The 111,583-nt window shown below is 70.8% G+C and carries 101 protein-coding genes, 1 other RNA gene and 1 riboswitch (2 of these 103 only partly in view); of the genes, 54 read left to right on the forward strand and 48 right to left on the reverse strand.

From position 1 onward, the window contains the following. The 6 genes in view from ACK4YQ_RS00590 to ACK4YQ_RS00615 are tightly spaced (at most 7 nt apart) and all read left to right on the forward strand, a layout consistent with a single transcriptional unit that may run on beyond the window. A protein-coding gene (locus ACK4YQ_RS00590) for an aspartate aminotransferase family protein (protein ID WP_409607204.1) crosses the window boundary here: on the forward strand, window positions 1–814 show its 3' portion. The gene continues 515 nt to the left of window position 1, outside the view; the window shows 814 of its 1,329 coding nt (coding positions 516–1,329); the start codon falls outside the window, past its left edge; it ends in the stop codon at window positions 812–814. Further along, window positions 811–2,214 (forward strand): tetratricopeptide repeat protein, encoded by a 1,404-nt coding sequence (locus ACK4YQ_RS00595; protein ID WP_409607206.1) that lies wholly within the window; start codon window positions 811–813, stop codon window positions 2,212–2,214. The genes ACK4YQ_RS00590 and ACK4YQ_RS00595 overlap by 4 nt, the downstream gene beginning before the upstream one ends. Beyond that, window positions 2,214–3,500: an acetylornithine deacetylase/succinyl-diaminopimelate desuccinylase family protein gene (locus ACK4YQ_RS00600; protein ID WP_409607208.1), complete on the forward strand. Its 1,287-nt coding sequence runs from the start codon at window positions 2,214–2,216 to the stop codon at window positions 3,498–3,500. Before ACK4YQ_RS00595 ends, ACK4YQ_RS00600 begins: the two co-directional genes overlap by 1 nt. Before the next feature lie 7 nt (window positions 3,501–3,507). Beyond that, a complete protein-coding gene (locus ACK4YQ_RS00605) occupies window positions 3,508–6,069 on the forward strand; it encodes an ABC transporter substrate-binding protein (RefSeq protein WP_409607210.1) in 2,562 nt (853 codons plus the stop codon). Continuing rightward, window positions 6,066–6,890: an ABC transporter permease gene (locus ACK4YQ_RS00610; RefSeq protein ID WP_409607212.1), complete on the forward strand. Its 825-nt coding sequence runs from the start codon at window positions 6,066–6,068 to the stop codon at window positions 6,888–6,890. Before ACK4YQ_RS00605 ends, ACK4YQ_RS00610 begins: the two co-directional genes overlap by 4 nt. Window position 6,891: 1 nt before the next feature. Continuing rightward, window positions 6,892–8,499 carry an ABC transporter ATP-binding protein gene (locus ACK4YQ_RS00615; protein ID WP_409607214.1) on the forward strand — a complete coding sequence of 536 codons (1,608 nt, stop codon included), beginning with the start codon at window positions 6,892–6,894 and terminating at the stop codon, window positions 8,497–8,499. A gap of 65 nt (window positions 8,500–8,564) precedes the next feature. On the opposite strand, the gene ACK4YQ_RS00620 is transcribed toward ACK4YQ_RS00615, so the two are convergent. The 3 genes from ACK4YQ_RS00620 to ACK4YQ_RS00630 form a co-directional block, all read right to left on the reverse strand. Further along, complete coding sequence (locus ACK4YQ_RS00620) at window positions 8,565–9,569, reverse strand: P1 family peptidase (protein ID WP_409607216.1); 1,005 nt, start codon at window positions 9,567–9,569, stop codon at window positions 8,565–8,567. A 44-nt stretch (window positions 9,570–9,613) separates the two neighbouring features. Next, window positions 9,614–11,803 carry a TonB-dependent receptor gene (locus ACK4YQ_RS00625; protein ID WP_409607218.1) on the reverse strand — a complete coding sequence of 730 codons (2,190 nt, stop codon included), beginning with the start codon at window positions 11,801–11,803 and terminating at the stop codon, window positions 9,614–9,616. Between the two features lie 493 nt (window positions 11,804–12,296). Then, complete coding sequence (locus tag ACK4YQ_RS00630; protein ID WP_409607220.1) at window positions 12,297–12,845, reverse strand: cupin domain-containing protein; 549 nt, start codon at window positions 12,843–12,845, stop codon at window positions 12,297–12,299. A 282-nt stretch (window positions 12,846–13,127) separates the two neighbouring features. On the opposite strand from ACK4YQ_RS00630, the gene ACK4YQ_RS00635 reads away from it, so the two are divergent. The 7 genes from ACK4YQ_RS00635 (at window position 13,128) to ACK4YQ_RS00665 (ending at window position 20,038) form a co-directional block, all read left to right on the forward strand. After that, complete coding sequence (locus ACK4YQ_RS00635; protein WP_409607222.1) at window positions 13,128–14,261, forward strand: P1 family peptidase; 1,134 nt, start codon at window positions 13,128–13,130, stop codon at window positions 14,259–14,261. Window positions 14,262–14,318: 57 nt separating this feature from the next. Beyond that, entirely contained in the window at window positions 14,319–15,383 is a 1,065-nt protein-coding gene (locus ACK4YQ_RS00640; RefSeq protein ID WP_409607224.1) for a flagellar hook-length control protein FliK, read from the forward strand. Continuing rightward, window positions 15,380–15,646, forward strand: coding sequence for an EscU/YscU/HrcU family type III secretion system export apparatus switch protein (locus tag ACK4YQ_RS00645; RefSeq protein ID WP_409607226.1), 267 nt, complete (start codon window positions 15,380–15,382; stop codon window positions 15,644–15,646). The genes ACK4YQ_RS00640 and ACK4YQ_RS00645 overlap by 4 nt, the downstream gene beginning before the upstream one ends. Window positions 15,647–15,724: 78 nt before the next feature. Further along, complete coding sequence (locus ACK4YQ_RS00650) at window positions 15,725–17,488, forward strand: ATP-binding protein (protein WP_409607228.1); 1,764 nt, start codon at window positions 15,725–15,727, stop codon at window positions 17,486–17,488. A gap of 80 nt (window positions 17,489–17,568) precedes the next feature. Further along, window positions 17,569–17,922 (forward strand): c-type cytochrome, encoded by a 354-nt coding sequence (locus ACK4YQ_RS00655; RefSeq protein ID WP_409607230.1) that lies wholly within the window; start codon window positions 17,569–17,571, stop codon window positions 17,920–17,922. Beyond that, entirely contained in the window at window positions 17,919–19,325 is a 1,407-nt protein-coding gene (locus ACK4YQ_RS00660; protein ID WP_409607232.1) for a D-arabinono-1,4-lactone oxidase, read from the forward strand. The genes ACK4YQ_RS00655 and ACK4YQ_RS00660 overlap by 4 nt, the downstream gene beginning before the upstream one ends. 98 nt (window positions 19,326–19,423) lie before the next feature. Further along, a complete protein-coding gene (locus tag ACK4YQ_RS00665; RefSeq protein ID WP_409607234.1) occupies window positions 19,424–20,038 on the forward strand; it encodes a TetR/AcrR family transcriptional regulator in 615 nt (204 codons plus the stop codon). A 4-nt stretch (window positions 20,039–20,042) separates the two neighbouring features. On the opposite strand, the gene ACK4YQ_RS00670 is transcribed toward ACK4YQ_RS00665, so the two are convergent. Beyond that, window positions 20,043–20,495 carry a hypothetical protein gene (locus tag ACK4YQ_RS00670; protein WP_409607236.1) on the reverse strand — a complete coding sequence of 151 codons (453 nt, stop codon included), beginning with the start codon at window positions 20,493–20,495 and terminating at the stop codon, window positions 20,043–20,045. Beyond that, a complete protein-coding gene (locus ACK4YQ_RS00675) occupies window positions 20,492–20,986 on the reverse strand; it encodes a hypothetical protein (RefSeq protein ID WP_409607238.1) in 495 nt (164 codons plus the stop codon). Before ACK4YQ_RS00675 ends, ACK4YQ_RS00670 begins: the two co-directional genes overlap by 4 nt. Before the next feature lie 189 nt (window positions 20,987–21,175). Here ACK4YQ_RS00675 and ppc point away from each other — a divergent pair, with 189 nt between their 5' ends. After that, on the forward strand, window positions 21,176–23,860 hold the full coding sequence (gene ppc, locus ACK4YQ_RS00680) for a phosphoenolpyruvate carboxylase (RefSeq protein WP_409607240.1): 2,685 nt from the start codon (window positions 21,176–21,178) through the stop codon (window positions 23,858–23,860). A gap of 6 nt (window positions 23,861–23,866) precedes the next feature. On the opposite strand, the gene ACK4YQ_RS00685 is transcribed toward ppc, so the two are convergent. Continuing rightward, on the reverse strand, window positions 23,867–24,496 hold the full coding sequence (locus tag ACK4YQ_RS00685; RefSeq protein WP_409607242.1) for a TetR/AcrR family transcriptional regulator: 630 nt from the start codon (window positions 24,494–24,496) through the stop codon (window positions 23,867–23,869). 98 nt (window positions 24,497–24,594) lie between these two features. Between ACK4YQ_RS00685 and ACK4YQ_RS00690 the strand changes: the two genes are divergently transcribed. Both ACK4YQ_RS00690 and ACK4YQ_RS00695 read left to right on the forward strand, forming a co-directional pair. Beyond that, window positions 24,595–25,875, forward strand: a complete 1,281-nt coding sequence (locus tag ACK4YQ_RS00690; protein WP_409607244.1) for a cytochrome P450 — start codon at window positions 24,595–24,597, stop codon at window positions 25,873–25,875. A gap of 10 nt (window positions 25,876–25,885) precedes the next feature. After that, window positions 25,886–26,065 (forward strand): rubredoxin, encoded by a 180-nt coding sequence (locus tag ACK4YQ_RS00695; RefSeq protein ID WP_409607246.1) that lies wholly within the window; start codon window positions 25,886–25,888, stop codon window positions 26,063–26,065. A gap of 46 nt (window positions 26,066–26,111) precedes the next feature. Here ACK4YQ_RS00695 and ACK4YQ_RS00700 read toward each other — a convergent pair whose 3' ends face one another. Further along, window positions 26,112–26,522 carry a DUF1330 domain-containing protein gene (locus tag ACK4YQ_RS00700; protein ID WP_409607248.1) on the reverse strand — a complete coding sequence of 137 codons (411 nt, stop codon included), beginning with the start codon at window positions 26,520–26,522 and terminating at the stop codon, window positions 26,112–26,114. Window positions 26,523–26,534: 12 nt separating this feature from the next. Continuing rightward, entirely contained in the window at window positions 26,535–27,431 is an 897-nt protein-coding gene (locus ACK4YQ_RS00705) for a haloalkane dehalogenase (RefSeq protein WP_409607250.1), read from the reverse strand. A 94-nt stretch (window positions 27,432–27,525) separates the two neighbouring features. Here ACK4YQ_RS00705 and ACK4YQ_RS00710 point away from each other — a divergent pair, with 94 nt between their 5' ends. The 12 genes from ACK4YQ_RS00710 to ACK4YQ_RS00765 all read left to right on the forward strand — a co-directional run bounded on the left by ACK4YQ_RS00710 (window position 27,526) and on the right by ACK4YQ_RS00765 (window position 43,316). Continuing rightward, a complete protein-coding gene (locus ACK4YQ_RS00710) occupies window positions 27,526–28,629 on the forward strand; it encodes an MBL fold metallo-hydrolase (protein ID WP_409607252.1) in 1,104 nt (367 codons plus the stop codon). 56 nt (window positions 28,630–28,685) lie between these two features. Beyond that, on the forward strand, window positions 28,686–29,297 hold the full coding sequence (locus ACK4YQ_RS00715; protein ID WP_409607254.1) for a TetR/AcrR family transcriptional regulator: 612 nt from the start codon (window positions 28,686–28,688) through the stop codon (window positions 29,295–29,297). A gap of 90 nt (window positions 29,298–29,387) precedes the next feature. Beyond that, window positions 29,388–31,775 carry a penicillin acylase family protein gene (locus tag ACK4YQ_RS00720; protein ID WP_409607256.1) on the forward strand — a complete coding sequence of 796 codons (2,388 nt, stop codon included), beginning with the start codon at window positions 29,388–29,390 and terminating at the stop codon, window positions 31,773–31,775. Window positions 31,776–31,905: 130 nt separating this feature from the next. Continuing rightward, entirely contained in the window at window positions 31,906–32,754 is an 849-nt protein-coding gene (cpaB, locus tag ACK4YQ_RS00725) for a Flp pilus assembly protein CpaB (RefSeq protein WP_409607258.1), read from the forward strand. Continuing rightward, window positions 32,751–34,076 (forward strand): type II and III secretion system protein family protein, encoded by a 1,326-nt coding sequence (locus ACK4YQ_RS00730; protein ID WP_409607260.1) that lies wholly within the window; start codon window positions 32,751–32,753, stop codon window positions 34,074–34,076. Before cpaB (ACK4YQ_RS00725) ends, ACK4YQ_RS00730 begins: the two co-directional genes overlap by 4 nt. Before the next feature lie 37 nt (window positions 34,077–34,113). After that, entirely contained in the window at window positions 34,114–35,289 is a 1,176-nt protein-coding gene (locus ACK4YQ_RS00735) for a CpaE family protein (RefSeq protein WP_409607262.1), read from the forward strand. Continuing rightward, on the forward strand, window positions 35,289–36,671 hold the full coding sequence (locus ACK4YQ_RS00740; protein WP_409607264.1) for a CpaF family protein: 1,383 nt from the start codon (window positions 35,289–35,291) through the stop codon (window positions 36,669–36,671). The genes ACK4YQ_RS00735 and ACK4YQ_RS00740 overlap by 1 nt, the downstream gene beginning before the upstream one ends. A 7-nt stretch (window positions 36,672–36,678) precedes the next feature. Beyond that, on the forward strand, window positions 36,679–37,632 hold the full coding sequence (locus ACK4YQ_RS00745) for a type II secretion system F family protein (protein ID WP_409607266.1): 954 nt from the start codon (window positions 36,679–36,681) through the stop codon (window positions 37,630–37,632). A gap of 3 nt (window positions 37,633–37,635) precedes the next feature. Next, window positions 37,636–38,583 (forward strand): type II secretion system F family protein, encoded by a 948-nt coding sequence (locus tag ACK4YQ_RS00750; protein ID WP_409607268.1) that lies wholly within the window; start codon window positions 37,636–37,638, stop codon window positions 38,581–38,583. Between the two features lie 280 nt (window positions 38,584–38,863). Next, on the forward strand, window positions 38,864–40,462 hold the full coding sequence (locus tag ACK4YQ_RS00755) for a flavin monoamine oxidase family protein (protein ID WP_409607270.1): 1,599 nt from the start codon (window positions 38,864–38,866) through the stop codon (window positions 40,460–40,462). Window positions 40,463–40,487: 25 nt separating this feature from the next. After that, window positions 40,488–40,880 carry a c-type cytochrome gene (locus tag ACK4YQ_RS00760; protein WP_409607272.1) on the forward strand — a complete coding sequence of 131 codons (393 nt, stop codon included), beginning with the start codon at window positions 40,488–40,490 and terminating at the stop codon, window positions 40,878–40,880. A gap of 78 nt (window positions 40,881–40,958) precedes the next feature. Continuing rightward, a complete protein-coding gene (locus tag ACK4YQ_RS00765) occupies window positions 40,959–43,316 on the forward strand; it encodes an ATP-binding protein (protein WP_409607274.1) in 2,358 nt (785 codons plus the stop codon). 18 nt (window positions 43,317–43,334) lie between these two features. On the opposite strand, the gene ACK4YQ_RS00770 is transcribed toward ACK4YQ_RS00765, so the two are convergent. Both ACK4YQ_RS00770 and ACK4YQ_RS00775 read right to left on the reverse strand, forming a co-directional pair. After that, a complete protein-coding gene (locus ACK4YQ_RS00770) occupies window positions 43,335–43,643 on the reverse strand; it encodes a hypothetical protein (RefSeq protein WP_409607276.1) in 309 nt (102 codons plus the stop codon). A gap of 169 nt (window positions 43,644–43,812) precedes the next feature. Then, window positions 43,813–44,826, reverse strand: coding sequence for an isopenicillin N synthase family dioxygenase (locus ACK4YQ_RS00775; RefSeq protein WP_409607278.1), 1,014 nt, complete (start codon window positions 44,824–44,826; stop codon window positions 43,813–43,815). Between the two features lie 251 nt (window positions 44,827–45,077). Here ACK4YQ_RS00775 and ACK4YQ_RS00780 point away from each other — a divergent pair, with 251 nt between their 5' ends. The 7 genes from ACK4YQ_RS00780 to ACK4YQ_RS00810 all read left to right on the forward strand — a co-directional run bounded on the left by ACK4YQ_RS00780 (window position 45,078) and on the right by ACK4YQ_RS00810 (window position 51,094). Next, on the forward strand, window positions 45,078–46,178 hold the full coding sequence (locus ACK4YQ_RS00780; protein WP_409607280.1) for a putative urea ABC transporter substrate-binding protein: 1,101 nt from the start codon (window positions 45,078–45,080) through the stop codon (window positions 46,176–46,178). 29 nt (window positions 46,179–46,207) lie between these two features. Then, complete coding sequence (locus tag ACK4YQ_RS00785; protein WP_409607282.1) at window positions 46,208–47,029, forward strand: ABC transporter permease; 822 nt, start codon at window positions 46,208–46,210, stop codon at window positions 47,027–47,029. Beyond that, window positions 47,026–47,805: an ATP-binding cassette domain-containing protein gene (locus ACK4YQ_RS00790; RefSeq protein WP_409607284.1), complete on the forward strand. Its 780-nt coding sequence runs from the start codon at window positions 47,026–47,028 to the stop codon at window positions 47,803–47,805. The genes ACK4YQ_RS00785 and ACK4YQ_RS00790 overlap by 4 nt, the downstream gene beginning before the upstream one ends. A gap of 74 nt (window positions 47,806–47,879) precedes the next feature. Beyond that, complete coding sequence (gene argB, locus ACK4YQ_RS00795; RefSeq protein WP_409607286.1) at window positions 47,880–48,794, forward strand: acetylglutamate kinase; 915 nt, start codon at window positions 47,880–47,882, stop codon at window positions 48,792–48,794. Further along, a complete protein-coding gene (locus tag ACK4YQ_RS00800; protein ID WP_409607288.1) occupies window positions 48,791–49,456 on the forward strand; it encodes a pyrimidine 5'-nucleotidase in 666 nt (221 codons plus the stop codon). The genes argB and ACK4YQ_RS00800 overlap by 4 nt, the downstream gene beginning before the upstream one ends. Further along, a complete protein-coding gene (gene dapD / locus ACK4YQ_RS00805) occupies window positions 49,453–50,292 on the forward strand; it encodes a 2,3,4,5-tetrahydropyridine-2,6-dicarboxylate N-succinyltransferase (RefSeq protein ID WP_409607290.1) in 840 nt (279 codons plus the stop codon). Before ACK4YQ_RS00800 ends, dapD begins: the two co-directional genes overlap by 4 nt. 307 nt (window positions 50,293–50,599) lie before the next feature. Next, a complete protein-coding gene (locus tag ACK4YQ_RS00810) occupies window positions 50,600–51,094 on the forward strand; it encodes a hypothetical protein (RefSeq protein WP_409607292.1) in 495 nt (164 codons plus the stop codon). Window positions 51,095–51,184: 90 nt separating this feature from the next. Here the strand turns inward: ACK4YQ_RS00810 and ACK4YQ_RS00815 are convergent, their stop codons facing one another. Then, complete coding sequence (locus ACK4YQ_RS00815; protein ID WP_409607294.1) at window positions 51,185–51,805, reverse strand: hypothetical protein; 621 nt, start codon at window positions 51,803–51,805, stop codon at window positions 51,185–51,187. 129 nt (window positions 51,806–51,934) lie between these two features. Between ACK4YQ_RS00815 and dapE the strand changes: the two genes are divergently transcribed. After that, window positions 51,935–53,089 carry a succinyl-diaminopimelate desuccinylase gene (gene dapE, locus ACK4YQ_RS00820; protein ID WP_409607296.1) on the forward strand — a complete coding sequence of 385 codons (1,155 nt, stop codon included), beginning with the start codon at window positions 51,935–51,937 and terminating at the stop codon, window positions 53,087–53,089. 9 nt (window positions 53,090–53,098) lie between these two features. Here dapE and truA read toward each other — a convergent pair whose 3' ends face one another. After that, complete coding sequence (truA, locus tag ACK4YQ_RS00825) at window positions 53,099–53,836, reverse strand: tRNA pseudouridine(38-40) synthase TruA (protein WP_409607298.1); 738 nt, start codon at window positions 53,834–53,836, stop codon at window positions 53,099–53,101. Continuing rightward, window positions 53,836–54,765 (reverse strand): methionyl-tRNA formyltransferase, encoded by a 930-nt coding sequence (gene fmt / locus ACK4YQ_RS00830; protein ID WP_409607300.1) that lies wholly within the window; start codon window positions 54,763–54,765, stop codon window positions 53,836–53,838. The genes truA and fmt overlap by 1 nt, the downstream gene beginning before the upstream one ends. An 85-nt stretch (window positions 54,766–54,850) precedes the next feature. Between fmt and ACK4YQ_RS00835 the strand changes: the two genes are divergently transcribed. After that, window positions 54,851–55,147 (forward strand): hypothetical protein, encoded by a 297-nt coding sequence (locus ACK4YQ_RS00835; RefSeq protein WP_409607302.1) that lies wholly within the window; start codon window positions 54,851–54,853, stop codon window positions 55,145–55,147. Window positions 55,148–55,187: 40 nt separating this feature from the next. Here ACK4YQ_RS00835 and ACK4YQ_RS00840 read toward each other — a convergent pair whose 3' ends face one another. From ACK4YQ_RS00840 to ffs, 6 genes are all read right to left on the reverse strand, one after another. Continuing rightward, window positions 55,188–55,697 (reverse strand): peptide deformylase, encoded by a 510-nt coding sequence (locus ACK4YQ_RS00840; protein ID WP_409607304.1) that lies wholly within the window; start codon window positions 55,695–55,697, stop codon window positions 55,188–55,190. A 55-nt stretch (window positions 55,698–55,752) separates the two neighbouring features. Next, entirely contained in the window at window positions 55,753–57,021 is a 1,269-nt protein-coding gene (locus ACK4YQ_RS00845; protein WP_409607306.1) for a DNA recombination protein RmuC, read from the reverse strand. Window positions 57,022–57,083: 62 nt separating this feature from the next. Then, a complete protein-coding gene (recR, locus tag ACK4YQ_RS00850; protein WP_409607308.1) occupies window positions 57,084–57,686 on the reverse strand; it encodes a recombination mediator RecR in 603 nt (200 codons plus the stop codon). A 1-nt stretch (window position 57,687) separates the two neighbouring features. Beyond that, the gene (locus ACK4YQ_RS00855) at window positions 57,688–58,011 is read right to left on the reverse strand and encodes a YbaB/EbfC family nucleoid-associated protein (RefSeq protein WP_409607310.1); all 324 of its coding nucleotides are present in this window, start codon (window positions 58,009–58,011) and stop codon (window positions 57,688–57,690) included. A gap of 6 nt (window positions 58,012–58,017) precedes the next feature. Beyond that, window positions 58,018–59,811 carry a DNA polymerase III subunit gamma/tau gene (locus ACK4YQ_RS00860; protein ID WP_409607312.1) on the reverse strand — a complete coding sequence of 598 codons (1,794 nt, stop codon included), beginning with the start codon at window positions 59,809–59,811 and terminating at the stop codon, window positions 58,018–58,020. A gap of 29 nt (window positions 59,812–59,840) precedes the next feature. Next, window positions 59,841–59,939, reverse strand: an RNA gene (gene ffs / locus ACK4YQ_RS00865) — signal recognition particle sRNA small type. A gap of 59 nt (window positions 59,940–59,998) precedes the next feature. Between ffs and nudC the strand changes: the two genes are divergently transcribed. Then, window positions 59,999–60,931, forward strand: a complete 933-nt coding sequence (gene nudC / locus ACK4YQ_RS00870) for an NAD(+) diphosphatase (RefSeq protein ID WP_409607314.1) — start codon at window positions 59,999–60,001, stop codon at window positions 60,929–60,931. 7 nt (window positions 60,932–60,938) lie between these two features. On the opposite strand, the gene ACK4YQ_RS00875 is transcribed toward nudC, so the two are convergent. The 3 genes from ACK4YQ_RS00875 to ACK4YQ_RS00885 are packed head-to-tail and all read right to left on the reverse strand — an operon-like array spanning window position 60,939 to window position 63,614. Next, a complete protein-coding gene (locus tag ACK4YQ_RS00875; protein ID WP_409607316.1) occupies window positions 60,939–61,985 on the reverse strand; it encodes a hypothetical protein in 1,047 nt (348 codons plus the stop codon). 49 nt (window positions 61,986–62,034) lie between these two features. Continuing rightward, window positions 62,035–62,880 (reverse strand): prephenate dehydratase, encoded by an 846-nt coding sequence (locus tag ACK4YQ_RS00880; protein WP_409607317.1) that lies wholly within the window; start codon window positions 62,878–62,880, stop codon window positions 62,035–62,037. Further along, window positions 62,877–63,614: a 3-deoxy-manno-octulosonate cytidylyltransferase gene (locus ACK4YQ_RS00885; RefSeq protein ID WP_409607319.1), complete on the reverse strand. Its 738-nt coding sequence runs from the start codon at window positions 63,612–63,614 to the stop codon at window positions 62,877–62,879. The genes ACK4YQ_RS00880 and ACK4YQ_RS00885 overlap by 4 nt, the downstream gene beginning before the upstream one ends. A gap of 192 nt (window positions 63,615–63,806) precedes the next feature. Between ACK4YQ_RS00885 and ACK4YQ_RS00890 the strand changes: the two genes are divergently transcribed. After that, a complete protein-coding gene (locus ACK4YQ_RS00890; protein ID WP_409607321.1) occupies window positions 63,807–64,487 on the forward strand; it encodes a c-type cytochrome in 681 nt (226 codons plus the stop codon). A 9-nt stretch (window positions 64,488–64,496) separates the two neighbouring features. Here ACK4YQ_RS00890 and ACK4YQ_RS00895 read toward each other — a convergent pair whose 3' ends face one another. Next, complete coding sequence (locus ACK4YQ_RS00895; RefSeq protein ID WP_409607323.1) at window positions 64,497–65,333, reverse strand: C40 family peptidase; 837 nt, start codon at window positions 65,331–65,333, stop codon at window positions 64,497–64,499. Then, window positions 65,330–66,712, reverse strand: a complete 1,383-nt coding sequence (locus tag ACK4YQ_RS00900) for a leucyl aminopeptidase family protein (RefSeq protein WP_409607325.1) — start codon at window positions 66,710–66,712, stop codon at window positions 65,330–65,332. The genes ACK4YQ_RS00895 and ACK4YQ_RS00900 overlap by 4 nt, the downstream gene beginning before the upstream one ends. An 87-nt stretch (window positions 66,713–66,799) precedes the next feature. Between ACK4YQ_RS00900 and ACK4YQ_RS00905 the strand changes: the two genes are divergently transcribed. Continuing rightward, window positions 66,800–67,687: a tetratricopeptide repeat protein gene (locus tag ACK4YQ_RS00905; RefSeq protein ID WP_409607327.1), complete on the forward strand. Its 888-nt coding sequence runs from the start codon at window positions 66,800–66,802 to the stop codon at window positions 67,685–67,687. Window positions 67,688–67,699: 12 nt separating this feature from the next. Here ACK4YQ_RS00905 and ACK4YQ_RS00910 read toward each other — a convergent pair whose 3' ends face one another. The 9 genes from ACK4YQ_RS00910 to ACK4YQ_RS00950 all read right to left on the reverse strand — a co-directional run bounded on the left by ACK4YQ_RS00910 (window position 67,700) and on the right by ACK4YQ_RS00950 (window position 76,732). Next, complete coding sequence (locus ACK4YQ_RS00910; protein ID WP_409607329.1) at window positions 67,700–68,671, reverse strand: type II secretion system F family protein; 972 nt, start codon at window positions 68,669–68,671, stop codon at window positions 67,700–67,702. A gap of 9 nt (window positions 68,672–68,680) precedes the next feature. Continuing rightward, complete coding sequence (locus ACK4YQ_RS00915) at window positions 68,681–69,670, reverse strand: type II secretion system F family protein (protein ID WP_409607331.1); 990 nt, start codon at window positions 69,668–69,670, stop codon at window positions 68,681–68,683. Window positions 69,671–69,672: 2 nt separating this feature from the next. Further along, complete coding sequence (locus ACK4YQ_RS00920) at window positions 69,673–71,199, reverse strand: CpaF family protein (RefSeq protein WP_409607333.1); 1,527 nt, start codon at window positions 71,197–71,199, stop codon at window positions 69,673–69,675. Further along, window positions 71,200–72,645: a CpaE family protein gene (locus ACK4YQ_RS00925; RefSeq protein WP_409607335.1), complete on the reverse strand. Its 1,446-nt coding sequence runs from the start codon at window positions 72,643–72,645 to the stop codon at window positions 71,200–71,202. 16 nt (window positions 72,646–72,661) lie between these two features. Further along, window positions 72,662–73,351 carry a CpaD family pilus assembly lipoprotein gene (locus ACK4YQ_RS00930; protein ID WP_409607337.1) on the reverse strand — a complete coding sequence of 230 codons (690 nt, stop codon included), beginning with the start codon at window positions 73,349–73,351 and terminating at the stop codon, window positions 72,662–72,664. A gap of 8 nt (window positions 73,352–73,359) precedes the next feature. Continuing rightward, window positions 73,360–74,940 carry a type II and III secretion system protein family protein gene (locus ACK4YQ_RS00935; RefSeq protein WP_409607339.1) on the reverse strand — a complete coding sequence of 527 codons (1,581 nt, stop codon included), beginning with the start codon at window positions 74,938–74,940 and terminating at the stop codon, window positions 73,360–73,362. Continuing rightward, complete coding sequence (gene cpaB / locus ACK4YQ_RS00940) at window positions 74,937–75,773, reverse strand: Flp pilus assembly protein CpaB (protein WP_409607341.1); 837 nt, start codon at window positions 75,771–75,773, stop codon at window positions 74,937–74,939. The genes ACK4YQ_RS00935 and cpaB (ACK4YQ_RS00940) overlap by 4 nt, the downstream gene beginning before the upstream one ends. A 150-nt stretch (window positions 75,774–75,923) precedes the next feature. Then, window positions 75,924–76,430 carry a prepilin peptidase gene (locus ACK4YQ_RS00945; protein ID WP_409607343.1) on the reverse strand — a complete coding sequence of 169 codons (507 nt, stop codon included), beginning with the start codon at window positions 76,428–76,430 and terminating at the stop codon, window positions 75,924–75,926. A gap of 128 nt (window positions 76,431–76,558) precedes the next feature. Continuing rightward, entirely contained in the window at window positions 76,559–76,732 is a 174-nt protein-coding gene (locus tag ACK4YQ_RS00950) for a Flp family type IVb pilin (RefSeq protein ID WP_409607345.1), read from the reverse strand. A gap of 304 nt (window positions 76,733–77,036) precedes the next feature. On the opposite strand from ACK4YQ_RS00950, the gene ACK4YQ_RS00955 reads away from it, so the two are divergent. Genes ACK4YQ_RS00955 through ACK4YQ_RS00965 form a run of 3 tightly spaced genes read left to right on the forward strand, consistent with a single transcriptional unit; the run spans window position 77,037 to window position 78,589 of the window. After that, on the forward strand, window positions 77,037–77,435 hold the full coding sequence (locus ACK4YQ_RS00955; RefSeq protein WP_409607347.1) for a pilus assembly protein N-terminal domain-containing protein: 399 nt from the start codon (window positions 77,037–77,039) through the stop codon (window positions 77,433–77,435). Window positions 77,436–77,492: 57 nt separating this feature from the next. Further along, on the forward strand, window positions 77,493–78,065 hold the full coding sequence (locus ACK4YQ_RS00960) for a TadE/TadG family type IV pilus assembly protein (RefSeq protein WP_409607349.1): 573 nt from the start codon (window positions 77,493–77,495) through the stop codon (window positions 78,063–78,065). Beyond that, window positions 78,059–78,589, forward strand: a complete 531-nt coding sequence (locus tag ACK4YQ_RS00965) for a TadE/TadG family type IV pilus assembly protein (RefSeq protein WP_409607351.1) — start codon at window positions 78,059–78,061, stop codon at window positions 78,587–78,589. The genes ACK4YQ_RS00960 and ACK4YQ_RS00965 overlap by 7 nt, the downstream gene beginning before the upstream one ends. Here the strand turns inward: ACK4YQ_RS00965 and ACK4YQ_RS00970 are convergent. The 4 genes from ACK4YQ_RS00970 to ACK4YQ_RS00985 form a co-directional block, all read right to left on the reverse strand. After that, window positions 78,586–80,055, reverse strand: a complete 1,470-nt coding sequence (locus ACK4YQ_RS00970; RefSeq protein WP_409607353.1) for an MFS transporter — start codon at window positions 80,053–80,055, stop codon at window positions 78,586–78,588. The genes ACK4YQ_RS00965 and ACK4YQ_RS00970 overlap by 4 nt on opposite strands. Window positions 80,056–80,144: 89 nt before the next feature. Then, window positions 80,145–81,329, reverse strand: coding sequence for a pyridoxal-phosphate-dependent aminotransferase family protein (locus tag ACK4YQ_RS00975; protein WP_409607356.1), 1,185 nt, complete (start codon window positions 81,327–81,329; stop codon window positions 80,145–80,147). Between the two features lie 163 nt (window positions 81,330–81,492). Beyond that, complete coding sequence (locus tag ACK4YQ_RS00980; protein ID WP_409607358.1) at window positions 81,493–82,269, reverse strand: tyrosine-protein phosphatase; 777 nt, start codon at window positions 82,267–82,269, stop codon at window positions 81,493–81,495. 31 nt (window positions 82,270–82,300) lie between these two features. After that, window positions 82,301–83,752: an AMP nucleosidase gene (locus ACK4YQ_RS00985; RefSeq protein WP_409607360.1), complete on the reverse strand. Its 1,452-nt coding sequence runs from the start codon at window positions 83,750–83,752 to the stop codon at window positions 82,301–82,303. A 121-nt stretch (window positions 83,753–83,873) separates the two neighbouring features. Here ACK4YQ_RS00985 and ACK4YQ_RS00990 point away from each other — a divergent pair, with 121 nt between their 5' ends. The 3 genes from ACK4YQ_RS00990 (at window position 83,874) to ACK4YQ_RS01000 (ending at window position 86,460) form a co-directional block, all read left to right on the forward strand. Then, the gene (locus tag ACK4YQ_RS00990; RefSeq protein WP_409607362.1) at window positions 83,874–85,127 is read left to right on the forward strand and encodes a dicarboxylate/amino acid:cation symporter; all 1,254 of its coding nucleotides are present in this window, start codon (window positions 83,874–83,876) and stop codon (window positions 85,125–85,127) included. A 71-nt stretch (window positions 85,128–85,198) separates the two neighbouring features. Beyond that, window positions 85,199–86,146: a zinc metalloprotease HtpX gene (gene htpX / locus ACK4YQ_RS00995; RefSeq protein ID WP_409607364.1), complete on the forward strand. Its 948-nt coding sequence runs from the start codon at window positions 85,199–85,201 to the stop codon at window positions 86,144–86,146. Further along, complete coding sequence (locus tag ACK4YQ_RS01000) at window positions 86,137–86,460, forward strand: hypothetical protein (protein WP_409607366.1); 324 nt, start codon at window positions 86,137–86,139, stop codon at window positions 86,458–86,460. The genes htpX and ACK4YQ_RS01000 overlap by 10 nt, the downstream gene beginning before the upstream one ends. A 6-nt stretch (window positions 86,461–86,466) precedes the next feature. On the opposite strand, the gene ACK4YQ_RS01005 is transcribed toward ACK4YQ_RS01000, so the two are convergent. Beyond that, complete coding sequence (locus ACK4YQ_RS01005; RefSeq protein WP_409607368.1) at window positions 86,467–87,507, reverse strand: ribonucleotide-diphosphate reductase subunit beta; 1,041 nt, start codon at window positions 87,505–87,507, stop codon at window positions 86,467–86,469. A gap of 114 nt (window positions 87,508–87,621) precedes the next feature. On the opposite strand from ACK4YQ_RS01005, the gene ACK4YQ_RS01010 reads away from it, so the two are divergent. Further along, window positions 87,622–88,293, forward strand: a complete 672-nt coding sequence (locus ACK4YQ_RS01010; RefSeq protein ID WP_409607369.1) for a glutathione S-transferase family protein — start codon at window positions 87,622–87,624, stop codon at window positions 88,291–88,293. Then, the gene (gene maiA, locus ACK4YQ_RS01015) at window positions 88,290–88,931 is read left to right on the forward strand and encodes a maleylacetoacetate isomerase (protein ID WP_409607370.1); all 642 of its coding nucleotides are present in this window, start codon (window positions 88,290–88,292) and stop codon (window positions 88,929–88,931) included. The genes ACK4YQ_RS01010 and maiA overlap by 4 nt, the downstream gene beginning before the upstream one ends. Here the strand turns inward: maiA and ACK4YQ_RS01020 are convergent. The 3 genes from ACK4YQ_RS01020 to ACK4YQ_RS01030 all read right to left on the reverse strand — a co-directional run bounded on the left by ACK4YQ_RS01020 (window position 88,928) and on the right by ACK4YQ_RS01030 (window position 92,213). Continuing rightward, on the reverse strand, window positions 88,928–89,173 hold the full coding sequence (locus ACK4YQ_RS01020; RefSeq protein WP_409607372.1) for a DUF2798 domain-containing protein: 246 nt from the start codon (window positions 89,171–89,173) through the stop codon (window positions 88,928–88,930). The two genes, maiA and ACK4YQ_RS01020, sit on opposite strands and share 4 nt — an antisense overlap. A gap of 166 nt (window positions 89,174–89,339) precedes the next feature. Continuing rightward, complete coding sequence (locus tag ACK4YQ_RS01025) at window positions 89,340–90,197, reverse strand: DUF2219 domain-containing protein (protein WP_409607374.1); 858 nt, start codon at window positions 90,195–90,197, stop codon at window positions 89,340–89,342. Between the two features lie 153 nt (window positions 90,198–90,350). After that, a complete protein-coding gene (locus ACK4YQ_RS01030) occupies window positions 90,351–92,213 on the reverse strand; it encodes a ribonucleoside-diphosphate reductase subunit alpha (protein WP_409607376.1) in 1,863 nt (620 codons plus the stop codon). Window positions 92,214–92,521: 308 nt separating this feature from the next. Continuing rightward, a riboswitch (yybP-ykoY riboswitch) is annotated at window positions 92,522–92,707 on the forward strand. A gap of 13 nt (window positions 92,708–92,720) precedes the next feature. Between ACK4YQ_RS01030 and ACK4YQ_RS01035 the strand changes: the two genes are divergently transcribed. Further along, window positions 92,721–93,284 carry a TMEM165/GDT1 family protein gene (locus ACK4YQ_RS01035; RefSeq protein ID WP_409607378.1) on the forward strand — a complete coding sequence of 188 codons (564 nt, stop codon included), beginning with the start codon at window positions 92,721–92,723 and terminating at the stop codon, window positions 93,282–93,284. Here ACK4YQ_RS01035 and ACK4YQ_RS01040 read toward each other — a convergent pair. The 4 genes from ACK4YQ_RS01040 to ACK4YQ_RS01055 all read right to left on the reverse strand — a co-directional run bounded on the left by ACK4YQ_RS01040 (window position 93,281) and on the right by ACK4YQ_RS01055 (window position 101,852). Beyond that, entirely contained in the window at window positions 93,281–95,065 is a 1,785-nt protein-coding gene (locus ACK4YQ_RS01040; protein WP_409607380.1) for an SLC13 family permease, read from the reverse strand. The two genes, ACK4YQ_RS01035 and ACK4YQ_RS01040, sit on opposite strands and share 4 nt — an antisense overlap. 68 nt (window positions 95,066–95,133) lie before the next feature. Next, entirely contained in the window at window positions 95,134–98,229 is a 3,096-nt protein-coding gene (gene putA / locus ACK4YQ_RS01045) for a bifunctional proline dehydrogenase/L-glutamate gamma-semialdehyde dehydrogenase PutA (protein WP_409607382.1), read from the reverse strand. Between the two features lie 165 nt (window positions 98,230–98,394). After that, complete coding sequence (locus tag ACK4YQ_RS01050) at window positions 98,395–99,579, reverse strand: OmpA family protein (protein ID WP_409607384.1); 1,185 nt, start codon at window positions 99,577–99,579, stop codon at window positions 98,395–98,397. A 488-nt stretch (window positions 99,580–100,067) separates the two neighbouring features. Beyond that, entirely contained in the window at window positions 100,068–101,852 is a 1,785-nt protein-coding gene (locus ACK4YQ_RS01055) for a cation:proton antiporter (protein WP_409607386.1), read from the reverse strand. A 179-nt stretch (window positions 101,853–102,031) separates the two neighbouring features. On the opposite strand from ACK4YQ_RS01055, the gene ACK4YQ_RS01060 reads away from it, so the two are divergent. The 3 genes from ACK4YQ_RS01060 to ACK4YQ_RS01070 all read left to right on the forward strand — a co-directional run bounded on the left by ACK4YQ_RS01060 (window position 102,032) and on the right by ACK4YQ_RS01070 (window position 106,630). Continuing rightward, a complete protein-coding gene (locus tag ACK4YQ_RS01060; RefSeq protein WP_409607388.1) occupies window positions 102,032–103,669 on the forward strand; it encodes an AMP-binding protein in 1,638 nt (545 codons plus the stop codon). A 74-nt stretch (window positions 103,670–103,743) separates the two neighbouring features. Further along, entirely contained in the window at window positions 103,744–105,840 is a 2,097-nt protein-coding gene (locus tag ACK4YQ_RS01065; protein WP_409607390.1) for a M13 family metallopeptidase, read from the forward strand. A 49-nt stretch (window positions 105,841–105,889) separates the two neighbouring features. Further along, window positions 105,890–106,630 carry a class I SAM-dependent methyltransferase gene (locus tag ACK4YQ_RS01070; RefSeq protein ID WP_409607392.1) on the forward strand — a complete coding sequence of 247 codons (741 nt, stop codon included), beginning with the start codon at window positions 105,890–105,892 and terminating at the stop codon, window positions 106,628–106,630. Window positions 106,631–106,940: 310 nt separating this feature from the next. Here ACK4YQ_RS01070 and hisG read toward each other — a convergent pair whose 3' ends face one another. The 3 genes from hisG to hisS are packed head-to-tail and all read right to left on the reverse strand — an operon-like array spanning window position 106,941 to window position 110,505. Continuing rightward, window positions 106,941–107,897 carry an ATP phosphoribosyltransferase gene (gene hisG, locus ACK4YQ_RS01075; protein WP_409607394.1) on the reverse strand — a complete coding sequence of 319 codons (957 nt, stop codon included), beginning with the start codon at window positions 107,895–107,897 and terminating at the stop codon, window positions 106,941–106,943. Next, window positions 107,894–109,030, reverse strand: coding sequence for an ATP phosphoribosyltransferase regulatory subunit (locus ACK4YQ_RS01080; RefSeq protein ID WP_409607396.1), 1,137 nt, complete (start codon window positions 109,028–109,030; stop codon window positions 107,894–107,896). Before ACK4YQ_RS01080 ends, hisG begins: the two co-directional genes overlap by 4 nt. Next, window positions 109,027–110,505: a histidine--tRNA ligase gene (gene hisS, locus ACK4YQ_RS01085; protein ID WP_409607398.1), complete on the reverse strand. Its 1,479-nt coding sequence runs from the start codon at window positions 110,503–110,505 to the stop codon at window positions 109,027–109,029. Before hisS ends, ACK4YQ_RS01080 begins: the two co-directional genes overlap by 4 nt. A gap of 334 nt (window positions 110,506–110,839) precedes the next feature. Here hisS and ACK4YQ_RS01090 point away from each other — a divergent pair, with 334 nt between their 5' ends. Next, complete coding sequence (locus ACK4YQ_RS01090) at window positions 110,840–111,283, forward strand: YbgC/FadM family acyl-CoA thioesterase (protein ID WP_409607400.1); 444 nt, start codon at window positions 110,840–110,842, stop codon at window positions 111,281–111,283. 79 nt (window positions 111,284–111,362) lie between these two features. Further along, on the forward strand, window positions 111,363–111,583 hold the beginning of the coding sequence (tolQ, locus tag ACK4YQ_RS01095; protein WP_409607402.1) for a protein TolQ. The gene runs 487 nt beyond the window's last position; 221 of the gene's 708 nt are visible here — the first part of the coding sequence; its start codon is at window positions 111,363–111,365; its stop codon lies beyond the right edge, outside the window.

The raw sequence follows: 111,583 nt of genomic DNA on the forward strand, positions 1-111,583 counted from the left end.
GACCGGGGTGGACCATCTGCCGCACACCCACGACCTGGCGCGCAACGCCTTCTCCCGCGGGCAGCCCGAGCACGGCGCCGAGCTGGCCGACGAGCTGGAGCGGATCGTCACCCTGCACGACGCCTCCAACATCGCCGCGGTGATCGTCGAGCCGGTGGCCGGCTCGACCGGGGTCCTGGTCCCGCCCAAGGGCTATCTGCAGCGCCTGCGGGCGATCTGCGACAAGCACGACATCCTCCTCATCTTCGACGAGGTGATCACCGGCTTCGGGCGGCTGGGCGCCTCGTTCGCGGCCGAGTACTTCGGCGTGCAGCCGGACATGATCACCATGGCCAAGGGCATCACCAACGCGGCGGTGCCGATGGGCGCGGTGGCCGTGCGGCCGCACATCTACGAGACCATGCTCGACAACGCCGACGCGCCGATCGAGCTGTTCCACGGCTACACCTATTCGGGCCACCCCTTGGCCTGCGCGGCCGGGCTGGCGACCCTGGACACCTATCGCGATGAAGACCTGTTCGGCCGCGCCGCGCGCCTGGCGCCGATGTGGGAGGAGGCCCTGCACGGCCTGGCCGACGCCCGCCACGTGATCGACATCCGCAACCTCGGCCTGATCGGCGGAATCGAGCTGGCGCCGCGTCCCGGCGCGCCGGGGGAACGGGCGATGGAGGCGTTCCGCGCCAGCTTCGACCGGGGCCTGCTGGTGCGCGTGACCGGCGACATCATCGCCCTGTCGCCCTCGCTGATCATCGAGGAAGCCCAGATCGGCGAGATCATGGACACCCTGCGCCAGACCCTGGCCGAGATCGCGTGAGCCCCGCCGCCGGCCATAGGACGAGCGGTCCGGCGGACTATCTCGGCAGCCCGGTGAGCCCGTGCGAGCCGGCGACGCTGGCGGCCGTCGACGACTTCGTCGGCGGCTTCCTCACCTATGAGCCGCGCGCCCTGGCGGTGCTGAAAGCCGCGGACGCCGACGCCGAGAGCGCCCTGGCCAACGCCTACGCCGGCGTGCTGCACATGCTGGGCGAGCACATGGCCGCGCCAGCCAAGGCCGCGGCCTACCTGGGCCGCGCAGAGGCGGCGCCCATGGCCAACGAACGCGAGCGGGGGATCATCGCCTTCCTGCGCGCCTGGATCGCCGACGACATCGACGCGGCCCTGGCGATCGCCGACGAGGTGGTGGAGGCCTTTCCCACCGATCTGGCGATGGTCAAGCTCAGCCAGTACCTGAACCTGAACCGCGGCGACTTCCCGGCCATGCTGCGCATCACCGACGCGGCGCTGGCGGCCAACTTCGCCGTGCCGCAGCTGCACGGCATGCGGGCCTTCGCCTATGAGCAGTGCCACCTCCTGGCCGACGCGGAAGCCGCCGCGCGCCAGGCGCTGCACATGCACATCCGCGAGCCCTGGGCGCAGCACGCCCTGGCCCACGTGATGCTGACCCAGGGGCGGATCTCCGAAGGCGGCGAGTTCATGGACGCGGCCTCGGAGACCTGGGCGGGCCTGAACTCGTTCATGTACACCCACAACTGGTGGCACCTGGCGCTGTTCCACCTGAGCCAGGGCCGCGGCGAAAGGGTGCTGGAGATCTACGACCGGCACTGCTGGACCCAGGACCGCACCTATTCCCAGGACCAGATCGGCGCAGTGTCGCTGCTCGCCCGCCTGGAGTTCGCCGGGCTGGAGGTGGGCGAGCGCTGGGCCGGCGTGGCCGAGCACCTAGTGGAGCGGGCCGAGGACGTGGTGCAGCCGTTCCTATCGCTGCAGTACCTGCTGGGCCTTGCCCGCGCCGGCCGGCCGGAGGCCGAGACGCTGATGGCGGCGATCGAGCGGCGCGTGCACGAGGCGCCGGCGCACAGCCGCCGCGCCTGGGCCGAGGCGGCCCTGCCGGCCGCCCAGGCGATAATGGCCCTGGAGCGGGGGCGGCCCGGCGCGGCGGTGGAGCGGATGGGCGCGGCCCTGCCCCGGCTGGTGGAGGTGGGCGGCAGCCATGCGCAGCGCGACCTCTTCGAACAGATCTTCCTGGAAGCCCTGCTGCGGGACGGGCGGCTGTCGCGGGCCCAGCAGGTGCTGGAGCTGCGCCGCGCCTTCGACCCGGACGGCGTTCCCCTCAACCTGGCCCTGGCGCGGGTCTACGACTCCCTCGGGTTGCCGGAACTGGCGGCCCGCGCCGCCTCCCGCGCCCTGCGTACCCAAGAAAGGCATGCGTGCTGATGCCCCATCCCCGTGAAGACGCCCTGCTCCGCGAGATCGAGGCACGGCGCGACGACCTGGTGGCCCTGACCCAGGACCTGATCCGGTTTCCGACGATCAATCCGCCGGGGGACGCCTATCGCCCGTGCGCCGAATACCTGGGCGAGCGGCTGAAGAAGCGCGGCTTCGCCGTGGAGTACGTGCGGGCGGAAGGCTCGCCGGGGGACTGCGAGGCCTATCCCCGGATCAACGTCATCGCTCGCTGGGAGAGCGGCCGGCCGGGGCCGTGCGTGCACTTCAACAGCCATATCGACGTGGTATCGGTGGGCGAGGGCTGGACGGTGGACCCCTTCGGCGGGGTGGTGAAGGACGGCAAGGTCTACGGCCGTGGCGCCTGCGACATGAAGGGGGGTCTGGCCGCCTCGGTGATCGCGGTGGAGGCGCTGATCGATTCCGGCGTCGAGCTGCCGGGCGCGCTGGAGATTTCGGGCACGGCCGACGAGGAGAGCGGCGGCTACGGCGGGGTCGCGTACCTGGCCGAACGCGGCTGGTTCTCCAAGCCCCGCGTGGATCACGTCATCATCCCCGAGCCGCTGAACGTGGACCGGGTGTGCATCGGCCACCGCGGCGTCTGGTGGTCGGAGATCACCACCGAAGGCCACATCGCCCACGGCTCGATGCCGTTCCTGGGGGACAACGCCGTGCGCCACATGGGCGCGGTGATCGCGGAGCTGGAGCGGCGGATCTTCCCGACCCTGAGCGCGCACCAGACCTCGATGCCGGTGGTGCCGGAAGGCGCGCGCACGCCGACGCTGAACATCAACTCCATCCACGGCGGGGAGCCGGACGTCACCGGCTCGGGCCTGCCCGCGCCGGTGGTCCCGGACAGCTGCCGGATCGTGCTGGATCGCCGGCTGCTGATTGAGGAGGACCTCGACGAAGTGAAGGCGCAGATGCGCTCGGTGCTCGACGGCCTCACCCAGACCCGGCCGAACTTCCGCTACCGGATGCGCGACCTGTTCGAGGTGCGTCCCTCGATGACCGAGCCGGACCGGCCGGTGGTGCGCATGACCTGCGAGGCCATCGAGCAGGTGCTGGGCAAGCCCGCCGACATCTGTTGCTCGCCAGGCACCTACGACCAGAAGCACATCGACCGCATCGGCAAGCTGCGGGACTGCATCGCCTATGGCCCCGGAATCCTGGACCTGGCGCACCAGCCGGACGAGTACGTCGGCATCGACGACATGGTGAACTCGGCCAAGGTGATGGCCCTGTCGGCCTATGCCCTGCTGACCGGCCAGGCGTGAGCCGCCGTTGAGCCGCAGCGCCGACCATAGGGGCCGCTGGGCAGGGCTGCTGGCCCTGCTCTTCGGCGTGCTGCTGCTGGCGAGCCCGGCGGCGGCGCGCGACGTGCTGCGGATCGGCCAGCAGCTCGAGCCGCCGAACCTGGACCCGACCGCCGGCGCCGCGGCGGCCGTGGACGAGGTGGTCTACGGCAACGTCTTCGAGGGCCTGATCCACATCGGACGCAACGGCGGCGTGGAGCCGCGGCTGGCAGAGTCCTGGGAGATCTCGCCGGACGGCAGGATCTATGTCTTCCACCTGCGGCGGGGGGTGCGCTTCCACGACGGCGAGCCGTTCGACGCCAGCGTTGTGAAGTTCACCCTGGACCGGGCGCGGGCGCCGGAGTCCGCCAACGCCCAGAAGGCCAGTTTCGAGGTGATCGAGCGGGTCGATGTGGTGGACGCCCAGACCGTCCGCCTGGTGCTGAAGCGGCCGGACACGCGCCTGCTCTACGTGCTGGGCTGGGGCGATGCGGTGATGGTTGCGCCCAGGAGCGCCGCCGACAACGCCGTGACCCCGGTCGGGACAGGCCCCTACCGGTTCGTGGAATGGCGGCGGGGCGAATCGATCACGCTCGAGCGCTTCGCCGACTACTGGGGCCCTGCGCCCCGCATCGGACGGGTGGTGTTCAAGTTCATCGCCGACCCGACCGCCGCCTTCGCCGCGGTGAAGGCCGGGGACCTGGACGCCTTCCCCAATTTCCCCGCGCCGGAGAACCTGGCCGACCTTGCCGCCGACCCGCGCTTTCGGGTGGTGGTCGGTTCGACCGAAGGCGAGACGATCCTGGCGCTGAACAACGCCAAGCCGCCCTTCGACAAGCTGAAGGTCCGCCAGGCGATCAGCTACGCCATCGACCGCAAGGCGATCATCCAGGGGGCGATGTTCGGCTACGGCAAGCCGATCGGCAGCCATTTCCCGCCGCACAGCCCCGACTATGTCGACCTGACCGGACTCTATCCGCACGATCCGGCCAAGGCGCGGGCGCTGCTGGCGGAAGCGGGCTATCCCGACGGCTTCGAGGCGACGCTGAAGCTGCCGCCGCCCAGCTACGCCCGGCGGGGCGGGGAAATCGTCGCCGCGCAACTGGCCCAGATCGGCGTTCGGGTGAAGATCGAGAATCTGGAGTGGTCCCAGTGGCTGGACCAGGTGCTCGGCAACAAGAGCTTCGACATGACCATCGTCTCGCACACCGAGCCGATGGACTACGACATCTATGCGCGGCCGGACTACTACTTCGGCTATCGCAGCCCGGCCTACGACGCGCTCATGGCGAAGCTCAACGCCGCCGTGGATCCGGCCGAGCGGCGCGCCCTGCTGGCGCAGATCCAGCGCAAGCTCGCCGACGATGCGGTGAACGGCTTCCTCTTCCAGTTCCCCAAGCTGAACGTGTGGGACGCCAAGCTGGAAGGCATGTGGGTCGACGCGCCGGTGCAGGCCAACGAGGCGGCCGAGGCCTGGTACGACGAACCGGGCGCGGCGGCCGCGCCGGCGGCCAGCCGCCGGACCGGCGGCGCGGGCGCCCTGCTCGGCTATGGCGTCCTCGCCGCCTGTGCGGCCTTCGCCCTCTACGGGTTCCTGCGGCTGGGGGCGGCCTATGTGGCGGGCCGGCTGGTGTCCCTGGCGCTGACCTTCCTGGCCGCCACGGTGGTCGTCTTCGCACTGATCCAGATCGTGCCGGGCGATCCGGCCGCCTTCATGATGGGGCTGAACGCAAACCCCGAGGCGGTGGCCGCCCTGCGCGCGCAGATGGGCCTGGATGCGCCGGCGCCCGAGCGTTACCTGACCTGGATCGCGGGCTTGGCGCACGGCGACTTCGGCGCCAGCTACACCTACCGCGTGCCGGTGGCCCAGTTGATCGCCGAGCGGATGGCGGTGTCGCTGCCCCTGGCGCTCCTGGCCCTGGCGATCAGCCTGGCCGTGGCCCTGCCGATTGGCGTGTTCGCCGCAAGCCGCCGGGGCAAGGCCTCCGACGCCCTGGTGATGGGCGCGACCCAGGTGGGCATGGCGCTTCCCAACTTCTGGCTGGCGATGCTGCTGGTGCTGGTGTTCGCCATCGGCCTTCGCTGGCTGCCGGCGGGCGGCTTCCCGGGCTGGGACGCGGGACTCTGGCGCGGGCTGAAGGCGCTGGTCCTGCCGGCGACCGCGCTGGCCCTGCCGCAGGCGGCGATCCTGGCCCGGGTGCTGCGCTCGGCGCTGGTGGAGACCCTCGGCGAGGACTATGTGCGCACCGCGCGGGCCAAGGGCCTCTCGGAGAGCCAGGTCATCCGCCGCCACGCCCTGCGCAACGCCATGATCCCGATGCTGACGATCCTGGGCCTGCAGATCCCCTTCCTGCTGGCCGGGGCGGTGATCGTGGAGAACGTCTTCTTCCTGCCTGGGCTCGGACGTCTGGTGTTCCAGGCGATCACCCAGCGCGACCTGATCGTCGTGCAGAGCGTGGTGGTGCTGCTGGTCTTCGCCGTGGTGCTGGTGAACTTCCTGGTCGACCTGGGCTATGCGGCCGTCGACCCGCGGCTGAGGCGGGGGCGATGAGCGCGCTTCGCCGCAACGCCGGCCTCGCCCTGGGCGCGGCCCTGACCCTGGCCTTCCTGTCCGCGGCGCTGCTGTCGTTCGTGTGGACGCCGTACGACGTGGCGGATCTCGACATCGCCGGGCGCCTGCAGGCGCCCTCGGCCGCCCACTGGCTGGGCACCGACCACTTCGGCCGGGACGTCGCCTCGATGATCCTGGTCGGGGCGCGCAATTCCCTGGCGGTGGCCCTGGTGGCGGCGGGGCTGGGCATGCTGGTGGGCGTGCCCGCGGGGCTGGCGGCGGCCGCGCGCAGGGGCTGGCTGGACGAGCTGGTGATGCGCACCAACGACCTGATCTTCGCCTTCCCCTCGCTCCTGCTGGCGATCATGATCACGGCGGTGGCCGGGCCGGGGGCGGTCAACGCGATCATCGCCATCGGCGTCTTCAACATCCCGGTGTTCGCCCGGGTGGCGCGGGGCGCGGCCCTGTCGCTGTGGACGCGCGATTACGTGCTGGCGGCGCGGGTGGCGGGCAAGGGACCGGCGGCGATCTCGCTGCAGCACATCCTGCCCAACATCGCCGGGCTTCTGATCGTGCAGGGCACCATCCAGTTCTCCATGGGCGTGCTGGCCGAGGCGGGCCTGTCCTACGTGGGGCTGGGCGCCCAGCCGCCGATCCCGAGCTGGGGCCGGATGCTGAACGAGGCCCAGACCATGATCGGCTTCGCCCCGTGGCTGGCGATCTTCCCGGGGCTGGCGGTGGTGACCACGGTGATCGGCCTCAACCTCCTGGGCGACGGGCTGCGCGACGCCCTGGACCCCAAGCTCGACCGGAGCCGCTGAGATGGCGCTGCTCGAGATCGACGACCTGAAGCTCTCCATCGGCGGCGCCGAGATCCTGAAGGGGGTGTCCCTGACCCTGGAAGCCGGGGAGATCCTGGGCCTGGTGGGGGAGTCCGGCTCCGGCAAGTCGATGACCTCGATGTCGATCCTGCGGCTGCTGCCGCCGGAGGCGACGGCGAGCGGCGCGATCCGCCTGGGCGGCGAGGACCTTCTGGCCTGCAGCGAGGCGCGTATGCGCGCCCTGCGGGGGGCGGACATCGGCGTGGTGTTCCAGGAGCCGATGACGGCGCTGAACCCGTTGATGACCATCGGCGACCAGGTGGCCGAGGCGGTGCGCCTGCACCGCGGGGCCTCGCGGGCCGAAGCCCTGGCCGCCGCGGCCAGGGCCCTGGATCGGGCGGGACTTCCCAACGCCCGATTTCCCCTGAGCCGCTATCCGCATGAACTGTCGGGCGGACAGCGCCAGCGGGTGGCGATCGCCATCGCCACGGCGCTGAAGCCCAGGCTGCTGATCGCCGACGAGCCGACCACGGCGCTGGACGTGACCACCCAGGCCCAGATCCTGGAGCTGCTGAAGTCCCTGGCCCGAGAGGACGGGGCCGGGCTGATCCTGATCACCCATGACCTGGCGGTAGTGGCCGAGACCGCCGACAAGGTGGCGATCCTGCAGGCGGGCGAGGTGGTGGAGGCCGGGCCGACCCTGCCCCTGTTCCGCAACCTCACCCATCCCTACGCCCGCCGCCTCGCCGAGGACGCGGTCTTGGCCAAGGCGCCGCCGGCGGCGCCGACGCTGGCCGCGGCCGAAGTGCTGCGGGTCGAGGGGCTGGTGCGCACCTATCCCGGCCCGCGCCCGGCGCCTTGGCGCGCGCCCACGGCCTTCAAGGCGGTGGACCAGGTGAGCCTGAGCGTGCGGGCGGGCGAGACGGTGGGACTGGTGGGAGAATCCGGCTCGGGCAAGTCGACCCTCCTGCGGGCGGTGCTGGCGCTCGACCCGCTGCAGGGCGGGGCGGTGACGCTGGACGGGCGCGCTTTTCCGCCGAAGCGCAAGGACGAGGCGCGGCGGGCGCGGCGGGACGTGCAGGCGGTGTTCCAGGATCCCTACGGCAGCTTTGATCCCCGCTGGCGCGTGGCGGACCTGATCGCCGAGCCGTTCCACCTGATGGAGCGGCCGCCGTCGGCGGCGGAGCGCGCGGCGCGGATCGCCGCCATGCTGGAGCGCGTGGGCCTGAGCGCCGACGCCGCGGGCCGCTATCCCCATCAGTTCTCCGGCGGCCAGCGCCAGCGCATCGCCATCGCCCGGGCGCTGATCACCGAGCCGAAGCTGGTGGTGCTGGACGAAGCCGTCTCGGCCCTGGACGTGACCGTGCGGGCGCAGATCCTGGCCCTGCTGGCCGAACTCTCCCGAGAGCTTGGGGTGGCGTATCTCTTCGTCACCCACGACCTTTCGGTGGTGCGGGCGGTCTGCCACCGGGTTCTGGTGATGCAGTCCGGTCGGATCGTGGAGGAAGGGGAGACGGCGCGCGTGTTCGATGCGCCGCAGCATCCCTACACGCAGAGTCTGATCGCCGCGACGCCCGACCTGGAGCGGGCCCTGGCGAGCCGCGGCTGAGCCCCGCCGCCAGATCCGGCCCCGCGCCTGCAGCGGGTGTCGGGCGGCGGCGCACGGGAAAGCCCCTAGCCCTTGAGCGCCTCGTGTACGCCGCGGGCGATGGCGCGGGCGGTGCAGTCGGCGGCGGCCGAGCCGATCGCGGCGAGGCGGACGGCGCGATCGTCGCCGTGGCCTATCGAGCAGGCGCCGGTGGCGATGGCGAACAGGGTGTCGCCGTCGAAGGGCATGTGCGCCGGCCGCACCGCCCGGGCGAGGCCGTCGTGGGCCATCATCGCCAGGCGCTTGCATTCGGCGGTGGTGAGGTCGGCGGTGGTGGCGACGACGCCGATGGTGGTGGCCGCGCCCGGTTGCAGGCGCCCCAGGCTGGCCAGCCGGCCGTCGTCGGGCACCGGGTCGATGGCGCCGACCGCGGGGTCGGGCCGGCCGCCGCCGAACTCCCCGTCGATCTCGAAGGGCCAGGCCCAGAAGGCGCGGCCGTCGGGGGTCATCACCGAGCCCACGGGATTGGCGACGATCAGCGCCCCCGCCACAAGGCCCCCGCCCATGTCCAGGGAGGCCGAGCCGACCCCGCCCTTGATCAGGCCGGCCATGGCGCCCAGTCCTGCGCCCGCCGAGCCCAGGGCGAACTGCGGCCCGGCGGCGTCCAGCGAAGCCATGCCGAGGCGGCGGTAGGGCGGATCCAGCCCCCAGGCCTTGTCCCCCGGGTTGGCGAGGTCGTGCAGGACCGCGGCGGGGACGATGGGGATGGCCGGAGACCCGGGCTTGAGATGCAGACCGACGCCGCGGGCGGACAGGGCGGCGACCACCCCGTCGGCGGCGGCGAGGCCGAACACCGAACCGCCGGACAGAACGACGGCATGGGCGCGGCCGACCAGGTTCTCGGCCGCCAGGGTCTCGGTCTCCCGCACGCCGGGCCCGCCGCCGCGCACGTCGACGGAGGCGTTGTAGAAGCCCTCGCAGACCAGGGTGGTGACGCCGGTGCCGGCGGCGGAGTCGTCGGCGTGGCCGACCATGAGGCCGGCCACGTCGGTGATCAGGTTCCGGGGCCCGGGGCGGGGAAGCTGGCGCATGTCCGCGCCCTTCTGCCTCCTCGCGCCCGGGATGGAAAGCGGCCTCAGTAGGCGTAGGTCAGCCGCACCCCGTAGGTGCGCGGCGTGCCCCGCTGACCCACCTCGGCTTCGGTGAAGAAGTTCCGGGTGAGGTCGTACTCCTCGTCGAACAGGTTGCGCACCCAGATCGACGCGCCCCAGGGGCCGTCGGCCGGCGTCACGCCGATGCTGGCGTTGGCCAGCCAGTAGGCCGGGATGTCGTACTTCTCGCCCAGCCAGGAGACCTGGTCGTCGCGCCAGCTGTAGTTCAGCTCGGACCGGACCACGAAGTCGCCGACGTCCGCCGTGTAGGCGACGGAGCCGCCGTAGGTCCACTTGCCGAAGGGGATCTCCTGGCCGGACTTGTCGATGTAGACCTCCACGCCGGCGGCGCGGGTGGCGGGCACGTCGAGATCGCGGAACTCCTTGAACTCGCCGTCCTTGTAGCTGGCGCTCTGGCTGATGGTCAGGCCCGCGGTGGGGGCCCACACCAGCTCAAGCTCGCCGCCCCAGATCTCCGACTTGGGCGCGTTGACGAAACTGCCGACCAGCCCGTTGGCGGTGAGCCGGGCCGAGAGGACCTGCTGGTCGCGGTAGTCGTAGAAGAAGGCCGCGCCGTTGAACTGCAGGGCCGCGGTCGGGTTGGTCTTGAAGCCGACCTCGTAGGCGTAGAGCGTCTCCGGCTTGAAGGCGGCGATCGCCGCGCGGTTGGCCGTGTTGTAGGTGGTGAAGCCCCCCGACTTCACGCCCTTGCTGGCCGAGGCGTAGATCAGGACGTCGGCCATCGGCTTGTATTCGAGCGCGATCTTCCCGGTGGTCGGGTTCATGTCGGTCTCGACCGAGCTCTCCGGCAGGGCCGTGGCGCCGCCGAAGGCCGAGGTGAAGTCCTGCAGCTCGCGGGTCTCCTCCTCGTAGCGCAGGCCGCCGATCAGCTTCCACTGGTCGTTGAAGGCGTATTCGGCCTGGCCGAAGACGCTCGCGGAGGTCACTTCCTGGGTGTAGCGGACGCGGGCGGTGAGGCCGTAGTTATCCAGGAAGTCGGAGTAGTAGCGCTCGCGCAGGACCTGACGGGAGACATAGACCCCGGCCACCCACTGCAGCGGCCCCTCGGTGTTGGACGCCAGGCGCAGCTCGTCCGACCAGACCTTCACCTTGGAGCCGAAGAAGACGTCGGCGGCGATGGAGGAGGAGGCGTCGTAGTCGCCGTATTCCTCGCGGTGCAGGTAGTCGTAGGCGGCGATGTTGGTGAGCTTGACCGCCCCCAGGTCCCAGGAGGCGTTGGCCGAGGCGCCCCAGGTCTTGTTGTCGCGGCCAGGCTTGGAATCGACTTCCAGGCGGGTGTCGGCGACGAGGCCGGGCGAGATGCTCCAGCCGGTGCCGGTGGTGTCGGTGTCGGCCGGGATGGTCGGGCCGGCGCCGAAGCGGGTGGAGAACGGCTCAGTCAGGTAGAGGCCGATGTTCTCGGACTTGTCGATGCCGGCGTGAACGTCGAGCATCACGCCCAGGTTCGGCGTCACATCGATGTCGAGCATCGCCCGGGCCGCGACCTTGTCGGCGTCGCCCAGGGAATCGCCGGTTTCCCGGTTGTGCTGCCAGGCGCCGCCCTGCTCGGTCCCGAAGGACAGGCGGCCGCGGATCGATTCGCTGATCGGGCCGGAGATGTAGCCCTCGGCCTTCAGCGCCTCGAATCGGCCGAACTCCACCGAAGCGCCGGCCGCCACTTCGGCGGTGGGCATGCCGGTGATGAAGTTGATCGCCCCGCCGGTGGTGTTGCGGCCGTAGAGCGTGCCCTGCGGCCCGCGCAGCACCTCGACCCGCTGGACGTCGAAGATCAGACCCTGGGTCATGACCGGGATCGGATAGGCGACCTCGTTCACATAGACGCCGACGGTGGGCGTGTTGTTGGTGGCGTAGTCCTGGAAGCCGACGCCGCGCAGGCGGAACTGGGCCGCGCCCGAGCCGAAGGCGGGCTCGATGTCCAGGCTCGGCGTCGCGGTCTGCAGCTGATTGACGTTGGTGATGCCCCGCTGGGCGAGGTCGTCGCCGCCGAGCACGGACAGGGCGATGCCCACGTCCTGGGCCGCCTGCTCCCGCCGCTGGGCCGTGACCACGATTTCTTCGACCGAGGCCTCGGCGGGCCTGGCCTGCGCCGCAGCGGCCCCGGCATGGGCGGCGCCCACGATCCCGACGGCTGCGCTCACTAGGAAACGCTTCATGACTATCCCCGTTCTTCGACGCGCCTGCGCGCGCTCGCGACATGCTCCTCTGGAGCCCATTGGCCCGCCCGCCGGCGGCGGGACGAGCCTCTCCAGTCTAACCGCTCGATGAAGGATTCTTGAAGACTTACCGGCGTCGAGCGTTGGATGGCTAACAATCAGGCCTGTTCACGGTCAACGCGCCGAATACAGAACCTCCCCAAGATTCCATTTTTCGACCAATAAAATTGCGCACCCATCCAAATGCTAAGCAACAATATTTCGAGGGCGGGCTTTTATCGACGAATTCAATCACGTAAGGAGAAGCGGCCGGGTGGGGCAAGTAAGCACCCGCCACGTTCCTTCGCTCTAGTTGTTCGACGGCATGATCACTCGGCCGCAAGGCGGCGAACAGACTATTTGTTTGAATCGCCAAGCCATTGATTTTGCCCAACTAATGTCGCGACATGCTCAATATTCCGAGCAGGGACATCGTCCGTGGACCGCGCGCGGTTCAGAAGGTTGGCGGCGTGCAGGCGCTGACGACGATGCAGACGCCGTCGCCGACGTTGCGGAACCGGTGAGGGATGGTGCTCTTGAAAAGATAAGCCTCGCCGGCCTTCAGCACCCGGGTCTGCTCGCCGACGGTCACCTCGAGACGACCCTGGATGATGACGCCGCCCTCTTCACCCTCATGGGTGAGCATCACGCGGCCGCTGTCCGATCCGGGCTGGTAGGTCTCGTAGAGGATCTGCAGGGTGGATAGGCCGTTTCCCGCGCCGACCTGCCGGTAAGACACGTCGCCGCTTGAGATTTCCGCCAGCTCGTCGGCGCGGAAGAAGACCTGGGCCTCGGTCTTCAGCTCGAAGCTGAAGAACTCGGCCAGGGACAGGCCGGCGGCGTCGAGCAGCCGCTTGAGCGAGCCGATCGAGGGATTGGTCCGGCCGCCCTCGATCAGGGAGACGGTGCTGGACGGCACGCCGGCCCGGCGGGCCAGGGCGCGCTGGGTGATGCCCAGCCGCGTGCGCACCGTACGCAGCCGCGCGCCGACTTCCTGGTCCATGGGCGCCTCCGATCAGCCTGCTCAAAACGATGAGCGATCCGGCCAGAATGATGCGCTAATCAGCGATCTAGCCATCGCAAATAATAGGGTTGCGACTGCAGGAACAGTCGGGCCGAATGCTGTGCGCATGTGTCGTCCGCAGGGCGGGATGGTCAGATCGCAGGCACGGCCCCCCGGCCGGCCGCGCGCGGACGCCTCCACCCCGGCGGGACCCGCAAACCGGTTGCGCCGCCGCGCGAACCTGACTTCAACCGAGCCCTCGCCCCCAGTCCGGAGCACCAGATGAACCGCCGCGCCCTTCTCGCCTCCCTGATGACCGCGGCCGCGGGGGCTTCGGCCGCCCGCGCCGCCGAGTCGGCGCCGCCGCGGGCCGTGATGCTCCCGGGCAAGGCCGGTCCCCTGAACCTGATCACCGACGTGCCCGGGCTGAAGGTGGGCCAGGCCGAGGACGCCAAGGCCCGCACCGGGGTGACCGTGATCCTGCCCGACGAGGCGGCGGTGGCGGCGGTGGACGTGCGCGGCGGCGGCCCGGGCACCCGCGAGACCGACGCCCTGGACGTGGAGAACCTGGCCCACGTGGCGCACGCGATCTGCCTGTCCGGCGGCTCGGTCTACGGCCTGGCGGCGGCGGACGGGGTCTGCGCCTGGCTGGGCGCCCAGGGACGCGGCTTCGGCATGGGCGCCCTGCCGCCGGGGGCGCCGCCCTCGCCGATCGTGCCGGCCGCGATCCTGTTCGACATCCCCAACGGCGGCGACAAGAACTGGGGCCTCGAGCCGCCTTATCGCCGCCTCGGCCTGGAAGCGGTGCAGGCGACGGGGACGATGTTCAAGCTGGGCACCGCCGGCGCCGGCTACGGCGCGCGCTCGGGCGGGTTGAAGGGCGGGCTCGGCTCGGCCTCGGCGGTCAGCGCCGACGGGATGACCGTGGGCGCGATCGTGGCGGTCAACAGCGCCGGCTCGGTGCTGGCGCCCGGCACCCGGCAGTTCTGGGCCGCGCCGCTGGAGATCGGCCGGGAGTTCGGCGGTCTCGGCGTCGACCGCCTCGCAGCCCTTCCCGACGAGTGGGGCCCGGCCAAGGCCGACCCGCAGGCGCGCCAGAACACCACAATCGCCTGCATCGCCACGGACGTGCGGCTGGAGCCCGGCGAGATCAAGCGGGTGGCCATCATGGCCCAGGACGGCCTGGCCCGCGCCATCCGTCCGATCCATGCTCCGTTCGACGGCGACGTTGTCTTCGCCCTGTCCACCGGCAAGCGCGAGGCGGCCGAGCCGCGCGCCTTCACCGTGGCGCGAATCGGGGCCCTGGCCGCCGACGTCCTCGCCCGGGCCGTGGCCCGCGGCGTCTACGAGGCGACCACCTGGCCCGGAAGCCCGACCAAGGCCTGGCGCGACCTGCCGGCGGACGCAAATCCTTAACGAGCGGTTAGGGGCGCTCGCCTAGCCTGGCCGGGCAGAACTTGACGAGGCAGACCCGTGGCGATCGCGCCGATCCAGGGCGTCTCCACGACGCTCGTGACGATACCGGTCACGCCCATACGGGCGGTGGCGCCGGCCGTGCGCGCCGATGTCGAGATCGCCCAGGCCAAGACCCCGCCGACGCCGGAGGCCGCTGCGGCCGAGGCCCGCACCCGGGCCGTGGCCGAGGCCGTGCAGACAGCCGCCCCGCGCCAGAGCGCGCTCGCCCCCCTGTTCGCGGACCTGGGCGAGGCCCTGAAGTCGAGGGCGCTGCCGAGGGAGGTGCAGGCCGCCGCCGCCCAGGTGCTGGCCCAGGCCACGCCGCTGACGGCCCGGCTGGACGGCGCGGCCATCGCCCGCGCGTTCGCGCAGTCGGGCCTGTTCCTGGAGCACAACCTCGGCGCGCGCCCGAACGCCTCGCCCGCCGGCCGCGACCTGAAGGCCGACCTCCTGTCCCTGCGCGGGGCCCTGGCCGCCTGGCTCGGCGAGGAGGCGCCCGCCGCCCGTCCGCGCGCCCAGACAGGACCGCCGCCGCCCTTCCGCGGCGGTCCGACCGCGGCCCAGCCGGCCGTGCGCGCGCAACTGCCGGCGGACGCCTCCCCCACCGCCGTCGGCGCGCGCCTGGCTGAAGACGCCGAGGGCGCGCTGGCTCGCCACGAACTCCTGCAGGCCGCTTCCCTGCCCGGACGGGCCGATCCGGGAGAGGCCCCTGGCGCGCGCTGGATGTTCGAGATTCCCTTCACCACGCCGCAGGGCGCGCAGGTGGCGCAGTTCGAGATCAGCCGCGACGATCCCGAGACCGCCGCGCAGCGCTCCGGCCGCGGCGCGACCTTTCGCGCGCGCTTTTCCATCGACCTGGAGCCGCTGGGCCCCATCCACGCCCAAGTGGCCCTGAGCGGCGAGCGGGCGGGGGTCAACCTGTGGGCCGAGCGGGCCGCGAGCGTGGAGGTGCTGCGCCGGACCCGGCCGTGGCTGAGCGAGGCGCTGGCGCGGGCGTCCATCACGGCGGACATCGGCATCCACCCCGGGGCGCCGCCAGCCGCCCAAGCCGGGGCCGGCCGCTTCCTGGACCAGACGACATGAGCGGCCCTGACAGGCGCACCCTGGCGGTGGCCCTGAAGTACGAGGCGCCGCATGCGCCCAAGGTGGTGGCCGCCGGCCGCGGCTTCGTCGGCGAGAAGATCATCGCCGCCGCCGAGGCCCATGGCGTGCCGATCGAGAAGAACCCGGCGCTGGCCGAGGCGCTCTCCACCATCGAGCTGGACGAGGAGATCCCCGAGCAGCTCTACCTGGCCGTGGCCGAGATCCTGGCATTCCTTCTGCGCGCAACACATGCGGAACTTTGAAGATGTGCGCCGACTCGGGATGGGGTTTATCGGGCGTTAAGCGGCGACGTACTACCTGAGGGCCGCAGGGGCGCCAGAGTGCACACTTCCGAGATCGAGAGGGCCTGGACGGAGATCGTCGCGTTTCGACAGCGCGACCGCATGATCATCCTGCCCATGACCCTGCTGGCCGCCTGCGCCGCCGCCGGCTGGCTGGGCGTGCGCTTCAGCCTCGTCTGGTTCGCCGTGAACGTCGGGTTCATGGGCGCAAGCAAGGTCTTCTGCGACTGGGTCGCCACCCGTCCGGCGCCCGGCCCCCGCCTGGAATGGGCGATGGCGGCGTTCACCTTCGCCATGACCGTGGCTTACTGCGCCCTGCCCCTGGCCCTGGTGGGACACGGATCGCTGAGCGGCGCCATCGCCGGGGCGGCGATGGTGGGCGCCATCGCCCTGTCGAGCATCGGCGAGTTCGTGATCTCGCGGCGGATCGGCGGCGCGGCCCTGGGCGCGATGTTCGTCATGAGCCTGGCCGGGGCGCTTCACCAGGCCAAGGCCGACCCGTTGGCCTACATCGCCTTTTCCCTGACCGCGGTGACGGCCTTCTTCTTCTATGTGCTGCAGGCGGCCCTGCGCCGGGAGCGGATGGAGCGGCAGATGGCCGGGGCCCTGGCCGCCGCCCGCCGCGCCGAAACCGCCGCCGAGGCGGCCAACGCCGCCAAGAGCGCGTTCCTGGCGACCATGAGCCACGAGATCCGCACGCCGCTCAACGGGGTCCTGGGCATGGCGCAGGCGATGGACGCCGACGCCCTTTCGCCGCACCAGCGCGACCGCCTGGCCGTGATCCGCCAGTCGGGGCAGACACTGACGGCGCTGCTCAACGACATCCTCGACCTGTCGAAGATCGAGGCCGGGCAGGTGGAGCTGGAATCGATCTCGTTCGACCTGGAGGAGGTGCTGCGGGCCGGGGCGGCGCCCTTCGCCGCCGCCGCCGCCGCCAAGAACGTCGCCCTGCGGCTGGACGTGGCGGCGGACGCGGCCGGCGCCTACGAAGGCGATCCGACGCGCCTGCGCCAGATCGTCCACAATCTGGTCTCCAACGCCGTGAAGTTCACCGAGGCGGGCGGGGTGACCGTGCAGGCCGGCCGGCGCGAGCAGCAGCTGGTGCTGTCGGTGACCGACACCGGCGCCGGAATCGCGCCCGACCAGATCGAGAAGCTGTTCGACAAATTCGTCCAACTCGACGCCTCCACCACCCGCCGCCACGGAGGGACCGGCCTGGGCCTGGCGATCTGCCGGGACCTGTGCGCCCTGATGGGCGGTTCCATCGAGGTGCGGAGCGCTCCCGGCGAGGGCTCGACCTTCACGGCGGTGCTGCCCCTGCCCCGGCTTGCGCCGCGGGCGCGGGACGCGGACGCGGCCAGGCCGGCGCCCGAGGTCTCCCGCGAACTGCGGGTGCTGGCGGCGGAGGACAATGCGGTCAACCAGCTCGTGCTGCAGACCCTGCTCAAGCAGGCGGGGGTGGAGCCGGTCACCGTGGGCGACGGCGCCAAGGCGGTGGAAGCCTGGCTCGCCGCCGACTGGGACGTCATCCTGATGGACGTGCAGATGCCGGTGATGGACGGGCTGAGCGCCGTGCGCGAGATCCGCGCGCGGGAGGCGGCGAGCGGCCGCCGGCGAACGCCGGTGATCGCCCTGACGGCCAATGCGATGACCCACCAGATCGCCGAGCTGCGGTCCGCCGGCATGGACGCGCACGTGAGTAAGCCGATCGACGTGGCCGCCCTATTCGCCGCCCTGGAGGCGGTGCTCGTCGACGCGCCGGGCGGCGAGCCCGCCCCGGCCGGACGCACGGCCGCGATGTAGCCGCACGGGCGCTGACGCGGCCGTCAGGATCGGGCTATCCTTAGCGGGCGCCGCGAAGACGGGCCGCAGGGGGAAGTCGCTTGATCCGTCGTTACGCCATTCTCGTCGCCGCGGCGCTGCCGCTCGCCGCCTGCGCGCAGGCCTCCGGGCCGCCCGCCGATCCCGCCGGCCTGCGCCCGGCCGATGCGCGCCTGGCTCAGCTCTACGAAGGCTCGTGCAAGACCTGCCACGTCACCGCCGACTCGGGCGCCCCGATCGTGCAGGACAAGGCCGCCTGGGCGCCGCGCTGGAAACAGGGCGAGGCGGTGCTGCTGGATCACGTGATCCAGGGCTATCGCGGCATGCCGGCCCTCGGCCAGTGCGCGGCCTGCAGCCCCGACGACCTGAAGCGCCTGATCCGCTTCCTGGCGGCACAAGAGGAGGATGAGCGATGATCTCCAGGCGAGCGGCCCTCCTGGGCGGCGCGGCGGGCGTCGTGGCGGCCGGCGCCGGCGGCGTGTGGCTGGCGACCCGCGAAAAGCCCGAACCGCCGGCGCCGCCGAGCGTGGACGGCGAAGGCCGCCTCTTGTGGCGCAACTGGTCGGGGGTGGAGCACTCCTATCCGACCAGCCGCCTGGCGCCGGCCAGCGAGGCCGAAGCGGCCGAGGCGCTGAAGACGGCCCCCGCCCCGGTGCGCGTGGTCGGCGCCGGGCACTCCTTCACCGCCCTGGTCCCCACGTCCGGCGCGTTGATGACGCTGGACCAGCTCGCCGGCGTGGCCGGATGGGAGGGGGACGAGGCCCTGGTCTGGGCCGGCACGCGGCTGGGCGCCCTGGGGCCCGCCCTGGCGGAAAAGGGCCTGGCCATGCCCAACCTGCCCGACATCAACAAGCAGTCGCTGGGCGGCGCCATGGGCACGGCCACCCACGGCACCGGCGTGAAGCTGGGCGCGATCCATTCGGACGCGCGGATGCTTCGGCTGGCCACCGCCGACGGCCAGGTCATCGAGTGCGACGCCGAACGCGAGCCGGACGTGTTCCAGGCGGCCAAGGTGTCGATGGGGGCTTTGGGGGTGATCACCCAGGTCCGGCTCGCGACCTCGCCCAACCGGCGCCTGCACCGCAAGGTCTGGGTGGAGCCGCTGGAGGAGACCCTGGCCCAGGCCGAGGCGCGCTGGGCGGCGCACCGCAATTTCGAGTTCTACGCCGTCCCCTTCACCGACCTTTGCGCCAACATCACCCACGACGAGACCGACGCGCCCGCCATGGCGGCGAAGGCCTCGAGCGACGACGCCTTCCTCGAGGCGCTGAGGCAGCTTCGCAACCTGACCGGCTTCTCCACGCCCCTACGCAAGGCCGCGGCCAAGGCGCTGCTGTCGGGGGTGGAGCCCGAGGAGGCGATCGACGAGGGCTGGAAGCTGCTGTCGACCGAACGGCCGGTGCGCTTCAACGAGATGGAGTACCACCTGCCGACGGACGCCCAGCTCCCGGCCCTGCGCGAGGTGCTGGAGGCGATCGAGACGAGCCGGCCGGATGTGTTCTTCCCCATCGAGCTTCGCAGGATCGCCGCCGACGAGGCGTGGCTCTCGCCATTCCAGGGCGGCCCCCGAGGCTCCATCGCCATCCACGCCTACTACAAGGACGACCACGCCTTTCTGTTCAGCCTGGTAGAGCCGATCCTGCGCCGGCATGGCGGACGCCCGCACTGGGGCAAGCTGCACAGCCTGAAGGCCGCCGAACTGGCCGCCCTCTATCCGAACTGGAACGACTTCCTGGAGGTGCGTCGGCGGCTCGATCCGCAGGGCCGGCTGCTCAACCCCTATCTGCGCGCGCTGTTCGGCGTCCAGGCGGGCGGCTGACCGAGATTCCCGCCGCAACGGCGTCGATTGCGAATTGCCAGGACTCGCGCGCGCCGCGAAGGTGCAACCATAGGGGATTGTCCGCAAACGGGGTCGGAGTGAACGCGCGCGTAAGGCAGCGGGAGGCGACGCAGGCCAGCATTCTCAAGGCGGCGCTGCAGGAGTTCTCGAGCAAGGGGTTCGACGGCGCCTCGACCCGTGAGATCGCCGCCGGGGCCGGCGTGCATCACGCGCTGATCAAGTACCACTTCAAGAGCAAGGAACTGCTCTGGCGGGCCGTGGTGGCGGAGCTGTTCGACCAGGAGATGGAGGCGCTGGAGCTGCCCTCGCCTGACGATGCGGCCTTCGCCGATCCCCGGACCTATGGCCGCGAGACGATCCGTCGTCGCGCCCGCTACTGGGCGCGGAACCCCGAGCACGCGCGTCTGATGGTGCAGGAAGCCTTTCGCGACGGCGACCGGCTGGCCTGGATGATCGAGGAGCACCGCGCCCGGTTCGGCGACGCCGATGAGGCGTTCGTGCGCTTCCTGCAGACACACGGCCTGGTTCCCGTCAACGCGCCTCTGGCGAGCCTGGTCTATATCATCCTGGGCGCGACTCAGTTCTTCTTCGCCGCGGGGCCGCAGGCCAAGCGGATGTGGGGCGTCGATCCCGCCGACCGGGAGGTGATCGACCGCCACGTGGAGTCCCTGGCGCAGATGCTGATCCCCTGACGGGTCAGTGGATCGTCGGGGCGGCCGGGGTGTCGTCGAACAGGCGGACCGGCAGGCTGAGGCCCTCGACGGCGAGCACCGTGTTCAGCGCACGGGCCAGGCAGACCACCGAATCGGCGTCGCGGACGAGAGGCTCCAGCAGCCGGGCGGCGATGTCCGGCGCGACGGCGCAGACGCCGCAAGCCAGGACCAGGCGCTGCTCGTCGTCGGCGTAGCCGGGGCAGGCGCCGAGATGGACCTGGAGCGGGCGCCGGCCGCCGCTTTCGACCGCCTGCATCAGGGCCGCGAACAGGGCGCCGACCCGGTCGGAGGACACGCAGGCGATGGCCTCGCGAACGCTGCGGTCGGGCGCGCGGCGGCTGCAGCGGCTGCGCGCCCAGGCCCTGAGGCCGGCCAGAAGCAGGCGTTCGCCGTCCCACAGTCCGGACGGGCCGGGCAAATCGGAACGGGCCCTCATGCGACCGACCGCCCGGCTGCGACCGCCACTGCACGGGCCTGGGCGGGGCGCGAGCCGACTTCGGCCTGGCGCAACCGCCGGCCGCTCATGGCCAGGGCCTGGGCGACCACGCCGGCGGCCGCCTGGAACGGGGGCTCTGGCGGGCGGGCGATCAGCCAGGCCAGGCGTGCGTCGAATCCTGCCTGGTCCCCGGCCTGGGCGTCGGCGAACAGGGCGGCGATCTGCTGTTCGTCTCGGGTCAGGGCCAGCCGGCCGGGCACGCTGACCGCGATGCGACGACGGCCGCGCAGGACCAGTTGCTGGGCGAAGACGAGGAAGGCGCGGCGCGCCTCCACCGCCAGGGCGCCGCAGGCGGTTTCGAACTCGCGGACCACCACGGGACAGTCGATCCGCCCGGCGACAAAGGCGCGCATGGCCCAGATCACCAGGTGCTCGCCATAGGTGAGTTCGCGCAGATCGCCGGGGGCGGCGGGATCGGGACGGACGTTCATAGTCTGGCCTTATTTGCGAATGACTCGCAAAAGCATCCTCCTGCCCTGGGCTCTCGTCAATCTCAAAGACGCGGTCGCATGGCGCCGAACGCCCGTTCCCTCGCCCGAAGATTTCCGCTTCGCGTCTGGACGCAGGGCCGTCCCCCTGGGCTAGGGTGGGTTTTCCGCCGCTCCATGGAGCCCCCCGCCATGCGATCCCGCGACGAAATCCGCCTCCTCGGCCGCATCCTGGGCGATGTGATCCGGCTGGAAAACGGCCAGGCCCTGTTCGACCAGATCGAGGAAATTCGCAGGGCGTCGGTCGCCCACCACTTCGGCGGCGAGGCCGACGCGGAGGCGCTGGACCGCATGCTGGCGAGCCTCAGCCTGCCGGACACGGTGCGCTTCGTGCAGAGCTTCGCCTGCTTTTCTCAGCTTGCGAACATCGCCGAGGACCACGGCGCGCGCCGCGCCCTGCGCCAGGGCCGCAGCGACGGCGGGGTCGACAACCTGAAGGGGGCGCTCGCCGAGCTCGCGCAGCGCGGGTTCGACGCCCGGGCGGTGGCCGATTTCCTCGACCAGGCGCTGATCGCCCCGGTGATGACAGCCCATCCGACCGAGGTGCGCCGCCACGCGGTGATCGACAGGGTGAGCGCCATCGCCCGCGACCTGGACGCCCACGACTCCGCCCGCAACGAGGCGCAGCGCGAACGTGTGGAGCGCGACCTGGCCCGCCAGATCACCATCCTTTGGCAGACGCGGCTCCTGCGCCATGCGGGCCTGGGGGTTAAGGACGAGATCGAGAACGCCGTCACCTACATGGAGCGCAGCTTCCTGAACGAGCTGCCGGGACTCTATGCGGAGTGGTCGGAGCTGCTGGGCGCGGACCGCCCGCTGGCGAGCTTCCTGCGGGTCGGCTCGTGGGTCGGCGGCGACCGCGACGGCAACCCCAACGTCACGGCCGACACCCTGCGCGAGGCCTTCCGCCAGCAATCCCGGGCGGCGATCCGCCGCTATCTGGACGAGATCCACGCCCTGGGAGGGGAACTGTCCTTCTCCGACCGGCTGACGCCGGTGACCGCCGAGCTCGCCGCGCTGGCCGACAGCTCGGGCGACGATTCCCCGCAGAGGGCGGACGAGCCCTATCGCCGCGCCCTGTTCGGCATGCACCGGCGCCTGACGGCCACGCGCTGGCGGCTGACGGGCGAGACGCCGACCACGCGCGCGCCCGCAGGGGTCGTTCCCTACGCCTCGGCGGACGAGCTGATCGCCGACCTGAAGGTGATGCAGGACTCGCTGACCCGGGCGCACGGTGCGGTGTTCGCCGAAGGGCGGCTGCCGCGCCTGATCCGTGCGGTGGAGACCTTCGGCTTCCACCTGGCGACGGTCGACCTGCGCCAGAACGCCGACGTGCACGAACGGGTGGCGGCCGACCTCCTGGCCAGGGCCGGCGCCTGTGCGGACTATCTGGCGCTGGACGAGGCGGCGCGGGTGGCGCTGCTGGTCGAGGAGCTGCAGAGCCCCAGGCTGCTGTTCTCGCCGTTCAACGCCTACAGCGAGGAGACGCTGAAGGAGTACGAGGTGGCGAAGGCGGCGGCGGACATGCGGGCCGCCTACGGCCCCCTGGCCATCGTGACCTATGTGATCTCCAAGACCGACTCGGTGTCCGACCTGCTGGAGGTCTACCTGCTCCTGAAGGAGGTGGGCCTGTTCCACCCCGGCGAGCCGGCTTCGAGCGACGTCCTGTCGGTGCCGCTGTTCGAGACCATCGCCGACCTGAGAGCCGCGCCGCAGACCATGCGCGCCTATTTCGGCCTGCCGCTGATCGCCCGGATGCTGAGCGCCCGCGGCGTGCAGGAGGTGATGATCGGCTATTCGGACTCCAACAAGGACGGCAGCTATCTGACCTCGACCTGGGAACTGCACCAGGCCTCGATCCGCCTGGTGGCCGTGGCCGCGGACGCCGGGCTGAAGCTGCAGCTCTTTCACGGCCGCGGCGGCGCGGTGGGACGTGGCGGGGGATCCAGCTTCGAGGCGATCCTGGCCCAGCCGGAGGGCTCGGTCCGCGGGCGCATCCGCATCACCGAACAGGGCGAGGTGGTGGCCAACAAGTACGCCGACCCCGAGCTGGGCCGGCAGAACCTGGAGAGCCTGACCGCCGGGGTGCTGCTGGCCTCGCTGCGGCCGGCTCGCGCGGGCGCCGCGCCGCGCACCACCTATGCGCCGGTGATGGAGGAGCTGTCGGCCGCCGCCATGCGGGCCTATCGCGGCCTGGTCTATGAGACGCCAGGGTTTCTGGAGTTCTTCCGCGCCGCCACGCCGATCTCGGAAATCTCGGACCTGAAGATCGGCAGCCGGCCCGCCTCGCGCACGGCCTCGGCGCGCATCGAGGACCTGCGGGCGATCCCGTGGGTGTTTTCCTGGGCGCAGGCGCGGATGATGCTGCCCGGCTGGTACGGCTTTTCCGCCGCCGTCGAGGAGACCGGCGCGCCGGTGGAGCAGCTGGCCGAGATGGCGCACGAATGGCCGGTGTTCGCCACAGCCCTGGCCAACCTGGAGATGGTGCTGGCCAAGTCGGACATGGCGATCGCCCAGCGCTACGCCGACCTCGTGCCCGACAAGGATCTGGGCCAGGCGATCTTCGGGCGCATCCGCGGCCGCTGGCAGGCGACCCACGACCTGCTGCTGCAGATCACCGGTCAGCCGCGCCTGCTGGAATCCAATCCGGCGCTCCAGGCGGCGATCCGCGGCCGCGCCCCCTACATCGACCCGCTGAACCACCTGCAGGTGGAGCTGATCCGCCGCCGCCGCGGCGGCGACGACGACCCGCTGGTGCACGAGGGCATCCACCTGACGATCAACGGGGTCGCCGCGGGCCTGCGCAACACCGGCTGAGCGGCCTCAGCCGGCGGCGAAGCTCTGCCGCAGGGCCGCCAGGCTGGTCTCGCGGATGGGCTCGAGGTCCATTTTCGGGTCGATCAGGAGCTGCATGGACAGGCCGAGCAGCAGGGCGCCGATCATCAGGGCCGCGGCGTCGGCGTCGATCTCCGGGCGGATCGCCCCTTCGGCCTGGCCGCGCAGGACCAGGGACTCCAGCTTTCGCTCCACCTCCACGTGGGCCTTGGCGAAGGGCGCGCGCTGGTCGGACAGGTCTCCGATCGCCCCGGCCATCAGGATGAAGTAGGCCCGAGCCTCGCCGTCCTCGGCCAGGTTGCGCAGGAACACGTCGACGAAGGCGAGGATGGCGTCCAGCGCCGGCAGGCCGTCGACGTCGCGGGCGTCGAGCTGGTCCTGCAGGCGCGCCTGAAGCTGGGCGATGAGCGATTCGATCAGCCCCTGCTTGGAGCCGAACTTCTGCGCCGCTAGCCCGCGGCTGTAGCCGGCCCGCTGGCCGATGTTCTCGAAGGTGGCCGCGCCGACGCCACGCTCGTCGATCAGGCCGGCGGCCGCCGCCAGCAGCAGGCGCTCGGACTGGTCGCGGCGTTCGGCCTGGGTGCGGCGGGGCCGTGCGGCTGGACGCGAAGCAGTCATGCGGCGAGCTTACTTATTTGTTGAACGTCCAGCAACTTGATGGAATGCTTCGATCGACGGCCGGCCTGGAGACCGGCGCGCGCATCAGGGAGCCAGACGTGACCATTCCCCAGGACGTGGCCGACACCATCGTCGATCCGAAGGCCTATGCGGCCGGCAAGCCGGTGGACGAAGCCTTTGCGTGGCTGCGGCGCGAGGCGCCGCTCGAACAGGCCCAGCCGGCGGGGTTCGACCCCTTCTGGGTGGTCACGCGCCATGCCGACATCCTGGAGGTCGAGCGCCAGAACGAACTGTTCCACAACGGCGACCGCTCCACCGTGCTGACCACCATCGAGGCCGACCGCAAGGTGCGCGAGATGATGGGCGGCAGCCCGCACCTGGTGCGCTCGCTGGTGCAGATGGACAACCCCGACCACATGAACTACCGGCGCCTGACCCAGGGCTCCTTCGTGCCGCAGAACCTGCGGCCCCTGGAGGCGCGAATCCGCGAGATCGCCAAGAGCTTCGTCGACCGCATGGCCGAGCACGGCGGACGCTGCGACTTCGCCCGGGACGTGGCCTTCCTCTATCCGCTGCACGTGATCATGGAGGTGCTCGGCGTCCCCGAGAGCGACGAGCCGCGGATGCTGAAGCTGACCCAGGAGCTGTTCGGCAGCGCCGACCCGGAGCTGAACCGGACGGGGACCGAGGTGCGCGACGCCGACGTCAACACCGGGGTGGACACCATCCAGTCGGTGGTCATGGACTTCATGACCTATTTCAACGCCATCACCGAGGACCGCCGGGCCAAGCCGCGCAGCGACATCGCCAGCGTGATCGCCAACGGCAAGATCGACGGCCAGCCGCTCGGCCACCTGGAGGCGATGAGCTACTACATCATCGTCGCCACCGCCGGCCACGACACCACCTCCTCGACCACGGCGGGCGCCCTGTGGGCCCTGGCCGAGAACCCCGAGCAGTTCGCCAAGGTCAAGGCCGACCCCTCGCTGATCGGCGGCCTGATCGAGGAATCCATCCGTTGGGTGACGCCGGTGAAGCACTTCATGCGCACGGCGACCGCCGACGCCGAGCTGGCCGGGCGCAAGATCGCCAAGGGCGACTGGCTGATGCTGTCCTATCCCTCGGGCAATCGGGACGAGGCGGTGTTCCAGGATCCGTTCAAGTTCGACGTGCAGCGCACCCCCAACAAGCACGTGGCCTTCGGCTACGGCGCCCACGTGTGCCTGGGCCAGCACCTGGCGCGGATGGAGATGCGCCTGTTGTGGGAAGAGCTGCTGCCGCGGCTGGAATCGGTGGAGCTGGACGGCGAGCCGAAGAACATGCAGGCGTCCTTCGTCTGCGGCCCCAAGGCGGTGCCGATCCGCTTCAAGATGCACTGAGGCGGCGCGCGTGACGGCAGAGCCCTACAAGACCTGGCAGTGCCGCACCTGCGGCTATCTCTACGACGAGGAAGCGGGCGACCCGGGCGAAGGCTTGGCGCCGGGAACCCGCTGGGCGGACATTCCCGACACTTGGATCTGTCCGCTCTGCGGCACGCCGAAGGCCGACTTCGACATGGTGGAGATCTAGGGCCCGGCGCCCTCCCCGGCGGGGGAAGGGCGCCTTCCCGCCCGTCTCAGCCGGCGGCCATGGCCCGGGTCTCGATGTTGAGCTGGCCGGCCAGGCCGGCGGCGCGGTGCACCTCGATCTCGTGGAACTCCGGCATCTGGGTCATCGCCAGGAAGGCCGCGCGGGAGGGGTATTCCATCAGGGCCACCGCATCCCACAGCTCCTCGACCTGGCCCAGCATCAGGCCAGTCACCGCGCCGGAATAGATCACGCGCCCGCCGAGGGATTCGGCCAGGACCCGCACCCGGTCGCCGTAGCGCAGGTAGGCCTCGCGCCCGGACACCTTCTCGCCGCTGGCGTAGTCGGCGACCTCACGGAACTTGAGCAGATTGACCATCACGAACGGGCCCGCTTCCGGCGCGTGGAAGGTGGCGGCGATCTGGTCCATGGTGGGCATGACGGCGTTTTCGACGTTCATGGGGGCTCCTCCTCAGGCTTTGGCCAGGCGATCAAGCAGGGCGGCGATTTCGGCGGGGCTGTCCTCCTGCAGGAAGTGCCCGCCGCGCAGGGTCACGTGGGCCTGGCCCATCGCGCCGGGCACGCGCGCCTGGAACGGGGCGTCCGCGCCCTTGGTTACGGGATCGGCGTCGCTGAAGGCGGTGACGAACGGCTTGTCGAACGCTTCCAGCACCTTCCAGGCTTCCAGGTTCTCGGCCACTGAAGGATGCTGGGGGGTGATCGGCACTAGGGCCGGGAACTGGCGGGCGCCGGCCTTGTAGCTCTCGTCCGGGAACGGGGCGTCGTAGGCCGCCACTTCGGCGTCGGTCAGCTCGCGCACCGAACCGGCCTGCAGCAGGGCCCCGACGGCCAGCACCGGCACGTTCTGGCTGAACGCCAGCCACTGGTCGAAGCCCGCCGAGGAGCCGGTCCCCGTGGGCAGGAAGGTGTTGGCGGCGACCACCGCCTTGAAGCGCTCGGGGAAGGCGGCGACCAGGCGCAGGCCGATCAGCCCGCCCCAGTCCTGGCAAAATAGGGTGATGTTCCTCAGGTCCAGGGCGGTGACCCAGGCGCTCATCCAGGCGACGTGCCGCTCGTAGGTGTAGTCGGCGCGGGCGGCCGGCTTGTCGGAGCGGCCGAAGCCGATCAGGTCGGGCGCCACGACTCGATGCCCGCCCGCCGCCAGCGGCGGAATGATCTTGCGGTAGAGGTAGCTCCAGGAGGGCTCCCCGTGCATCAGCAGGATCGGGTCGGCGGCGCCGGGCCCCTCGTCGACATAGTGGATGCGAAGCGAGGTCCCGTCGGCGTCGCGGACCTCCCGATAATGCGGTTCGAACGGCCAGTCGGCCAAACCCTCGAAGCGCTCATCCGGCGTGCGCAGGACGTTCATGTCTCCACCCCTGGCTTGACATCGCCCGCCTGAGGGCGAAGTTATGACAATATCCGTGTCATTATATCCCGACGCGGTCAACAGGGAGGCGGCGATGGCGGCCCGGGGTTCGATCAGAATTGTCCTGCTCGTGGCGTTGGGGCTGGTCCTGGCGGCCGGCGCGGCGGCGTGGCTGGCCCGTGGCCAGCTTGCGACCGGCATGATGCGCCGGGTGCTGGCGGCGAACCTGGGGCGCGATCCGATCGCGGCCCTTCCGGACGGGCTGCACGTGGGGCTGTGCGGCACCGGCTCGCCCCTGCCCGACCCCAAGCGCAACGGCCCCTGCGCCATGGTGATCGCCGGAAAGCGCATGTTCATCGTCGACTCCGGGGAAGGCGCGGCCAAGGGCCTGACGATGATGGGCTTCCGGCCCGCACGGGCGGAGGCGCTGCTGCTGACCCACTACCACTCCGACCACATCGACGGCCTGGGCGGCGTGATGCTGCAGCACTGGGCCGGCGGAGCGGCGCGGGCGCCGCTGCCCGTCTACGGCCCGCCGGGCGTCGAGGCCGTGGTCAAGGGCTTCATGGACGCCTACGCCCTGGACCAGGGCTACCGGATCGCCCACCACGGCCCGGCGGTCGTGCCGCCCGAGGGCTTCGGCGCCGCGCCGCGCCCATTCACCGTGGCGGCGGACGGAGGCGAGACGGTGCTGATCCAGTCCCCCGACCTGAAGGTCACGGCCTTCGCCGTGGATCACGACCCGGTCGAACCGGCGGTCGGCTACAAGTTCGTCTACAAGGGCCGCAGCGTCGTGATCAGCGGCGACACCGCCCCGTCCAAGGCCGTCGAAACCGCCGCCAGGGGCGCCGACGTGCTGGTGCACGAAGCGCTGTCGCCGACGCTGGTGGGCCTGCAGGAAGAGGCCGCGCGCAAGGCGGGCGCGGCCAACCTGGCCAAGGTGTTCCACGACATCCTCGATTACCACACCAGCCCCGAGCAGGCCGCGGACGTCGCCCAGGCCGCAGGGGTCAAGATGCTGCTCCTGACCCACATCGTTCCGGCCCTGCCTGTCGCCGCCCTGGAGGGGCCGTTCCTGGGCGAGGCGCGCATGCGGTTCGACGGCCGCCTGCGCCTTGGGCGGGACGGGGACCTCGTGAGCCTGCCGGCGAACGAAGCGACGATCAGCCTGTCGAATCGCTCGGCGATGCGCCCCTGACCCCTGGCCCTCGGCCTCCAGCCTCGCTAATCACGGCGCAAGGCAAGGAGACGGCGTTGAGCGGCGAGCGCACGGCCACGATCGAGACGAAACCTCAGCCGTCTGAGGAAAAGGACGGCCGGCGCCTGCGCTCGCAGGACAGCCGCGCGCGCATTGTGGCGGCCATGCTTGCCCTGATCCGCGAGGGCGAGGTCTCCCCGAGCGCCGAACAGGTGGCCGGCCGCGCCCAGGTGGGCCTGCGCACGGTGTTTCGCCACTTCAAGGACATGGACAGCCTGTACCGCGAGATGTCCGAGGTCATCGAGACCGAGGTCCACCGCATCAAGGACGCGCCGTTCATCGCCGCGGACTGGCGGGGGCGGGTGCTGGAACTGGTGGACCGCCGCTTTACGGTGTTCGAGCGGATCGCTCCCTTCAAGCGCGCCTCGGACGTCTATCGCCACCGCTCCCGCTTCCTGGGCAACGACAACCGCCGTCTGGTGGTGGGCCTGCGCGAGATCCTGGAGCGGGTGGTTCCGATCGAGGAACTGCCGGATCCCAGGTTGTTCGAGGCGCTGGACCTTCTGCTCAGTTTCGAGGCCTGGGCCCGACTGCGCTTCGAACAGAACCTCTCCCAGGCCGAGGCGAGCGAGGTGCTGCGCGCCGCCGTGGCGCGGCTGATCGCCTGAGCCGCACGCCGCCGGACGTTGCCAGCGGCCCCCGCGCCTGATCAGCTAGGCGCGGAATCCGGATCACGCCGGAAACAGGGGGAGCCGCGCATGACCCATCGAACCTTCGACGTCCGCCGCCCGGCCCTGGCCGCCCTGGCCGCGGCCCTGCTGTCGAGCGCCGCCCACGCCGCCCCGCCCGCCGAGGAGAGCCGGGCGGTGGCGGGCCTGGGTGCGCCGGCGGAGATCCGCGTAGACCGCTGGGGGGTGCCCCACATCTATGCAGCCAGCGTGCGCGACGCCCTGTTCCTGCAGGGCTACAACGTGGCCCGCGACCGGCTGTGGCAGGTGGACCTGTGGCGCAAGCGGGGCCTGGGCCTGCTCGCCCGCGATTTCGGCCCGGCCTATGTGGAGCAGGACCGCGCCGCGCGGCTGTTCCTTTATCGCGGCGACATGGACGCCGAATGGGCCGCCTACGGTCCGCACGCCAAGACCTACGCCGAGGCGTTCACCGCCGGCGTCAACGCCTTCGTCCAGGAGATCCGCGACGGCGAGCGCCCACTGCCGGAGGAGTTCGTCATCGCCGGCTCGCAGCCCGACCTATGGCGGCCGGAAGACGTCGTGCGCATCCGCAGCCACGGCCTGACCCGCAACCTGTCCGCCGAGGTTAAGCGCGCGCAGATCGCCTGCGCGGCGGGGCTGGAGGCCGCGCAGCTCTACAAGAAGCTGGAGCCGGCCTGGACCCCGGCCGTGCCGGCCGGCCTCGATCCCTGCGACGTGCCGGCCGACGTGCTGAAGGACTATGACCTGGCCACCGCCTCGGTCGCGTTCAGCGCAGGGCCGGGCAAGACCGCAGAGCTGGCCAGCGACCTGCCGCCCGAAGCGATCGGCTCCAACAACTGGACGGTGTCGGGGTCGCGCACGGCCACCGGGCGGCCGATCCTGGCCAATGACCCGCACCGGGCGCACGGCGCGCCCTCTCTGCGCTACATCGTGCACATGGAGGCGCCGGGCTTTTCGGTGATCGGCGCGGGGGAGCCGGCGCTGCCGGGGGTCTCCATCGGCCACAACGGCACGATCGCCTTCGGCCTGACGATCTTCGCCGCCGACCAGGAGGACCTCTACGTCTACGAGACCGACCCGCAGGAGCTGGGCCGCTATCGCTACGGCGACGGCTGGGAGCCCTTCCGCGTCGAGCGCGAGACCATCGAGGTCAAGGGCGAGGCGCCGCGGGAGGTGACCCTGCAGTTCACTCGCCACGGGCCGGTGCTCGCCGTCGAAGCGGCCAAGCGCCGGGCCTTCGCCGTGCGCAGCGTCTGGGCCGAGCCCGGGACCTCCGCCTATTTCGGCTCGGCCGGCTACATGACCGCCAAGGACTGGGCCGGCTTCACCGCGGCCCTGGAGACCTGGGGCGCCCCATCCGAGAACCAGGTCTACGCCGACACCTCCGGCCACATCGGCTGGATGGCCGCCGGGCGGGCGCCCCGGCGCGGGAACTGGGACGGCCTGCTGCCGGTCCCCGGGGACGGCCGGTTCGAATGGAGCGGCTTCCTGAAAGCCAGCGAACTGCCCAGCCTCTACGATCCGGCGCAGGGCTGGATCGCCACCGCCAACCAGATGAACCTGCCCGAGGGCTATCCCTACGCCGAGCGCAAGGTCGGTTTCGAATGGTCCAACAATGCCCGGATGACGCGGATCGCCGAGGTGCTCGCGGCCAAGACCGAGCTGACGGTCGCCGACGCCATGGCCCTGCAGACCGACGTGGTGGACGTCACCGCCCGGCCGCTGCTGGCGCTGACGGCGCGGCTCGAGGGGCGGGACCGGGACGCCAAGGCCGCGCTGGACCTGCTGCGCAACTGGGACCGGCATGTGAGCGCCGACAGCGCGGGCGCTGCGCTGTTCGAGACCTGGACCACCAAGCACCTCGGGCGGGCGACGGTCGCCCACGCCGCGCCCAAGGCCGCGCAGGCCCTGATCGGCGCCGGCGACCTGGCGGCGGTGATCGACTATCTGGAGGCGCTCGGACCGGGGGCGCAGGGCGAGCGCGACGCGATCCTCACCGACAGCCTGAAGGCCGCCTACGCCGAACTTCGCGAGCGGATGGGGCCCGACGTCTCCACCTGGTCGTGGGGGCGCCTGCACCAGGTCAAGTTCGAGCACGCCCTTACGCCGCTGGCCGATCCTGCGACCAAGGCGCGCATGACCGCGGGCCCGGCGCCCTTGGCCGGCACGGCGCTTACGCCGCTGGCGGCGACCTGGCGGCCCAACGACTTCCGCGTAACGGCAGGCGCCTCGTTCCGAATGGTCCTGGACGTGGGCGACTGGGACAAGAGCCGGGTGGTGAACACCCCTGGCCAGTCGGGAAACCCGTCCAGCCCGCACTACAAGGACCTGTTCCCCCTCTGGGCGGCGGGGGAATACGTGCCGCTGGTCTACTCCCGCGGCGCCGTCGAGGAAGCCACCGAGACCGTGATCCGCCTGACGCCGGCCCAGCCGTGACGCCGCCCCGTCGCGGGGCCGCCTCAATCTCTCGTCAAGGTTGACGGGGCTTCACCGCGTTTGTTCGCGGTTGCGCAAGTTCTCGCTCCGTATCGTGAAGGCCGCACAAACGGTCCGTAGCGTGGGGGCGATGCGGGTAGTCACGATTGCAAGTCTGGGGGCTTCGGCCCTGCTGGGCCTGGCGGCCCTGGTCGTCGCCAAGGCGGTGCTGCCGAACAAGACCGCGGCCGCCGCCTCGGCGGCGAGCGCGGCCGTCCAGGCGCCGCCCCGCGGCGAGCCGGTGGTGGTGGCGGCCAAGGCCATCCCCTATGGCGAACGGCTCGAAGCCAGCCACCTGAAGCTCGTCCACTATCCGCAAAGCGCCGTGCCCGAAGGGGCGTTCGGCTCGATCGAGGCGGTGCTCTCGCAGGACAACGGCGGCCCGCCCGTGGCCATCACGCCGATGGCCGAGCGCGAGCCCCTGCTGCCGGCCAAGCTGAGCGGCCCCGGCGCGCGCGCCTCGGTGGCCGCCGAGATCGCCGAGGGCATGCGGGCCTACACCATCCGCGTCACCGACGTCTCCGGCGTGGGCGGCCACGCCCTGCCCGGGGATCACGTCGACGTGGTGCTGACCCGCGACCTGTCCACCGACGACGTGCAGAAGCAGCTGGTGAGCCAGGTGGTGATCCAGAACATCCGGGTCCTAGGCGTGGACCTGAACGCGGACCCGACGTCGAACAAGCCGACCATGCCCAACACCGCGACCCTGGAGGTCACCATGGCTGACGCCCAGAAGCTGGCCGTCGCCGGGGACATGGGCACCCTTTCACTGGCGCTTCGGCCCACCGGCTCCACCGAAGTGGCGCAGGTCCGCACCCTGCAGAGCCGCGAAGTCATCGCGGGCGCGCCGGCGCGCAGCGCTCGATCGCCGGCCTCCGCCGCGGCCCCCGCGCCGCGGGCCTCTCGTCTGATCACCGTGGTGGAGGGCGAAGGCCAATGATCCGCAAGCCGCTCGTGGCCGCCGGCGCGCTCGCCGCGGCCCTCCTCGCCTGCGCCGGACCGGCCGGCGCCGACGCCTTCCCGACCGAGGCGGCGACCAGCCGCACGATCCACGTGCCCAAGGACAAATCCCTGTCCTTCCGCCTGGACGGCCCGGCCTCGCGCATCGTGGTGGCCCAGCCGGAGACGGCGCAGATCGTCGCCACCACCGATCGCAGCTTCTATGTGCGCGGCAAGGCGCTGGGCTCGACAAACCTGCTGGTCTACGGCGACAACGGCGTGCTGCACGAAGTGATCGACGTGGAAGTCGGCCATGACGTGCAGTCGATCCAGGCCGACCTGGCCGCAGCCCTGCCGGGCGAGATGATCACCGTGCGCAATCTCGGCCAGGGGGTGATCCTGACCGGCGAGGTGTCGAACACCTCGGTCGCGGCCCGAGCCAAGAGCCTGGCCGAAAAGATGGCGCCCGAGGCGGTCACCTCGGCTCTGACCGTGCGCGCGGCCCAGCAGGTGCTGCTCGAGGTGCGGGTGCTCGAGGCGGGCCGCTCGGCGCTGCAGGACCTGGGCTTCAACATCGCCGCCGCCAACAACTCCACCTTCTCCTTCGCCTCGGGGACCGGGCTCCTGGGCAACTCCGACCCGCAGGCGGCCCTGACCGTGGGCGGCGCGGTGGGCACCGCCCGCCTGGACGTGACCCTGCAGGTGCTGGAGGAAAAGGGAATCCTGCGCACCCTGGCGCGGCCGAACCTGGTGGCCCTGTCCGGGGAGAAGGCCAGCTTCCTGGCCGGGGGCGAGTTCCCCTATCCCGTGCCGGCCGGCAACAACCAGGTCGGGATCGAGTTCCGGCCCTTCGGCGTGAAGCTCGGCTTCCAGCCCCTGGTCGAGGACAACGGCCTGATCCGCCTGCAGGTGAGCCCGGAGGTCAGCCAGATCGACGGCCGCACGAGCCTGACGATCGAGGGCTACGACATGCCGAGCCTGACGGTGCGGCGGGCGGAGACCACGGTGGAGCTGCGCAGCGGCGAGAGCTTCGCCATCGCCGGCCTCTTCCAGCAGGACTACTCCAACGCCGTGCGCAAGGTGCCCGGCGCGGGCGACCTGCCGGTGCTGGGAATGCTGTTCCGCTCTGCACGCTGGAAGCGCCAGGAGACCGAGCTGGTCATCATCGTCACCCCAAGGCTGGCCTCGGCCGCCGAGGTCAACGCCCTGGCGCCGGCCCCGTTCGCCAACAGCCGCGAACCCTCGGCGGCCTCGGTCATGCTGGGCGGCCAGCCCCTGGACCGGCTCCTGGAGCCGACGGTCGGCGGGGAGCCCACGACGTGACGGGCCCAGAGTTCCACAAGTATCGGAGTAGCCGGGCGTGACGCACTGGAGCCTGCTCGGCCGGCGCGTGCTGGCCATCGGACCGGACCTGCCCGCCCTTGCGCGGGGCCCGCTTTTCGGCGCGGCGCTGGAGCTGGGCCGGCTGGAGCGCCTGGGCGAGGCGCGGGCGGAGACCACCGACCTTCTGCTGATCGACGCCGACGGGGCGGACGAGGCGGCCCTGGCGAGCGCCCTGGCGGAACTGGCCTCCCAGGGGGCGCCGCCGCCGACCCTGCTGCTCGGCTCGCGCCTGCCCGCCAGCCTGGTGCGCACCCTTCTGCGCCTGCCGGTGTCGGACGTGCTGGAGACGCCCTTCAGCGACGAGGACCTGCTTAACGCGGTTTACGCCCTGCTGGACGCGGCCGGTGCGCAGGCGAGCGCCGCAGCGGGGCCCCGCTCGCGCTGCTGGACGATCATGGGCGCGGTGGGCGGCGCGGGCGCCACCACCATAGCCATCGAGGCCGCCTGCGCCCTCGCCCGCCGCAGCCGCAAGGACCGCAGCGTCTGCCTCGTGGACCTGAACCTCGCCGACGGGGCGACGGCGGCCTATCTGGGCGCGACGCCGGCGATGGGGCTGGCCTCGTTCGGCCCGGCGGCCGAGCGCATGGACGCGGCCCTGCTGGCCGCCTTCGCCACGCCCATCGGCAAGGGGCTGGACCTGCTGGCCTGTCCCCGCGACCCGCAGGGGTTCGACGAGATCAGCCGCGAGGCGGTGCTGCGCATCCTGGAGATCGCCTGCGAGGCCTATGACCACGTGGTGGTCGACATGCCCCGCCACCGGCGCGGCTGGACCCTGGAGGTGCTGGCCGGCTCGGACGAGGTGCTGATCATCTCCGAGCTGACGGTGCCGGCCCTGCTGGCCGCCCGCGCCCTGTCCGAGGAGATCGAGCAGGCGCTGCCCACCGGCGCGCGGCCGCGGATCGTGCTGAACCGCCTGGCCAGCCGGATGTTCGGGGCCGCGCCGTCGCTGGCGGAGGCCGAGCGGGCGCTGCAGCGCAAGGCCGACGGCGGCGTCAGCTCCGACTGGGACGCGGCCGCCGCCTCGGTCAACCTGGGCGGGCCGATCAGCCAGCACCGGCCCAAGTCGAAGATCGTGCGCGACGTAGACGCCCTGGTCGAGCGCATCGCCGGCCGCGAGGAGCGGCGCGCGGGCGCCGCGCCGAGAGCCGCCTGATGGGACGCTTCACCCTGCACCGCGCGCCGCCGCCGCCTGCGCCCGATGAAGCCGACCAGATCCTGGCCGCCGCGGCCCCGCCTCCGCCCCCGCCGCAGCCTGCGGCGGGCCAGCAGATGCTGGAGATGAAGCTGAAGCTTCACAGCCGGCTGATCGACGAGCTGGACCTGTCCAAGCTGGACAAGCTCGATGAGGGCGAACTGCGCCGCCAGGTGATGAGCCTGGTCGCCGACTTCGCGCGCGGCGAGCGCATGGTGCTGAACGCCTCGGAACTGGAGGAGCTGGGCTCGTCGGTCTACGACGAGATGGTCGGGCTGGGTCCCATCGAGCCCCTGCTCAAGGACGAGAGCATCAACGACATCCTGATCAACGGGCCGTTCCAGGTCTATGTGGAGCGGCGTGGGGAGCTGGAGCTGACCCCCGTCCGCTTCCGCGACAACGACCACCTGCTCAGGATCATCAACCGCATCGTGGCGGGCGTCGGCCGGCGCATCGACGAGTCCTCGCCCATGGTGGACGCGCGCCTGCCCGACGGCAGCCGGGTGAACGCGGCGATCGCGCCGATCACCATCGACGGCGCCTGCGTGTCGATCCGCAAGTTCTCCAAGAAGCCGTACACCTTCGAAAAGCTGGTCGAGTTCGGCGCCATGCCCACCTGCGTGGCCGAGTTCCTCCAGGGGGCGGTGAAGGCGCGGGTCTCGACCGTGATCTCCGGCGGCACCGGCTCGGGCAAGACCACGCTCCTGAACGCCCTGTCCTCGGCGATCAGCCACAAGGAGCGGCTGATCACCATCGAGGACGCCGCCGAGTTGCAGCTGCAGCAGCCGCACGTGGTGCGCATGGAGACGCGGCCGCCGAACATCGAGGGCAAGGGCGAAATCCGCCAGCGCGAACTGGTGAAGAACGCTCTGCGGATGCGGCCGGACCGGGTGATCCTGGGCGAGGTCCGCGGCGAGGAGGCCTTCGACATGCTGCAGGCCATGAACACCGGTCACGAAGGCTCGATGGCCACCATCCACGCCAACACCCCGCGCGACGCCATCACCCGCCTAGAGCAGATGGTGGCGATGTCGGGCATGAAGCTGCCGGCCGAAGCCGTGCGCGGCCAGATCGCCGCCGCCGTCGGCATGATCGTGCAGGTGATGCGCCTGTCCGACGGCAAGCGGCGGGTGATGAGCGTGTCGGAGATCACCGGCATGGAAGGCCAGGTCGTGCAGATGCAGGAGATTTTCGCCTTCCAGCGCACCCACACCTCGGCCGACGGGGTGGTCCATGGCGAGTTCCGCGCCTCGGGCCTGCGGCCGCGCTGCCTGGACGAGATGCTGCGCCGCGGGATCGGCTACGACACCGCCAACTTCGACCCCACCCGGGTCCTGGGCTGAGGCGGCCATGGACCTGCGCGCCGTCTATCTGATCCTGGTGTTCGCCGCGGTGTTCTCCGCGGCCCAGGCGCTGATCGGCCTGGTGCGCGTGGTGGACGTCAAGCGCAAGGTGAACCGCCGCCTGGTGGTGGCCGAGCGCGTCGGCGGCATCTCCGAACTGGTGGTCGAGCTGCGCAAGCAGCGGGGCCTGACCGCGACGGGGGAGCGCGGGACGCAATGGCGTTGGCTGTCCGACCTGATCCTGCGCTCTGGCGTGCCCTACGACCCCAAGGTCTGGGCCGCGGCGGCGGCCGGAGCGGCGATCGCCGGGGCGATCCTGGGGCTTCTCCTGACGCACAAGTTCCTGGGCGCGGCGGCGGGCGCGGTCGTGCTGGGCGCGGGCGGGCCGTTCGGGTTCCTGAAGTTCATGGCCGGACGTCGCACCAAGCAGCTCAGCCTGCAGCTTCCCCAGGCGCTGGACATCGTGGTGCGCAGCCTGGAGGCTGGCCACCCCGTGCCGACCGCCGTGGCCCTGGTGGGGCGCGAGATGCCCGATCCCATCGGCTCGGAATTCGGCCTGGCGGGCGACGAGATCGCCTATGGCGCCACCCTGGAGCAGGCGGTGGCCCGGATAAGCGAGCGCTGCCAGCACCCCGACGTCGACCTGTTCGCGGCCACCGTTCGCCTGCAGGAACGTGCCGGCGGCAATCTGACCGGGCTCCTGAAGCTGAACGCCCAGACCGTACGCGAGCGGCACAAGATGCGCCTGAAGATCAAGGCCGCGTCCTCGGAAGGTCGCGCCTCGGCGATGATCCTGACCGCTGCGCCGATCGCGGCGGCGGCCTTCATCCAGATCACCTCGCCGCATTTCTATGGCGAGGTCATCCACGAGCGCTTCATCCAGGTGGGCCTGGCCGGCCTGGGCGTGTGGATGCTGATCGGCAACATGGTCATCCGCAAGATGATCAACATGCGGATCTGAGGCATGGACGCGGCCGGCCTTCAGCAGATCCTGACCCTGGCCGCAGGGGTGTTGCTGGCGTTCGCCGGCGGCGGCGCCCTGCTGGTGGCGTCCAGCGAGGTGCGCATGCGCGCCCAGCGCCGCGCGCGCCTGACCGCCCAGGTCGAGGCCGCCCGCGCCGCCACCTTCCGGTCCGACGACACCTTGGGCGGCAAGGTCACTGCGGGATTCCTGCGCATGGGCCAGCGGGCGGCGGTGAAAGATCCGGCCAAGCTGTCGGCGGTGCGCAGCAAGCTGATGCGGGCCGGCTTCTTCAGCCGGGAGTCGGCCGCCGTCTACCTCGGCGCCCGGGCGGCGGCGCTGATCGTGGCGACCATCGGCACGGTGCTGCTGCTGCCGCTGGTGATGAAGGGCGGCGGGCTCGGCCCCCTGCTGCTCGCCGGAGGGCTGTCGGCTGCGGCGGTGCTGGGACCCGACCAGGTGCTGAAGATGCGCCGCCAGGCCCGGGAGCTGGAGTACACCGAGGGCTTCCCCGACCTTCTGGACCTGCTGGTCGCCTCGGTGGAGGCCGGCCTGAGCCTGGACGCGGCGGTGAGCCGGGTGACCGATGAGCTGGTGCGCCGCTACCCGAACCTGGCCGTCCATCTGCGGTTCCTGACCCTGGAGCTGCGCGCCGGCAAGTCGCGCAAGGAAGCCTGGCTCGGCTTCGCCGACCGCCTCGGCATCGACGACGCGCGGGCCCTGGCCACCATGCTGCGCCAGGCCGAGGACATGGGCACCAGCCTGGGGGAGACCCTGTCGGTGTTCTCCAGCGACATGCGCGCCAAGCGCATGCTGCGGGCGGAGGAAAAGGCCTTGGCGCTTCCGGCCAAGCTGACCGTGCCCTTGATCCTGTTCATCTTTCCCTGCCTGCTCGGCGTGCTGTTGCTGCCGGCCATCTTCCGCCTGGTCGGGGCGCTGGGCGGCCAATAGCCGCCCGAGGCCTTCCCGAGGCCGATTCTTGAACAGCTGAGCCTGTGACTGCCCTTCGATGAGGCGGAATTGGCGCGGGCCGGGTGCGGCCGGGCGCCGGGCTTGAGACGACGCGGCCGGGCGGGTTCAACCGCTTGCACGGGCGACGCGGGGGCTGGGCCAAAATCCTCATCCGCCGCGCCGCGCGCCACCTTACCGCCCCTGCGACGGGACCTTGCATTTTGTGTGAAAACAACGGCTCGCTGGTGTCTACCCGGGCCCCATTCCTGGATTTCCAATCATGAACAGCGACAGCTTCGCCAGCGCCTTCGGCGGCATGTCCCGCCGGATGTTCCTGGAGCGTTTGGGCGGCGTGGGCGGCTCGGCCCTGCTGCTGGCGGGCATGAGCGCACTGGGCTTCGGCATCGCCTCGGCCAGCGAGCGGCCCCCCACCCTCGGCGGGGGCGGCGGCAAGAAGGTGGTGGTTCTGGGCGCGGGCCTGGCCGGGCTGACCTCGGCCTACGAGCTCTCCAGGGCCGGCTATGAGGTGACCGTGCTGGAGGCGCGCGGCTTCGCCGGCGGCCGCTGCCAGACCGCGCGCAAAGGCTTCAAGCTGCAGGAACTGGGCGGCGAAGAGCAGGTCTGCGACTTCGACGACGGGCTCTACCTGAACCACGGGCCCTGGCGGATCCCCTATCACCACCGCTCGACCCTGCACTACACGCGGGAGTTCAACGTGCCGCTGGAGGTCGTGGTCAATGACAACGACGCGGCCTACGTCTACTTTGAAAAGGGCTCCGGCCCCCTGGCCGGCAAGCCGGTGCGCAAGGGGCAGGTGGCCGCCGACATCCGCGGCTACTCGGCCGAGATCCTCGCCAAGCAGGTCAAGCAGGGCGCCCTGGACCAGCAGATGACCGCCGAGGACCGCGAGCAGTTCATCGCCTACCTGCGCCGCGAGGGCTATCTGACTGAGGATCTGGCCTACAAGGGCACCGACGGGCGGGGCTTCGCGGTGAACCCGGGTGCAGGGACCGACCCCGGTCCGGGCAAGGAATCCACGCCCTTCGCCATGACCGACGTGCTGCATTCCAACGCCTGGCGCACCCTGTCCTCGGTCGCCGGGTACGAACAGCAGCGCACGATGTTCCAGCCTATCGGCGGCATGGACCAGATCCCCAAGGCCTTCGAGAAGCGCGTCGGCCAGATGATCAAGTACTCCAGCCTGGTGAAGCAGATCCGCCAGGACGGCTCGGGCGTCTCGGTCACCTACACGGACGGGACGGGCAAGACCTCGACCCTGCAGGCCGACTACTGCATCTGCACCATCCCGCTATCGGTGCTGCGCCAGATGGACGTCGGCGTCTCGCAGAAGTTCAAGGACGCCATCGGCGCGGTCTCCTACTCGCTGGTCGGCAAGATCGGGCTGCAGATGAAGACCCGCTTCTGGGAGGAGAACCACCACATCTACGGCGGCCACATCTATACCGACGACCCGAACGTGGGGACGATCTCCCTGCCTTCGACCGGCTGGCAAGGCCGAAAAGGGGTGATCCTCGGCTACTACAACTTCGGCTCCAACGCGGCCAAGGTCAGCGCCCTGGACGTGTCCGGCCGCGCCGCCCTGGCCCTGGCCACCGGCCAGAAGGTGTTCCCCGAGTACAAGGACAGCTTCGAGACGGCTTTCGCCGCCTCCTGGCACCGGATCGAGCACAACCTCGGCGGCTGGGCCCAATGGGACGAGCAGGCCCGGGCCGAGGCCTACCCGGTGCTGTGCGAGCCGGACGGCCGGATCTACCTGGCCGGCGAGCACCTCAGCTACCTGACCGGTTGGCAGGCCGGCGCCATCGAGTCCGCCTGGCAGCAGATCGCCAAGCTGGACCAGCGCGTCCACGCCGCCTGAGCGCTTAGACAATCCGGAGCTGCAGATGATCCGTATGAGAACCCTGGCCCTGGCCTTCGCCGGCCTGGCGCTCGGCGCCTCGGGAGCCGCCGCCGCGGACGGGCGCCAACTCTTCCTCGACAACTGCTCGGCCTGCCACCAGGTGACCGGCAAGGGCATTCCCGGCGCCTTTCCGGCCCTGGCCGGCAGCAAGGTGGCCCTCGGCCCGGCGCCGGCCGCGGCGAGCATCGTATTGAACGGCAAGGGCGGGATGCCGGCCTTCCGCGACGATCTGTCGGACGCAGACATCGCCGCGGTGCTCAGCTACGTCCGCACGGCCTGGGGCAACAAGGCCCCGCCGCTGACCGCGGCGCTGGTCAATCCCGTGCGCCGCACCGGCAAGCGCGAGAATCCGAAGGCGGCGCTCACCGCCCACTGATCCGTCGGCCCGCAAGCCCAGGTCCACTTTCGCCTTTCTTCACTTCCATCGGGCATGATGGTGGTTCAGGAGGGGGGCATGGACGGCGATTGGCGCGGTGAGTCGCTGACTGGCGCGGACGCCAGGATCGCGGCCCGGCTGGCCCGGGCGGCCGAGACCACGCGCCATGGGGTCATCCTGTGCGATCCGGACGGCCGGGTGGAGTGGGTCAACGAGGGCTTCACCGCCATCACCGGCTTCACCCTGGACGACGCCGCCGGCCGCCGTCCGGGCGAGCTCCTGCAGTGCGAGGCGACGGACCCGGCGACGCGGAACCTGATGGCGGCGCGCATCGCCGCACAGGAAGGCTTCCGGGTCGAGATCCTGAACCAGGGCAAGGACGGCCGCCGCTTCTGGATCGACCTGGAGGTGCGGCCCACCTACGCCGCGGACGGCGCCCTGGAGGGTTTCCAGGGCACGCTGGTGGAGAACATCCATTCGGCGCAGATCGAGCAGAGCAACGTGGCGACGCCGGTCGCCGTCCGCTCGGCCGCACGGCTGGCCCGGGTGGGCGGCTGGGACATCGACCTGAAGACCCGCACGGTTCGCTGGGGCGGCGAGCTGTGGAAGCTGCTGGGCCGGCCGAGCCAGGTGGAGAGCGCCGCGGACAGCCTGACCCTCTACGCCGAGGAGGAACGCGACCGGGTCGAGGCGCACATCAGCGAGAGCATCCGGACCGGCCGGATGGTCGACCTCGAGGCCCGGGCGGTGGCCGGCGACGGCAAGCCGCTGTGGCTTCGGATCATCGGCGAGCCGGAGTTCGTCGATGGGGTCTGCGTGGCGGTGCGCGGCGCCTCGCAGGACATCACCGCCCAGCGGAACGCCACCGAGGAGTTGCGCGAACAGCAGCGCTTCGCCCAGGGCGTGGTCGACGGGGTGCCGGCCCTGCTCACCGTCATCGACCAGGACGGACACATCGTCGCCGCCAACCGGGCGTTCAAGGCGCTGGGCGCGGCCCTGCGCGGCGAGGACGTCTACCCCATGGGCGGCAATCTCTTCGAGATCGTCGCGCGTCTGCCCGGTGCGCACGGGCGCGCGATCGAGCGCGGCCTGCGCAAGGTGCTGGACGGGCGAAAGGACGCCTATTCGCGCGCCTACCACGCCCGCAGCGGCGAGTGGTTCCGCATGAGCGCGGCGCGTTTCGCCGGCGAGGGGCCGGTGCGCTGCGTGGTGATCACCCAGTCGATCGAGGACCTGAAGCGCTCGGAACGGCGGCTGCGCCAGCTGAACGCCAATCTCAAGAAAGCCCGCGATGAGGCCGACGCGGCCAACGCCGCCAAGTCGGCGTTCCTGGCCACCATGAGCCACGAGATCCGCACGCCGCTGAACGGCGTGCTGGGCATGGCCCAGGCGATGGCCCGCGACGCCCTGCCCGCGCGCCAGCGCGAGCGGCTGTCGGTCATCCGCCAGGCCGGGGAGACCCTGCTGGCCCTGCTCAACGATCTTCTGGACCTGTCGCGGATCGAGGCGGGCCGGCTGGAGCTGGAGGACGGGGTCATCGACGTGCGCCGCCTGCTGGAGAGCGTGCGCGGCACCTTCGAGAGCCTGGCCCTGGAGAAGAACCTCGCCTTCACCGTGGCTGTCGAGCCGCAGGCCGAGGGCGCCTGGCGAGGCGACGCCACCCGCGTACGCCAGATTCTCTACAACCTGGCCTCCAACGCGGTGAAGTTCACGGCGGCGGGCTCGGTGCAGGTGAAAGCCTACGTGGACGGGGGCCGTCTGGCGCTCGAGGTGCGGGACACCGGTCCTGGCATTGCGGCGGACCGGCTCGACGCCCTGTTCGAGAAGTTCGTCCAGGCCGACGCCTCCACCACCCGAAGGTTCGGCGGCTCCGGCCTGGGCCTGGCGATCTGCCGCGAACTGGCGACCCTGATGGGCGGCGAGATCACGGCGCGCAGCGTCGAGGGTCAGGGCTCGGTGTTCACCGTCCGCCTGCCGCTGGCGCGGGCGCCGCACGCCACGGCGCCGGCCGATCCGGCCGCCCGGCCGCTGCTGGAGGCCCGCCGCGAACGGCTGCGCATCCTGGCGGTGGACGACAACCCCATGAACCAGTTGGTGCTTCGCACCCTGCTCGAGCAACTGGACATCGAGGTGCGGGTGGTCGCGGACGGCCTGCAGGCGCTGCAGGCCTGGGAGCAGGAGACCTGGAGCGCGATCCTTATGGACGTGCAGATGCCGGTCATGGACGGTCCGACCGCGACTCGGGCGATCCGCGAACGGGAACAAGACTCCGGACGGCGCCGCACGCCGATCATCGCCCTGACGGCCAACGCCATGGCCCACCACGAGGCCGAGTACCTGGCCGCCGGCATGGACGCCCTGTCGCCCAAGCCGATCGAGCTGGAACGCCTCCTGGACACGCTTGAGGCGCTGCTGGACGCGCCCCGCGACGCCTGAGGCGCAGGCGGGATCGATCTAGCGCTTGTAGAGGCGCGCCCTCAGCCGCTCGGTGCGCGGCGGGTCGGCGCGGAAATCCTCGGCCTTGCCCAGGCGGGCGTTGCAGCCCGGACAGCGCACGTCGCCCTCCAGCGGCATGTCGGCCAGGGCGATGGCGGCGCCGCAGGGCTTGCACTTCCACACCTCGCCCGTCAGCGCAGGCGCCGCCGGCTTGGCGGGCCGGGCGGGGGCGGCCTTGACCGGCGCCGCAGGAACCGCCGGGATCGGCGGCGGGCGGTCCGGATTGAGCTTGAGATGCAGGATGGGCCGACGGGGGCGCTCGGTCATGGGTTCGGATGGATTGGCAGCGATGCGGCGCTTGCACCACTAATCTGTGACAGGCTCAACCCCATGGGCAGGATTCCGTGGCTGGACAAGCGGTTTGTGGGCGTCGTACCGCCGCAGGGGCGCAAGGTGCGGCGCCGGCGACACGGCCAAGCTTGGCCTGACGCCGCGCTCAGGCGCGCTCGGCGCGCCGGGCGGCCTGGCCGAACGCCGGCGCGGCCTGCTCCGCCGCCGCCACGCCGCGGGCCTTGAGATAGGCGAAGGTGCGGACCGTCTGGGCGTAGAGGTGCTCGCCCGAGACGATCGGCGGATAGCGGGCGGGCCGCCCGGGGCCGACGAACCGCGGGTGGGGCGCCACGACGGTGTGATAGTCGCAGGTCGCGAAGAACGGGAAGCTGTAGCGCTCCTCGGCGACCTTCCGCACCCGGTGCGAGGTGGCCACGAACTCGCCGTTGGACCACGCCTCCAGCATGTCGCCGATGTTGATGACGAAGGCGCCGGGCACGGGCGGGGCGTCGATCCAGCGACCCTGGCCGTTCATCACCTCCAGCCCCGGCGCGGTGCCCCGCAGGATGGTGAAGAACTCATAGTCGGTGTGGGCGCCGATCCCTTCCTGGTCAGGCGAGGGGACGGCGTCGAAAGGATAGTGGATCAGGCGAAGCTGACTGGGCGGACGCGTCAGGTGCGGCTCGAAGTGGTCTTCCGGCAGGTCCAGGGCCAGGGCGAAGCCGGCGAACAGCCGACGGGCGAGGGCCGCGACCGCGGCGTAGTAGGCCGAGACCGCCTGCTTGAACCCGGCCAGGTCGGGCCACAGGTTGGCCCCCAGCATCGGCGCCGAAGCATCCCCCTGCGGGCAGTCGAGGCTGATGTCGTAGGCTTCCTTTCGGTCGATCTTGCCGGAGGCGAACACCTCCTCGCCCTCCGGCACATAGCCGGTGTGGTTCGCCGAGCGGCCGATGTACCAGTCCATCTTGCGCTCGAGCGGCTCGGCGAAGAGCGTCCTGGCCGCGACCAGCAGATCCTGGAAGAGCGTCTCGGAGAGCCCGTGGCCGGTGACGTAGATGAAGCCGACCTCCCGCGCCGCCGCCCCCAGCCGCTCGGCGACGAGACGGCGCGCCTCGGGCGAGGGCGAGGCGAGGTCGGCGATGTCGACCACCGGAACGGACTGGAAATCGCGATCGGTCACGGCGCTGCTGCCTCCATGCCCGGATATTACGAAGGCGCGCGGACGTAACACCCGGCGAGGGCCCGCCGCCGGCTCGCAGACGTCGCCTGTGACCGCCCCGCACGCAATCCGAGGCGCCGGCGCCTGCTTTCTCGGCGCCGTGGCCGGCGGTGGCGATCCTGCGCGGTCGCCTGTTGGATTATTACGAATGCGCCGGTCTGTAATACCGACGGGCGGACGCAGAGCAGCCCCGCCGAGAGCAAGGGGATCCGATGATGGGATGGCTTAAGGGTGTGCGTATCGCCGCCGCCGCCGCCGTGTGCGGCCTGGCCCTGGCGAGCTGCGGGCAGAAGCCGGCCGAGAAGGCCGAGGCGAGCGCGCCGGCGGGCAAGGAGTACCAGATCGGCTGGACGATCTATGCGGGCTGGATGCCGTGGCCCTACGCCGAGCAGGCCGGGATCGTGAAGAAGTGGTCCGACAAGTACGGCGTGAAGATCAAGTTCGTGCAGGTGAACGACTACGTCGAGAGCCTGAACCAGTTCACCGCCGGAAAGCTGGACGGGGTGACCTCCACCAACATGGACGCCCTGACCATCCCCGCCGCCGCCGGCAAGGACTCCACCGTCGTCATGATCGGCGACTACTCCAACGGCAACGACGGCATCGTGCTGAAGGGCGGCGCGACCCTCGCCGCCATCAAGGGCCGCTCGGTGAACCTGGTGGAGAACTCGGTGTCCCACTACCTCCTGGCCCGCGGCCTGGAGACCGCCGGGCTGAAGCTGAGCGACGTGAAGGTGGTCAACACCTCCGACGCCGACATCGTCGCCGCCTTCGCCGCGCCGGAGACCACGGCGGTGGTGCCCTGGAACCCGCAGCTCTCCGAGATCAAGAAGCAGCCGGGCGCGGTCGAGGTGTTCGATTCCTCCAAGATCCCCGGCGAGATCCTCGACATGCTGATCGTCTCGACCGATGAGCTGAAGGCCAACCCCAACCTCGGCAAGGCGCTGGCCGGCATCTGGTACGAGACCATGGCCCTGATGCAGCAGCAGGACGCCGCCGGCGCCGCCGCCCGCGAGGCGATGGCCAAGCTCTCCGGCACCGACCTCGCCGGCTACGAGGCCCAACTGAAGACCACGCACCTCTACTACTCGCCCAAGGACGCCCTGGCCGCGACCGTCAGCCCCGACCTCGTCGCGGCCAACGACAAGGTGCGCCAGTTCAGCTTCCAGGCCGGGCTCTTCGGCCAGGGCGCCAAGTCGGTGGACGACATCGGCATCGAGTTTCCCGGCGGCAAGATCCTCGGCGATCCGCAGAACGTGAAGCTGCGCTTCGATCCGAGCTTTGTGACCCTGGCCGCGGACGGCGCCCTCTAACGTCCGCGCTCCCTGAAGGCGACCACCCTATGCGACGCTTGCTCAACGTCAGGCCCAGCCGGGGTGGTCGCCTCTTTCTCGGCCTCGCCCCGATCCTGGCCCTGGTGATGCTCTACCTCGTCGCCTCGGCGGCGCGGCACGCCGACAATCCCGCCGACCGCATCCTGCCGACCCCGGCGGCCATGGGCGAAGCGGTCAAGGTCATGGCCTTCCAGGCCGACCCGCGCACCGGCGAGATTCCCCTAATCGCAGACACCCGCGCCAGCCTGCGGCGGCTGGGAGCGGCCCTCACCCTCTCCACTGCCACCACGCTGATCCTCGGACTGGGCATTGGCCTGATGCCCCTGGCCCGCTCCGGGCTGGGGCCGCTGGTCTCCGCCATCGCGGTCGTCCCGCCGGTCGCCGTGCTGCCGATCCTGTTCATCGTGTTCGGCCTGGGCGAGACCGCCAAGATCGCCCTGATCTTCATAGGCCTGACGCCGGTGATGGTGCGCGATCTCGCCGGACACGTGGCCGCGATTCCCGAGGAGCAGATCGTCAAGGCCCAGACCCTGGGCGCCTCCACCTGGCAGGTGCTGCTGCGTGTCGCCCTGCCCCAGGCCATGCCCCGCCTGATCGAGAGCCTGCGCCTGTCGCTGTGCCCGGCCTGGGTGTACCTGATCTCCGCCGAGGCGATCGCCGCCGATGTCGGGCTGGGCTACCGGATCTTCCTGGTGCGGCGCTATCTGGCGATGGACGTGATCCTGCCCTACGTCGTCTGGATCTCGCTGCTGGCGGTGGCGATGGACCTGGCGCTCAGCCTCCTCAGCCGCTCGGCCTACGCCTGGGCCCATCCGAGGCCGGCCAGATGAGCGGTCCGGTGCTGTCGTTCCGCGACGTGTGGGTCGAGTACGGCGAAAAGATCGTGCTCGAGAAGGTGAGCCTGGAGGTGGACGAAGGCGCCTTCGTCTCCATCGTCGGCCCGTCCGGCGCAGGCAAGAGCACCTTCCTGCGGCTGGTCCTCGGCCAGGAGGCGCCGAGCCGCGGACGCGTGCTGCTCGACGGCGAGCCCCTGCGCGCCGAGCCGGACGCCGACCGCGGCGTGGTGTTCCAGCGCTATTCGGTGTTTCCGCACATGAGCGCGCTGGACAACGTGGTGTTCGGCCTGGAATGCGCCCGCGCGCCGGTGCTGGCCCGGCTCTTCGGCGGCCGGCGGCGAGCCGCGCGCGAGGAGGCCGCCGCCATGCTCGCGCATGTGGGCCTCGGCGACAGCCTGGACATCTTCCCGCGCGAAATGAGCGGGGGCATGCAGCAGCGGCTGGCGATCGCCCAGGCGCTGATCAAGCGCCCGCGCATCCTGCTGCTCGACGAGCCCTTCGGCGCCCTGGACCCCGGCGTGCGGCTGGACATGCACGCCCTGATCACGGGCCTGTGGCGCGAGCACGGCCTGACGATCCTGATGGTCACCCACGACATCAAGGAGGCGTTCGTGCTGGGCACCCGGGTGTTGGCCTTCGACAAGCGCCGGCGCGATCCCCAGGCGCCGCATCGCTACGGCGCGACCGTGGTCTACGACTTTCCCCTGGACGAGAAGAAGAAGCGCGCCGTCCCGGCTGAACTGGAGGCCATGCCGGCCCAGGTGAGCTGAGCGCGGCACGCGCGTGGGTGACAGGGCCGCCCGCGTCGGTTATCGCACGGCGCCGATCAGCCGGAGCCGCCGAAGTGACCGACAACCCCCAGGAGCAGGGCTGGGCGACCGCCAAGACGCTCGCGGAGTCCCTGCCGTACATCCAGATCTATGACCGCGAGACCGTGGTCATCAAATACGGCGGCCACGCCATGGGCGAGGAGTCGGTGGCCAAGCTGTTCGCCGCCGACGTGGTGCTGCTGAAGATGCTGGGCGTCCATCCGGTGGTGGTGCACGGCGGCGGGCCGCAGATCTCGGCCATGCTGGACAAGGCGGGTGTGAAATCGACCTTCGTCGACGGCCTGCGGGTGACAGACGCGGCCACCATGGAGGTCGCCGAGATGGTGCTGTCCGGCGCCATCAACAAGGAGATCGCCAACTGGATCACCCTGGCCGGGGCCGAGGCCGACGTGCGCGGCGTGGGCCTGTCGGGCAAGGACGCGCGGCTGATCACCGTGGAAAAGGCCCGGCGCACCAAGAAGGACCCGGACAGCCAGATCGAGCAGGTGGTGGACCTGGGCTTCGTCGGCGAGCCGACGCGGATCGATCCCAAGCTGCTCGAAGCCCTGATCTACGCCGACGAGGACTACATCCCCGTGGTCGCGCCGATCGGCGTGTCGATCGAGGGCGAGACCTACAACATCAACGCCGACACCGTGGCCGGCGCCCTGGCCGGGGCGCTTAACGCCAAGCGCATGCTGCTGCTGACCGACGTGGCCGGCGTGCTCGACAAGAACGGCGAGCTGATCCGCCAGATGACCGTGGCCGAGGCGCGCGAGGCGATCGCGTCCGGCGTCGCCACCGGCGGCATGATTCCCAAGCTGGAGACTGCGATCGCGGCCGTTGAGAGCGGGGTTCAGGCCGTGGTGATCCTGGACGGCCGGCGGCCGCACGCGATGTTGGTCGAACTGTTCACCGAGCATGGCGCCGGCACGATGATCCGCCCATGACAATCGATCTGCGGCACGTCGACACCTGGCTCTTCGACCTGGACAACACGCTCTACCCCGCGGAGACCGGCTTCATGCGCCAGGTCGAGGCGCGGATGACCGAGTTCGTGATCCGGGTCACCGGCCTGGCGCGCCCAGAGGCCTACGCCCTGCAAAAGAAGTACCTGGCCGAGCACGGACTGACCCTGGGCGGACTGATCGCCCACCACGGCGTCGATCCGGCCGACTTCCACGCCATGTTCCACGACCTGTCGCTGGACGCCCTGGCGCATGATCCGGAGCTGGTGGCGGGGCTCGAGCGCCTGCCGGGGCGGCGGCTGATCTTCACCAACGCCGACGCGATCCATGCGGAGCGGGTGATGGCGCACCTGGGCCTGTCGCACCTGTTCGACGAGGTGTTCCACATCCACTCCTTCGGATTTGCGCCCAAGCCCTCGGCCGAAGGCTTCGAGCGGATGGTCGCCGAGCACGGGGTCGATCCCGCGGCCACCGCCTTCTTCGAGGATTCCGAGCGCAACCTGGCGCCGGCCGCCGGCCTGGGCATGACCACCGTGCTGGTCGGGGCCCATGCGCCCGGCTCCGCCGCCCCCTTCGTCCACCACAAGACCGAGAAGCTCGCGCCGTTCCTGGCGAGCGCGAGCCTGAAGGAAACCGCCCGATGACCGCGATCACCCTCGACGACCTGAAGACCGAGATCGAAGCCGCCTGGGAGGCCCGGGACGGCGTCTCCACCGCCACCACCGGCCCCGTCCGCACCGCCGTCGAGGAAACCCTGCGCCTGCTCGACCAAGGCAAGCTGCGGGTGGCCGAGCGCCAGGCCGACGGCCAGTGGCTGGTCCATCAGTGGGCCAAGCAGGCGATCCTGCTGTCCTTCCGCCTGAACCCCAACAGCGTGATGCACGCCGGCGCGCCGGGCCCCTACTGGGACAAGGTCCCGACCAAGTTCGAGGGGTGGGGCGCGCCGCAGTTCGAGGAAGCCGGCTTTCGCGCCGTGCCGGGCTGCGTGGTGCGCCGGGGCAGCTTCGTGGCCCGCAACGTCGTGCTGATGCCCTCGTTCGTGAACATCGGCGCCTATGTCGACGAAGGCACGATGGTCGACACCTGGGCGACGGTCGGCTCCTGCGCGCAGATCGGCAAGAACGTGCACCTGTCTGGCGGCGTCGGCATCGGCGGGGTCCTGGAGCCGCTGCAGGCCAATCCGACGATCATCGAGGACAACTGCTTCATCGGCGCCCGCTCGGAGGTCGCCGAAGGCGTGATCGTGCGCGAGGGCTCGGTGCTGTCGATGGGCGTCTACCTGACCTCCACCACGCCGATCATCGACCGCAAGACCGGCGCGGTCACCACCGGCGAGGTGCCGCCCTACTCGGTGGTGATGTCCGGCTCGCGCCCGAGCCCGCACGAGGGCATGCCGTCCACCTATTGCGCGGTGATCATGAAGACGGTGGACGCGCGGACCCGCTCCAAGACCAGCATCAACGAGCTGCTTCGCGACTGACGCGCACACCCCGCAACCGGAACACGAGCCCGGCGCGACCCCGCGCCGGGCTCTTTGCGATTCGTCCTTAAGTCCACAGGAAAGGCGCCCCGCAGACGCCTGGTCCACCCATTTTGGGCGAAGGGCGGCTTCTCGCGCCACGAGTGTGCGGATAGAATAATTTCAGTCAGGACACGATTAAGCCGCACTATAGGAAGATAAATCTTTCGCAGCGCGGCGATGCTGAAAATAAATAACAAAGGAAAACAAAAGCATCAAATCCGTGTCTACTGTGGTTAATTGGGCGTTAATTGGCAAGATCCGGCACATGCTTCCTGCACACATCCCCAACGACGAACCGAACTCCCGGCAGGAGCGCGCCAGCGCCAACAGTGGTCGCGCAATAGACGCCGCGTCCGAGCCGGTCCCCGGCTATCTGGATCAGGACGTTTCGCGCTTCTTCTACCGCTGGGGCGGCCATCTCTCCGCGACGCTGGTGCGGGTGCGCTCGCGCTTCGACGGGGACCTGGACCAGTACCTGCTGTACCTGGTCTTCCTGCTGTCGGAGCTGCAGCAGACCATCGCCGCCGGCGGCCAGGACCGGAGCTTTGCGCCTCGCCGCGGGCTCAACGCCCTGAGCCTGTCGGACATCACCCAGATCCCGCGGGAGACCGCCCGGCGCAAGCTGCTGGCGCTGGCCGACCGGGGCTTCCTGGTGCGCGACGACCAGGGGCTGTTCGTGCTGGGCGACCGCTACGGCCTGGACGACTTCTTTCGCGACCTGAAGCCGCTGTTCTGGGACGCCGTGCGGGTCGAGCGCTGAGGCGGAGCTCCTCTTGCGGACGGGGCCTGGAGCCGCCTTGTCCGCGAACGTGGGAGATGAGCGGACGCGCCGGCCCGGCGCGTCCGTTCCTCATTCCACCTCGTCCATCCAGCGCCAGAGCTCGCCGACCGACAGGGCGCGCAGGGCCGCGTCTTCGGAAGGCGGCGGCGCGAGGCCGGCCTGCGCCAGGCAGTCGGCCAGGCTGAGCGGGGCGCCGCGGTCGACCCGCAGGCCCCTGGTGTGCGCCACGCGCTGGAAGCGCCGCCACGCGCACTCGACCCCGCCCGCGGCCGCCAGCCCCGCCGGCGGCAGGAGGCCGGCCTGCAGCACCCGGTGGAAGGTCACCAGCCGGGCGCCGCGGCAGATCCGGCTCACAAGCTCGTCCACGGCCCCCGCCTCCATCGGCTCGACGGCGAGGTCGTGCGGCGGCGTGGCCAGGACCAGGGCCACCGGGCTCGGCGAGCGGGCGAAGACGCTGGCGGCCACATTGCCGCGGTCGTCGGCGAAGGCGTACTGCAGGACGTGCTCGCGGGCGCTGGCGGCGACCGAGCGCACAGCGAAGTAGAGCCGGTCGCCGGCGCACGGCCTGGGCGGGCGCCTGGCGAAGCGGCCGAGCCGGCCCTCCCGCGGCGGCGTGGGGCGGCCCAGGGCGAAGGCGATCCGCTCGGCGGAGGGCCTGGCGGCCCCAAGACCCAGACGAGAGAAGATCATCGGACAGCTCCTGACGACAGGCTCCTGTGATCGTTCCTCGACCTCAGATTGTCGATGAACTGGGGCCTCAGTCTGGGGCGATCGGGACGCCCCATTGCCGCGGCCGGCGCCGGGAGCTACCAGCAGGCCATGACCGCGCTCGACCCCGTCCTCCTCACCCAGGACCTGATCCGCCGCCCCTCCGTCACCCCGGCTGACGCCGGCGCCATGGACGTGCTGCAGGCCGCCCTCTCCGGCCTCGGCTTCACCTGCCGGCGGATGCGGTTCGGCGAGATCGAGAACCTCTACGCCCGCTACGGGACGGCGCGGCCGAACCTCTGCTTCGCCGGCCATACGGACGTGGTGCCGGTGGGCGACGCCGGCGCCTGGAGCCGCGACGCCTTCGCCGCCGACATCGTCGACGAGGTGCTGATCGGCCGGGGGGCCGTGGACATGAAGAGCGCCCTGGCCGCCTTCGCCGCGGCGGCCGCCAAGGCGATCGCGTCCGGCCAGGCGAAGGGCTCGATCTCCTTCCTGATCACCGGCGACGAGGAGGGCGTGGCCACCCACGGCACCAAGAAGGTGGTCGAGGCGCTGATGGCCGAGGGCGAGATCATCGACCACTGCGTGGTGGGCGAGCCGACCAGCGCCGAGAGCTTCGGCGACATGATCAAGATCGGCCGGCGCGGCTCGATCAACGTCGAGATCCGCGTCGAGGGCGTCCAGGGCCACGTCGCCTATCCGCACCGCGCCGCCAACCCGGTGCCGGTGCTGATCCGGCTGCTGGAGCGCCTGCAGAGCCGCGTGCTCGACGAGGGCTACACCGACTTCCAGCCTTCGAACCTGGAGGTCACGACGATCGACGTGGGCAATCCGACGACCAACCTGATCCCGGGGCTGGCCACGGCCCGTCTGAACATCCGCTTCAACCCGGCGCACACGGGCGCCGAGCTGGCCGACTGGATCCGGCGGGAGGCGGACGCCGCCGCCGAGGGCTTTCCCGGGCGCATCGAGCTGAAGCCGGCCATCAGCGGCGAGGCCTTCCTGACCGAGCAGGGCCCGTTCACCGAGTTGGTCGCGGCCGCGGTGCGCGACGTGACGGGACGCGAGCCGGAGCTCTCCACCAGCGGCGGCACCTCCGACGCCCGCTTCATCCGGGCCATGTGCCCGGTGGTGGAGCTGGGCTTGGTGGGCAAGACCATGCACTCGGTGGACGAGCGCGCGCCGGTGGCCGAGATCCGCCAGCTGCAGGCGGTCTACGAACGCCTGATCGCCCGGTACTTCGAGACCTTCGCGCCGGCCTGAGGCGCCGCCTCAGTAGCGCACGCCGGTCAGATAGAGCCCCTCGGCGGGGGCGACCGGGCCGCAGGCCCTGCGGTCGCGCGCATCGAGCGCGGCCTTGAGGTCCTCGGCGCTCCAGCGGCCGACGCCGACCTCCGCCAGGCTGCCGGTCATGGAGCGGACCTGGCGGTGCAGGAAGGAACGCGAGGCGAACTCCAGCAGCACGTAATCGCCCTCGCGGCGCACGGCGGCGAGGTCGAGGGTCTTCATCGGCGTCTTGGCCTGGCACTGCAGGTCGCGGAAGGTGGTGAAGTCGTGGTGGCCGACCAGCGCCTGGGCGGCGGCGTGCATCGCCTCGGCGTCCAGCGGCTTCTTGACGTGCCAGACGCGCCCCTGGTCCAGAGCCGGCGGGCTCTTGCGGTTGAGGATTCGGTAGAGGTAGCGCCGCTCCTTGGCGGAGAAGCGCGCGTGCCAGTCGCCGCCGGGGACGTCGACCGCAAGCACGCTGATCGGCTCGGGCACGAGGTGCGCGTTCATGGCGTCGCGCACCACCTCGCACTTCCAGTCCCGCTCCAGGTCGATGTGCACCACCTGGCCGGTGGCGTGGACGCCGGTGTCGGTGCGGCCGGCGGCCTGCAGGCGCAGAGCCTGGCCGCTGAAGCCCTTCACCGCGCGCTCGAGAGAGGCCTGGACGGAGGGCAGGTCGCCCTGGGCCTGGAAGCCCTTGTAGGGCGCGCCGTCGTACTCGACGACCAGCCTGTAGCGCGGCATCAGCCGAGCCTCGCGCCGCGCTTCAGCGGAAAGCCGCGCAGGAACACCTCGGCGTCCTGAGGCCCCTTGCCCTCGCGCTGCACGCGCAGCAGCCGCACCGCAGCGTCGCCGCAGGCCACCAGCAGCTCGTCGTCCAGGAGCTCGCCCGGCGCGCCCTCGGCCCCTGGCTCGAAGCGGCTGAGCAGGGCCTTCACGCGCACCGGCCCCTTGTCGCTGGGGGCCTCGAACCAGGCGCCGGGGAACGGGGACAGTCCGCGGATCTTGCAGTCCACCACCTCGCCCGGGCGCTCCCAGTCGATGCGGGCTTCGCGGCCGCGGATCTTCTTGGCGTAGGTCACGCCCTCGGCCAACTGCGGCGTCTCCTTCGCCTCCCCCCGGGCCACGGCGGCCAGGGTGTCCGCCAGGAGCTCCGCGCCAGCGGCGGCCATGCGGTCGTGCAGCGACCCGGCGGTGTCGAGCGGTCCGATGCGCAAGGTGGCGGTGGCCAGCACCGGCCCCTCGTCCAGCCCCTCGGTCATGCGCATGACCTGCACGCCGGTGACAGGATCGCCGGCCATGATGGCGCGCTGGATGGGCGCGGCGCCCCGCCAGCGCGGCAGAAGCGAGCCGTGCAGGTTGAACGAGCCCAGGCGGGGCGCCTCCAGCACCTCGGCCGGCAGGATCTGGCCGAAGGCGACGACGGCGGCCGCGTCCAGCCCCAGGGCCTTGAAGGCCGCGATCTCCACCGGGTCCCGCATCGAGGCCGGGGTGCGCACGACAAGGCCGTGGGCCTCGGCGAAGGCGTGCACCGGCGAAGGCTTCAGGACCTGGCCGCGGCCGCGGGGGGCCGGCGGCTGCGAATAGACGCAGGCGATGTCGTGACCGGCCTGCACCAATCGGGCGAGGGCCGCCACGGCGAAGTCGGGGGTTCCCAGGAACGCGAGACGCATGCCGGCGGTTTATCCCTTCCCGCCGCCGGCGGGAACCAGGACCGAGCTTGACCGTTGAAGCTCCCGGGAAAGGGAGCACTCCATCATGCGCAACATCCTGATCGTTTCCGCCGCGGCGCTCGGCCTGGGCCTCGCCGCCTGCAGCCAGTCCGAACAGGCCGAGGTGAAGGCCGACACCAACGAAATGGCGGCCGACGCCGGCCAGGCGATCGAGGAAGCCGCCGACGCCACCCGGGAAGCGGCCTCCGACGCGGTCGACGCCACCAAGGACGCGGCCGAAGAAGCCGGCGACGCCATGTCCGCGGCGGGTTCGGAGATCAAGGAAGGCGCGACGGACGCCAAGGATGCGACCGCCGACGCCGTGGACGGCGACAACCGCTAAGCTGGCCGGCCCGGCTCGCGAGCCGGTCGCCTCAGCCCAGTCAGGCCGCCTTGACCTGCTTGCGGACCTTCTTGACCGCCTGCTCGCGCTTCAGCCGCGACAGATAGTCGATGAACAGGACCCCCTCGAGGTGGTCCATCTCATGCTGGATGCAGACGGCGTAGAGGCCCTCGGCGTCCTCCTCCACCAGTTCGCCCTGATAGTTGAGGTAGCGCAGGCGCACCCGCGCCGGCCGCTCCACCTCGTCATAGATTTCGGGCACCGACAGGCAGCCTTCCTCGTAGGGCGCCGTCTCCTCGGACTTCCAGAGGATCTCCGGATTGACGAAATAGCGGGGCTGCTTGTCCTCGTCCGGCCGCGCCAGGTCCATGACGATCACGCGTTTGGGCACGCCGATCTGGATCGCCGCCAGCCCTATGCCCGGCGCGGCGTACATGGTCTCCAGCATGTCGTCCATCAGGGCGCGCAGCTCGTCGTCCACCTGCGCCACGGGCAGGGAGGTCTGCTTCAGCACCGGATTGGGAACGGTGAGGATCTCGCGAATGGCCATGATCGGGAGGTAAGGGCCTCAATCCTGAGCGTCAAGGTGGGGCATGGCGCGGGGACTATTCGCCGCCCGCCACGCGGAACTTCGGCGCCTCGGCCGGCGGCGCCAGCTTGCTGAGCGGACGCACGCCCGCCTCCACGGGCGCGAGTTCGGGCAGCTCGCGCCCCTCGTGGTCCACCTTGAGGTCCTCGAATCGGCGGGCCTGCGTCATCACCTGGGTCTCCAGGGAGCCGACGAAGGCGTTGTAGCGGCTGACCGCGGCCTCCAGGGCCTTGCCGACCGACGCGGCGTGACCGCCCATCACCGACAGGCGCTTGTAGAGCTCGCGGCCGAGCTTGGAGATCTCCTGGGCGTTCTTGGCCTGCTCCTCCACCCGCCAGCCGTAGACCACCGCCTTGCACAGCGCGAAGAGCGTCGTGGGCGTCACCACCAGCACGCGCCGGTCCATGGCCTCGGTCATCAGGTCGGGGGCCCGCTCCAGGGCCGCGGCCAGGAAGCTGTCGCCGGGGATGAACATGGCCACGAAGTCGGGCGAGGCCTCGAACTGGTCCCAGTAGGCCTTGGCCGACAGGCTCTGGACATGGCTGCGCACGCTCTGGGCGTGGCGGGCGTAAGCCGCCTCGCGCGCCGCCTCGTCGGCGGCGTCCTGGGCGTCGAGGAAGGCGTTCAGCGAGCACTTGGCGTCGATCACGAACACGGCGCCGCCCGGCAGGCGCACCGTCACGTCGGGGCGGCGGCGGCCCTCCTCGGTGTCCAGCGAGAACTGCTCGTCGAAGTCGTAGCGGTGGGCCAGGCCCGCCGCCTCCAGCACGTTGCGCAGGGTCTGCTCGCCCCAGCGCCCCTGTACGCCGGCCCCGCGGCGCAGGGCGGCCGAGAGCTTGCGCGCCTCGTCCTGGGTGGCCGTGGAGGCGGCCAGGAGCTGGGCGATCTGGGCCTTCAGGCCGCCGGTCTCCTCGATGCGCGTCTTCTCGACGGCCGCGACCTGTTCCTGGAACTTCATCAGGGTCTCGGCCACCGGCTTCAGCTGGGCCTCCAGGCGGGCCTGGGCAAGCTGCTCGCGGGTGCGGAAGGTCTCGTCGGCGCGCTTCAGCAGGTCCTCGGCCACGGCGTTGGCCGACTGGGCGGCCTGGGCGCGCAGGATCTGGGCCTGCTGCTCGCCCTGCTCCTCCAGCAGGCGCACCCGCGCCTCGGCGCTGGCGGCGCGGTCGGCGAGCTCCCAGGCGCGGGCGTCGGCCTGGGCGGCGCGGCGACGTTCCAGAAGCGCCCAGACCAGGGCGAGGAGGGCGACCACGCCGCAGGCGGCCGCGACGACGAGAGAGGCGTTCATGTTGCGTTCTTTAGCCGGAGTCGGGCGTCAGGGCCAGGGCGCCCCGCCCCGCCCCGCCGCCGTCAGGCCGGCCTGCGGGCGCGCAAGGCCTGGGCGATGGTGCCGTCGTCCAGCCAGTCGAGCTCGCCGCCTACCGGCACGCCGCGGGCCAGCATGGTGACGGCCACGCCGCTGGGGGCGAGCCGCTCGGCCAGGTAATGGGCCGTGGTCTGGCCGTCGACGGTGGCCGGAAGCGCCAGGATCACCTCGCGCACGGCGCCGTCGGCGGCCCGGGCGGTCAGGGGGCCGATGCGCAGGGCTTCGGGTCCCACCCCGTCGAGCGCCGACAGGAGGCCGCCCAGCACGTGGTAGCGGCCGCGGAAGGCGCCGGCCCGCTCCATCGCCCACAGGGCGCCGACCTCCTCGACCACGCAGATCAGGGATGCGTCGCGCGTCCGATCGGCGCAGACGGCGCAGGGGTCCTGGGTGTCGAGGGAGCCGCAGACCGAGCAGGTCTTCACCCGCTCCGCCGCCTCGGCCAGGGCGGCGGCGAGGGGCGACAGCAGTTGTTCGCGCTTCTTCAGAAGGGCCAGGGCCGCGCGCCGGGCCGAACGGGGGCCCAGGCCCGGCAGCTTGGCCAGCAGGCTGATCAGGCGTTCGATTTCGGGTCCGGCGGACGCAGCCAAGTTAGAACGGCATCCCCGGCAGCTTCATGCCCGCCAGCGGGCCGGCGGCCTCGCGCATCAGCTCGGCCTGCTTCTCGTCGAGCTTGCGCTTGGCGTCGGCATGGGCGGCGACGATCAGGTCGGACACCACCTCGCCCTCGCCGGGCGCCAGGAGGCTCTCGTCCAGCACCACGCCGGTCAGGGCGCCGGTTCCCTGCAGGGTGACCTTGACCATGCCGCCGCCGGAGGTGCCCTCCACGCTCAGCTCGGCCAGCCGCGCCTGGGCGTCGGCCAGTTTCTGCTGCATGGCCTGGGCCTGCTTCATCAGTGAGCCCAAATCCTTCATCGGCGATCAGTCCTCGTCAGCTTCGGTTTCGGCGTCTTCCAGGGCCGGCGCCTCGGGCTGGGGCAGCACGCGCACCCCGACGATCTCGGCGCCGGGAAAGGCCTGCATCACCGAGCGCACGAAGGGGTCGGCCTCGATCTCGGCCATGACCTCGCGTTCCTCGCGCTTCTGGCGCTCCCACAGGCTCTCGGCCCCGCCGCCCCCCTGGGCGGCGATCAGCCACGGCTGGCCGGTCCATTCGCGCAGGCGCGAGGCCAGCCGCTGGATCAGGTTGCCCGGCGCGCCAGGCGCGGGCTCGAACTCGATGGCCCCGGGCCGGAAGCTGATCGGCCGCACGAAGCGCTCGACGTCCAGGCGCAGGGTGATGTCGCGCTTCTGGTCGATCAGGGCGAGCACGTCCTCGAACTTGGCGAGGGTGATCTGGGGCGGAGCGGCCGGTTGGGGATGAGGGGAGACCGCGCGAGCAGCGGCCGTGGCCCCGCCGCCGCCGGAGGATCCGCCCGCGCCCGCCGGAGCCCCGGCGCTCCCGCCGCCGAGAGGCTCGCCCGACTGCAGGCGCTTCAGCGCCTCTTCGGGGCCGGGCAGGTCGGCGGCGTAGGCCAGGCGGATCAGGGCCATGTCGACCGCGGCCGCCGCGTCGGGGGCGCGGCGCACCTCGTCATAGGCCTTGAGCAGAAGCTGCCAGATGCGCGACAGCGAGCCGGCGGACACCGCCGCTCCCACCGCCGCCAGGCGGGCGGCCTGTTCCTTGGGCAGGGTCAGGGCCTGCGGCCCGACGGCCTTGGCCACCGAGGCGCCGTGGCAGTGGTCCAGGAGGTCGAGCATCACCTGCCCCGGATCGGCGCCGAAGCCGTAGAGGGTGCGGAAGGTCTCGATCGCCGGCCCCGCCTCCCCCCGCATGATCTGTTCGAACAGGCTGATGGTCTGGGCCCGGTCGGCCAGGCCTAGCATGTCGCGGATCGAGGCGGCCGAGACGGTCTGGCCGGCCTCGGCCTGGACGATCGCCTGGTCGAGCATGGACTGGGCGTCGCGCACCGAACCTTCGGCGGCGCGGGCGATCAGCATCAGCCCCTCGGACTCCACCCGGGCGCCTTCGCGCTCGGCGATCATCTCCAGGTTCTTCATGATCACGTCCGGCTCGACCCGGCGCAGGTCGAAACGTTGGCAGCGCGACAGGATGGTCACCGGCACCTTGCGGATCTCGGTGGTGGCGAAGATGAACTTGGCGTGCGGCGGCGGCTCCTCGAGGGTCTTCAGCAGGGCGTTGAACGCCGCCGTCGAGAGCATGTGCACTTCGTCGATGATGTAGACCTTGTAGCGCGCCTCGACCGGGGCGTAGCGTACCCCGTCCAGGAGCTCTCGCATCTCGTCGACCTTGGTGCGGCTGGCGGCGTCGAGCTCCAGCACGTCCATGTGCCGCCCCTCGATGATGGCGCGGCAGTGGCGGCCCTCGGCGGCGAGGTCCAGGCTCGGCTCGTGGACTGCGTCGGTCTCGTAGTTCAGGGCCCGCGCCAGGAGGCGCGCGGTGGTGGTCTTGCCGACCCCGCGCACGCCGGTGAGCATGAAGGCGTGGGCGATGCGGCCGGTGGAGAAGGCGTTGCGCAGGGTGCGCACCATCGCCTCCTGGCCGAACAGGTCCTCGAAGGTCCGGGGCCGGTACTTGCGCGCGATGACCGTGTACGCCGCCCCGCCCTCTTCGGCCGCGGCCGGCTTCGGCGGCGGCGGGGCGCCGAACATGTCCGCCGTGTCGGGATCACGCTCGGGCGTCTGCGGTTCGAGCGTGAGGTCTTCGTCGGCCATGCGTCCTTAGGACGGCTGTGCGTGGAGCTGGGTGGAGACCGGACGACGACCCGGAGCGAAACTCGTTACGGCTGCTTCCTTCCGGACCTGACCGGGTTGGCGAGGCGTCCGCCCGCCGCCGATCTCCGCCCCCTATATCGCGGCCGGAAGGCTCGCGCGCAAGCTTAAGCGACGCTAGAAGGTGGCCATGCCCCTCGACGCCTTCATGAACACCTTCGCCGGCAACCCTCTGAACCGCGCCAGCGAACGCCGCGGCGACGCCGCCTGGCTGGCCGAGAAGCTCGACGCGCCCGACTCGCTGGCCGTGGCCATCTGGAACGGCAAGCCGTTGGTGGAATCGACCAAGGACGGCGGCGTGCAGATCGCCTACCTGCGCGCCGACATGGCCCAGGAGCTGGCCGACAGCTCCTGGGAGCGGCTGCTGTTCCTCGGCCTGTGGAAGGACACGGCGGTCTTCGCCGTGGACATGGAGGGCGCGGCCGATCCGACCGAGGGCCCGCTGCAGGGCCTGGGGCGATTCGAGGACCTTCGCGCGACGGCCCTGCGCATGCCGGCCACCGACGCGGCGATCCTGGCCACCTCCAAGCAGATGTTCGAGTGGCGCCGGCGGCATCGCCACTGCGCCAACTGCGGCGAGCCGAGCGCGGTGGCCGAGGGCGGATGGAAGCGCGTCTGCCCGGCGTGCAACGCCGAGCACTTTCCCCGCACCGACCCCGTCGTGATCATGCTGGCGGTGCATGGGGAACGCTGCATGCTGGGCCGTGGCGCCAACTGGCCGAAGGGCATGTTCTCGGCCCTGGCCGGCTTCCTCGAGCCCGGCGAGACGATCGAGGAGGCCTGCGCGCGCGAGCTGTTCGAGGAGGCGGGCCTGAGGGCGAGCACGGTGCGCTACCACTCCACCCAGCCCTGGCCCTACCCGTCCTCGCTGATGATCGGGCTGATCGCCGAGGTCGACGGCGACCAGGCCACGCCCGACCAGACCGAACTGGCCGAGGTGCGCTGGTTCACGCGCGCCGAAGCCCGCGATCTCCTGGCCGGCAAGGTCGAGGGCGCTGGGGCGCCGGGCGCCATGGCCATCGCCCACCAGCTCATCCGGGCGTGGGCCGAAGCCGAGGTCTGAGCCGGCTCTAGCGGACCTTCAGCACCAGCACCACCAAGAGGGCCGACAGCCCCAGGTGCACCAGCATGAAGCGCACCAGCACCTGGGCGTTCGACCAGCCGAGAGCCTTGCGGCAGTGGTCGTGCAGGGGAAAGCGTATGCTGGTCAGGATCGGGATCTTGAAGAAGCGGGTGACGGCGACCTTCACCAGGCCGGTCGCTCCGTTGAGCAGGATCACCGAGGCCACCAGCAGCAGGAACAGCGGATTGCCGGTGGCCACGACCAGCATGCCGATCAGCAGGCCGAGGGGGCGCGAGCCGGCGTCGCCCATCAGCACCAGACTCGGCGGAGCGTTGTACCAGAGGTAGCCGGAGACGGCGCCGACCATCAGGAACGCCATGATCGCCCAGTTCGCCCCCTGCGGGTTGAACGGAATGTTCAGGTGCGAGGCCACCACCTCGTTGCCGATCACCGTGTAAAGCAGGCCGCCCAGGATCAGGATCGCCGTTCCGCTGAGGCTGCCGGACAGGCCGTCCACCCCGTCGGTGCAGTTGGTGGCGTTGATCGACAGCCAGATCAGGCCGCTGGCCAGCGGAATGGCGAGCCATGGGGAGAGGGCCAGCGCCCCCTTCCAGCCGGGCAGCCAGATCACCCAGTCGCCGAAGCCGAGCATGATCGCGGAAGCGGCGAGCGCGATGGCCGCGTCCATCACCGCCAGCTGGTACTCGGTGAAGCCCCCGCGCCGGTCGTCCAGATAGCCGACGGCCATGGCCGCCAGGATCAGGGGCACGACGTGCAGGGCTGAGGCGTGGATCGGAATGAAGACCACGGCGGCGAGGCTGAAAAGGCTGACGAAGATCAGTCCCGCGCCCACCGGCTTGCCGACGCTCTGGTCGGCGTTGACCGCGAAAGCACGGCCGCGATCGGTGGTCAGCCGCCCCCACAGGCGCGGCAGCAGCCACCAGACGCTGAGCGCCACGAGCGCGTAGCCCACCCCCGCCAGGAAGAAGAAGGAGTTCAGCAGGCGCAGCGGGCCCCAGAGGTGGCCAAGGTTGTCGGCGATGAAGCTCAGCATCGGCTATCCTGCTTCGGGTCCGGACCGGCGTCCTCGGACGCCGGGCGCGTCACCCGCGGTCGCGGAAGGGATCGGCGGGGTAGACGCCGAGGACTTCGAACCGCTCGGAAAAGAACTGCAGTTCCTCGAAGGCGCGGGCCAGGCCCCGGTCCTCGGGCCGCCCGTCGACCTCGGCGTAGAAGAAGGTCGCCGTGAAGGCGCCGTTCTCCATGTAGCTCTCCAGCTTGGTCATGTTCACGCCGTTGGTCGCAAAGCCGCCCAGCGCCTTGTAGAGCGCGGCCGGGATGTTGCGCACGCGGAAGACGAAGCTGGTGATGCAGGGGGCCGTGAACGGCGGCGGCGGCGGATTCGGATCGGCCGTCATCACCAGGAACCGGGTGGTGTTGTGCCGCTCGTCCTCGATGTCGCGCAGGAGAATCTCCAGGCCGTAGATCTCGGCGGCCAGGGCCGGCGAGATGGCGGCGCGGTGCGCATCGGGCTTCTGCGCCAGCAGCTTGGCGGCCAGGGCGGTGTCGCCCACCGTCTCGGCCCGCAGCTTCAGGCGGCGCACGGTCTTGCGGCACTGGGCCAGGGCGATCGGCATGGTCTGCACGACCTGGACATCCTCCAGGCGCACGCCGGGATTGACCATGAGCTGGAAGTGGATTGGCTTGAACCGCTCGCCGATGATCTTGAGCCCCGAGCTCGGCAGCAGGTGGTGCACGTCGGCGACGCGCCCGGCGATGGAGTTCTCCACCGGGATCATCCCCAGGCTGCAGTCGCCGGACTTGATGGCCTCGAACGCCTCCTCGAACGTCGGGTGCGGCGCAGGCTCCATGTCCGGGAAAGCGGCCAGGCACGCCTCGTGGCTGTTGGCGCCCAGTTCCCCCTGGAAGGCGATCCGCCCCTTGGTCATGTCAGCCCCCCTGCAAAGGCCCGCGCGCGCTCAAGGTCGGCGGGATTGTCCACCGAGATCGGCGGCTCGTCGATGACCGCGGCCCAGATGGTCATGCCCATCTCCAGCGCGCGCAGCTGCTCCAGCTTCTCGCGGGTCTCCAGCGGCGAGGGCGGGGCGGCGGTGAAGCGGCGCAGGGCTTCGCGGCGATAGGCGTAGACGCCGTGGTGGTGCCAGACCGGCGCGTCGCCGTAGAGCACCGAGCGGGTGAAGTATAGGGCGCGCCCGCTGCGGCCGTCCGGCGCCATGGCCAGCACCGCCTTGACCATGTCGGGGTTGGTCCGCACGGCCGGGGAGGCCTCGCGCTCGACCACCGTGGCGATGTCGCATTCCGGGTGGGCGGCCAACAGGTCGATCCCGGCGCGAACGACCGAGGGGGCGACGAAGGGCATGTCCCCCTGCAGGTTTACCACCACGTCGTGGCGGCCTTCGGGGTCGAGGGTCTCCAGGGCGGACAGGATGCGGTCGGACCCGGAGGGCAGGTCCGGATCGGTGAGCACGGCGCGCCCGCCGAGGGCTTCCACGGCCTCGACGATCTCCCTGTCGCCGGCGGCCACGGCGGCCGGGCCGACGCCCGCGGCCTCCGCCTGGCGCAGCACACGGACGATCATCGGCACGCCGCCGATGTCCGCCAGCGGTTTTCCCGGCAGGCGTGTGGCGGCCATCCGGGCGGGGATGAGAATGATCGGCGTCATGTGAAATTCGGCGAGGACGGGCGGGCCTGGACCTTGGGCGGAACCGGGGTGAGACGAAGCTTCGCAGAGGCCAACTGGCCGGTTGCGCGAGCGCCGGTAGCGTGTAAGAGAGCCGGGCGCAATAAGGGGCGGGGATTCCCGCGCGGACGCCGGCCTTCGTGGCCGGCCGTGGAGAGGGCCGATTTTAGGACTATGAGCGACCTCACGTTCAACAAGGTCGCCGGCGCGCTGCTGGCGACGGGCCTGGCCATCGTCGGCCTTCGCGAGCTGTCCAGCGGGATCTTTTCGATCGAGAAGGCCGAGAAGCCGGGCTATGCGATCGCTGTGGCCGAGACGGCGAGCGAAGGCGGCGGGGCCGCCGCCGATGCGCCGATCGACTGGGGCACGGTCCTTCCGGCCGCCGACGTGAACGCCGGCGCGGCCGTCTTCGCCAAGTGCAAGTCCTGCCACACCGTCGAACAGGGCGGCGCCAACGGCACCGGCCCGAACCTCTGGGGCATCGTCGGCCGCGCGCCGGGCGGCCACGCCGGCTTCGCCTACTCCGACGCCATGAAGGCGTTCGGCGCCCAGCAGCCCGTCTGGGACTACGAGCACATCTCCGAGTTCGTGAAGGCGCCGCAGAAGTACATTTCCGGCACCAAGATGACCTTCGTCGGCCTGAAGAAGCCGGAAGACCGCATCAACCTGATCGCCTACCTGCACACCCTGGGCTCGACCCTGCCGATCCCGGCCCCTGCGCCGGCCGCGGCGGCGCCGGCCGAGGGCGAAGCGCCCGCCGAGGGCGCAGCGCCGGCGGAAGGCGCGGCGCCGGCCGAAGGGGCCGCTCCCGCCGCCGATGCGGCGGCGCCGGCCGCCCCGGCGGCGAAGTCCTAAGGCGCTGCGTCAGGGCCGGCGGTAGGACGTCGGCTCTCGACCTTCTGCGGCGAGGACCCGCGCCGCCACCTCGTCCAGCGGCTCCACCGTCACGGCCATGTGGTGGGCGTTGGCGTGGATGAGTCGATCCGAGTCCACCATCATGCCGACGTGGCCTCGCCAGAAGACAAGGTCGCCGCGGGTCAGGTCGGCGCGCGCGACGCTGGCGAAGGCCGCTTCCTGCTGATCGGTGTCGCGCGGGCACGCCCGGCCGCAGGCGTAGAGCGCCTGCTGAACCAGTCCTGAACAGTCCAGGCCCAGGCTCTCGCGCCCGCCCCACAGATAGGGCGCGCCGACGAAGCGTTCGACGACGGCGGCCGGATCGCTCTCGAACGCCTCCCCGATCGGGGCGAGGTGTGAATCCACGAACCAGCCTCCGCCGGCGGCCTTGAGGAAGCGGCCCTCGCGGCCCTCCTGCACGACCAGGGCGTTGAGGGAATAGGGGCCGAGCGCGCGCGACTTGATGCTCGGCTCTGCGAAGGCGTAGGTCCGAATCGCCCGCAGCCGATGCGTGGGCGCAGCGCCGGCGGGCGCGAGCGCCGCGGCCTCGACGAAGCCGACGTAGCCGTCCCGCCGCGCCTGGCCCCACGAAAAGCCGCCCTCAGTCTCCAGCACCTCGAACACCTCGCCGAACAGAAGCTGGTCGAGCTGTTCGGCGTCCGGATGCGGCGCCCGCCGGATCGCGGCGGACGGGGCGGCGCAGACCATCAGCGCCGGATCGGCGTAGGCTCCCGCCGGCAGGACGCCCTCCAGCGACCGGGCCGCCAGGTCCGGCCGCGCCAGGGTGGTGCGGGGGTCGTGGCTCACGAATGGCGGTCCGCGATCAGCCGCAGGAGCGCGCGGGCGCCCTGGACCTCCCCGCCCGCCGGCCAGCCCGGCCGACCGCGGGGATTCCAGGCCATGATGTCGAAGTGCAGCCACGGACCGGCCGGGGCGAAGCGCTGCAGGAACAATGCAGCCGTCACCGATCCGGCCTGGGCCCAGCCGTCAGGATCGTTCTTCAGGTCGGCGACGTCGCTCTCCAGGGCGTCGGCGTAGCCTTTCCAGAGGGGCATGCGCCAGAGGGGATCGCCCACGGCCCTGGCGGCCGCCTCGAGCTGCGCGGCCAGGTCGTCGTCGTCGGTGTAGAAGGGCGGCAGTTGCGGGCCCAGGGCCGCACGCGCGGCGCCGGTCAGGGTGGCCATGTCGATCGTCAGGACCGGATCCATCTCGGCCGCCCGGGCCAGGGCGTCGGCCAGGATCAGGCGACCCTCGGCGTCGGTGTTGCCGACCTCGATGCTGAGCCCCTTGCGCGACGCCAGAACGTCGCCCGGCCGCATGGCGTCGCCCGAGATGGCGTTCTCCACCACCGGGATCAGCACGGCCAGGCGCACCGGCAGGTTGGCGGCCATGATCATCCGGGCCAGGGCCAGCACATTGGCGGCGCCGCCCATGTCCTTCTTCATCAGCCGCATGCCGGACGAGGGCTTGATGTCCAGGCCGCCGGTGTCGAACACCACGCCCTTGCCGACCAGCGCGATCAGCGGGTCCTTGGAGCGGCCCCAGTCGATCTCGATCATGCGCGGCGCGCGCTCGGGCACGGCGGCGCGGCCGACGGCGTGGACGGCGGGATAGTTCGCCTCCAGGAGCCCCTCGCCGACGATCACGGTGATGCGGGCCTTGAACTGCTCGGCCACCTCACGGGCGATGGTCTCGATCTGCAGCGGGCCCATGTCGTTGGCCGGGGTGTTGATCATGTCGCGCGCCATGGCGCAGGCGTGAGCCTGCTGACGGGCGCTTTCGAGGTGGGCGGCCTCGACGACGAGGCGCGGACGCTCCGCCGGCTTCTTCTTGTAGCGGTCGAAGCGGTAGCTCCCGAGGGCGAAGGCCACAGCCACCAGTTCGCCGTCCAGCCCCGCGGGCGCCTGGGCGATGCGGTAGTCCCCGCCCGGCAGCCTGGCCGGCAGCCCGCGGAAGGCCATGGCGTCAGGCACGCCCGCCGCTCCCAGGCCGAACAGCACCCGCTCCACGCCTCCGTCCGCGTCCGGGACGGCCAGAAGCTGGCCGGCCTTGCCCTTGAACTCCTGCAGGCCGGCCAGGGCGCGGGCCATCGGCGGAGCGGCGTCGAGGGCGGCCGCGACCTCGGTTTCGAAGATCGCGTGGACCGGGACGGCCCGGTCGGCGGCGGTGACGAGGACTTCGGACATGGCGGATCCTGGGCGCGTACTTATGCTTAACGCTTCCTTTAAGCGGCGGGCGGATGCTGGGCGCGTTCAGCAGGAGCCCGCAATTCCATGTGTCGCATGTCGGCGCTCGCCGCAACCGCCCTCGCCCTGATCCTGGCCGCCGAGCCGGCGTACGCCTGGCCCGGGCGCGGCGGCGACAAGACCGCATCGGACAAGACCGGGTCGGACAGGGCCGCGTCGGACAGGGCCGCGACCGCGGAGCCGGCCAGGGCCTCCGCCGCGGACAAGGCTGCGCCGCCGGCCCCGCCCCGCCCGGCCACGCCCGAGGAACGGGCCATCGCCAACCGGCTGGACCCGCTGGCGCGGGCGGCCTTCTGGGCGCGGGAGGCGGAAATCGCCCCCAGCGACGCCGAGGCCGGCGCGAACCTGTCGCAAGCGCTGCGAGCCATGGGCAAGTATCCCGAGGCCGCGGCCGCCGCCCAGCGCACCCTGTCGGTGGCGCCCGACAGCGTCGAAGTGCTGCTGGAACTCGCGCGCGCCCAGATCGGCGCGGGCCGGGGCTTCTACGCCATCGAGCCGGCCAGGCGCGCCCAGGCGCTGGCGCCGCGGGACTGGCGGCCCCTGTCGCTGCTGGGCGTCGCCTACGAACAGGCCGAACGGCCGGGCGAGGCCCTGGCCGCCCACCGCCAGGCGGTGGCCCTGGCTCCGAACAATCCCGCGGCCATCGGCAACCTGGCGATGTTCCTCGCCGGCCAGGGCCAGACGGCCGAAGCCGAACAGTTGCTGCGCAAGGCGGCGGCCATGCCTGGCGCGCCGATCCACGTGCGCCAGAACCTGGCCCTTGTGCTAGGCCTGCAAGGACGGCTGGCGGAAGCCGAGGCGCTGGCGCGCCAGGACCTGCCCCCGGCGATGGTCGAGAGCAATATGGCCTACCTGCGGGCGGCCAATTCCCTGGGCGCGTCGCGCTCCTGGGATTCGGTGCGCGGGACGCCCTGACGGGCGCCCAGGCTACTTCATCGTGTCGGTGACCTTGATGATCGCCGGCCCGAGGATCACCACGAACAGCACCGGCAGGAAGAACACGATCATCGGCACGGTGAGCTTGGCGGGAAGCTGGGCCGCCTTCTTCTCCGCCGCCGCCAGGCGCATCTCGCGGTTCTCCTTGGCCATGACCCGCAGGGCCGCGCCGAGGGGCGTGCCGTAGCGCTCGGCCTGGATCATCGCGGTCATCACCGACTTCACGCCTGGATGGTTGGTGCGCCGGGCCATGCCCTCGTAGGCCATGCGGCGGTCGGGCAGGTAGGACAGTTCGGCGGTCAGCAGTGTCATCTCCTCGGCGAGCTCGATCGAGTTGCCGCCGATCTCCTGGCTGACCTTCTGGATCGCCGCCTCGACGCTCATCCCCGATTCCACGCAGATCAGCAGCAGGTCGAGCGCATCGGGGAACGCGCCGACGATGGATTCCCGCCGCTTCTGGGCGACGTTGGAGATGTAGAGGTTGGGGGCGTAGTAGCCGAGCGTCAGCCCGCCCACGGTGGCGGTGATGCGGGTGATCGTCGGCCAGCCGAAGTCGTTGACGACGAACAGATAGAAGCCGATCGCCGCGGCGAACAGGAACGGCGAGACGAAGCGGAAGAAGTAGAAGGTCGTCACCGGCCGCGGGCCCCGGTAGCCGGCCTGGGCCAGCTTCTCGACGACGTTGGGGTCCTCCAGCAGCCGCGACAGCTCCAGGCGCTCGACGATCTTCTTGTAGAGACCCTCGTCGGTGTGGCGCAGCGATCCCTGGCTCTTGGTGGCCAGCGCCTCGCGCGACTTGCGCCGCAGTTCCTCGCGCCGCGTCGACACCGACTTCAGCCGCGCCTCCAGGTTGGAGCGGCTCATCAGCGGCATGGCGACGGTGACCACCGTGGCGAAGCAGACCAGGGCCACGAACACCGTCAGGAGGTTGTCCGGGTTCTCGATGAAGGCGATCAGATCCATGCGCCGGCCCTAGATCTTGAAGTTGATCATGCGGCGCATCACGAAGATGCCGATCGCCATCCAGACCCCGCCGGCCGCCAGCATGAGCTTGCCGCGCGGGTCGGTGAACATGGGCAGCATGTAGGCCGGGCTGGTCATGCTGATCAGCATGACGACGCCGGGAGGCAGCGAGCCGATGATGAAGGCCGAGGCGACGGCTTCGCCCGACAGAGCCTTGATCTTCTCGCGCATCAGCTTGCGGGCGCGGATGACCGAGGACAGGTTGGCCAGGGCCTCGGCCAGGTTGCCGCCGGTCTTGGACTGGATCGACAGGACGATGCCGAAGAAGCGCAGCTCCGCCGTCGGCATGCGCTCGTACATATTGTCCAGCGACTGATCCATGCTCATGCCGAGCGCCAGGTTCTCGGTCAGGCGCTTGAACTCGCCGGCCAGCGGCTCGGCCGTCTCCTGGGCGATCACCCGCAGGCTGTCGTGCACCGGCAGGCCCGACTTGATGCCGCGGGTGATGATGTCGAGCGCGTCCGGGAACGCCTCGGTGAACTTCTTGGTGCGCCGGTTGGCGAGGAAGCCGACCACCCAGCGCGGCAGGCCGAGCGCCGAGGCGAAGCCCAGGCCGAAGGCGACGGGCGCGCTCTGTCCGATCACCAGCAGGATCAGCACCACGGCCGCCCCGAGGCCGGCGCTCATCATCCAGAAGACGCGGACGTTGTCGCCAAGGCCGGCCTGCTGCATCCGCGCGGCGATGTTGAAGCGCGCCTTCTTCGACTTGCGCTCCTCCTCGCGCAGGGTCTTCAGGATCTGCTTGCGGCGCTGCTCCTGGGCGCTCGACTGCCCCCGGCGGCTTTTGACCTCGCGCGCCTCGTTGCGGCCGATCACGGCCTGGGTGCGCTTCTGCGTGCGCGCCTGCGACGGGTTCACCCCGACCAGCACGAAGCCGAAGCCGGCCACCGCCACGAAGCCGAGGACGGCGACCAGCAGGGTGAGAAGCGTCGGGTCCATGGCTATTCGGCCGCGTCGAGCGCTTCGGCGAGCTCGCGCTCAAGGCCGTAATAGCGCGCACGGTCCCAGAACCGCGGGCGGGCGATGCCGGTGGAGCGGTGGCGCCCGACCACCCGCCCGTCGGCGTCTTCGCCGGTGATCTCGTAGACGAACAGGTCCTGGGTGATGATCACGTCGCCTTCCAGGCCCACCACCTCGGTGACGTGGGTGATGCGCCGCGAGCCGTCGCGCAGGCGGGCGGCCTGGATGATCACGTCCACCGAGCCGACGATCATCTCGCGGATGGTCTTGGAGGGCAGGCCGTAGCCGCCCATGGTGATCATGGACTCCAGGCGGCTGATCGCTTCGCGCGGGCTGTTGGCGTGCAGCGTGCCCATCGAGCCGTCGTGACCGGTGTTCATGGCCTGCAGGAGGTCGAACGCCTCCGGCCCGCGCACTTCGCCGACGATGATCCGCTCCGGGCGCATCCGCAGGCAGTTCTTGACCAGATCGCGCATGGTGATCTGGCCCTGGCCTTCCAGGTTCGGCGGCCGGGTTTCCAGGCGCACCACGTGCGGCTGCTGAAGCTGCAGCTCGGCGGCGTCCTCGCAGGTGATCACCCGCTCGGTGGGGTCGATGAACGCCGTCATGGTGTTGAGCAGCGTGGTCTTCCCCGAGCCGGTGCCGCCGGAGATGATCACGTTGCATCGGCAGGCGCCGATCACGCCCAGCACGCGCGCCCCTTCCGGGCTGATGGAGCCGAACTCCACCAGATTGCGCATGGTGAGCTTGTCTTTCTTGAACTTCCGGATCGTGAGCGTCGGCCCGTCGAGCGCGAGCGGCGAGGAGATGACGTTCACGCGGCTGCCGTCGGGAAGGCGCGCGTCGCAGATCGGCGAGCTTTCGTCGACGCGCCGGCCGACTTGGCTGACGATCCGCTGGCAGATGTTCATCAGCTGGGCGTTGTCGCGGAAGCGCACGTTGGTGAGCTGGACCTTGCCGCCGACTTCGATGAACACCCGGGTGGCCCCGTTGACCATGATGTCGGCGATGTCGTCGCGCGCCAGCAGGGGCTCGAGCGGCCCGTAGCCCAGGACGTCGTTGATGATGTCCTGGACGAGCATGTCCTGCTCGGACACCGACATCGAGACGTTCTTGATCGCCACCAGCTCGGCGACGATGTCGCGGATCTCCTCCGCCGCGGCCTTGGCGTCCAGCTGGGCGAGCTGGGCCAGGTCGATCGTGTTGATCAGGGCGTTGAAGATCGTGGTCTTGGTGGCGTGGTAGTAGTCCGACTGCTCGCGCACGATCTGCGCGGCGGGCGCGGGACCCTGGGCCTGCTTCAGCTGTTCGAAGGCGGAGGTCAGCTTCGGCCCGCCGCCTGCGGCCGGCGTCGGGGCGGCCGCGGAGGGCGACGCCGGGGCGGCCTTGGCCTTGGGGTCGATCCGCTGGGGACGCGTGGCGATGGCCGGCCCGCCCGGCGCCGGTGGCGGAGGCGCCGCCTCGGCGGTCTTGCGCGCGTCTGCGTCGGTCGGGCGTCTTCCGAACATCTACTTGCGCTTGAACAGGCTGGAGAGGAACGAGGACTTCTGCGGCGGCGGCGGATCACGCCGGCTGATCTGGCGGGCGAGCTGGTCGATCGCCTCAGCGGCCTTGGACTTGGGGCCCACCTCGCAGATCATCTGTCCGTTGTTGGCCGCCTGGCCGAACAGCTTGGCGTCGAACGGCATGACCAGGGCGGGGGTCAGGCCGAGGGCCTCGCCGAAATCCTTGATCGGGATCTCCGGCCGGCCGGGCACGCCGACCTGGTTCAGGACCAGCCGCGGCGGGGCGTCGTTGGGCCGCGCGCGGCGGACCAGGTCGACCATGTTCTTGGCGTTGCGCAGCGAGGCCAGGTCGGGCGTGGCGACGATGACCAGGTCGTCGGACGCCAGCAGCACCCGGCGGGTCCAGGCGCTCCACAGGTGCGGCAGGTCGAGGACCACGAAGGGCGCGGCGCCGCGGATCTTCTGGGTGACTTCCTCGAAGGCCTCGACGCTGATCTCGTAGTCCTGATCGAGCGTCGCCGGGGCGGCGAACAGGCTCAGCCGCTCGCCGCAGCGGACCATCATCCGCTCCATCAGGACGCTGTCGAGCCGGTCGGGCTGGCTCAGGGCGTCGGCGATGCCCTGCAACGGGTCCTGGTTGAAATCGAGGCCGGCGGTGCCGAACGGCAGGTCCATGTCGACCAGGACCGCGTTGGTCATCAGCTGTTCGGTGATCGCGTGGGCGACGTTGTGCGCCAGGGTCGAGGCGCCGACGCCGCCCTTGGCCCCGCAGAAGGCGATCTGGCGGCCCACGAAGGGCGAGGAGGGATCGGCGTAGAGGTTGGTGAAGGCCTGCACCGCCTGCAGCGGGGCGAACGGCGGCACGAGGTACTCGCTCACTCCGCGGCGCATCAACTCGCGATAGAGGCCGATGTCGTTGGCGGCCCCGATCACCACCACCTTGGTCCCGGGGTCGCAGACCTCGGCCAGTTGATCGAGCTGGGCCAGCATGGCGGCCGGCGCATCGACGCACTCGACCACCACCAGCGAAGGCGTGGCCAGGTTCTGGTAGGCCTCGACGGCTCCTTGCAGGCCGCCCATCTCAAGGCTGACCGTGGCCCGCTCCATGCGCCGGTCGGCGGCCGCGCGCTCCAGGATGGCGGCCGTTTCTGGCCGGGCGCAGAACATGTGCACGGTGATGCGCGGCAGGCTGGCCTCGCCGAACGCGGCCTCGGCGCCCGCGATCATCTCGTGGACCGGATGAGGGGCGGGCGCGGCGGCTTCCGGCGGCGGGTCGAAGGGATCGGCGGCCGGCGGGCGGGCCGGCGGCAGGTCGGCGAAGGGGTCGGAGCTCTCGTCGAGCGCCGAGTCCGCGTCGTCCCAGGCCTGGTCGCGCGGGGCGGCGGTGAACTCGTCGTCGGCCTCGAACTCCAGGTCGAAGGGATCGTGGCTGGCGGATTGGGGATTCATCTCTACACGCCCTCGCCTACCGCACCGCCTGGGAAACCGCGCCGCTGGCCCTCTGGTCGGCGGCGGCGGACGTGACCTGACCGGCGCGGTACTTCTCCAGCACCGTCTCGCGCCGGCCGGCGTCGGCCGGATCCATGCCGCGGGGGGCGGCCAGGTCCGCGGGATTGGCGATCTGGGCGGCCATGTTGGCCGTGACTGCGCAGCCGAAGTTGGGCTGGACCTGGTTGGCGGCGCTGCGGGCCAGGTTCGTCCACTTCTGCCCGCACTGCGGGATGCTGACCTGATGGCGCAGGAAGCCGACGACGATCGGCGCGGCGGCGTCCCCCGCCGCGTCGTAGCCGACGAGTTCGATCATGTGGTCCGGCACCCCCAGGGCGGCCAGGCGCGCCCGGGCGCCCTCGGCCGTGCGGTGCACCGCCGCGCCGTCCGGTCCTTCCCCGGCCGGGGCCTGGATGCGGATCGCGCCGGCCTCGGCGTCGCGCCAGCTCTGGGCCATCGCCGCCAGCGCCGCCGCCTGGTTGGCCGACAGGCCCTGGGCGTGAGGCGCAAGGCGGATCTCCTCGGGCTGGGCGCTGACCTGGGGCGCGAACTGCTCGGTCGGCGTCCGGGCGTCGGCCACGGCGTCGGGGGCAGGCTTGGTGGCGCAGGCGGCGAGGCCGGCGCTCAGGGCGGCCGCGGCGAACAGGCTGATGGCGGGATGGGTCATGCGCGCGCTCATTCGATCACGTAGCCGTAGGGCCCCTGGTAGGTGCGCCCCTCGGTCGCCTGCGGCTTGACCTTGTAGGCCTTGTTCAGCCGGCCCAGGAGCAGGGTCGAGGCGTCGTCGGCGATCTTCAGCCCGTCGACCGGGGTCTGCAGTCGGTCCGGCGAGGTGGGCGAGACGATGTAGGGCGTGACGATCACCACCAGTTCGGTCTCGCCCGACTGGTAGTCGCGCGAGCGGAACAGGGTCCCCAGCACCGGCAGGTTCATCATGCCGGGGAGCGAATCGAGGGTCTGCTTGGTGGTCTCCTGCAGCAGGCCCGCGATCATCAGGGCGCCGCCGGAGGGCAGCTCGACGCTCGTCTCGGCGCGGCGCACCTTCAGCGCCGGGATGGTGAGGGTGGTGGTGGAGCTGGCGGCCAGGCTGAAGGCGCCCTCGGTCGACAGCTCCGAGACCTCCGTCGACACCTTCAGGGCGATGCGCCCGCCGGAGAGCACGACCGGGGTGAAGCCGAGGCCGACGCCGAACGGCTTGAACTCCACGGAGACGCGGCCGTCGGAGTCCGCCCCCGTCGGCACCGGGTATTCGCCGCCGGCCAGGAACCTGGCCGACTCGCCCGACACCGCCGTCAGGTTCGGCTCGGCCAGGGTGCGGATCAGGCCGACGCGCTCAAACGCCTTGATCTGGCTGTTGGCCTGGTTGAGGCCGGGGCTGCCGGCCGTCTCCTTCACCGACGCGGTGTCCCAGTTGGAGGCGACCGTAGAATCGCGGGTGACGATGTCGCAGAGCTTGCCGTCCCAATCGACGCCGTCGCAGGGGAACTGGGTGACCGGCTGCTGGGTGGTGTCTGTCGTGTAGCCGCCGGTGACGCCGCCCAGAAGGCTGCCGTTCACGCCGAAGGTGGCGGCCTTGGAGATCAGGTACTGCGTCTCCCCGACCTGGCCCAGCACGGCCGATAGGTCGAAGCCGAGCTGCTTGATGACGCTGCGCTGCATCTCGACGATGCGCACCTTCAGCATCACCTGGTCCTTGCCGGCGATGCTGAGCATGTTCAGCACCTGCTCGGGCTTGGTCACCGCCGCACGGGCGATCTGGACCGCCTTGTCCGCGTCGGCGGCGCTCATCACCTGGCCGGAGAGGATGACGCTGTCGTTCATCGCATCGACCCGCACGGCCGAGCCGGGGACGATGCGGTTGATGGTCTGGGCCAGCGCCGAGGTGTCCTGGTCGACCCGCACGTCGAGGGACAGGATGCGGCGCCCCTGGGCGTCGAAGAAGACCGCGTCGGTCTGGCCGGCGGCGACGCCGAGCACATAGATCCGCCGCGGCGTGCGCAGGACCGCGTCGGCCACGGCGGGATTGGTCACCAGCACGTCGCGCGCGTCGACCGGCAGTTCGACGATCGCCGACTTGCCGCGCGGCAGGGACAGCGACTGGGAGGCGCCGCCCGCGGACAGGTCCACGCGCACCACCGCCGACGAGGCCGAGGCGCCGGCGGCCAGCGCCATGTCGCGCGCCGTGGACTGCGCCAGGGCCGGGCCGGCCGCCGCCGCGCAGGCGACGAGGGCGAGGATCAGTCTGGACAAGCTCATCGCACCGCCACCTCGGTCGCTTTGTCGGCGCGGAAGACCCGCACCGTGGTGTTCTCGCCGCCGCCGCCGCGGCCCACCGGGCCGCCTATGTCGGAATAGGCCCGCAGGACCAGGACCATCTGCCCCTGGGCGCGGCCCCGGACGAGCACAGAGGCGTCCTGGGCGGGCACTTCCAGAGTGGCCACCGAGCCGACCATCGACTTGGCGTCCTTGCCCGGCTCCAGCGACTGGTCGATCGCCAGCACGCGGACGTTGCGAAGCAGGGTCTCAGTGACGAAGCCGCGGTCGCCGCCGGCGTCGCGGCTCTGCATCACGTCCACGCGGTCGCCCGGGAGGACGAAGCCGCCGGCGGTGGTCTCGTTGGAGATCGGCACCGCCACGGCGCGCATTCCCGGCTGCAGGACCACGGCCATGTAGCCGCCCTCCCCGCCGCGGACGATCTTGCGGGCGATGATCGGCTCTCCCTTCAGGATCGGTTCCTTCACCACCGCGCCTTCCAGGGCCTCGATCGGACCGGGGCCGGCCACCAGGTCGCCGGCGGCCTTGGCGACCTTGGCCGCCCCCTTGGCTTCGGGCGCCGGCGCGGCGCCGTCGGTGATGAAGGTGGCGTTCAGCGATTCCACGGGCCAGGCCTGCCAGCCCACGTCCGCGGCGACCAGGGTGGCGCCGATCGGCAGGTCGCGCTGGGCGACCAGGACCCGCGCCATCGGCTTGCCGGCCTCGGCCGCGACCGGGGCCTGCGGCTTGGGCGCCATCATGCCGCGCACGAGCAGCGCGACGGCGATCGCGGCGATCGCGGCGATGGCGAGAATGGCGATTCGAAGAGCGCCCATGGACTCGATCAAGCTCCCGCGCGGCGGGTGACTGGCGGCGTCCCATGCTTCCACGCGGGCGCGCACGATTCGGTTGGCCGGCCTTCTGGCGGCGGTTCAAATTCGCGTCCGCATAGTTAACGCCCCGCTAAGGCGCGGGCCGCGGCGGCCTTAAAACACTGGCGCCAGTGCGGAGAGCGGAAAGGCGACGAGGGCGCCCACGCAGATCGCCGCGCCGTAGGGCACGTTTTCCCCCCGGGTGGCCAGTCGGCCGAGCCAGGCCGGGCCGGTGGTGAGCAGCGGCTGAAGGATCGAGTTGCGGGCGGCCAGGAGGATGACGGCCAGGGCCCCGCCGGCGATCGCCGTGACCACCACAAAGGTGAGCGCCGCCGGCCAGCCCAGCCACAGGCCCGCCGCGGCGAACAGCTTGGCGTCGCCTCCGCCGATCCAGCCGAGGGCGAACATCACCATGCCGGCCAGCAGGGCGGCGACGCCGACGGCGAGGTGCTGCCCCGCGAGCGGCAGCGGCAGGCCCTGGACCAGGGCGGCGGGCACGAAGGCGGCGATCAGGGCCAGGGAGATCCAGTTGGGGATGGTGTAGCTGGTCACGTCGCGCAGGGCCGCCGTGACCACCAGGGCCGGAAACACCAGCATCAGCGCCGACTGCAGAACCATCATCCTCTCCTTGGGTCGCCCGATCATGCCGCGCACCGATGAACGGAGGGTTGAGCCGGGCTGCGCGCCGAATGCGAAAAGGGCCGCGGAGCTTTCGCCCCGCGGCCCCGTTCCGGTGCTGGCGTCGCCGATTAGGCGGCGTTGTCCAGCGAGGTGCCCACGTCGCCGAAGGTGTTGGCGATCGAGTTCTTCAGCAGGCTGAGGGCCGACACGAGGGCGACGGCGATCAGAGCGGCGATCAGGCCATATTCGATGGCGGTGGCGCCGGATTCGTCCTTCACGAAGCGCGAAACGAACTTGGTCATGTCATTCTCCTTCATAGCTCTTCGAGCAGCTAGTTGAGGGACCAAGCCGTTGACTTGCCCGCCCCCGAAACACGAGGGCAATTTGAACGGTCGCGCTTAATGGCCAGTAAACGCCGCAGTATTCGCCGACATTTTTCTATAGTTTACTTGGGTTTACTATTAGATTCCGTTAACCAAGGCGGCCAATCGGGGCGGAATCGCCGGATTTACATAATGATTCTCGCGCGCGCGTATGGGGCGCGAATTCAGCCTTTCTTGACCATTCCGGCGGAGTCTCCCGATGCAGATTTCGAGAGCCCCGCCCATGCGCCGCCTTCTCATCACCGCCCTCGCCGCCGCCGCCGCCCTGGGCGGAGCCGCCCAGAGCGCCGCGGCCGCGCCGCCCCTGGTGGTGCGGATCGATCAGGGAACCCGGGTGCTCTTCGCCGGACCGATCCGCGACGTCGTGGTCGCCAATCCCAATATCGCCGACGTCAACGTGCTCGACTCCCGGTCGATCGTGGTGCTCGGCAAGGCCGCCGGCTCCACGAGCCTGCTGGTGATCGACCAGGCGGGCCGGGTGCTGGCCGACCGGCCGGTGATCGTCTCTTCCTCCGACGAGGGGCGGATGTCGTACTACAGGGGCGCGACGGCGGTTCGGGACTTCGCCTGCTCGCCGCGCTGCGGGCCGATCGACCCGAACGCGGAATCCGCCGCGCCTTAAACCCTCGATTAGGGTCGTTCGCCTATCCTCGGGGTTCCGCTCGAGGATCGATCGTCCATGGCGCGACGCCGATTTCACCCCCTGGCCGCCGTCCGGCGGTTCGTCCGGGCCCGACAGGGCGCGACGGCGGTCGAGTTCGCCCTGGTGGCGATGCCCTTCATGCTGCTGCTGTTCGGCATCATCGAGCTGGGCTGCGTGTTCCTGGTTTCGGCGACGCTCGACTTCGCCACGGACAGGGCCGGCCGGATGATCCGCACTGGGGAGTTCCAGACCAGCGGCGCCAACAGCAAGAACGACTTCAAGAGCCAGGTCTGCTCACGGATGTCATGGCTCTCGAGCCCATGCGGGAATTCTTTGAGCGTCGACGTCCAGACCTTCGACAACTTCACCGAGTTGAGCAACGCCGAACAGGTCTCGGAAGAAGACATGGAAGACGACAGCACCTGCTTCACCACCGGCAACCCGGGCGATATCGTGCTGGTGCGCACCTACTTCACCTGGACGCTGTTCACGCCGCTGCTGGACGATGCGCTCGACAACACCGGCGACGGCAAGCGGCGCATCAGTTCCATCGCCACCTTCCGCAACGAGCCGTACAGCGACGACGCTCCGGTGGGGGCCGCATGCTGAGATCCCTGATCCAGGACCGCCGCGGCGTCTCGGCGGTCGAATTCGCCCTGATCGCCCCCGTGATGATCGTCCTCTATCTGGCGATGACGGAGGTGACTATGGGGCTGATGGCCAATCGCCGGGCCGACCACGTGGCCTCGGCCATCGGCGACCTGGTGGCCCAGGTGTCGACCACCAGCACCGACGACATCTCCGACGTCTTCACCGTCGGCGAAGCGATCATGAGCCCCTTTCCGACCGGCTCCCTCAACATGCGGCTGTCCAGCGTCAAGGCCGACGCCGGCGGCACGCCCAAGGTTGTCTGGAGCCGCAGCCAGGGCTTGGCCCTGCCGGCCTATGCCGACAACACGGTCATCGACCTGCCCGACGACCTGGTCGCGCCTGGGGAGTCGGTGATCATGTCGGAGACCCGCTACACCTACACCTCGCCGGTGGGCCAGATCCTGCCGACGCCGCTGCGGTTCAACGACGTCTACTACCTGCGCCCGCGGCGGGCGACCGAAGTCACCTGCTCGAGCTGCTAGCCCAGGGCCGGCTCTCCCGGCCCGCCGCCGCGCACGAACAGGAGGCCGACGAAGCCGATCGCCAGCAGAAGGGTGATGGTGGCGAATCCGCCCTGCTGGGTCTTGAACACCTGGGTGCCCAGGTTGACCAGGAACGAGCCCAGCCACACCGTCGCCGTGCCTGACAGAGCGTAGACGCCGAAGAAGGCGCCGGTCTGCCCGGGCGGGGTGAGCCGCGTCAGCAGCGTGCGGCTCGAGGCGTAGTGGGCGGTGATAAAGACCGCGTTGGCGAAGCCGATCAGCAGGAAGATCCATTCCGGCAGGGTGGTGAACACCGGGCCGTTCCAGAGCGGCGGGTGCGCCGCCGGATCATAGCGCCAGACATAGAGGATCCGGTCGGGCGCCATCCCCAGGAAGGCGATGATGCCCAGCAGCGACATGCCGATCTCCACCTGCACGGCGCGCTTGGGCCCCAGGCCCTCGTCCAGCCAGCGGCCGACGAACCCGCCTAGCACGGCCAGGGTCGATAGGACGATGCCGTAGATCAGCATCTCCAGGGCGCCCCACTTCATCACCCCGGTGGCGTAGATACCCGTGTAGATCAGGATCGCCGTCATGCCGTCGACGTAGAACATGCGGCTGGCCAGGAAGATCGCGGCGTCGCGGTGGTTGCGCATGCCCGAGACCATGCGCCAGAGCTCGCCGGCCCCGTCGCGCAGGGCTTTCAGCACCGGCACGCCGGTCCTCGGCGCATCGGGCGTGAACAGGAACAGGGGGAGCGCGCCGAGCGCGAAGATCACCGCGGCCATCGGGCCTACGATCCGCTGCGGCTCGTTCAGCGCCGGGTCGAGGCCGAAGAGCGGCGCGGCCGGCGTCCAGCTCCAGTCCACCTTGCCCGGAAGCGCGAAGGCCCAGGCGGTGAAGGCCAGCGCCACCAGGGCGAAGCCGTTGCCCAGGGCCAGGGCCAGGCCCGAGGCCTTGTGCGCCGCGCTCAGGCCGGCCGCCCGCACCAGCAGCGAGTTGTGCAACACCTCGGTGTAGGTGAAAAGCACCCCGATCAGGGTGGCCAGGATCATCACCTGGGTGACCGACAGGCCGGTGCCGTCGGCCTTGCCCCACCACAGGGCGAACATCATCGGGACCATGGCCGCCACCGCCAGGCCCAGCCAGGTCTTGCGCCGGCCGAGCTGGTCGATGGAAGCCCCGAGGAACGGCGCCGTCAGCATGATGAACCAGCCCGAATACTGGCTCCAGCGCGAGATGATCTCCTGCCCCTTCACCGGGTCGCCCACCATGGTGGAGGCGACATAGGGCATGAAGATGTAGATGGTGATCAGGATGACGTAGGGGTTTCGCGCCCCCTCGAACAGGGCCCAGGCGACGCCGCCCCTGCCGAGCCGCCCGTCCCCGCCGAAGTCGGCCACAGCCGGCGGTTCGACTATGGCCCCGACGCCGTGCGTCTCGGCGGCCGACAACGGTCCACTCAAGGTGCTCTCCCCGTGCGGCCCGCTCGTCCGCGGCGGGCCTTCGGCGCGACGTTAGCGACGTGCGCGCCGTTGTCGACGGGACATTGGCCTCAGGCCGCCAGCCTGCGCTCCAGGCTGGCCTCGGCCGCGGCGACCGCGGCGGCCGCGTCGGCCGTGAAGCCTTGCGCCGCAAGGGCTTCGCACAGGGCCGTCAGGCACAGGCGCACGTGCCAGGGGGTGGCCGAGGCGCCCATCAGGCCGATGCGCCAGATCTTGCCCTTAAGCGGCCCCAGGCCGGCGCCGATCTCCAGGTCCCAGCGCTGAAGCACATGGGCGCGCACCGCGGCTTCGTCGACGCCCTCGGGCACGACCACGGCGTTGAGCTGCGGCAGGCGATGCGCCGGATCCACCAGCAGCTTCAGCCCCGCGGCCTCCAGCCCGGCGACCAGCGCCTCATGCACCCTGGCGTGGCGCACGATCGCGGCCTGCTGGCCCTCCTCGAACAGCATCACCAGCGATTCGTGCAGGCCGTAGAGCGCGTTGATCGGGGCGGTGTGGTGATAGGTGCGGCCGCCCTCGCCGCCCCAGTAGCTCATCAGCAGGTTGAAGTCGCAAAGCCAGTTGCGGACCTTTTCTCTGCGGCCCGAGATCGCCGCCTGGGCCCGCTTGGACAGTGCGATCGGCGACAGGCCGGGCGGCGCCGACAGGCACTTCTGCGTCCCGGAGTAGACGACGTCGGCGTCCCACGCCGCGACGTCCACGGCGATGCCGCCGAGAGAGGTCACGCAATCGACGATCGACAGGGCCCCGTGGGCGCGCGCGAGGGCGCAGAGGGTCTGGGCGTCGCTGCGCGCGCCGGTGGAGGTTTCGGCATGGACGAAGGCCAGCACCTTGGCCTGGCGCGCCTTCAGCGCCGCCTCGATCCGCGCCGGATCCACGGGCTCGCCCCAGGCATGGTCCACCGTCACCACTTCTGCGCCGGCCCGGCCGGCCATGTCGGCCATGCGGCCGCCGAAGGCGCCGTTGACGGCGATGACCGCGACGTCGCCCGGCTCCAGCAGGTTCATGATCGCCGCTTCCATCCCCGCCGTGCCCGGCGCCGGAAGGGGCACGCAAGCGTGATCGGGGGCGTTCATCAGCCGCGCGAGCCCGGCCTTGATGTCCTCCATCAGCGCCTGGAACTCGGGGTCGAGGTGGCCGATCGTCGGCCGCGCAAGGGCCGAGAGCACCCGGGGGCTGACGTCGGAGGGGCCCGGCCCCATCAGGATGCGCCGCGGCGGCTGGAAGCTCTGCATCATTCCTCCCGGTTCTCTCACGGCGAGGTGATTAGGCCGAGAGGGCCCCGAAGCGCAATCTTTCGGACGAACCCTCTGAGGTTCTGTCCCGAAGCGCCCGTCGTCGATTCCCGGATCGGCGGCGGGCGCGGTCGTTTCGGCCGAGGGCGCGGTGCTTGGGGGCTCAGCCCAGGAGCCGGGCTTCCAGGCGCTCACGCAGGTCGGAGTCGAGACCGAGCGCCTCGTCCAGATAGCGGTCCAGGCCCCCATGCTCGGCCTCGATGCGGGCGAAGGCCTGCTCCAGGTACTCGGGCGCCACGCTCAGCGCCGCGCGCAGGGCCTCGTCGGCGATGACCTGCCCGGTCAGGTCCCGCAGCCAGGGGCCGAAGGTCTCCATCCGGCGCAGGATACGGACCTCGTCGTTGGTCAGCAGATAGTCGGCCAGGATGTCGTCGCGGTGCACGCCGGCCAGGTGCTGGGTGAAGGCGCACAGCATGCCGGTGCGGTCCTTGCCGGCCGCGCAGTGCACGACCACAGCCCCGTCCGTTTCCGCCAGGGCCCGGAAGTATCGGGCGAACAGGTCCAGGTGGCGCGGCTCGTAGGGGGCCTTGTGATAGAAGCTGAGGCCGTCCTGGCGGAACCAGTCCGGACCGATGGCGGCGACCTCCTTCAGCGCGTCGGCCCAGTCCTGGTAGCCGCCGTCGATGTCGTTCTCGATCACCTGGCCGGCGAAGTCCGCCCATCGGCGGGACGGCTCGCGCTGGCGCTCGATCGGCCGGCGCAGATCGACGATCACGGAGACGCCCAGCGCCTTCAGGGCCTCCAGGTCCGCGTCCGTCGCCCGGGCGTGGTTGGCCGAGCGGTACAGCACCCCACGCTTCAGGCCGCGGCCGCAGGCGGTGTCGTAACCGCCGAAGTCGCGGAAGTTCTCGATGCCTTCGAAGTCGATGTGGCGGTTCATCCGCGTCTTCCCCCCTGTGCGCGGGCCCCGCTCACCTGAACGGCGGCTCGTCGAAGCTGCGCAGCTTGCGCGAGTGCAGCCGCGGCCCCTCCTGGCGCAAGAGGTCCATGGTGGCCACCCCAATCTGCAGGTGCTGGCCGATGGCGCGCTCATAGAAGGCGTTGGCCTGGCCCGGCAGCTTGATCTCCCCGTGCAGCGGCTTGTCGGACACGCACAGGAGAGTGCCGTAGGGCACGCGGAAGCGATAGCCCTGCGCGGCCAGGGTGGCGCTCTCCATGTCGATGGCCACCGCGCGGGACTGGTTGAAGCGCAGGGCGCTGAGGGAGTAGCGCAGCTCCCAGTTGCGGTCGTCGGTGGTGACCACGGTGCCGGTGCGCAGCCGGCGCTTGAGCAGGTCGCCGCTCTCGCCGGTCACCGCCTCGGCCGCCCGGGCCAGGGCCACCTGGACCTCGGCGATCGGCGGTATGGGGATCTCCGGCGGCAGCACCGCGTCGAGCACGTTGTCGTCGCGCAGATAGGCGTGAGCGAGCACATAGTCGCCGATCCGCTGGCTGCCGCGAAGGCCGCCGCAGTGGCCGATCATCAGCCACGCCTGCGGACGCAGCACCGCCAGGTGGTCGGTGATGGTCTTGGCGTTGGAGGGGCCCACGCCGATGTTCACCAGGGTGATCCCGCGCCGGTCCTCGGCCATCAGGTGGTAGGCGGGCATCTGGTGGCGCCGCCACGGCCCCTCGGCCACCGCCCGCTCGGGATCGGGCGTGTCGCGGGTCACCATCACCCGGCCGGCGGCGGACAGCGCCGTATAGGGGCCGTCGCCCTTGAGCTGCTCGCAGCCCCAGCGCACGAACTCATCGACGTAGCGATGGTAGTTGGTGAAGAGGATGTACTGCTGCACGTGCTCGACGGGCGTGCCAGTGTAGTGCGCCAGGCGGGCCAGGGAGAAGTCGGTCCGCAGGCCGTCGAACAGGGCGATGGGAAGGACGCGGTCCTGTCCGGGCATCCAGGAGCCGTCGGCGATCTCGTCGCCGATGTAGGCGAGCTCGGTGGACGGGAAATAGCGGGCGATGTCGGCCGCGCCGATGTCGGCCATCGCCATCTCGCCGGTCCCGTCCAGCACGTAGGGGAAGGGGATCTCCTGGGTGGAGCGGGCGACGTCCACCTCCACCTCGAAGTCGGCGATCAGCAGGCTGAGCTGCTCGATCAGATAGTCGCGGTAGAGGTCGGGCCGCGTCACCGTGCCGGCGTAGCGGCCGGGCTGGGACAGCCGGGCGTAGGCCCGCGACAGCCGCGGATAGACGTGGCCGGGCGGCCAGGTGAGGCGCAGCTCCGGATAGACGAAGGCGCCCGAGGCCCGGTCCGCGGGGTCAGGCGGCGGTCCGCCGGAAAGGAAGGATTTCAGCGCCGCGCGAAGGGCGTTCACCGAAGCGCGGTATTCGTTCTCTAGCCGCTCCACGATCCGAGCGGCGGTCTCTTGCGTTTTCATGCGGCGTTATAGCGCCGCCAGACGGCGGATTCGAGACAGGGGCTGCGTCAGGGTTCCTGCCGGGTGGACGAAACGGCCCTTCCCGGCCACAAGGACGGCTCAAGTACAGTCGGGGGCCTCCATGAACCGCATTTTCACCTACATGATCGTCGGCGCCATGATCCTTGGCGTGGCGGTCGGGTGGGCCTGCAATCAGTACCTTTCGCCAGATCAGGCCAAGGCGGCGGCGGACGGCTTTTCCATCATCACGGACGTGTTTCTGCGGCTGATCAAGATGATCATCGCGCCGCTGGTGTTCTCCACCCTGGTGGCGGGGATCGCCCACATGGAGGACGCGGCCACGATCGGCCGCGTCGGCGTCAAGACCATGGGCTGGTTCATCAGCGCGTCGGTCGTCTCCCTGACCATCGGCCTAATCATGGTCCACCTGCTGCAGCCCGGCGTGGGGCTGGCCCTGCCGGCGCCCAATGCGGCGGCCGCCACGGTCGACGTCTCCACCTTCACCCTGCGCGACTTCATCACCCACCTGGTGCCCAAGTCGATCGTCGAGGCTATGGCCAACAACGAGATCCTGCAGATCGTGGTGTTCTCGGTGTTCGTCGGCACGGCGGTCTCGGCCATCGACGACAAGGCCCCGGCCGTGCTGGCGCTGGTCGAGCAGATCGCCCAGATCATGCTGAAGGTCACCGGCTATGTGATGCGCACCGCGCCGTTCGCGATCTTCGCCGCCCTGGCGGCCACCATCGCGACCCAGGGCATCGAGGTCCTCTTCACCTATGTGAAGTTCGTCGGCGGCTTCTACCTGTCGCTGGGCATCCTGTGGGGCCTGCTGGTCGCGGCCGTCGTGCTGATCGTCGGACCGCGGGCGCTGAAGCTGATGGGCGCCATCCGCCAGCCGGCGCTGCTGGCCTTCTCCACCGCCTCGTCCGAGGCGGCCTATCCGCGCACCCTGGAGGAGCTTCAGAAGTTCGGGCTGTCGCGCAAGGTGGCCAGCTTCGTCCTGCCGCTCGGCTACTCGTTCAATCTGGACGGGTCGATGATGTACTGCACCTTCGCGACCCTGTTCATCGCCCAGGCCTACGGCATCGACATGTCGATCGGCCAGCAGATCACCATGCTGGCGCTGCTGATGGTGACGTCCAAGGGCATGGCCGGGGTGCCGCGCGCCTCCCTGGTGGTGATCGCCGCGACCCTGGCCTATTTCGACCTGCCCGAAGCCGGCCTGCTGCTGATCCTGGCGGTCGACCACCTGCTCGACATGGGCCGCTCGGCCACCAACGTGGTCGGCAATTCCGTGGCCGCCGCCGTGGTCGCCAAGTGGGAGAACCAGATCGACACGCCCCAGGACGAGCAAGCGGCGCCGCTGAAGGCCTGACCACTTAACGGCTGGGCGAAGGGTCCCCATATCTGGCGCGGGGTCCTTCGCCCTGTCATTCATTGGGAAAGATGCGCAACACACTACGCACCTTCATGCTGCTGGCGGCCCTGACCGCCCTGTTCGTCGGCGTCGGCTACATGCTGGGCGGCGTCGCCGGCATGGCGATCGCCTTCGTCTTCGCCGCCGGCATGAACCTGTTCAGCTACTGGAACGCCGACAAGATCGTGCTGCGGATGTACCGGGCCCAGCCGGTGGACGAAACCCACCCCAGCAGCCTGGTCCGCAACTATGTGGCCGACGTCGCCGAGATGGCCCAGAAAGCGGGCCTGCCGCGCCCGGCCGTCTATGTGATCGAGAACGACCAGCCGAACGCCTTCGCCACCGGCCGCGACCCTGACCACGCGGCGGTGGCCGCCACCACCGGCCTGCTGCGCATGCTCGACCGCCGCGAGGTCCGCGGGGTGATGGCCCACGAGCTGGCCCACGTGAAGCACCGCGACACCCTGACCATGACGGTCACTGCGACGATCGCCGGGGCCGTCTCGGCCCTCGCCAACTTCGCCTTCTTCCTGGGCGGCAACCGGGAGCGGACCGGGGGGCTGATCGGGACCATCGCGATCGCGGTGCTGGCGCCCATGGCCGCAGCCCTGGTGCAGATGGCGATCAGCCGTGGACGCGAGTACGAGGCCGACCGTGGCGGCGCGGAGATCAGCGGGGATCCGCAGGCGCTGGCCTCGGCCCTGCAGAAGATCGAGGCCTACGCCCGCGGCGTCGTCAACGCGGACGCCGAGCGCAACCCGGCCACCAGCCACATGTTCATCATCAACCCGCTGTCGGGCAAAGGCGCGGACAACCTCTTCTCCACCCACCCCGCGACCCACAACCGGGTCGAGGCCCTGATGAAGCTGGCCGGCGGCGGCGGCGCAGGCGGCTGGACCGCCCCGGCCGGGCGCCCGGTGCGGCGCTCGGGCACGGCGGTGCCGGTCACCGGCGAGCGGCGGGGGCCGTGGAGCTAGGGCGGGCCTCGCTGTTCCTGCTGGCGCTGGGGGGCGCGGCCGTCCTGTCGGGCTGCAGCCCGGCGACGGCGAAGCTGCAGCCCGTCCGCACGGACGCCGAAGCGATCGCCACGGCGCGAAAGGCGTTGAAGGACGCCCCGGGCGCGGACGAGCCCTATGTCGTGCAGCTTGATTCCATCGGCTGGCTGGTCATGACCGCGCCGCATCCGACGGCCGCAGGCGAAGCCCGCTACATGGTGCGCATCGACCGGCGCACCGGAAAGACCGACGTGGGCCTCTACCAGGTGGCCCACGTCGTCGACGAAGCGTTCTAGCGACGGCTATTCCGCCGGCAGGGTGTTCTCCGACCGCTTGGCCATCAGCCGGTCGAAATCAGCCCAGACGCCGGCCTCGCCGTGCCATTGGCCCTTGGTGGCGGCCTTGGAGTATTCGGTCGAGCGGGCCTCGAAGAAGTTGGCGTGCTCGACGCCAGACAGCATCGACTGCAGCCAGGGCAGCGGGTTTTCCTTCACGCCGTAGACTTCCGGCAGGGCCAGCTGGCGCAGCCGCCAGTCGGCGATGAAGCGGATGTACTGCTTGATGTCCTCGGGCGTCATGCCCTGGACCTCGCCGGCCTCGAAGGCCAGGTCGATGAACTTGTCCTCCAGGCCCACCACCGTCTTGCAGCAGTCGACGATGTCGTCGGCCACCGTCTTGGTGACCGCCCGCGTCTCGGAGTTGAAGGCGTGGTAGAGCTTGATGATCCCCTCGCAGTGCAGGCTCTCGTCGCGCACCGACCAGGAGACGATCTGGCCCATCCCCTTCATCTTGTTGTGGCGGGGGAAGTTCATCAGCATCGCGAAGCTGGCGAAGAGCTGCAGCCCTTCGGTGAAGCCGCCGAACATGGCCAGGGTGCGGCAGATGTCGGCGTCCGAGTCGACGCCGAAGGTCTGCATGTAGTCGTGCTTGTCGCGCATCGCCTGGTAGTCGAGGAACGCCGTGAACTCCGAGTCGGGCATGCCGATCGTCTCGAGCAGCAGGGCGTAGGCGGCGATGTGGATCGTCTCCATGTTGGAGAAGGCCGCCAGCATCATCTTCACCTCGGTGGGTTTGAAGACGCGGCCGTAACGTTCCATGTAGTTGTCGTTCACCTCGACGTCCGACTGGGTGAAGAACCGGAAAATCTGGGTGAGGAGGTTGCGCTCCTTGTCGTTCAGCTTGGTCGCCCAGTCCTTGCAGTCCTCGCCCAGGGGCACTTCCTCGGGCATCCAGTGCACCTGCTGCTGCTTCTTCCAGAAGTCGTACGCCCAGGGATAGCGGAACGGCTTATAGGCGTAGGAGGGCGTGAGCAGGCCGGGAAGAGGGCGCGAGGTGGAGGACACGGGACGGACTCCGAGGCGTGATGCGGATTCTGACATTAACGATCATATCGACAACATCTAGCGGCGAGTTAACGCACCTGCCCAAGATGTTGTGAATGGCCTGGGGATGAAGCGATGACGACTCGCGATGACGGGGAACTGACGCTGTTCAGCGCGCGCGGTTCCGGCGGGGTGGCGGTGGAGGCCGCGCTGACCCTCGCCGGCCAGCCGTACCGGCTGGTCGACGCCTACACCTGGGACAAGGACGATCCGCAGAGCGGCGACCGGGTGCTGGCGGCCAATCCGATGCGGCAGGTGCCGGCCCTGGTGCTGCCGGGCGGCGAGGTGCTGACCGAAAGCGCGGCGATCCTCCTGTGGATCGTGGAGGCCTATCCCGAGGCCAGGCTCGGCCCCCTGCCGGGCGCGCCGGGCCGCGCGCAGTTGCTGCGCTGGGTCAGCTTCGTCTCGGCGGCGATCTATTCGCTCTACTGGGTGAAGGACGACCCGTCGCGCCTGGTCCCCGATCCCGCCGGCCACGAGGCGCTGGAGAGCCGCGTCCTGGACCGCATCGCCGAATGCTGGGGCAAGATGGACGCCCAGGTGGAGCCGGCCGCCTTCCTCCTGGGCGAGGCGCCGAGCGTGCTCGACCTTTATGTCGCCGTGGTCTCCCGGTTCCGGCCCCGCCGGCGGCGGTTCTACGCCGTGGCGCCCAGGATGGCCGAAGTCGTGCGCCGCGTGGACGGTGATCCGCGCCTCGCCGCGCTGTGGGCCGAGCGCATGCCGTTCGGTCCGGGATGGGAGGGATGAGGCTCTACACCAATCAGCGCAATTCCGCCGGCGAGCGCGTGCGCATCGCCCTGAACCTGAAGGGCCTGGCCTATGACTATGTCTCCGTGCCGGCGATGGCGCCGGGCGAGTATCAGAAGCTCAATCCCCAGGGGCTGATGCCGGCCCTGGAGACGGACGGGCGGATGATCGCCCAGTCGGCGGCGATCCTCGACTTCCTCGAGCAACGCTGGCCCGCTCCCCCTCTGCTGCCGGCCGACCCGCTGATCCGGGCCGAAGCCCGCGCCTTTTCCCAGCACATCGCCGCCGAGATGCACGCCCTGACCGTCGACCGGGTGCGCCGCTTCCTGGCCGAGGAGCTCGGCGTCGACGAGGATGGCGTGGCGCGCTGGCTGCGCCACTGGATGGCCAAGGGGCTGGCGGCGCTCGAGGCGACGCTGGAGCGCCGCGCCCAGGACTGGCCGTTCTGCTTTGCGGACACCCCCGGCTGGGCGGACCTGCACCTGGTTCCCCAACTGCGCAACGCCCGCCGGTTCGGCTGTGACGTGGAGGCCTACCCCCGGCTGCTGGCGGTGGAGGCTCGCTGCGTCGGACTGGACGCCTTCGTGCGCGCCAGGCCCGAGAACCAGCCCGACTACGCCGGGGCGTCAATCGCCTAGGCCGGCTCGACGAGCCAGCCGACGATCCGGCGCACCAGGGGCAGCACCAGCAAGAGCGCCGGATAGGCGACGAGCCAGGACATCCCCCAAGCCCCCATCCAGGTCGCGGGATAGTGCGGCGACAGGCCGATGCTCCTGAACGTCGAGACCGCCGAGACGATGAAGGTCATCAGGACCGACAGGATGAGCGGCATGACAAGGGCGGCCGATCGGGCCGGCAGACGACGAACTTGGATGGGCATTGCGCATCTCCATCAATGGCCGTTTCGGAAGCCCCGGCGCAGCTTGGCTGTCGCGAGGCCGCGTGGACGGCGAGTGGGATGCGTTGAATGACGGTAACGCTTACGGCCGCCTGAGCGGCGCGGCGTCAGTAGCTCATTTTAGATATATCGGCAAGGCCCGCCGAAGCTAATCGCGCTGGGGCTTGATGGTCAGCGAGAAGGCCAGGAGGGAGTCCTCCTTCGTCTGCTGACCCCAGATCATGTTTTGGCCCTTCACCTCGCGGTGGACGTAGCCGAGCGAGGTCTGCAGAGGCCCCTTGCGCCAGCCCACGCCGAGGTGGGCGTCGCCGATCAGCGCACTGGCGCTGTCCGTCGACAGGCCCGCCTGATCCCATTCGCCCACGTCCCGCATCATGTTCAGGCCCACGGCCCGCCCGCTGGCGGCGGCGAAAAGGTACCAGCGGCCCCGGTCGCCGAACTCGGCGCCGTCGCGCACGCCGAGATCTTCCAGGGCCTCGCGCACCTCATCGTCGCTGCGCTGGGTGATCTGCAGCCGCGCGCCGGCCTCGGCCAGGGCGCCGCCCTGGTTGGTCCAGCCCAACCTTGCGTGGGGCGAAATGTCGACGTCGTAGGCGCCGGCGTCGAACCGGGCGGCGGACCAGTCGCGCCGCAGGGCCACTTCGTAGGCGTCCGGCTCGTAGGCGGCCCGGCCCATGCTCAGCGGCAGGCCCCCGGGCGCACGCAGGCTGCGCCCGACCGAAACCTGCAGCGAATTGATCGCCCGCCCGCCGGAACCGCCCAGGCGGACGCGGTCGGTGCGCCAGTCGTAATCGACCTCGCCGGCTTCGGGCGCAGACAGGCGCGAGGATCGCTGCACCCGCTGGTCCAGGTCGTCAGCCGTTCTGAGAGCGGCGGGGGTGAAATCCGCCACCTTGGTCGAGGGCTCGAGGAATCGGTCCGCGGCCGAACGCTCGCCTGCGGCGGCGCCGGTGGCGCACTGGGCGCCCATCGTCAGGGTCAAGGCCGCGACAGCCAAGAGCCGCATATCTCGGGGTTCTCCAGTCCCAAGCGTGGGCCTTTCGGCCCAGCTTCATCCTTCCATGGAATCGGAATGACGGGGAGCCGAAACTGGTTCCGGGCGAGCGGCAAATCGCCCTTCAGGCGCGCGATGCGGCGCCTGCGAGGGGTCAGGCCCGGCCTACTGACAGGCCAGGCACTCTTCGTAGTCGGTGCGCTCGGCCGACACGACCTGGACTTGCGTCGCTTCGCCGCCGGCGTGGGCCGCGCGCTGCACCGACTTGGAGCGCAGGTAGTAGAGCGACTTGCAGCCCCGCTCCCACGCCTGCCAGTGCAGCATGTGCAGGTCCCACTTGTCGACGTCGCCGGGCAGGAAGATGTTCACCGACTGGCTCTGGCAGACGTCGGGCGTACGGTCGGCGGCCAGCTCGACGATCCAGCGCTGGTCGATCTCGAAGGCCGTCTTGAAGACGTCCTTGTCGTCCTGGGTCAGGAAGTCGAGGTGCTGCACCGAGCCCTCGTTCTGCAGGATGGAGTCCCACACCGCCGGCGTGTTCTTGCCGTGGCTCTCCAGCAGGCGCTCCAGGTAGGGGTTCTTGACCGCGAACGAGCCGGACAGGGTCTTGTGCGTGTAGATGTTCGCCGGGATCGGTTCGATGCCGGCGCTGGTCCCGCCGCAGATGATCGAGATCGACGCGGTCGGCGCGATCGCCAGCTTGTGCGAGAAGCGCTCCATCACCCCGCGCTCGGCCGCGTCGGGGCACGGCCCGCGCTCGGCGGCGAGGGTGCGGCTGGCCTTGTCGCACTCGCGGCGCAGGTGCTTGAAGAGCCGCATGTTCCAGCTCTTCGCCAGAGCGCTCTCGAAGGGCACGTTCTGGCTTTGCAGGAACGAGTGGAAGCCCATGAGGCCGAGGCCGACCGAGCGCTCGCGCATGGCGGCGTAGACGGCGCGGTCCATCTCGGGCGGGGCGCGCTCGATGAAGTCCTCCAGCACGTTGTCGAGGAAACGCATGACGTCCTCGACGAAAGTCGGATGGTCGCGCCACTCCAGGAACTTCTCGGCGTTGACCGAGGACAGGCAGCAGACGGCGGTCCGCTCCTTGCCCAGGTGGTCCTTGCCGGTGTGCAGCATGATTTCCGAGCACAGGTTCGACTGGCGCACCGACAGGCCCAGCTCGCGCTGGTGCTGCGGCATGGCGCGGTTCACCGTGTCGGAGAAGATCAGGTAGGGCTCGCCGGTCTGCAGGCGGATCTCGAGGATCTTCTGCCACAGGCTGCGCGCGTCGATCTCGCGCACGACCTCGCCGGTCTTGGGCGAGCGCAGGCCGAACATGGCCCCGTCGCGCACGGCTTCCATGAACTCGTCGGTGATCGAGATGCCGTGGTGCAGGTTGAGGGACTTGCGGTTGAAGTCGCCGGACGGCTTGCGGATTTCGAGGAACTCCTCGATCTCGGGGTGGTGGACGTCCAGATAGACGGCCGCCGAGCCGCGGCGCAGGGAGCCCTGGCTGATCGCCAGCGTCAGGGAATCCATCACCCGGATGAAGGGGATGATGCCGCTGGTCTGGCCCGCGCCCTTCACCTTCTCGCCGATGGAGCGCACGCCGCCCCAGTAGGTGCCGATGCCGCCGCCGTTGGAGGCCAGGGCGACGTTCTCGTTCCACACCCCCTGGATCCCTTCCAGGCTGTCGGGCACCGCGTTCAGGAAGCAGCTGATCGGCAGGCCGCGCCCGGCGCCGCCGTTGGACAGGACCGGCGTGGCCGGCATGAACCAGAGGTTGGAGATGTAGTCGTAGATGCGCTGGGCGTGGTCGGCGTCGTCGGCGTAGGCCGTGGCCACCCGGGCGAACATGTCCTGGTAGGACTCGCCAGCCAGAAGATAGCGATCTTCCAGGGTGGTCTTGCCGAAGTCGGTCAGCAGCGCGTCGCGGCTGCGGTCGACCTCGACCTTCCGAACCAGCTGCAACTGCGGTCGTTCGGCCCGCTTCGGCGCGTCCTTGACGCCTTGGGAAACCGACCGCTGGACCGCTTCACTGCTGCTCATGCCCCAAAATCCTGAACTATCAGGCGCTTCGAGCCCCCCGCCCGATTTGCGCCTGTACGTCTATATCTAGTGGGCTCGCCGGCCCCACACCCACGATATGGGGGCTAACCCTAACGACTCGTCAACGGGGCGATCGGGTCCGTCCCCAGGGTTTTTCGTGAACGAGATCTTAACACGCCACCGCACCCAAGGCTGCGCAAGGGATTGCCGCCCACTGAGGATTCCCCTCTCACGCGACTGTGACAAAACGCACCGCGGCGCCTTCCGCGAACGCCCCGCTTGCAGGCGCCCGCCGTCGCCGTTAAGCAGCCCACGTCACTGGGGAGTAGCCGCCCGCGCGTTCAGCGGGGGGCGCGTCAACAGACTTGTCCGAGGGCCGACGGTCCGAGGACATGGCGCGCCCGTGCCGAAAGGCTTGGCGAGACCTTTGGCTTACGCGCGTCGATCTATGCGGGGTCGGCGGCGCGGAAAGCCATTGGTCATGCGCCGACCCCGCCAGGACGTCTTATGGAATCCTTCCTCGTCTCCACGGGCCTCGTGGCGATCGCCGAGATCGGCGACAAGACCCAGCTCCTCGCCCTGCTGCTCGCCGCCCGGTTTCGCGCGCCCCTGCCGATTCTGGCCGGCATCCTGGCCGCCACCATCGCCAACCACGCCCTGGCCGCGGCGGTCGGCGCGGCGGCGGCCTCGCTGCTGCAGGGCCCCTGGATGCGCTGGGTGCTGGGCCTGGCCTTCCTGGCCTTCGCCGGCTGGGCGCTGATCCCCGACCGCTTCGAGGAGGACGAGGAGCCCCGCCCCCGCGCCGGCGGTTCGGTGTTCTGGACCACGGCGATCGCGTTTTTCCTGGTGGAGATGGGCGACAAGACCCAGGTGGCGACCGTCGCCCTGGCGGCGCGCTTCCACGAGGTGATCGCCGTGGCCGCCGGCACCACGCTGGGGATGATGATCGCCAACGGCCCGGTGGTCCTGGCCGGCCACGCCTCGGCCGGGCGCATTCCGCTGAAGTTCGTGCGCTGGGCGGCGGCGGCCTGCTTCGCGGCGATCGGCGTCTGGATCCTGCTGGCGGGCTAGGCCGAGCGCAGCGGCCAGACCAGTGCGATCAGCGCCACGCCCAGCGTCAGCACCAGCAGGCTGAGCGGAGCGCCCAGCCGCGGATAGTCGGAGAACCGGTAGCCGCCGGGCATCATCACCATGGTGTTGCACTGGTGGCCCACCGGGGTGAGGAAGTCGCACGCCGCCCCCACCGCCACCGCCATCAGGAAGGGGTCCGGACTGAGCCCCAGCCCGCGGGCCAGGCTCACCCCCACGGGGGCGACGATCAGCACCGTGGCGGCGTTGTTCAGGAAGGGCGTGGCGGCCATCGACACGGCCATGATCCCGGCCAGGGCCAGCAACGGCGACTGGCCACGGAACACCGCCGAGAGCCACCCGCCGATCAGGTCGGCCCCACCGGTGGACTGCACGGCCTCGCTGACCGGGATGAGGGCGGCGACCAGGACGATCAGCGGCCCGTCCAGGGCCTGGTAGGCTTCGCGCATGCGCAGGGCGCCGATCAACACCATCGCCAGGGCCGCGCCGAAGAAGGCCACGGCGACCGGCGCGACGCGGAAGGCGACCAGCACCATGGCCGTCGCCAGGATCGCCGAGGGCGCGATCATCCGGCGGAAGCCGCCGAGCCGCAGCTCACGCTCGGCCAGGGGAAGCAGGCCCAGCGTCTGCAGCACGCCCGGCAGGGTTCGCTCGCCGCCCTGCAGCATCACCACGTCGCCGGCCTGCAGGCGCAGGCTGCGCAGCTTCTGCGTGGGGCGATACCCGGCGCGGCTGACGCCCAGCAGGTTGATCCGGTGCTGGCCGTGCAGGTCCAGGCGCTGGGCCGACTGGCCCACGAGGCCGGAGCCGGGACGCACCACCGCTTCGATCATCTGCACCTCCTCGGAGCGGGCCTCGGTGGCCACCGGACGATCCGACCGGGCGAGCTTGAGCCGCGCCTTGAGGATCAGATCGTCCAGCGCCTGCTGCTCGCCCTCGAGCATCAGGGTGTCGCCGGGCCGCACCTTGGTGTTGGCGTGCGGAGAGCTGATCCGCCGGCCGGAGCGCAGGATGGCCGCGACCCGCACCTCGCCTTCCGCCTGGCGATGCAGGTCGCCCACGCGATCCGCAGGCGCGGCCCAGTCCTCGGGAACCGAGGTCTCGATCAGATAGGCGGAACTGGCGAGGGCGGTGGACAGCCCGACGACCGGATGCCGGTCCGACGGCAGGAGCCGATAGGCGAACGCCAGGAAGGCCAGGCCGGCGGCGGTCAGGCCCAGGCCGACAGGGGCGAAGTCGTACATGCCGAAGGGCTTGCCCAGGATCTGTTCGCGCACCTGGGAGACGATGATGTTCGGCGAGGTGCCCACCAGGGTGACGAGGCCCCCCAGGAGCGAGCCGAACGCCATGGGCATCAACAGGCGCGACGTGGGCGTCCCCGTGCGGCGCGAAAGCTGAATGGCGATCGGCATCAGGATCGCCAGGGCCCCGACGTTCTTGGTCACCATCGACAGGAGGGTGGCCGCCGTCGCAAGCACGATGACCTGCGCGGCTTCCGACTTCAGCCGCGGCAGCAACGGCCGCAGCAGCCGCTCGATGGCGCCCGAGCGCGAGACCGCCGCCGAGACCACCAGGGCCGAGGCGATGATGACGGTGATGTCGCTGCTGAAGCCGGCGAAGGCCTCTGCGGCCGGCACCACGCCCAGGGCCAGCCCGGCGCCCAGGGCCGCCAGGGCTACGAGGTCGTAGCGGAAACGTCCCCAGACGAAGAGGGCGATCGTCACCCCCACCAGGCTGAACGCCAACGCCTGATCGTAGCTCATCGCGCCTCCGCTGCTGCGGACGGCGCAGCGGGGAGCTTAACGCGCCACGCGCGCCTTGGCGCCAGGGCCTACATCGCCAGATTCAACAGGCTGGGATCGCCCCCCTGGGCGGCGATGTTGACGCTCACCGCCCGCTCCACAGCAAAGCGCAGCAAGGCGTTGGGGCCGCCCGCCTTCGGACCTGTTCCGGACAGCCCTTCGCCGCCGAACGGCTGCACCCCGACCACGGCCCCGATGATCGAGCGGTTCACATAGGCGTTGCCCGCGGGCACGAGGCGGCGGACCTCCTCGGCGAAGCCCTCGATCCGGCTGTGCACCCCCAGGGTCAGGCCATAGCCGGCGGCGGCCAGGGGGCCGGCCGCGGCGGCCAGGTCGGCCGGATCGTAGCGCACCACGTGCAGGATGGGCCCGAACACCTCCCTGGCCAGGAAGGCGGCGGAGGGGATCTCGGCCATCAGCGGGGCGAAGAAGACGCCGCTGGCGGGCGGGGCCAGGCGGTGCAGCACCTTGGCCTCCGCCTCCAGCCTGGCGGCGTGGCCCATGAGGGCGGCGCGGGCTTCCTCGTCGATGACCGGCCCCACGTCCACCGCCGGATCGGCCGGATCGCCAAGCACCAGGGCGTCCATCGCCCCCTTCAGCCCCGCGATCACCTCGTCGGCCGTCTCGTGCGGCAGGAACAGGATGCGCAGGGCCGAACACCGCTGGCCCGCCGAGCCGAAGGCCGAGAGGATCACGTCGTCCAGCACCTGCTCGCGCAGGGCCGTGGTGTCGACGAACATGGCGTTGAGGCCGCCGGTCTCGGCGATGAAGGGGATGATCGGCCCGGGGCGGGCCGCCAGGGCGCGGTTGATCGCCCAGGCCGTGTCGGTGCCTCCGGTGAAGGCCACGCCGCTGCAGGCCGGATGGGCGACCAGGGCGGCGCCCACGCTGGCGCCGTCGCCGGGCAGCAGGTGCAGCAGGTTCGGGTCGAGCCCCGCCTGATGATAGAGGCGCACGGCGGCGGCGGCGATCAGCGGCGTCTGTTCCGCCGGCTTGGCCACCACCGCATTGCCTGCGGCCAGGGCGGCGGCGAGCTGGCCGGTGAAGATCGCCAGCGGGAAGTTCCACGGGCTGATGCAGGCGAACACGCCGCGCCCATGGAGAGACAGACTGTTGGTCTCCCCGACCGGCCCCTTGAGCGGCTCGGGCTTTTCGAACTGCCGCTCGGCCAGCATGGCGTAGTAGCGGCAGAAGTCGGCGGCCTCGCGCACCTCGGCGATCCCGTCCGCCAGGGTCTTGCCGGCCTCGCGGGCGCAAAGGGCGACGAGCCGGTCGCGGTCGGCCTCCAAGGCGTCGGCCATGGCCCGCAGGACCTGGGCCCGCGCATGGCCTCCGGCGGCGTCCCAGGCCCCCTGGGCGGCGCGGGCCGCAGCGAACGCCGAGTCAATCTCCTCGGGGCCGGCGGTCCAGGCGCGGCCGATCGCAAGGCCGCGATCGTGCGGGCAGGTTCGCGCCGCCCCCTCCCCGCGGCGCACCTCGGAGCCGCCGATGATCGGGGCGGCGGTCAGTTCTTCGTCCCCGATCGCCCGCACTGCGGCCGCAAGCGCCTGGCGCTCGGCGGCGATCGAGAGGTCCGCCCCGCGGGAGTTCCGGCGGCCGGGGCCGTAGAGATCGGCCGGAAGCGGGATTCGCGGGTGCGGGCCGCCGCCCGCCGCCTGCACCGTGGCGATCGGGTCGCCGACCACCGCCGCCACCGGCGTCTTCTCGTCCAGCAGGGCGTGGACGAACGAGGTGTTGGCTCCGTTCTCCAGCAGGCGCCGGACCAGATAGGGCAACAGCTCCTCATGCCCGCCGACGGGGGCGTAGACCCGCAGCTTCATCGGCCCGTAGCGGTCGGCCGCCCCGGCGTAGAGCGCCTCGCCCATGCCGTGCAGCCGCTGGAACTCCGGCTCCACCCCGGCCTGGCGCGCCATCTGGCGCACGGCCGCCAGGGTATGGGCGTTGTGGGTGGCGAACTGCGGATAAAGCGCCGGCGCCGCCTTCAGGAGCGCCCGCGCGCAGGCCAGGTACGACACGTCGGTCGCCGCCTTGGTGGTGTAGACCGGATAGTCCGGAAGGCCGGCCACCTGGGCCCGCTTGATCTCGGTGTCCCAATAAGCCCCCTTGACCAGGCGCACCATCAGACGGCGCCCGGAAGAGCGGGCGAGGTCGGCCAGGGCCTCGATCACCTGCGGCGCCCGCTTCTGATAGGCCTGGACGGCCAGGCCCAGGCCGCGCCAGGCGCCGAGGTCGGGCTCGCGCGCCAGCCGGTCCAGGAGCTTCAGCGACAGCACGAGCCGATCGGCCTCCTCGGCGTCGAGGGTCAGGTTGACGTCCCCGGCCGCGGCGATCTGGGCCAGACGCACGAGGCGCGGGTAGAGGTCGTCCCATACGCGGGCCTCCTGGCGCGCGTCGTAGCGGGGGCAGAGCGCGGACAGCTTCACCGAGACGCCATGGCCCGCTTCGGGCCCGGCGCCGCCGGCCTGACCGGCTACGGTCTCGATGGCGCGGGCGTAGGCGGCCTCATAGCGGTCGGCGTCGGCGGCGGTCCGGGCGCCCTCGCCCAGCATGTCGAACGAACAGACGAAGCCCTCGGCCCTGGCGCGCCTGATCGCCTGGTCGATCGTCCGGCCAAGGACGAACTGCTCGCCCATGATGCGCACGGCGGCGGCCACCGCCTGGCGGATGACCGGCTCGCCCAGCCGCCCGGCGAGGCGGCGCACGAAGCCGGGAAGGTCGGCGCGGGCCTCCTCGTCCGGATCAATCAGCCGGCCCGTGAGCATCAGGCTCCAGGTGGAGGCGTTGACCAGCAGGCTGTCGGAGCGGCCGAGGTGCGCGGCCCAGTCGGCCGAGGCGATCTTCTCGGCGATCAGCCGGTCGCGGGTCTCTTCGTCGGGGGTGCGCAGCAGCGCCTCGGCCAGGCACATCAGCGCCAGCCCCTCGCGGGTGGACAGGCTGAACTCCTGCAGGAAGCTCTCCACCACCCCCTGCCGGCGGGCGCTCCGGCGCGCGGCGCGCACGAGGGCCTCGGCCTCCTGCCGGACGGCTTCGCCCTCGTCGGCGCTCAGGGGGCGGGCGTCCAGCAGGGCGGCGACAGCCGCGCGCTCGCCCGCAAATTTTTGTGCGTCCAGATCATCCCACGACATGTTCATCCCTCATGGAGGGCGGACAATGGAAAGTTCCTTCGCAACTTGCAAGCGGCGGAGCATTGCCGCCCTCAAGCCGGAGGAGCCGCCGGCGCCGGCGACAAAAAAAGGAGCCCGGCCTTGCGACCGGGCTCCCATCTCGGCGGCTGAGCCGTCCGATCGAGATCAGAAGTTGATGTCGATCGTCGAACGACGGTTCAGCGGTTCCTTCACACCGTCGCCGGTGTCGACGGCCGGAGCGGTTTCGCCCTTCCAGTCGACCTGCAGGGCGCCCTGGTTCACGCCCAGGCCCACCAGCGCGTCGGCCACGGCCTTGGCGCGGCGTTCCGACAGGCGGACGTTGTAGGCCAGCGAGCCGGAGGTGTCGGTGTGGCCGACCACCACGACCTGGGTCGCGTTGCCCGAGGTGGCGTAGTTGGCGGCTTCCTGCACCACCGCCTGGGCTTCCGGCGTCAGCACGTACTGATCGAACGGGAAGTAGACGATGAACTGCTTCGCCTCATAGGCCGGCGGAGGCGGCGGCGGAGGCGGAGGCGGCGGGGGAGGCGGCGGGGGCGGAGGCGGCGGCGGCGGCGGCGGCGCGGCGAACGAATACCGCAGGCCCACGGTCACCGACTGGTCGCGGTAGTCGCCGCTGAACACGCCCGGCTGAAGGGCCGCAGAGCCCACCGAGGCGAAATCCAGGTCCGAGCCGCCCAGGTAGCGGTAGGTCAGGTCGACGTCGAGGCGATCGGTCGCCTGCCAGGCGAGGCCGGCCAGGACCTGCCAGGCCAGGGCGGTGTCGTCGTCGTCGATCGTCAGGTTCTGGATGGCGGGGTTGGCCGCGGTGATCGCGCCCGTCACGTTCGAGAACTGGCCGACGGTGTCGACCTTGACGTGGTTGATGCCGACGCCGGCGCCGAGGAACGGATTGATCGCAGCGCCTGGGGCGAAGTCGTAGATGACATTGCCCATCAGGGTCCAGGCTTCGATCTCACCGGTCGGCGCGCCGCAGTTCGGCGCAGCGGCCGTGCGCACCACGCCGGGGGTGCAGAGGCCGGCGATCGACTGGCTGGAGCTGCCGCGGATCGACTCGATGTCGCCGGGGCGATAGCCGCCCTCGAGCTCGACGCGCCAGTTGTCGTTCAGCTGGTAGCCGAGGCGGGCGAAGCCGGTCCAGTCTTCTTCCTGGTTGAAATTCCAGTTGTAGACCGCGCCGTTCGCGGCGGTGTTGGAGGACTCGCCTTCCAGCGCGTCCGGCCAGTGATATCCGAGATCGACGGCGCCGTACCAACCGGTCGTCTGGGCGGACGCGCCGGACGCGGCGAACACCGCGGCCAGGGCGGCTCCCGCCAATAGTTTGAACTTCATGATTAGAGCCCTCTCTTGCCGTCTGCTGCGGCCCATTGACCCAGCGTCGTTATACCAAGGCCGAAGCCAATCGGAAGTGCGCCGAAGCCACACCCCCCTCGCATTCTCTCCTGACGGTGGTGCGCCTGGCGCGACGCTACACAACATTCTGGAGAAGAATCAACGATCGGTTGAAAATGGTCGTCCTGTTGCGGATGATCCACAGGCGCCTCGCCGGGCGACGAAAAACCACCCCGATGCCTCGCCGGGCGCGCCATCTTCGGCGCGACTCCAACCCTGTCCCTGTGGCTTCGCCGCTGAATTCCTGGGAAGACTTGTAAAGCCGGCGATTTGACGCGCACGGGCGCCGCCGAACGGCGCGCCCGGCCATCAGCCTCCAGCTCCGGCTGGCTCCCCATGTCGCCCTCGTCTCCCGCGCGCCCTGCCGCGCCGGGGGTTCCAACGCCCGTGCCCAAGCTTGGTTCCGCGGCCCTCGAAATCGTCTGCGTTCAGGCCGGATCCGCGCGCCGGAATCGGCGCGCGCGCCCCCCCAGGGCTTCGGGGCGGTTCAAGGCGGCGCGGAACTCGTCGCGCCGTTCGTGGATCGAGGCGATGACCAGGCCCATCGGCACGCCGATCTCCACCAGCACCGTCTCCGAGAGCTGCAGGCTCGCCTCCACCGTCTCGGGAACCGCGTCGGTGGCCCCCAGCTCGTAGAGCCGCTGGGCGTGGCGGGCGTCACGGGCCCGCGCGACGATGGGCAGGCCGGGGTTCATGACGCGCGCCAGCCCGACCACCGCCTCGGTTCCTTCGGTGTTGTCCATGGTGACCACCAGGGCTGGCGCCTCGCCCAGGCCGCAGCGGCGCAGGAACTCGGGCCGAGCCGCGTCGCCGAAGAAGATGGCCTTGCCTTCGCGGCGGCCTGCCTCGACCAGGCGCGGATCCCGCTCGGCGGCGACCCAGGCGATCTGGTGGCGGTCCAGCATCTCGCCCACCAGCCGGCCGACCCTGCCGAAGCCGACCACCACCACCCGAGCCTCCGACGGCGATTGTTCAGGCGCCGACTCCAGCGGCGTTTCGGACGGTTCGGGCCGGCGGCCGACGATCCGCGCGCCGATGGCGGCCATCAGCGGAATGGTCATCATCGACAGGGTGGCGGCGACCACCACGCTCTGAGCCAGGGCGCGGTCGATGATGCCGGCGTTCATCGCCGCGTTGAGGATGACGAAGGCGAACTCCCCGCCCCCTGCGAGCAGCAGGGCCGATTCCAGGGCCGCCGGCGTCGGCAGGCCGAACAGCCGGGCCAGGACGAACACCACCGCCCCGGTCAACAGCATCAGCCCCACGGCCATGCCGAGGATGAAGAGCGGCGCGGCGGCGACCAGCGACAGGTCCAGGCTGATGCCGACCGACAGGAAGAACAGGCCCAGGAGCAGGCCCTTGAACGGTTCGATGGTGACCTCGACCTCGTGGCGGAACTCGGTCTCGGCCAGCAGCAGTCCGGCGATGAAGGCGCCGATGGCCATGGACAGGCCGGTCAGCGCGCTGACGAGGCCGGCGCCGATCACGACCAGCAGGCAGGCGGCCATGAACAGCTCTTCGCTCTTCGCCCGCGCCACGGAGCGCAGCATGGGCCGCAGCAGCCAGCGGCCGGCCGCCAGCAGCGCCAGGACGCCGAGGGCGGCCGGGGCGAAGGTGAGCAGCAGCTGCGGCGACAGCGCTTCGGCCTCGCGGCCGCCGAGGATCGCCAGGGTGACGAGGATCGGCGCCACGGCCAGGTCCTGGAACAGCAGCACCGAAAAGGTCGCGCGGCCGGCCAGGGAATGCTGGCGCTTGCTCTCCACCAGTGAAGGCATGACGATCGCAGTCGACGAAAGCGACAGGGCCGCGCCCACGGCCGCCGCCGTCAGCGCCGGCAGGCCGAGGGCCATGGCCACGCCGGCGATCACGGCGATGCTCAGTCCGACCTGCGCCGCGCCCAGGCCGAACACGTAGCGGCGCATCAGGCGCAGCCGCTCCCATGAGAGCTCCAGGCCGATGGTGAAGAGCAGGAAGACGACGCCGAACTCGGCGAGCTGGGCGATCTCTTCGGGATTGTCGACGGTGAAGTAGCCGAGCCAGGCCACGGTGTCGGACAGGGCGCCCAGCCCGTAAGGCCCCAGCACGACCCCCGCCCCCAGGAACCCCAGGATCGGGCTGATGCGCCAGCGCCGGAAGAGCGGCACGACCACGCCGGCGGTGGCCAGGAACAGGACCAGGTCCTTGTAGTCGCCGGGCGATACGTGGCTCTCCAACAGGGTCTCCCGTTTGCGTTCGGCGGACTATGCCAGCCGCGTGCGCGGCGGAGAATCCCGCATTGCGAGAATTCCCGAGGAGGATCCGCCTCGCTTGACCTAGCGGCGCCTGCGGCCGTTGACACCCCAGGTCCGCCTACCCCTTATGCCGCCCATATTTTAGGAATGGAGGACGGCCCATGGAGGCATGGAATTACGCGAATCTCTGGGAATCCGTCGCCAAGGCGATTCCCGACCGGCCGGCGCTGATCCACGGCCAGCGGGTGATCTCCTGGCGCGATTTCGACCGGCGCGCCAACGCCCTGGCCGCGCGCTTCCTGGCCGCGGGCCTCGGCCGCCAGTCCAAGGTCGCCGCCTATCTCTACAATGGCCCCGAGTACCTGGAGACCTATTTCGCCGCCTTCAAGGCGGGCCTGGCTCCCTTCAACACCAACTATCGCTACGGCGGCGAGGAACTGACCTATCTGTTCGACAACGCCGACGCCGAAGCGGTGGTGTTCCACGCCTCTTTCGCCGAGACGATCGACAAGGTGCGCGCCAACCTGCCCAAGGTGAAGCTCTGGGTCGCCGTGGCCGAAGACGGGCACGCCGCCCCGGCCTGGGCTGTGGACTACGACAGCGTCGTCGCGGCGGGCGCCGACCGCATCGAAGCCCCCTGGGGCCGCTCGGCCGACGACCTCTTGCTCATGTACACCGGCGGCACCACCGGCATGCCCAAGGGCGTGATGTGGCGCCAGGAGGACCTGTTCAAGGCGCTGGGCGGCGGGGCGAACCTGCTGGCGGGCCTGCCGCCGTTCGAAACGGTGGCCGACGCCGGCGTCCGGGCGGGGGCTGCGGCCGCCTCCGGCGCCCCCCAGGCGATCACCATTCCGGTCGCGCCCCTGATGCACGCCACCGGCCAGTTCATCTCCTTCGGCCAGCTCAACGCGGGCGGCGCCATCGCCACCCTGCCCTCGCGGCGCTTCGACCCGGCCCTGCTGTTCGACGAGGTCGAGCGGCTGGGCGTCAGCGGCCTGATCATCGTCGGCCTGGCCTTCGCTTCGCCGATGCTGGAGACGCTGGAGGCCAACCCCGGCCGCTGGAAGATGCCCACCCTGCAGCGGATCGTCTCCTCCGGCACGATGTGGAGCGCCGAGAACAAGAAGGGCCTGCTCAAGCACCTGCCGCACATCAACCTGATCGACAGCCTGGGCTCCTCGGAGGCCCTCGGGCTGGCCGGCTCCACCTCCAACGCCGGCGAGGCCGCGGCGACCGCCAAGTTCATGGCCGGTCCCAACGCGGCGGTGTTCACCGAGGACGGCCGGCGCGTGGCTCCCGGCTCGGGCGAGCGCGGCCTGGTCGCCGTCGGCGGCTTCACCCCGGTCGGCTACTACAAGGACCCCGAGAAGTCGGCCAAGACCTTCCGCACCTTCGAGGGACGGCGCTGGTCGGTGCCCGGCGACTGGGCGACGCTGGAGGCGGACGGCTCCATCACCCTGCTCGGCCGCGGATCGCAGGTCATCAACACCGGCGGCGAGAAGGTTTTCCCCGAGGAAGTGGAAGAAGCCCTCAAGCGCTTCCCCGGCGTGCGCGACGCCGCGGTCGTGGGCCTGCCCGACAAGCGGTTCGGCGAGCGGATCTGCGCGGTGGTCGACTACGCCGGCGACGGCGAGCCGAGCCTGGCGGACTTGGCCGCCCACGTGAAGGCGCACCTGGCCGACTACAAGGCGCCGCGCGAACTGGTGCTGGCGCCAGTGGGCCGGGCGCCCAACGGAAAGCTCGACTACAAGGCCGTGCGCGCCCAGGCCATGGACGCCCTCGGGGTGGCCGCGGGCTAAACAAATTGTAATGAGCCTTCGGAAGCCACGGCGGGCATGGTCCGGCCACGCATGTTTCCGAAGGCTCTTCTTCCATGAAAAAACTCTGGTTCGCGGCTGCGGCCGTGACGGTGCTGGCGGCGGCTGCGCCCGCCCTGGCCTTCCAACCCCGTTCCTTCGTCTCGGCGGCGGACGCGCCGTCCGGCGAGGGGGCGGCCAAGATCAGCGACCTGACCACCGCCCCACGGATGGGGACCTGGGGCTTCGATCTCGCCGGCCGCGACACCAGCGTCTCGCCCGGCCACGACTTCTTCGCCTACGCCAACGGCCACTACCTCGAGCAGCTCGAGATCCCCTCGGACCGCTCGCGCTACGGCGCGTTCGACGCCCTGAACGAGCTGTCGGTGAACCGGATGCGCGCCGTCGTCGAGGCGGCGGCCAACGACTCCGGCGCCGTGGGCGACCGGGCCAAGATCGGCGACTTCTACAAGAGCTTCATGGACGAGGCCCGGGTCGAGGCCCTGGGCGCCAAGCCGCTGGCGGCGGACCTCGCCGAAGTGTCGGCGGCCAAGACCCGCGCCGACCTCGCGCGGCTGATGGGCAAGTCGCAGGCGGCGTTCGGCGGCTCGTTCTTCGGCGCCTACATCTCCGACGACGCCAAGGACCCGGAACACTACGCGGTCTATCTGTTCCAGGCCGGCCTCGGCATGCCCGACCGCGACTACTATCTGCAGGAGCGCTTCGCGCCGCAGAAGGAGAAGTACGAGGCCTATGTCGCCCGGCTCTTGAGCCTGGCGGGCTGGTCCGAGCCTGAGGCCCACGCCAAGGCGATCGTGGCCATGGAGACCAAGATCGCCGAGGTCTCCTGGACCCGCGCCGAACGCCGCGACGACGACAAGACCTACAACCCCTTCGAGACCGCCAAGCTGGCCGAGTACGCCCCTGGCTTCGACTGGGCCGCTTTCATGGAGGGCGCGGGCCTGGCCAAGGTGGACCGCGTGATCGTCGCCGAGAACACGGCGTTCCCGAAGATCGCGGCGGTGTTCGCCGAGACGCCGGTGGACACGCTGAAGGCCTGGGCCGCCTTCACCCTGGCCGACAACGCCGCGCCTTACCTGTCCAAGGACTTCGACGAGGCCCACTTCGACTTCCGCAACCGCACCCTCTCGGGCCAGCCCGAGCAGCGGCCGCGCTGGAAGCGGGGCGTCTCCCTGGTGGACAACCAGATCGGCGAGGCCCTGGGCAAGGTCTATGTCGAGGCCTACTTCCCGCCGGAGAGCAAGGCGAAGATGGAGGCCCTGGTCGGCGACATCAAAACCGCCATGCACGGGCGCATCGAGAAGCTGACCTGGATGAGCCCGACCACCAAGGCCAAGGCCCTGGAAAAGCTCTCCAAGTTCAACGTCAAGATCGGCTACCCCGACAAGTGGCGCGACTATTCCGGCCTGGCGGTCGCCGCTGACGACCTCTATGGCAACGTCGAGCGGGCGGTGGCCTTCGACTGGAACTACCGCGTCGGGCGCCTCGGCGGCCCCGTGGACGACAGCGAATGGGGCATGACCCCGCCGACCATCAACGCCTACTACTCCTCGACGAAGAACGAGATCGTCTTCCCGGCGGCGATCCTGCAGCCGCCGTTCTTCGACCCGGACGGCGACCCGGCGATCAACTACGGCGGTATCGGCGGCGTGATCGGCCATGAGATCACCCACGGGTTCGACGACCAGGGCCGCAAGTCCGACGGAGACGGCCGCCTGACCGACTGGTGGACCCCGGAGGACGCGGCGAAGTTCCAGGCCCAGGCGGCGAAGCTCGGGGCGCAGTACGCGGCGGTCGAGGTGCTGCCGGGCGCGCACATCAACGGCGATCTGACCATGGGCGAGAACATCGCCGACCTGGGCGGACTGCTGCTGGCGCTGGACGCCTACCACCTGTCGCTGGGCGGCAAGCCCGCGCCGGTGATCGACGGCCTGACCGGGGACCAGCGGGTGTTCCTCGGCTGGGCCCAGGTGTGGCGGGGCAAGTACCGAGAAGACGCCATCAAGCAGCAGCTGGTGTCCGATCCGCACTCGCCGCCCAAGTACCGGGTGAACGTACCGATCACCAACATCGACGCCTGGTACGCCGCGTTCGGGGTCAAGCCGGACGATGCGATGTACGTGAAGCCCGAGGACCGCGTCCGCATCTGGTGACGCGCCCCGGACCCTAGACGCAGGAGGACGGCCGCGCGGCCGCGAACGCATGGTCGACCGGCTGTTCTCCGACGCCTATCTCGCCGGGCTCTACGACGTATGGCATCCGCGTGAAGTGCGCGACGACTTCGACTTCTACATGCCCCGCGTCATGGCGGCGAAGGCCGTCCTGGACGTGGGTTGCGGCACGGGCATGATGCTGCACGACGCCCGCGACCGCGGCCATGCGGGGCGGCTCTGCGGCCTGGACCCGGCGGAGGGGATGCTGGCGCGGGCTAGGCGCCGGACGGATGTCGAGTGGGTGCTGGGCGACCTCGTCTCAGCCGGATTCGAAGACGCCTTCGACCTCGTGGTCATGACCGGCCACGCCTTCCAGACCCTGGTGGAGGACGACGAGATCGCCGCGGCCCTCGCCGCGGTGCGTCGGGCCCTGACGGCCGACGGCCGCTTCGCCTTCGAGACCCGCCATCCCGCCGCCCGGGCGTGGGAGCAGTGGCGGCCGGAGCGCGCGGTGGAGATGACCGACGCCGATGGCCGGCCCCTGCGCATCACCACCGAAGTGGTCCGTCCGTTCGACGGCCGCACGGTCAGCTTCACGCACACCTTCACCGGGCCTCATCCGGCCTTGCCGATGGTGAGCAGAAGCACCCTTCGCTTCCTCGACCCGGCGGCGCTGGCGATCGCCCTTGAGGCGGCCGGCCTGGCGGTGGAGGCGGAGTATGGGGACTGGGACGGGGGAGCGCTCGGTGCTGCGAGCCCCGAGATCATCGTCCTCGCCCGCCGCGCTTGAGGTCCCCCTCGGCATCGGCAGGTTTTTGACAGCAGAGTCAAAAGAAGGGTGGGAAAATTTTGGCCCGCTGCGGGGGATATTCGCAGCGGGCCTGATTTGAGCTGTCGCTCTTATGTAGAGGGCGTTTCCTCCCCGAAACGCCGGAGACTTCAGGACTTAGTCGCCGTCTTGTCTCTCGCGCTTTTGAGAGAACGGCAAAAATGTTCCCAAGTCAATGCACCCGCAGGCGCTCTGAGGGCAGATTCCGATCAGATTTCCGAGAGGAACCACATTTTTTCGACTCAAGAGCGGCGCTTTTTATGCAGAAGCGTCAAAACTGCGCGAGTTTGCGACGCAAACGCTCGAAGGGCGGGCACCCGAGATCGAAAACGAAGTCCGGGCGGGACACAGTCACCGGCCCCATTCCCGCGGCGGCGAGCTCCAGGGCCACGTTCGACAGGTCGCGCGCGGCGACAAGCAGGCCGCCGGGCCGGCGAACGGCGCCTTCGGCCACCAGGCGGTCCACCAGCCCCGGCGATTCGCCCGCCTCGGCCGGCCAGATCACGGTGGCCGATTCGTGCGCGGCGGCGCGCGCCTCGATGATCCGCAGCAGCCGTTCGGCCGCGGCCAGCTGATTGGCGCTCCAGGCGGCGCGCAGGCTGGCGGCGAACTGGGCCTGGCTGGACAGGATCAGGCCGTCGGACAACACCTTCAGCCCGTTGGCCGCCAGGGTCGCCCCGGTGGTGGTGATGTCGACGATCAGTTCCGCCGCCCCAGCGGCCGGCGCGCCTTCCGTGGCCCCGCTCGATTCGGTGATCCGATAGTCCACAAGGCCGTGCCGCGCGAAGAAGGCGCGGGTCTGGACCAGATACTTGGTGGCCACGCGCATCCGCCGCCCGGAGCGGGCGAGGAAGTCATGCGCCACCGCCTCCAGGTCGGCCATGGTGTCGACGTCGAGCCAGGAGCGGGGGGCCGCCACCACCAGGTCGGCTCGCCCGAAGCCCAGGGCGCGCAGCAACAGAACCCGCGCGTCCAGATCCCCGCCGCGCTCGCGCAGCAGGTCCTCCCCCGTGACGCCCAGGTGGGCCTCCCCGGCGTCCAGGGCCTCGGCGATGTCGCCGGCGGACAACAGCCGCACCTGCACCCCGGCCTGGCCCTTGAGCGCGGCCAGGTAGCCGCGGGCGCCGCCGCTGACCTTCAGGTCCAGGCCGCAGTCGGCGAGCCACTCCTCGACCTGTTCCTTGAGCCGGCCCTTGGAGGGGACGGCGACGATCAGGGGAGCGCTCATGCCTCGCCTCCTGCGAAGGCGCGCCAGGGACGCACCATTGCGCCGACCGCGCGCGCGCCGGCCGCGCCGCCCAGCCGGGCGCTGAGCCCGTCATAGCGTCCGCCGACCGCCACCGGCCGGTCCGCACCCAGGGCCCGGCTGCGCACCTCGAAGGTCAGGCCGTCGTAGTAGTCGAAGGTGTGGCCGAGCCGCGCGGCGAACCGGGCCTGCTCCAGCGGCACGCCGGCGGAGGCCAGCCGGGCCAGGCGCTCGCGCCAGTCCTCCAGCGCTTCGGCGAAGGCGCCGCCGGCCGAAGCCAGCGCGCCAAGGGCGGCCAGGGCCTCGTTCGGCGCGGCCTCCACCGCCAGGAACCGGCGCACGGCCTCGGCCTCGGCCTCGGTGAGCGCCGGCGCGCGGGCGTCCTCGGCTCGGCGGATCAGGCGCTGGGCGATCTCGGCCGCCCCGCGGCCGCCGACCCGCTCCACGCCGGCCAGGGCCCAGACCTCCTGCAGGAGCGCTTCGGCCTCGGGCTCCGAAAGGCCCGCCAGGGTGGCGGCGAGCTGCCCGCCGCCTGCCGAGGGGGCCGCCGCGCCCGCGCGGTCGAGTTCGGCCTGCATCCGTCGCGGACGCGCGGCGGCGCGCTTCAGCCGCGCCGCGAGCCCGGGGGCGAGGTCCAGGGCGTCCACGAAGGCGGCGAAGAGGGCGACGTCGCCGAGCCACAGCACCAGGTCGTCGCGGCCGCCGGCCGTGCTGGCCCGCCAGGCCAGGGCGGCGATCTCGGCGTCGGCCTCCACCACCGAGCCGTCCGCGGCGCCGTAGAACTCCAGTCCGATCTGCAGGAATTCCTCGGCCCGGTCCGAGCGCTCCGGCGCGGCGCGGAACGCGCGCCCCTCATAGTAGTAGCGTCCCTCCCCGCCCCCGTGCTCCAGGTGCAGCCGGGCGACGGGCACGGTGAAGTCGGGACGCAGACAGGCTTCGGCGCCGCCTTCGGCCTGGACCACGAACAGCCGCGCGCGCAGGGCTTCGCCGGCGAGGTCCAGGAGCGCGCCCAGCGGCTGCAGGATCGGCGGGTCCACCACTTCGGCGCCCGCCGAGGCGAAGGGCGCGCGCATGGCCGCCAGGACTTCGGCCGGAACGGAGGGCTCGCACCTCATCGGCCGCCCTCCACGATGCGGCGCACGAAGGCCACCAGCTCCCCGCGCGGGATCGTCGCCTGGCCGGGCCGCTGCTCGCGCCACTGGCTGTTGTCGGAGACGCCCCGGGCCAGCTCGCGGCCGAGATCGAGATCCTTGACCGTGACCGTGCCGGCGGCGATCTCGTCGCCGCCCAGCATCACCGCGGCCGGGGACAGGCGGCGGTCGGCGTACTTCATCTGCGCCTTCATGCCGGACGAGCCGAGGTAGACTTCCGCGGAGATCCCGGCGGCGCGCAGCTCGCGGGCGACGGCGTAGTATTCGGCCATGTGCTGCTGGTCGAAGGCGATGACCACCACCGGCCCGCGCACCTCGCCGCCCAGGTCGCGGCCGGCGGCGCGAAGCGCCGCAGCCAGGCGCGAGACCCCGAAGGAGAAGCCCGTCGCCGGCACCGGCTGGCCCGTGAACCGCGCCACCAGGTCGTCGTAGCGGCCGCCGCCGCCGACCGAGCCGAAGCGCACCGGCTGGCCCCGCTCGTCGGTGGTCTCCAGCATCAGTTCGGCCTCGAACACCGCGCCGGTGTAGTACTCGAGCCCCCGCACGACGGTGGGGTCGATCCGCGCCAGGTCCGGCCCGACGCCGAGGGCGGTCAGCGCCGAGTCGATCGCGGACAGCTCGCCCAGCGCCTCCTGGCCGGCGGCGCCCATCGGCAAGCCTGCGAGCACGCCGATGACTTTGCTTCTGGCAAGATTGCTCGCTCCCGCCGAGACCAGGAAGGTCTCGATGGCGGCGATCGTCTTGAACGGCAGCTCCGCGCCCTTGGTGAAGTCGCCGGATTCGTCCAGGCGCCCCGGGCCCAGCAGGGCGGCCACGCCCTCCCAGCCCAGGCGGTCGTACTTGTCGATCGCCCGCAGCACGGTCAGCTTGCGCCGGTCCTCGCTCACCCCCTCCTCGGCCAGCAGGCCGTCCAGGAGCTTGCGGTTGTTGATCTTCAGCACCGCTTGGCCGCGCGAAAGGCCGGCGGCGTCGAAGCCTTCCACCGCCATGGCGACGATCTCGGCGTCCGCCTCCGGGCGGGACGAGCCGACGGTGTCGGCGTCGCACTGGGTGAATTCGCGGAACCGGCCGGGTCCCGGCTTCTCGTTGCGCCAGACCGTGCCGAAGGCGTAGCGCCGGAACGGCTTGGGCAGGGTTTCCCAGTTCTGCGCGGCGAACCGGGCCAGGGGCGCGGTCAGGTCGTAGCGCAGGGCCATCCACTGCTCGTCGTCGTCCTGCAGGGCGAAGACGCCCTCGTTCGGCCGGTCGGCGTCAGGCAGGAACTTGCCGAGGGCGTCGGCGTACTCCAGCGCCCCGGTGTCCAGGGCCTCGAAGCCGTAGCGCTCGTAGACGGCGGAGACGGCGGCCAGGATGCGCCGCTCGGCGGCCAGGTCTCGGGCGCGGCGGTCGGCGAATCCGCGCGGGGCGCGCGCTTCGGGGCGGGAGGCGTCGCTGGTCATGGGCGGGCGCTTAGAGGATGCGGCCGCGGGCGGCAAGGCGGCGCTGGCGGACGGGGGCGGCAAGCTCATTGGAGAAGTCCATCGTCGGGGTCCTGGGAAGGGCGAACGATGGGGCGCGAAAGGCCGGGCCCCATCGCGGGGCGTCGGCCGGAGGATCGCGTCAGGCCAGGCGATCCCGGCCGATCCCGCCGTGCGAGATCGGATGGTGATGGCCGTGGTGGTGCGCGCTCGTCGTCATCGCCGCCGCCTATAGCCGAGGCGGGCGGCCAAGGCGAGTCCCGGGCCGTGCGGCCCCGCCCTTGACCGGGATCGCCAAGCAGGATTCACCGGGGGCATGACCCAGGCCGAACCCTCCGCCGGCTGGCTGGACGGCAAAGAGCACGTCCTGCCGGTGCGCATCTATTATGAGGACACCGACTTCACCGGGGTGGTCTACCACGGCAACTACGTACGCTACTTCGAACGTGGTCGATCGGACTTCCTTCGCCTGGCGGGCGTCGGGCACGCCGACCTCCTCGACCGGGCCGACCCCGCCGCCTTCACCGTCGTCAGGCTGGAGATCGACTTCAAGGCGCCGGCCCGCATCGACGACGCCCTTCAGGTGCGCACCGTCTACGAAAGCGCCCGCGGGCCGCGGCTGTTCATCCGCCAGCGTATCCTGCGCGGCGAGACCCTGATCTGCGCGGCCCGGGTGGAGGCGGCCTGCATCGACCTTCAGGGACGGCCGCGCAAACCCCCGCCAGGCCTTCTCGACACCCTGCGACCGCTCTTCGATTGATGGGCGAAGCGCCTTAGTTTCACCACCACGCCGATTCAAACGGCCAGTTCGTCGCCGCAAATTCGGGAGCCCCGGAAGCATGGACCCCTCCACGCCTCTGACGCCAGAGAGCTTTTCGTTCATCGCGCTGTTCCTGCGCGCCGGCTGGGTGGTCAAGGCGGTGATGATCGGCCTGGGCCTGGCCTCGCTGGCGTCCTGGGCGGTCATTCTGGACAAGGGCGTTCGCTTCACCCGGCTGAATCGCGAGGCCGACGCGTTCGAGGACAAGGTGTCGTCCGGCCGTCCGCTGGAGGAGATCGC

It is taken from the genome of Phenylobacterium sp., assembly GCF_046291545.1.
GTDB lineage: Bacteria > Pseudomonadota > Alphaproteobacteria > Caulobacterales > Caulobacteraceae > Phenylobacterium.

Coding starts and splice junctions, on each gene's coding strand:
- ACK4YQ_RS00600 (WP_409607208.1), top strand. CDS start 2,214: ATGCCCCATCCCCGTGAAGACGCCCTGCTCCGCGAGATCGAGGCACGG.
- ACK4YQ_RS00610 (WP_409607212.1), top strand. CDS start 6,066: ATGAGCGCGCTTCGCCGCAACGCCGGCCTCGCCCTGGGCGCGGCCCTG.
- ACK4YQ_RS00615 (WP_409607214.1), top strand. CDS start 6,892: ATGGCGCTGCTCGAGATCGACGACCTGAAGCTCTCCATCGGCGGCGCC.
- ACK4YQ_RS00620 (WP_409607216.1), bottom strand. CDS start 9,569: ATGCGCCAGCTTCCCCGCCCCGGGCCCCGGAACCTGATCACCGACGTG.
- ACK4YQ_RS00625 (WP_409607218.1), bottom strand. CDS start 11,803: ATGAAGCGTTTCCTAGTGAGCGCAGCCGTCGGGATCGTGGGCGCCGCC.
- ACK4YQ_RS00630 (WP_409607220.1), bottom strand. CDS start 12,845: ATGGACCAGGAAGTCGGCGCGCGGCTGCGTACGGTGCGCACGCGGCTG.
- ACK4YQ_RS00635 (WP_409607222.1), top strand. CDS start 13,128: ATGAACCGCCGCGCCCTTCTCGCCTCCCTGATGACCGCGGCCGCGGGG.
- ACK4YQ_RS00645 (WP_409607226.1), top strand. CDS start 15,380: ATGAGCGGCCCTGACAGGCGCACCCTGGCGGTGGCCCTGAAGTACGAG.
- ACK4YQ_RS00660 (WP_409607232.1), top strand. CDS start 17,919: ATGATCTCCAGGCGAGCGGCCCTCCTGGGCGGCGCGGCGGGCGTCGTG.
- ACK4YQ_RS00670 (WP_409607236.1), bottom strand. CDS start 20,495: ATGAGGGCCCGTTCCGATTTGCCCGGCCCGTCCGGACTGTGGGACGGC.
- ACK4YQ_RS00675 (WP_409607238.1), bottom strand. CDS start 20,986: ATGAACGTCCGTCCCGATCCCGCCGCCCCCGGCGATCTGCGCGAACTC.
- ppc (WP_409607240.1), top strand. CDS start 21,176: ATGCGATCCCGCGACGAAATCCGCCTCCTCGGCCGCATCCTGGGCGAT.
- ACK4YQ_RS00685 (WP_409607242.1), bottom strand. CDS start 24,496: ATGACTGCTTCGCGTCCAGCCGCACGGCCCCGCCGCACCCAGGCCGAA.
- ACK4YQ_RS00700 (WP_409607248.1), bottom strand. CDS start 26,522: ATGAACGTCGAAAACGCCGTCATGCCCACCATGGACCAGATCGCCGCC.
- ACK4YQ_RS00705 (WP_409607250.1), bottom strand. CDS start 27,431: ATGAACGTCCTGCGCACGCCGGATGAGCGCTTCGAGGGTTTGGCCGAC.
- ACK4YQ_RS00710 (WP_409607252.1), top strand. CDS start 27,526: ATGGCGGCCCGGGGTTCGATCAGAATTGTCCTGCTCGTGGCGTTGGGG.
- ACK4YQ_RS00720 (WP_409607256.1), top strand. CDS start 29,388: ATGACCCATCGAACCTTCGACGTCCGCCGCCCGGCCCTGGCCGCCCTG.
- cpaB (WP_409607258.1), top strand. CDS start 31,906: ATGCGGGTAGTCACGATTGCAAGTCTGGGGGCTTCGGCCCTGCTGGGC.
- ACK4YQ_RS00730 (WP_409607260.1), top strand. CDS start 32,751: ATGATCCGCAAGCCGCTCGTGGCCGCCGGCGCGCTCGCCGCGGCCCTC.
- ACK4YQ_RS00740 (WP_409607264.1), top strand. CDS start 35,289: ATGGGACGCTTCACCCTGCACCGCGCGCCGCCGCCGCCTGCGCCCGAT.
- ACK4YQ_RS00745 (WP_409607266.1), top strand. CDS start 36,679: ATGGACCTGCGCGCCGTCTATCTGATCCTGGTGTTCGCCGCGGTGTTC.
- ACK4YQ_RS00750 (WP_409607268.1), top strand. CDS start 37,636: ATGGACGCGGCCGGCCTTCAGCAGATCCTGACCCTGGCCGCAGGGGTG.
- ACK4YQ_RS00755 (WP_409607270.1), top strand. CDS start 38,864: ATGAACAGCGACAGCTTCGCCAGCGCCTTCGGCGGCATGTCCCGCCGG.
- ACK4YQ_RS00760 (WP_409607272.1), top strand. CDS start 40,488: ATGATCCGTATGAGAACCCTGGCCCTGGCCTTCGCCGGCCTGGCGCTC.
- ACK4YQ_RS00765 (WP_409607274.1), top strand. CDS start 40,959: ATGGACGGCGATTGGCGCGGTGAGTCGCTGACTGGCGCGGACGCCAGG.
- ACK4YQ_RS00770 (WP_409607276.1), bottom strand. CDS start 43,643: ATGACCGAGCGCCCCCGTCGGCCCATCCTGCATCTCAAGCTCAATCCG.
- ACK4YQ_RS00780 (WP_409607280.1), top strand. CDS start 45,078: ATGATGGGATGGCTTAAGGGTGTGCGTATCGCCGCCGCCGCCGCCGTG.
- ACK4YQ_RS00785 (WP_409607282.1), top strand. CDS start 46,208: ATGCGACGCTTGCTCAACGTCAGGCCCAGCCGGGGTGGTCGCCTCTTT.
- ACK4YQ_RS00790 (WP_409607284.1), top strand. CDS start 47,026: ATGAGCGGTCCGGTGCTGTCGTTCCGCGACGTGTGGGTCGAGTACGGC.
- ACK4YQ_RS00800 (WP_409607288.1), top strand. CDS start 48,791: ATGACAATCGATCTGCGGCACGTCGACACCTGGCTCTTCGACCTGGAC.
- dapD (WP_409607290.1), top strand. CDS start 49,453: ATGACCGCGATCACCCTCGACGACCTGAAGACCGAGATCGAAGCCGCC.
- ACK4YQ_RS00810 (WP_409607292.1), top strand. CDS start 50,600: ATGCTTCCTGCACACATCCCCAACGACGAACCGAACTCCCGGCAGGAG.
- ACK4YQ_RS00815 (WP_409607294.1), bottom strand. CDS start 51,805: ATGATCTTCTCTCGTCTGGGTCTTGGGGCCGCCAGGCCCTCCGCCGAG.
- dapE (WP_409607296.1), top strand. CDS start 51,935: ATGACCGCGCTCGACCCCGTCCTCCTCACCCAGGACCTGATCCGCCGC.
- truA (WP_409607298.1), bottom strand. CDS start 53,836: ATGCCGCGCTACAGGCTGGTCGTCGAGTACGACGGCGCGCCCTACAAG.
- fmt (WP_409607300.1), bottom strand. CDS start 54,765: ATGCGTCTCGCGTTCCTGGGAACCCCCGACTTCGCCGTGGCGGCCCTC.
- ACK4YQ_RS00835 (WP_409607302.1), top strand. CDS start 54,851: ATGCGCAACATCCTGATCGTTTCCGCCGCGGCGCTCGGCCTGGGCCTC.
- ACK4YQ_RS00840 (WP_409607304.1), bottom strand. CDS start 55,697: ATGGCCATTCGCGAGATCCTCACCGTTCCCAATCCGGTGCTGAAGCAG.
- ACK4YQ_RS00845 (WP_409607306.1), bottom strand. CDS start 57,021: ATGAACGCCTCTCTCGTCGTCGCGGCCGCCTGCGGCGTGGTCGCCCTC.
- ACK4YQ_RS00855 (WP_409607310.1), bottom strand. CDS start 58,011: ATGAAGGATTTGGGCTCACTGATGAAGCAGGCCCAGGCCATGCAGCAG.
- ACK4YQ_RS00860 (WP_409607312.1), bottom strand. CDS start 59,811: ATGGCCGACGAAGACCTCACGCTCGAACCGCAGACGCCCGAGCGTGAT.
- nudC (WP_409607314.1), top strand. CDS start 59,999: ATGCCCCTCGACGCCTTCATGAACACCTTCGCCGGCAACCCTCTGAAC.
- ACK4YQ_RS00875 (WP_409607316.1), bottom strand. CDS start 61,985: ATGCTGAGCTTCATCGCCGACAACCTTGGCCACCTCTGGGGCCCGCTG.
- ACK4YQ_RS00880 (WP_409607317.1), bottom strand. CDS start 62,880: ATGACCAAGGGGCGGATCGCCTTCCAGGGGGAACTGGGCGCCAACAGC.
- ACK4YQ_RS00885 (WP_409607319.1), bottom strand. CDS start 63,614: ATGACGCCGATCATTCTCATCCCCGCCCGGATGGCCGCCACACGCCTG.
- ACK4YQ_RS00890 (WP_409607321.1), top strand. CDS start 63,807: ATGAGCGACCTCACGTTCAACAAGGTCGCCGGCGCGCTGCTGGCGACG.
- ACK4YQ_RS00900 (WP_409607325.1), bottom strand. CDS start 66,712: ATGTCCGAAGTCCTCGTCACCGCCGCCGACCGGGCCGTCCCGGTCCAC.
- ACK4YQ_RS00905 (WP_409607327.1), top strand. CDS start 66,800: ATGTGTCGCATGTCGGCGCTCGCCGCAACCGCCCTCGCCCTGATCCTG.
- ACK4YQ_RS00910 (WP_409607329.1), bottom strand. CDS start 68,671: ATGGATCTGATCGCCTTCATCGAGAACCCGGACAACCTCCTGACGGTG.
- ACK4YQ_RS00915 (WP_409607331.1), bottom strand. CDS start 69,670: ATGGACCCGACGCTTCTCACCCTGCTGGTCGCCGTCCTCGGCTTCGTG.
- ACK4YQ_RS00920 (WP_409607333.1), bottom strand. CDS start 71,199: ATGTTCGGAAGACGCCCGACCGACGCAGACGCGCGCAAGACCGCCGAG.
- ACK4YQ_RS00925 (WP_409607335.1), bottom strand. CDS start 72,645: ATGAATCCCCAATCCGCCAGCCACGATCCCTTCGACCTGGAGTTCGAG.
- ACK4YQ_RS00930 (WP_409607337.1), bottom strand. CDS start 73,351: ATGACCCATCCCGCCATCAGCCTGTTCGCCGCGGCCGCCCTGAGCGCC.
- ACK4YQ_RS00935 (WP_409607339.1), bottom strand. CDS start 74,940: ATGAGCTTGTCCAGACTGATCCTCGCCCTCGTCGCCTGCGCGGCGGCG.
- cpaB (WP_409607341.1), bottom strand. CDS start 75,773: ATGGGCGCTCTTCGAATCGCCATTCTCGCCATCGCCGCGATCGCCGCG.
- ACK4YQ_RS00945 (WP_409607343.1), bottom strand. CDS start 76,430: ATGATGGTTCTGCAGTCGGCGCTGATGCTGGTGTTTCCGGCCCTGGTG.
- ACK4YQ_RS00950 (WP_409607345.1), bottom strand. CDS start 76,732: ATGACCAAGTTCGTTTCGCGCTTCGTGAAGGACGAATCCGGCGCCACC.
- ACK4YQ_RS00955 (WP_409607347.1), top strand. CDS start 77,037: ATGCGCCGCCTTCTCATCACCGCCCTCGCCGCCGCCGCCGCCCTGGGC.
- ACK4YQ_RS00960 (WP_409607349.1), top strand. CDS start 77,493: ATGGCGCGACGCCGATTTCACCCCCTGGCCGCCGTCCGGCGGTTCGTC.
- ACK4YQ_RS00965 (WP_409607351.1), top strand. CDS start 78,059: ATGCTGAGATCCCTGATCCAGGACCGCCGCGGCGTCTCGGCGGTCGAA.
- ACK4YQ_RS00975 (WP_409607356.1), bottom strand. CDS start 81,329: ATGCAGAGCTTCCAGCCGCCGCGGCGCATCCTGATGGGGCCGGGCCCC.
- ACK4YQ_RS00980 (WP_409607358.1), bottom strand. CDS start 82,269: ATGAACCGCCACATCGACTTCGAAGGCATCGAGAACTTCCGCGACTTC.
- ACK4YQ_RS00985 (WP_409607360.1), bottom strand. CDS start 83,752: ATGAAAACGCAAGAGACCGCCGCTCGGATCGTGGAGCGGCTAGAGAAC.
- ACK4YQ_RS00990 (WP_409607362.1), top strand. CDS start 83,874: ATGAACCGCATTTTCACCTACATGATCGTCGGCGCCATGATCCTTGGC.
- htpX (WP_409607364.1), top strand. CDS start 85,199: ATGCGCAACACACTACGCACCTTCATGCTGCTGGCGGCCCTGACCGCC.
- ACK4YQ_RS01010 (WP_409607369.1), top strand. CDS start 87,622: ATGACGACTCGCGATGACGGGGAACTGACGCTGTTCAGCGCGCGCGGT.
- maiA (WP_409607370.1), top strand. CDS start 88,290: ATGAGGCTCTACACCAATCAGCGCAATTCCGCCGGCGAGCGCGTGCGC.
- ACK4YQ_RS01020 (WP_409607372.1), bottom strand. CDS start 89,173: ATGCCCATCCAAGTTCGTCGTCTGCCGGCCCGATCGGCCGCCCTTGTC.
- ACK4YQ_RS01025 (WP_409607374.1), bottom strand. CDS start 90,197: ATGCGGCTCTTGGCTGTCGCGGCCTTGACCCTGACGATGGGCGCCCAG.
- ACK4YQ_RS01030 (WP_409607376.1), bottom strand. CDS start 92,213: ATGAGCAGCAGTGAAGCGGTCCAGCGGTCGGTTTCCCAAGGCGTCAAG.
- ACK4YQ_RS01035 (WP_409607378.1), top strand. CDS start 92,721: ATGGAATCCTTCCTCGTCTCCACGGGCCTCGTGGCGATCGCCGAGATC.
- ACK4YQ_RS01040 (WP_409607380.1), bottom strand. CDS start 95,065: ATGAGCTACGATCAGGCGTTGGCGTTCAGCCTGGTGGGGGTGACGATC.
- putA (WP_409607382.1), bottom strand. CDS start 98,229: ATGTCGTGGGATGATCTGGACGCACAAAAATTTGCGGGCGAGCGCGCG.
- ACK4YQ_RS01050 (WP_409607384.1), bottom strand. CDS start 99,579: ATGAAGTTCAAACTATTGGCGGGAGCCGCCCTGGCCGCGGTGTTCGCC.
- ACK4YQ_RS01060 (WP_409607388.1), top strand. CDS start 102,032: ATGGAGGCATGGAATTACGCGAATCTCTGGGAATCCGTCGCCAAGGCG.
- ACK4YQ_RS01065 (WP_409607390.1), top strand. CDS start 103,744: ATGAAAAAACTCTGGTTCGCGGCTGCGGCCGTGACGGTGCTGGCGGCG.
- ACK4YQ_RS01070 (WP_409607392.1), top strand. CDS start 105,890: ATGGTCGACCGGCTGTTCTCCGACGCCTATCTCGCCGGGCTCTACGAC.
- hisG (WP_409607394.1), bottom strand. CDS start 107,897: ATGAGCGCTCCCCTGATCGTCGCCGTCCCCTCCAAGGGCCGGCTCAAG.
- ACK4YQ_RS01080 (WP_409607396.1), bottom strand. CDS start 109,030: ATGAGGTGCGAGCCCTCCGTTCCGGCCGAAGTCCTGGCGGCCATGCGC.
- hisS (WP_409607398.1), bottom strand. CDS start 110,505: ATGACCAGCGACGCCTCCCGCCCCGAAGCGCGCGCCCCGCGCGGATTC.
- ACK4YQ_RS01090 (WP_409607400.1), top strand. CDS start 110,840: ATGACCCAGGCCGAACCCTCCGCCGGCTGGCTGGACGGCAAAGAGCAC.